The sequence below is a fragment of the Mesorhizobium sp. BR1-1-2 genome, assembly GCF_020165435.1.
In the GTDB taxonomy this organism is placed as follows: Bacteria; Pseudomonadota; Alphaproteobacteria; order Rhizobiales; family Rhizobiaceae; genus Mesorhizobium.
On sequence record NZ_JAIUID010000008.1, the window covers coordinates 114,736 to 230,078 of the forward strand.

At 63.7% G+C, this 115,343-nt stretch carries 104 protein-coding genes, 1 tRNA gene and 1 pseudogene (1 of these 106 running past the window's edge); 47 read left to right on the top strand and 59 right to left on the bottom strand.

The genetic code is table 11. The annotated features are described in order from the left end of the window. Positions 1–70: 70 nt before the first annotated feature. Positions 71–541, bottom strand: a complete 471-nt coding sequence (locus LB551_RS19575; RefSeq protein ID WP_140497095.1) for an Lrp/AsnC family transcriptional regulator — start codon at positions 539–541, stop codon at positions 71–73. Positions 542–657: 116 nt separating this feature from the next. Here LB551_RS19575 and LB551_RS19580 point away from each other — a divergent pair, with 116 nt between their 5' ends. The 3 genes from LB551_RS19580 (at position 658) to LB551_RS19590 (ending at position 3,258) form a co-directional block, all read left to right on the top strand. Then, complete coding sequence (locus tag LB551_RS19580) at positions 658–906, top strand: DUF6356 family protein (protein ID WP_140512988.1); 249 nt, start codon at positions 658–660, stop codon at positions 904–906. Between the two features lie 14 nt (positions 907–920). Beyond that, complete coding sequence (locus LB551_RS19585) at positions 921–1,712, top strand: class II glutamine amidotransferase (RefSeq protein WP_224660179.1); 792 nt, start codon at positions 921–923, stop codon at positions 1,710–1,712. A 172-nt stretch (positions 1,713–1,884) separates the two neighbouring features. Further along, on the top strand, positions 1,885–3,258 hold the full coding sequence (locus LB551_RS19590) for an amidase (protein WP_224660180.1): 1,374 nt from the start codon (positions 1,885–1,887) through the stop codon (positions 3,256–3,258). Here the strand turns inward: LB551_RS19590 and LB551_RS19595 are convergent. Both LB551_RS19595 and LB551_RS19600 read right to left on the bottom strand, forming a co-directional pair. Then, a complete protein-coding gene (locus tag LB551_RS19595; protein WP_224660181.1) occupies positions 3,252–4,325 on the bottom strand; it encodes an NAD(P)/FAD-dependent oxidoreductase in 1,074 nt (357 codons plus the stop codon). The genes LB551_RS19590 and LB551_RS19595 overlap by 7 nt on opposite strands. A 110-nt stretch (positions 4,326–4,435) precedes the next feature. After that, a complete protein-coding gene (locus LB551_RS19600) occupies positions 4,436–6,244 on the bottom strand; it encodes a winged helix-turn-helix domain-containing protein (RefSeq protein WP_224660182.1) in 1,809 nt (602 codons plus the stop codon). A 204-nt stretch (positions 6,245–6,448) separates the two neighbouring features. On the opposite strand from LB551_RS19600, the gene LB551_RS19605 reads away from it, so the two are divergent. The 5 genes from LB551_RS19605 (at position 6,449) to LB551_RS19625 (ending at position 10,204) form a co-directional block, all read left to right on the top strand. Then, entirely contained in the window at positions 6,449–6,730 is a 282-nt protein-coding gene (locus tag LB551_RS19605; protein WP_224624833.1) for a DUF4242 domain-containing protein, read from the top strand. Between the two features lie 16 nt (positions 6,731–6,746). Beyond that, positions 6,747–7,280, top strand: coding sequence for a hypothetical protein (locus LB551_RS19610; protein WP_224660183.1), 534 nt, complete (start codon positions 6,747–6,749; stop codon positions 7,278–7,280). Between the two features lie 154 nt (positions 7,281–7,434). Further along, complete coding sequence (gene mddA / locus LB551_RS19615; RefSeq protein WP_224660184.1) at positions 7,435–8,166, top strand: methanethiol S-methyltransferase; 732 nt, start codon at positions 7,435–7,437, stop codon at positions 8,164–8,166. Positions 8,167–8,302: 136 nt separating this feature from the next. After that, positions 8,303–8,581, top strand: coding sequence for a DUF1127 domain-containing protein (locus LB551_RS19620; protein ID WP_224660185.1), 279 nt, complete (start codon positions 8,303–8,305; stop codon positions 8,579–8,581). Between the two features lie 30 nt (positions 8,582–8,611). Further along, positions 8,612–10,204 carry a peptide chain release factor 3 gene (locus LB551_RS19625; protein WP_224660186.1) on the top strand — a complete coding sequence of 531 codons (1,593 nt, stop codon included), beginning with the start codon at positions 8,612–8,614 and terminating at the stop codon, positions 10,202–10,204. A gap of 51 nt (positions 10,205–10,255) precedes the next feature. Here LB551_RS19625 and LB551_RS19630 read toward each other — a convergent pair whose 3' ends face one another. Continuing rightward, positions 10,256–10,723: a VOC family protein gene (locus LB551_RS19630; RefSeq protein ID WP_224660187.1), complete on the bottom strand. Its 468-nt coding sequence runs from the start codon at positions 10,721–10,723 to the stop codon at positions 10,256–10,258. Between the two features lie 268 nt (positions 10,724–10,991). Here LB551_RS19630 and ilvD point away from each other — a divergent pair, with 268 nt between their 5' ends. From ilvD to LB551_RS19645, 3 genes are all read left to right on the top strand, one after another. After that, positions 10,992–12,836 carry a dihydroxy-acid dehydratase gene (gene ilvD, locus LB551_RS19635; RefSeq protein ID WP_224660188.1) on the top strand — a complete coding sequence of 615 codons (1,845 nt, stop codon included), beginning with the start codon at positions 10,992–10,994 and terminating at the stop codon, positions 12,834–12,836. A 176-nt stretch (positions 12,837–13,012) separates the two neighbouring features. Continuing rightward, on the top strand, positions 13,013–14,293 hold the full coding sequence (locus tag LB551_RS19640) for an amidohydrolase family protein (protein WP_224660189.1): 1,281 nt from the start codon (positions 13,013–13,015) through the stop codon (positions 14,291–14,293). Positions 14,294–14,396: 103 nt separating this feature from the next. Further along, positions 14,397–15,320, top strand: a complete 924-nt coding sequence (locus LB551_RS19645; RefSeq protein ID WP_140550220.1) for a DMT family transporter — start codon at positions 14,397–14,399, stop codon at positions 15,318–15,320. On the opposite strand, the gene LB551_RS19650 is transcribed toward LB551_RS19645, so the two are convergent. After that, complete coding sequence (locus LB551_RS19650) at positions 15,317–16,219, bottom strand: phosphotransferase family protein (protein ID WP_224660190.1); 903 nt, start codon at positions 16,217–16,219, stop codon at positions 15,317–15,319. The two genes, LB551_RS19645 and LB551_RS19650, sit on opposite strands and share 4 nt — an antisense overlap. 105 nt (positions 16,220–16,324) lie before the next feature. Here LB551_RS19650 and LB551_RS19655 point away from each other — a divergent pair, with 105 nt between their 5' ends. Then, positions 16,325–16,957 (top strand): class I SAM-dependent DNA methyltransferase, encoded by a 633-nt coding sequence (locus tag LB551_RS19655; protein ID WP_318012742.1) that lies wholly within the window; start codon positions 16,325–16,327, stop codon positions 16,955–16,957. Here LB551_RS19655 and LB551_RS19660 read toward each other — a convergent pair whose 3' ends face one another. Next, positions 16,958–19,411, bottom strand: a complete 2,454-nt coding sequence (locus LB551_RS19660) for an FAD-dependent oxidoreductase (RefSeq protein ID WP_224660192.1) — start codon at positions 19,409–19,411, stop codon at positions 16,958–16,960. It abuts the gene before it with no gap. Between the two features lie 4 nt (positions 19,412–19,415). Then, positions 19,416–20,294: a phosphotransferase family protein gene (locus LB551_RS19665; protein ID WP_224660193.1), complete on the bottom strand. Its 879-nt coding sequence runs from the start codon at positions 20,292–20,294 to the stop codon at positions 19,416–19,418. A 443-nt stretch (positions 20,295–20,737) separates the two neighbouring features. Between LB551_RS19665 and LB551_RS19670 the strand changes: the two genes are divergently transcribed. After that, positions 20,738–21,508 (top strand): DeoR/GlpR family DNA-binding transcription regulator, encoded by a 771-nt coding sequence (locus tag LB551_RS19670; RefSeq protein WP_140550215.1) that lies wholly within the window; start codon positions 20,738–20,740, stop codon positions 21,506–21,508. Position 21,509: 1 nt separating this feature from the next. Here the strand turns inward: LB551_RS19670 and LB551_RS19675 are convergent, their stop codons facing one another. Beyond that, the gene (locus LB551_RS19675) at positions 21,510–22,409 is read right to left on the bottom strand and encodes an NAD(P)/FAD-dependent oxidoreductase (RefSeq protein WP_224660194.1); all 900 of its coding nucleotides are present in this window, start codon (positions 22,407–22,409) and stop codon (positions 21,510–21,512) included. After that, on the bottom strand, positions 22,399–22,848 hold the full coding sequence (locus LB551_RS19680; protein ID WP_224660249.1) for an RrF2 family transcriptional regulator: 450 nt from the start codon (positions 22,846–22,848) through the stop codon (positions 22,399–22,401). The genes LB551_RS19675 and LB551_RS19680 overlap by 11 nt, the downstream gene beginning before the upstream one ends. 89 nt (positions 22,849–22,937) lie before the next feature. On the opposite strand from LB551_RS19680, the gene LB551_RS19685 reads away from it, so the two are divergent. From LB551_RS19685 to LB551_RS19710, 6 genes are all read left to right on the top strand, one after another. After that, a complete protein-coding gene (locus LB551_RS19685; RefSeq protein ID WP_027023699.1) occupies positions 22,938–23,864 on the top strand; it encodes a LysR substrate-binding domain-containing protein in 927 nt (308 codons plus the stop codon). 125 nt (positions 23,865–23,989) lie between these two features. Beyond that, a complete protein-coding gene (locus tag LB551_RS19690) occupies positions 23,990–25,144 on the top strand; it encodes an ABC transporter substrate-binding protein (protein WP_140550212.1) in 1,155 nt (384 codons plus the stop codon). Positions 25,145–25,334: 190 nt separating this feature from the next. Next, positions 25,335–26,333 carry an ABC transporter ATP-binding protein gene (locus LB551_RS19695; RefSeq protein WP_224660195.1) on the top strand — a complete coding sequence of 333 codons (999 nt, stop codon included), beginning with the start codon at positions 25,335–25,337 and terminating at the stop codon, positions 26,331–26,333. A gap of 241 nt (positions 26,334–26,574) precedes the next feature. Continuing rightward, positions 26,575–27,540 (top strand): ABC transporter permease, encoded by a 966-nt coding sequence (locus LB551_RS19700; RefSeq protein WP_140550209.1) that lies wholly within the window; start codon positions 26,575–26,577, stop codon positions 27,538–27,540. Then, a complete protein-coding gene (locus tag LB551_RS19705; RefSeq protein WP_224660196.1) occupies positions 27,530–28,345 on the top strand; it encodes an ABC transporter permease in 816 nt (271 codons plus the stop codon). Before LB551_RS19700 ends, LB551_RS19705 begins: the two co-directional genes overlap by 11 nt. 95 nt (positions 28,346–28,440) lie before the next feature. Then, positions 28,441–29,868, top strand: a complete 1,428-nt coding sequence (locus LB551_RS19710) for a gamma-aminobutyraldehyde dehydrogenase (RefSeq protein ID WP_224660197.1) — start codon at positions 28,441–28,443, stop codon at positions 29,866–29,868. 111 nt (positions 29,869–29,979) lie between these two features. Here LB551_RS19710 and LB551_RS19715 read toward each other — a convergent pair whose 3' ends face one another. The 12 genes from LB551_RS19715 to LB551_RS19770 form a co-directional block, all read right to left on the bottom strand. Next, positions 29,980–31,389: an FAD-binding oxidoreductase gene (locus LB551_RS19715; protein ID WP_224660198.1), complete on the bottom strand. Its 1,410-nt coding sequence runs from the start codon at positions 31,387–31,389 to the stop codon at positions 29,980–29,982. 286 nt (positions 31,390–31,675) lie between these two features. Beyond that, positions 31,676–31,990: a hypothetical protein gene (locus tag LB551_RS19720; protein WP_140550205.1), complete on the bottom strand. Its 315-nt coding sequence runs from the start codon at positions 31,988–31,990 to the stop codon at positions 31,676–31,678. 39 nt (positions 31,991–32,029) lie between these two features. After that, on the bottom strand, positions 32,030–32,392 hold the full coding sequence (locus LB551_RS19725) for a nuclear transport factor 2 family protein (protein ID WP_140550490.1): 363 nt from the start codon (positions 32,390–32,392) through the stop codon (positions 32,030–32,032). 79 nt (positions 32,393–32,471) lie between these two features. Then, positions 32,472–32,951, bottom strand: a complete 480-nt coding sequence (locus LB551_RS19730; protein WP_224660199.1) for a carboxymuconolactone decarboxylase family protein — start codon at positions 32,949–32,951, stop codon at positions 32,472–32,474. 108 nt (positions 32,952–33,059) lie between these two features. Beyond that, a complete protein-coding gene (locus LB551_RS19735) occupies positions 33,060–34,613 on the bottom strand; it encodes an alpha/beta fold hydrolase (protein WP_224660200.1) in 1,554 nt (517 codons plus the stop codon). A gap of 112 nt (positions 34,614–34,725) precedes the next feature. Beyond that, positions 34,726–35,037 (bottom strand): formate dehydrogenase subunit delta, encoded by a 312-nt coding sequence (locus LB551_RS19740; RefSeq protein ID WP_224660201.1) that lies wholly within the window; start codon positions 35,035–35,037, stop codon positions 34,726–34,728. Beyond that, positions 35,027–35,827 (bottom strand): formate dehydrogenase accessory sulfurtransferase FdhD, encoded by an 801-nt coding sequence (fdhD, locus tag LB551_RS19745; protein WP_263495945.1) that lies wholly within the window; start codon positions 35,825–35,827, stop codon positions 35,027–35,029. The genes LB551_RS19740 and fdhD overlap by 11 nt, the downstream gene beginning before the upstream one ends. A 159-nt stretch (positions 35,828–35,986) precedes the next feature. Further along, a complete protein-coding gene (fdhF, locus tag LB551_RS19750; RefSeq protein ID WP_224660203.1) occupies positions 35,987–38,896 on the bottom strand; it encodes a formate dehydrogenase subunit alpha in 2,910 nt (969 codons plus the stop codon). Between the two features lie 10 nt (positions 38,897–38,906). After that, positions 38,907–40,463, bottom strand: coding sequence for a formate dehydrogenase beta subunit (locus LB551_RS19755; protein ID WP_224660204.1), 1,557 nt, complete (start codon positions 40,461–40,463; stop codon positions 38,907–38,909). Next, positions 40,460–40,939: a formate dehydrogenase subunit gamma gene (locus tag LB551_RS19760; RefSeq protein WP_224624858.1), complete on the bottom strand. Its 480-nt coding sequence runs from the start codon at positions 40,937–40,939 to the stop codon at positions 40,460–40,462. Before LB551_RS19760 ends, LB551_RS19755 begins: the two co-directional genes overlap by 4 nt. Before the next feature lie 132 nt (positions 40,940–41,071). Then, on the bottom strand, positions 41,072–41,971 hold the full coding sequence (locus LB551_RS19765; protein WP_224624859.1) for a LysR family transcriptional regulator: 900 nt from the start codon (positions 41,969–41,971) through the stop codon (positions 41,072–41,074). A gap of 91 nt (positions 41,972–42,062) precedes the next feature. Next, positions 42,063–42,440, bottom strand: a complete 378-nt coding sequence (locus LB551_RS19770; RefSeq protein ID WP_224660205.1) for a VOC family protein — start codon at positions 42,438–42,440, stop codon at positions 42,063–42,065. A 209-nt stretch (positions 42,441–42,649) separates the two neighbouring features. Between LB551_RS19770 and LB551_RS19775 the strand changes: the two genes are divergently transcribed. The 3 genes from LB551_RS19775 (at position 42,650) to LB551_RS19785 (ending at position 45,543) form a co-directional block, all read left to right on the top strand. Next, on the top strand, positions 42,650–43,291 hold the full coding sequence (locus LB551_RS19775; RefSeq protein WP_224660206.1) for a DUF47 domain-containing protein: 642 nt from the start codon (positions 42,650–42,652) through the stop codon (positions 43,289–43,291). Positions 43,292–43,294: 3 nt separating this feature from the next. Beyond that, positions 43,295–44,299: an inorganic phosphate transporter gene (locus LB551_RS19780; protein WP_140550194.1), complete on the top strand. Its 1,005-nt coding sequence runs from the start codon at positions 43,295–43,297 to the stop codon at positions 44,297–44,299. Positions 44,300–44,373: 74 nt separating this feature from the next. Continuing rightward, the gene (locus LB551_RS19785) at positions 44,374–45,543 is read left to right on the top strand and encodes an Mrp/NBP35 family ATP-binding protein (protein ID WP_140728839.1); all 1,170 of its coding nucleotides are present in this window, start codon (positions 44,374–44,376) and stop codon (positions 45,541–45,543) included. A gap of 33 nt (positions 45,544–45,576) precedes the next feature. Here the strand turns inward: LB551_RS19785 and LB551_RS19790 are convergent, their stop codons facing one another. Next, a complete protein-coding gene (locus tag LB551_RS19790; RefSeq protein WP_140550192.1) occupies positions 45,577–46,029 on the bottom strand; it encodes an SRPBCC family protein in 453 nt (150 codons plus the stop codon). Positions 46,030–46,180: 151 nt separating this feature from the next. Between LB551_RS19790 and LB551_RS19795 the strand changes: the two genes are divergently transcribed. The 4 genes from LB551_RS19795 (at position 46,181) to LB551_RS19810 (ending at position 50,899) form a co-directional block, all read left to right on the top strand. Continuing rightward, positions 46,181–47,986, top strand: a complete 1,806-nt coding sequence (locus LB551_RS19795) for an IlvD/Edd family dehydratase (RefSeq protein ID WP_140640086.1) — start codon at positions 46,181–46,183, stop codon at positions 47,984–47,986. Positions 47,987–48,227: 241 nt separating this feature from the next. After that, on the top strand, positions 48,228–49,046 hold the full coding sequence (locus LB551_RS19800) for a chromate resistance protein ChrB domain-containing protein (protein WP_140550190.1): 819 nt from the start codon (positions 48,228–48,230) through the stop codon (positions 49,044–49,046). After that, the gene (chrA, locus tag LB551_RS19805) at positions 49,043–50,434 is read left to right on the top strand and encodes a chromate efflux transporter (protein WP_224660207.1); all 1,392 of its coding nucleotides are present in this window, start codon (positions 49,043–49,045) and stop codon (positions 50,432–50,434) included. Before LB551_RS19800 ends, chrA begins: the two co-directional genes overlap by 4 nt. A 66-nt stretch (positions 50,435–50,500) precedes the next feature. Next, positions 50,501–50,899, top strand: a complete 399-nt coding sequence (locus LB551_RS19810; protein WP_140550188.1) for a hypothetical protein — start codon at positions 50,501–50,503, stop codon at positions 50,897–50,899. Between the two features lie 22 nt (positions 50,900–50,921). Here LB551_RS19810 and LB551_RS19815 read toward each other — a convergent pair whose 3' ends face one another. Together LB551_RS19815 and LB551_RS19820 are read right to left on the bottom strand one after the other, a co-directional pair. Next, positions 50,922–52,508, bottom strand: a complete 1,587-nt coding sequence (locus tag LB551_RS19815) for a trimethylamine methyltransferase family protein (protein WP_140550187.1) — start codon at positions 52,506–52,508, stop codon at positions 50,922–50,924. A 193-nt stretch (positions 52,509–52,701) separates the two neighbouring features. Next, on the bottom strand, positions 52,702–54,195 hold the full coding sequence (locus LB551_RS19820) for a PLP-dependent aminotransferase family protein (protein WP_140497014.1): 1,494 nt from the start codon (positions 54,193–54,195) through the stop codon (positions 52,702–52,704). Between the two features lie 283 nt (positions 54,196–54,478). On the opposite strand from LB551_RS19820, the gene pgi reads away from it, so the two are divergent. From pgi to LB551_RS19835, 3 genes are all read left to right on the top strand, one after another. Further along, positions 54,479–56,122 carry a glucose-6-phosphate isomerase gene (gene pgi, locus LB551_RS19825; protein WP_224624871.1) on the top strand — a complete coding sequence of 548 codons (1,644 nt, stop codon included), beginning with the start codon at positions 54,479–54,481 and terminating at the stop codon, positions 56,120–56,122. A 5-nt stretch (positions 56,123–56,127) separates the two neighbouring features. Beyond that, positions 56,128–56,850 (top strand): HAD family hydrolase, encoded by a 723-nt coding sequence (locus LB551_RS19830; RefSeq protein ID WP_224624872.1) that lies wholly within the window; start codon positions 56,128–56,130, stop codon positions 56,848–56,850. A 242-nt stretch (positions 56,851–57,092) separates the two neighbouring features. Beyond that, the gene (locus tag LB551_RS19835) at positions 57,093–58,802 is read left to right on the top strand and encodes an N-6 DNA methylase (protein ID WP_224624873.1); all 1,710 of its coding nucleotides are present in this window, start codon (positions 57,093–57,095) and stop codon (positions 58,800–58,802) included. Here LB551_RS19835 and LB551_RS19840 read toward each other — a convergent pair. From LB551_RS19840 to LB551_RS19860, 5 genes are all read right to left on the bottom strand, one after another. Then, positions 58,770–59,459: a hypothetical protein gene (locus LB551_RS19840; RefSeq protein WP_224624874.1), complete on the bottom strand. Its 690-nt coding sequence runs from the start codon at positions 59,457–59,459 to the stop codon at positions 58,770–58,772. The genes LB551_RS19835 and LB551_RS19840 overlap by 33 nt on opposite strands. Continuing rightward, positions 59,456–60,565 (bottom strand): hypothetical protein, encoded by a 1,110-nt coding sequence (locus LB551_RS19845; protein WP_224660208.1) that lies wholly within the window; start codon positions 60,563–60,565, stop codon positions 59,456–59,458. Before LB551_RS19845 ends, LB551_RS19840 begins: the two co-directional genes overlap by 4 nt. 1 nt (position 60,566) lies before the next feature. Next, positions 60,567–62,828: an ATP-binding protein gene (locus LB551_RS19850; protein ID WP_224624876.1), complete on the bottom strand. Its 2,262-nt coding sequence runs from the start codon at positions 62,826–62,828 to the stop codon at positions 60,567–60,569. A gap of 172 nt (positions 62,829–63,000) precedes the next feature. Further along, positions 63,001–63,714: a class I SAM-dependent methyltransferase gene (locus LB551_RS19855; protein ID WP_411910477.1), complete on the bottom strand. Its 714-nt coding sequence runs from the start codon at positions 63,712–63,714 to the stop codon at positions 63,001–63,003. 8 nt (positions 63,715–63,722) lie between these two features. Continuing rightward, positions 63,723–65,777 (bottom strand): long-chain fatty acid--CoA ligase, encoded by a 2,055-nt coding sequence (locus LB551_RS19860; RefSeq protein ID WP_224624877.1) that lies wholly within the window; start codon positions 65,775–65,777, stop codon positions 63,723–63,725. Positions 65,778–66,226: 449 nt separating this feature from the next. Between LB551_RS19860 and LB551_RS19865 the strand changes: the two genes are divergently transcribed. The 5 genes from LB551_RS19865 (at position 66,227) to LB551_RS19885 (ending at position 71,487) form a co-directional block, all read left to right on the top strand. Further along, a complete protein-coding gene (locus tag LB551_RS19865) occupies positions 66,227–67,819 on the top strand; it encodes an ABC transporter substrate-binding protein (protein ID WP_140550183.1) in 1,593 nt (530 codons plus the stop codon). 48 nt (positions 67,820–67,867) lie between these two features. After that, positions 67,868–68,875, top strand: coding sequence for an ABC transporter permease subunit (locus LB551_RS19870; RefSeq protein ID WP_140550182.1), 1,008 nt, complete (start codon positions 67,868–67,870; stop codon positions 68,873–68,875). Positions 68,876–68,945: 70 nt separating this feature from the next. Beyond that, positions 68,946–69,800 carry an ABC transporter permease subunit gene (locus LB551_RS19875; protein ID WP_224625050.1) on the top strand — a complete coding sequence of 285 codons (855 nt, stop codon included), beginning with the start codon at positions 68,946–68,948 and terminating at the stop codon, positions 69,798–69,800. Positions 69,801–69,802: 2 nt separating this feature from the next. Continuing rightward, positions 69,803–70,660, top strand: a complete 858-nt coding sequence (locus LB551_RS19880) for an ABC transporter ATP-binding protein (protein ID WP_224624878.1) — start codon at positions 69,803–69,805, stop codon at positions 70,658–70,660. Next, positions 70,657–71,487 carry a dipeptide ABC transporter ATP-binding protein gene (locus tag LB551_RS19885; RefSeq protein ID WP_140550179.1) on the top strand — a complete coding sequence of 277 codons (831 nt, stop codon included), beginning with the start codon at positions 70,657–70,659 and terminating at the stop codon, positions 71,485–71,487. The genes LB551_RS19880 and LB551_RS19885 overlap by 4 nt, the downstream gene beginning before the upstream one ends. Before the next feature lie 407 nt (positions 71,488–71,894). On the opposite strand, the gene LB551_RS19890 is transcribed toward LB551_RS19885, so the two are convergent. Together LB551_RS19890 and LB551_RS19895 are read right to left on the bottom strand one after the other, a co-directional pair. Continuing rightward, the gene (locus LB551_RS19890) at positions 71,895–72,914 is read right to left on the bottom strand and encodes a zinc-binding alcohol dehydrogenase family protein (RefSeq protein ID WP_224660209.1); all 1,020 of its coding nucleotides are present in this window, start codon (positions 72,912–72,914) and stop codon (positions 71,895–71,897) included. Positions 72,915–72,943: 29 nt separating this feature from the next. Next, a complete protein-coding gene (locus LB551_RS19895) occupies positions 72,944–73,363 on the bottom strand; it encodes a GlcG/HbpS family heme-binding protein (protein WP_224660210.1) in 420 nt (139 codons plus the stop codon). Between the two features lie 257 nt (positions 73,364–73,620). On the opposite strand from LB551_RS19895, the gene LB551_RS19900 reads away from it, so the two are divergent. Continuing rightward, positions 73,621–73,986, top strand: a complete 366-nt coding sequence (locus LB551_RS19900) for a winged helix-turn-helix transcriptional regulator (protein ID WP_140550176.1) — start codon at positions 73,621–73,623, stop codon at positions 73,984–73,986. A 206-nt stretch (positions 73,987–74,192) separates the two neighbouring features. On the opposite strand, the gene LB551_RS19905 is transcribed toward LB551_RS19900, so the two are convergent. Beyond that, positions 74,193–75,125: a LysR family transcriptional regulator gene (locus LB551_RS19905; protein WP_224660211.1), complete on the bottom strand. Its 933-nt coding sequence runs from the start codon at positions 75,123–75,125 to the stop codon at positions 74,193–74,195. Positions 75,126–75,216: 91 nt separating this feature from the next. On the opposite strand from LB551_RS19905, the gene LB551_RS19910 reads away from it, so the two are divergent. Beyond that, positions 75,217–76,230 carry an NADP-dependent oxidoreductase gene (locus LB551_RS19910; protein ID WP_224660212.1) on the top strand — a complete coding sequence of 338 codons (1,014 nt, stop codon included), beginning with the start codon at positions 75,217–75,219 and terminating at the stop codon, positions 76,228–76,230. Between the two features lie 66 nt (positions 76,231–76,296). Further along, a complete protein-coding gene (locus tag LB551_RS19915) occupies positions 76,297–76,602 on the top strand; it encodes a putative quinol monooxygenase (protein ID WP_224660213.1) in 306 nt (101 codons plus the stop codon). Positions 76,603–76,755: 153 nt separating this feature from the next. Here LB551_RS19915 and LB551_RS19920 read toward each other — a convergent pair whose 3' ends face one another. The 4 genes from LB551_RS19920 to LB551_RS19935 all read right to left on the bottom strand — a co-directional run bounded on the left by LB551_RS19920 (position 76,756) and on the right by LB551_RS19935 (position 80,926). Then, positions 76,756–78,036, bottom strand: coding sequence for a cysteine desulfurase-like protein (locus tag LB551_RS19920; RefSeq protein WP_224660214.1), 1,281 nt, complete (start codon positions 78,034–78,036; stop codon positions 76,756–76,758). 47 nt (positions 78,037–78,083) lie between these two features. After that, complete coding sequence (locus LB551_RS19925) at positions 78,084–78,758, bottom strand: amino acid ABC transporter permease (protein WP_140496993.1); 675 nt, start codon at positions 78,756–78,758, stop codon at positions 78,084–78,086. 159 nt (positions 78,759–78,917) lie between these two features. Next, positions 78,918–79,715, bottom strand: a complete 798-nt coding sequence (locus LB551_RS19930; protein WP_140640052.1) for an ABC transporter substrate-binding protein — start codon at positions 79,713–79,715, stop codon at positions 78,918–78,920. Between the two features lie 434 nt (positions 79,716–80,149). Further along, the gene (locus tag LB551_RS19935) at positions 80,150–80,926 is read right to left on the bottom strand and encodes an HpcH/HpaI aldolase family protein (RefSeq protein WP_224660215.1); all 777 of its coding nucleotides are present in this window, start codon (positions 80,924–80,926) and stop codon (positions 80,150–80,152) included. 125 nt (positions 80,927–81,051) lie between these two features. Between LB551_RS19935 and LB551_RS19940 the strand changes: the two genes are divergently transcribed. After that, positions 81,052–82,143, top strand: coding sequence for an LLM class flavin-dependent oxidoreductase (locus tag LB551_RS19940; RefSeq protein WP_224660216.1), 1,092 nt, complete (start codon positions 81,052–81,054; stop codon positions 82,141–82,143). A 24-nt stretch (positions 82,144–82,167) separates the two neighbouring features. Here the strand turns inward: LB551_RS19940 and LB551_RS19945 are convergent, their stop codons facing one another. From LB551_RS19945 to LB551_RS20005, 13 genes are all read right to left on the bottom strand, one after another. Next, entirely contained in the window at positions 82,168–82,563 is a 396-nt protein-coding gene (locus LB551_RS19945) for a RidA family protein (RefSeq protein ID WP_224660217.1), read from the bottom strand. 57 nt (positions 82,564–82,620) lie between these two features. Continuing rightward, complete coding sequence (locus LB551_RS19950; RefSeq protein WP_224660218.1) at positions 82,621–83,769, bottom strand: acyl-CoA dehydrogenase family protein; 1,149 nt, start codon at positions 83,767–83,769, stop codon at positions 82,621–82,623. 230 nt (positions 83,770–83,999) lie between these two features. Then, the gene (locus tag LB551_RS19955; RefSeq protein WP_224660219.1) at positions 84,000–84,812 is read right to left on the bottom strand and encodes an enoyl-CoA hydratase family protein; all 813 of its coding nucleotides are present in this window, start codon (positions 84,810–84,812) and stop codon (positions 84,000–84,002) included. Next, a complete protein-coding gene (locus tag LB551_RS19960) occupies positions 84,809–85,279 on the bottom strand; it encodes a MarR family winged helix-turn-helix transcriptional regulator (RefSeq protein WP_140513060.1) in 471 nt (156 codons plus the stop codon). The genes LB551_RS19955 and LB551_RS19960 overlap by 4 nt, the downstream gene beginning before the upstream one ends. Further along, positions 85,273–86,046, bottom strand: coding sequence for an SDR family NAD(P)-dependent oxidoreductase (locus LB551_RS19965; RefSeq protein WP_224660220.1), 774 nt, complete (start codon positions 86,044–86,046; stop codon positions 85,273–85,275). The genes LB551_RS19960 and LB551_RS19965 overlap by 7 nt, the downstream gene beginning before the upstream one ends. Then, the gene (locus LB551_RS19970) at positions 86,043–88,337 is read right to left on the bottom strand and encodes a bifunctional salicylyl-CoA 5-hydroxylase/oxidoreductase (protein WP_224660221.1); all 2,295 of its coding nucleotides are present in this window, start codon (positions 88,335–88,337) and stop codon (positions 86,043–86,045) included. Before LB551_RS19970 ends, LB551_RS19965 begins: the two co-directional genes overlap by 4 nt. Before the next feature lie 143 nt (positions 88,338–88,480). Then, complete coding sequence (locus LB551_RS19975; RefSeq protein ID WP_224660222.1) at positions 88,481–89,080, bottom strand: VOC family protein; 600 nt, start codon at positions 89,078–89,080, stop codon at positions 88,481–88,483. Between the two features lie 80 nt (positions 89,081–89,160). After that, positions 89,161–89,997 carry an ATP-binding cassette domain-containing protein gene (locus LB551_RS19980; protein WP_224660223.1) on the bottom strand — a complete coding sequence of 279 codons (837 nt, stop codon included), beginning with the start codon at positions 89,995–89,997 and terminating at the stop codon, positions 89,161–89,163. Then, entirely contained in the window at positions 89,990–90,868 is an 879-nt protein-coding gene (locus tag LB551_RS19985) for an ABC transporter ATP-binding protein (protein ID WP_224660224.1), read from the bottom strand. Before LB551_RS19985 ends, LB551_RS19980 begins: the two co-directional genes overlap by 8 nt. After that, on the bottom strand, positions 90,865–91,713 hold the full coding sequence (locus LB551_RS19990; RefSeq protein WP_224660225.1) for an ABC transporter permease: 849 nt from the start codon (positions 91,711–91,713) through the stop codon (positions 90,865–90,867). The genes LB551_RS19985 and LB551_RS19990 overlap by 4 nt, the downstream gene beginning before the upstream one ends. Continuing rightward, positions 91,706–92,713, bottom strand: a complete 1,008-nt coding sequence (locus LB551_RS19995; protein WP_224660226.1) for an ABC transporter permease — start codon at positions 92,711–92,713, stop codon at positions 91,706–91,708. The genes LB551_RS19990 and LB551_RS19995 overlap by 8 nt, the downstream gene beginning before the upstream one ends. 218 nt (positions 92,714–92,931) lie before the next feature. Further along, entirely contained in the window at positions 92,932–94,461 is a 1,530-nt protein-coding gene (locus tag LB551_RS20000; protein WP_140550156.1) for an ABC transporter substrate-binding protein, read from the bottom strand. 111 nt (positions 94,462–94,572) lie between these two features. After that, positions 94,573–96,147: a phytoene desaturase family protein gene (locus LB551_RS20005; protein ID WP_224660227.1), complete on the bottom strand. Its 1,575-nt coding sequence runs from the start codon at positions 96,145–96,147 to the stop codon at positions 94,573–94,575. Positions 96,148–96,266: 119 nt separating this feature from the next. On the opposite strand from LB551_RS20005, the gene LB551_RS20010 reads away from it, so the two are divergent. From LB551_RS20010 to LB551_RS20030, 5 genes are all read left to right on the top strand, one after another. Next, the gene (locus tag LB551_RS20010) at positions 96,267–97,058 is read left to right on the top strand and encodes a cyclase family protein (protein WP_140550154.1); all 792 of its coding nucleotides are present in this window, start codon (positions 96,267–96,269) and stop codon (positions 97,056–97,058) included. A 305-nt stretch (positions 97,059–97,363) separates the two neighbouring features. After that, positions 97,364–98,935, top strand: a complete 1,572-nt coding sequence (locus tag LB551_RS20015) for a phytoene desaturase family protein (RefSeq protein ID WP_224660228.1) — start codon at positions 97,364–97,366, stop codon at positions 98,933–98,935. Next, positions 98,935–99,417: a MarR family winged helix-turn-helix transcriptional regulator gene (locus LB551_RS20020; RefSeq protein WP_140550152.1), complete on the top strand. Its 483-nt coding sequence runs from the start codon at positions 98,935–98,937 to the stop codon at positions 99,415–99,417. Before LB551_RS20015 ends, LB551_RS20020 begins: the two co-directional genes overlap by 1 nt. A gap of 45 nt (positions 99,418–99,462) precedes the next feature. Next, a complete protein-coding gene (locus LB551_RS20025) occupies positions 99,463–101,616 on the top strand; it encodes an indolepyruvate ferredoxin oxidoreductase subunit alpha (RefSeq protein ID WP_224660229.1) in 2,154 nt (717 codons plus the stop codon). Continuing rightward, a complete protein-coding gene (locus tag LB551_RS20030) occupies positions 101,609–103,192 on the top strand; it encodes an indolepyruvate oxidoreductase subunit beta family protein (protein ID WP_224624904.1) in 1,584 nt (527 codons plus the stop codon). Before LB551_RS20025 ends, LB551_RS20030 begins: the two co-directional genes overlap by 8 nt. Positions 103,193–103,207: 15 nt before the next feature. Here LB551_RS20030 and LB551_RS20035 read toward each other — a convergent pair whose 3' ends face one another. From LB551_RS20035 to LB551_RS20075, 9 genes and pseudogenes are all read right to left on the bottom strand, one after another. Then, positions 103,208–104,947, bottom strand: coding sequence for a sulfatase-like hydrolase/transferase (locus LB551_RS20035; RefSeq protein ID WP_224660230.1), 1,740 nt, complete (start codon positions 104,945–104,947; stop codon positions 103,208–103,210). 94 nt (positions 104,948–105,041) lie between these two features. After that, on the bottom strand, positions 105,042–106,280 hold the full coding sequence (locus tag LB551_RS20040; RefSeq protein ID WP_224660231.1) for a DUF1501 domain-containing protein: 1,239 nt from the start codon (positions 106,278–106,280) through the stop codon (positions 105,042–105,044). A 28-nt stretch (positions 106,281–106,308) separates the two neighbouring features. Beyond that, positions 106,309–107,720 (bottom strand): annotated as a pseudogene (locus LB551_RS20045) (DUF1800 domain-containing protein). Positions 107,721–107,871: 151 nt separating this feature from the next. Further along, on the bottom strand, positions 107,872–108,165 hold the full coding sequence (locus tag LB551_RS20050; protein WP_224660232.1) for a GCG_CRPN prefix-to-repeats domain-containing protein: 294 nt from the start codon (positions 108,163–108,165) through the stop codon (positions 107,872–107,874). 106 nt (positions 108,166–108,271) lie between these two features. Beyond that, the gene (locus tag LB551_RS20055; RefSeq protein ID WP_224660233.1) at positions 108,272–108,721 is read right to left on the bottom strand and encodes a periplasmic heavy metal sensor; all 450 of its coding nucleotides are present in this window, start codon (positions 108,719–108,721) and stop codon (positions 108,272–108,274) included. Beyond that, positions 108,718–109,170 carry a hypothetical protein gene (locus tag LB551_RS20060; protein ID WP_224660234.1) on the bottom strand — a complete coding sequence of 151 codons (453 nt, stop codon included), beginning with the start codon at positions 109,168–109,170 and terminating at the stop codon, positions 108,718–108,720. Before LB551_RS20060 ends, LB551_RS20055 begins: the two co-directional genes overlap by 4 nt. Positions 109,171–109,301: 131 nt before the next feature. Further along, positions 109,302–109,844 carry an RNA polymerase sigma factor gene (locus LB551_RS20065; RefSeq protein ID WP_224660235.1) on the bottom strand — a complete coding sequence of 181 codons (543 nt, stop codon included), beginning with the start codon at positions 109,842–109,844 and terminating at the stop codon, positions 109,302–109,304. 44 nt (positions 109,845–109,888) lie between these two features. Further along, the gene (locus LB551_RS20070) at positions 109,889–110,332 is read right to left on the bottom strand and encodes an EF-hand domain-containing protein (RefSeq protein WP_224660236.1); all 444 of its coding nucleotides are present in this window, start codon (positions 110,330–110,332) and stop codon (positions 109,889–109,891) included. A 178-nt stretch (positions 110,333–110,510) separates the two neighbouring features. Further along, positions 110,511–110,699, bottom strand: coding sequence for a YodC family protein (locus LB551_RS20075; RefSeq protein WP_140550142.1), 189 nt, complete (start codon positions 110,697–110,699; stop codon positions 110,511–110,513). 533 nt (positions 110,700–111,232) lie between these two features. Between LB551_RS20075 and LB551_RS20080 the strand changes: the two genes are divergently transcribed. The 3 genes from LB551_RS20080 (at position 111,233) to LB551_RS20090 (ending at position 113,744) form a co-directional block, all read left to right on the top strand. Then, positions 111,233–112,054, top strand: a complete 822-nt coding sequence (locus tag LB551_RS20080; protein ID WP_224624913.1) for a membrane-anchored protein — start codon at positions 111,233–111,235, stop codon at positions 112,052–112,054. A 356-nt stretch (positions 112,055–112,410) separates the two neighbouring features. Next, positions 112,411–113,049 (top strand): hypothetical protein, encoded by a 639-nt coding sequence (locus LB551_RS20085; protein ID WP_224624914.1) that lies wholly within the window; start codon positions 112,411–112,413, stop codon positions 113,047–113,049. Further along, positions 113,046–113,744 (top strand): hypothetical protein, encoded by a 699-nt coding sequence (locus LB551_RS20090; protein ID WP_224624915.1) that lies wholly within the window; start codon positions 113,046–113,048, stop codon positions 113,742–113,744. The genes LB551_RS20085 and LB551_RS20090 overlap by 4 nt, the downstream gene beginning before the upstream one ends. Before the next feature lie 20 nt (positions 113,745–113,764). Here the strand turns inward: LB551_RS20090 and LB551_RS20095 are convergent. Next, positions 113,765–113,840: transfer RNA gene (locus LB551_RS20095), tRNA-Thr, on the bottom strand. A 364-nt stretch (positions 113,841–114,204) separates the two neighbouring features. Between LB551_RS20095 and LB551_RS20100 the strand changes: the two genes are divergently transcribed. Then, on the top strand, positions 114,205–115,343 hold the 5' portion of the coding sequence (locus LB551_RS20100; RefSeq protein ID WP_140550139.1) for a hypothetical protein. 13 nt of this gene lie beyond the right edge of the window; only the first 1,139 of its 1,152 coding nucleotides appear in the window; its start codon is at positions 114,205–114,207; its stop codon lies beyond the right edge, outside the window.

Sequence of the window (115,343 nt, forward strand, 5' to 3'; positions counted from 1 at the left end):
GATTCGGTCAATTCGCCCGCGATCCTATCAACGGCTTTCTTTCGGGCATCACTATGGCCGGAGCCAATCCTTAGCGCACTTCCATCGGCACCACCGTGGTCTCCTTGATCTCCTCCATCACGAAGGAGGCCGAAACGTCCGACAGCGCCACCTTGGCGATCAGCCGCTGGTACAGCCGGTCATAGGCCTTCACGTCGGCGACGCGGGCGCGCAGGACATAGTCGAGGTCGCCGGACATGCGGTAGACGCCGGTGATCTCGGAAAACCCGGTCACCGCCGCCCGGAATTTCTGCAACCACTCGGGATCATGGTTGGAGGTGCGGACCAGGATGAAGACGGAGAGGCCGAGCCCGAGCTTCTCCGCATCGACCAGCGCCACCCGGCCCGTGATGACGCCATCCTCCTCCAGCCGCTTGACGCGCCGCCAGCAGGCGTTGCGCGACAAGGCAACCCGCTCCGACAGCTGGTCGACAGACAGCGTGCCGTCGCGTTGCAATTCGGCGAGCAATTTCCGATCGATTTCGTCGATTTCGATGGCCATGTGGGATGTTTGTCCCGCGAACAAGCAAAATACAAGGACATTTTGAGACCGATGAACCGACGAACCGTGCCAGGATACCCGATATCGGGAACTTCAAGCGCTGAAGGGGAAGCAGCATGTCGGTCGCAAGGATTTTCACCTCCCATCCGGCCAAGGTCGGCGAGACCTATTTCGGTCACATGGCCTTTGCCGCCTGGTTTTCCTCGCGCCTGCTGACGGCCGCCGGGGCCGCCCTCGTTCACGCTTTCTTGCCATTTCTGTTCGAGACTACCGCCAGCCGAATCGTCCGCGAGCTTTACGAGCGGACGCACAACAGAGGTTCGCACGCGGTCAAGGAGCCCAAGGCTCTTCCGGATCGCGCTTAGGAACGGAAGAAGCGATGTGCCGGTGGGCGGCCTATCTCGGTGAAGCGGTTTTCCTCGAAGACATCCTCACGGCGCCCTGCCACTCGCTGATCGCCCAGAGCCATTGCGCCGAGGAAGCCAAGTCGCCGACCAATGGCGATGGTTTCGGGCTTGCCTGGTATGGCGACCGGCCCGAGCCCGGCCTCTACCGCGACATTCTGCCGGCATGGTCCGATCCCAATCTGAAGAGCTTGTGCCGGCAGATCAAATCCGGATTGTTCCTCGCCCATGTTCGCGCCTCGACCGGCGGCGCCACCAGCCGCATGAACTGCCATCCCTTCATCTCGGGCCCTTGGTCATTCATGCACAACGGCCAGATCGGCGGCTTCGAAAAGATCCGCCGCGCGCTGGAAAATTCGCTGTCCGACGCCGTCTTCGACCAGCGCGAGGGCACTACCGATTCCGAGCTGTTTTTTCTCCTGGTGATCGACGAAGGGTTGGCCGCCGATCCGCAAGGCGCCGTCGCCCGTGCCACCAGCCGCGTGCTGGAGGCTTCGCGGCGTGTCGGCATCGAGCCGGCGCTGAAGCTGACGGCCGCCCTTTCCGACGGGCAGGCGCTCCACGCGGTCCGCTATGCCACGGATGACCATGCGCCCACCCTCTATACCGCCGCCAAGGGCGGCGGCCGCTGCATCGTCTCCGAACCCTTCGACCGTGAAGGCGGCGACTGGCAGGCGATCCCGCCATCGAGCTTCGTCACCATGACCAGGGACGGCATGAATATTCGGCCGTTTGCGCCGGCCGCGAGGCTGGCGCTGGCTGTGTAGTTGCAGATTGCGCAATGTCGCGGGACAGAGGGAGCGCCGTAGGGTGCCGACCTCACAGACATGAGCAATTCCGGTCAAGCACAATGGCTTTCGGACTGCTCAACTCCGCTTGAAGTCGCACCGCTGTCCGCCATCTTGATCGGACGAGCGCGTGCAAGCCGGAGCATTCACCATGGATCTCGTTTTTTCCTCGACCGTCAAGCTGGCCGCCGCCATCGCCGCGCGAAAAATCTCGGCCGTGGAAGCACTCGACGCCCACCTGGCGCAGATCGATGCGCACAACGAAGCCGTCAACGCCGTCATCTCCCTCGATAGGGAAGGGGCTCGCAGCCAAGCCAAGAAGGCCGACGCAGCACTGGCGCGCGGCGCTGCGCTCGGACCGCTGCACGGCATCCCGTTCGCCCTGAAGGACATGCACCAGACATCAGGCATGACGACCACGGTCGGCTTCCCGCCTTTCGCCGATTATGCGGCGAAAGAAGACAGCCCGGTCGTCGCCAGGCTGAAGGCGGCCGGCGGCGTGCTGATGGCCAAGACCAATGTCGCCAGCTTGCTGTCCGACTGGCAATCGAAAAATCCGCTGTTCGGCCGGACCAGCAACCCCTGGAATCTTGAGCGCACCGCAGGCGGTTCCAGCGGCGGCGCTGCGGCCGCGATTTGCGCCGGGATGACACCGTTCGATGTCGGCACCGACATGCAGGATTCCATCCGTCTCCCCGCCGCGTTTTGCGGTGTTTATGGCCTGAAACCAACGGAGCATCGCGTCTCGCTGGCCGGCGCTTTTCCGGACCCGGGCGACGCCGCGCGCAGCGTCCGGCTGATGTCCTGTCTCGGGCCGCTGGCGCGCAGCGTGGACGATTTGTCCTTGATCTATCAAATCATCGCCGGAGCGGACGGGCGCGACACCGATGTCGCCCCGGTGCCGGTCGAAGACATGCCGAAGCTCGACCTCAAGACACTACGCATAGCCTTCGCGTCGTCGTTTCCCGGCTTCCCGGTGGCTGGCGACATCAGTGCAGCGGTCGACAACCTTGCAGGGCAGTTGCAATCGGCTGGTGCCATTGTCGAGGAAGCGAAACTGCCCAAGCTCGATCTGCGTGATGATCTAAGGCACGGCGGAGCTCTGATTGGCATGATGATGGAGGCGGCGCAACCCGGGCCGCCGGAACAGCCGACCCCCGTCTCGCGCTGGTTCGAAGCGCTCGCCCGTCGCGACAAATCCATTCTCGCGTGGGACGCCTTCTTCGACAGTTGCGACGCGCTGCTCTGCCCGGTGGCCATGACTAGCGCGTTTCCTCATTGCGAGCCCGGCGCACCGGTCAAGGTCGATGGCAAGGACCAAAACTACTGGATGCTCCCGGCCTATGGCGCGGTGTTCAATTACAGTGGCCATCCGGCACTTTCGATACCGTACGGACAGGACCGAGACCGCCTGCCGATCGGTCTGCAACTGGTCGGCAAACGCTGGTCGGAATCACGGCTGCTCGCTATTGCCAGGGCTATGGCGCCGTTGACCGGCGGCTTCAGCCGTCCACCAAACTATTGAGCGAACCGACCCAACCCGTAGGGCGCCAGCAGCGGATCGCGCTCCCCGTCGAGGATTTCGCGCGCGGCGAACAAGCCGACCGCCGGCGCCAGCGTGATGCCGGAATGCGTCACCGCGATATAGAGGCCGTCCATGCCCTCGGCGCGGCCGATGATCGGGAAGCCGTCGATCGGCGTCGGCCGGTAACCGACCGTATGGAAATCGAGCTCCAGGCCGTCACCGCCGCGCAGCATCGCTTGCAGCGCCGCAAACAGCTCGCGCGCCGTCGCCGCCGCATCCATCCCCGGATCGGCACCGCCGAAGTCGGACCCGGCGATGATGCGGCCTTGCGCCGTCTGGCGCATGTGTAGCCGCTCGGCCAGCACCAGCCCGTTGAGCAATTTTTTGTAAGGCCGCGAATAAACGATCAGGCCGGGCGGTATTTCGATCGGTAGCCTTATGCCGGCCGTCGCGGCAATCTCCGGCGAGCCGACGCCGGCCGCGATCACCACCTCGTCGGCGGCGAGCAAACCATGGGCGGTGTCCACGCCCGTCGTCCTGCCCCCGGTCTGAACAAGCCCCATAACCGTGCTGGAGACGATGCGCGCACCGCGCTGTTCGGCGTCGGCCAGCAGCGCTTTCGTTGCGGCGACCGGCTCGGCGACACCCTCCTCGGCGACATGCACGGCAAAGTCGGGAAGCTCGGCGAGATTGGGCTCGATGCCAGCCGCGCCGGCGCGGTCGACGCGCCTGATGCCATAGCCCCAGGACGAATGCTCCGCCGCATAGGTCTCCAATTTGTCCGCCGGCAAGTCCCAGCACAGCCCGCCGCACCAGGCGAGCGGCAGGCCGGGCAGCTCGTTTGCCAGCCGTTTCCACTCTGCCATGGCGCGGGCGCGCAGCCGGAAATAGACTTCCGGATTGCCCCAGCTGGCATTGATCCAGGCGAAGGAATTCGGCGTGGCGACCCCGCCGGCGCCGCTCTCGGAAACGACGGTGACCCGTGCCCCGGCCGTGGTCAGGTGCCGGGCGATGGAAGCGCCGATGATACCGGCGCCAATGACGACGACTTCCTTCGCGCTGCTCATGCTCTGGCCCTTGATGGGAGTTGTTCCGTCATGCCATCGCATCGGTTCGATCTCAAGGGTGAGTTCAGGACTGGCGCCGGTTGCGGATATGGCGATCCGCTTTGCGAGAGCTACGCGCTGTCCAGCGGTTCTTTCTGCACGTCGGCGAGCAGTCGCTTCAGCTCGTCATGACGCCGCATGAGCCGTGAGGAGCCGACTTTCCTTGCAGCGGCCAGCGCGGTGCCGAGTTCCAGCTCGGCGCCGGTGCGATCGCCAAGCTGGATAAGCAGCGCCGCGAGCGACAGGCGGGCATCGGCGGCACCGATCGGCGAACCGATCTCGCTCCAGCGCGAGCAAGCGATCTGCAGTTCGCGGGCTGCATCGGCCAAACGATCTTCGCGTGAAAAGAGTTCGGCCTTGGCTTCCGCCGTCAGCGCCCGGATCGATGCCATGGGCCAGCGCTGTGGCTGACTCTCCAGTTCGGCGATGACTTCCTTCGCGCGCTCCGGCCGGCCTGTCCTTGCCGCCACCTTGGCAAGCGTGGCGAGAACCAGCCCCTTGCGCTGCAGGGTCGGCCAGCTGCTTCCGACAAGGGAACGCTCGAGAGCGGCGAAAGCGGCCTCGGACTGTCCCAGTTCCAGCTGCAACAGGGCAAGGCCTGGCTGCGGATCCCAGCCTGCGGCGTGAGATGCGCGATAGGCCACCTCCGCCTCGGAGAGATCACCGGCAGCCAGATGAATATCGCCGAGAACACGCAATGCATCGCCCGTTGCCCAAGGCGCGTCGAGCGCAAGCTGGTCGATAGCCGCGCGCACCAGCGCCTCGGCCTCCTTCAGCGTTCCGTGCACTCCGAGCACTTCTGCGCGGTGCAGCCGGCACGAGCCCGACAGGTCGTCGAGCCCGTGTCCCTTGCACCAGCTTTCGTAGCCGAGCGTCCATTGATTGGCTCTCGCCCAGTCACCGGAACTCCGGCAGGCCCACAGTATATTGCAATAGAGAATGCCGCCGACGATGGGATCAATGTCGCTCGACAGACCAAGAGCAGCCGCGAAGTCCTGGTCCTCCTCTCCGGCCTTGGTTTCCCCAAGGCAGAGCTTGAAGAAGCCGCGATAGATCAGCCCGAGCGATTCCACGACCGGATCTTCGAGATGCTTGCCGACTTCGAACGCCTGTTCGGCCCACGCCAGCGCCTGTTCAGGCTGGGCTTCCGCGCCCATGATGCGCGCGCCCATCCAGCACCACAAGCCATGCTCCCGGCTGTCGGTGGCCGCATCGATCAACTGTGCGGCGCGCTTGTGCCAGCCCTTCGCCACTGGGAGTTCGCCTCTTTCAAGGTGTATCCGTGCAAGCGTGATCGCCGGGGAAGCCGCCCGCAGTCGGTCTCCGGCGGCGCTATGGGCCGCCACCGCACGCGTCAACTGCGGAATGGCTTCGGATGGCCGCCCCATGCACTCCAGAGCCAGCGCCCATTCCTCAAGATCGGCGGTGAGAACCTGCTGTTGGGCATCCGCTTCGACGAAACAGGCCACGGCCTCTTGCCATTTCCTGGCCGTGGCTGCCGCGCGTGCACGCAAGATCTGCGATCCGGCGATCACGGCACCTGGGTCGACCGGGCTCGAGTTTGGATTGGAAGACGCCGGTCGGTCGAGGCAAATCCGGTAGCCGAACCGTGGCAGGTTGCGCATCGCCGTTTCCATGCCGCCTTGGCGCAGGATGGTGCGAGCGAGGCTGGCAACGCGCTGCAACGAGGCTTCGGTTACCGTGACTCCCGGCCACAGTGTTTCGAGCAATTCTTCCTTGCTCAAGGCACGGTCCCGATACCGCAGCAGAACAGCCAGGAAATCGAACACCAGCGGCTGCACCTCGATCTCTCTGCCTGTGAGACGAAGAGTGCGCGATTCCTCGTTCAGCTCGAAATCGCCGAAACTATAGACCCCCATCGACAGCATTTCCTCCTGCAACAATAGGCAAGGGATCAGAACAATGTAAGGGCGCCGTAAGGACTGTTGGCCGCCCCTCCCGTAATTCTCCGTGTGCCTGGCGAGCCAAGCTGCACTTTAGCGCAGTGATCCCAGGAATGTCACCGGTAGCGGCACGATCGCCCGTTCGGCGGCATTTGAACCCCAGACAAGGAGACTACGGACATGCAAAAGTATATCATCGAACGCGAAATTCCCAAGGTCGGTACTTTCGAGCGCGAGCAGCTTCGCGAGGCATCCAGGGCCTCGAACACCGTTCTCGCAGAACTCGGCCCGGAAATTCAGTGGGTTGAATCCTTCGTCGCCGAGGACAAGACGTTCTGCGTCTACCTCGCCAAGGATGAAGAGATCATCCAGCGCCACGCCAAGATGAGCGGCTTCCCGGCCACGAAGATCACGCAGGTCAAGCGCCTGTTCGATCCGACGACGGCACATGCCGGCGCCTGACGGGGAGGGCTCTGTCGTGAAACTCCTCGCAAATCTGATCCTCGGCACCGCTTTGTCCGCAGGCATCTGGGCGTCCGCGCTCGCCTGCGGCTCCGCGGATGCCCACGATACTCCAGATCCGGCGCTTAACCGGTCGCGGGAAATGGCGTCCAGGTACGTCAACATCGAGGTCGCCAAGGCCGAGGGTTACCAGCAGTTGTTCGAATGCACCACCCATGACGAGCACGGCACGATGGGCGTTCATTTCATCAACCCCGCGCGGGCCGGAGACGGCAAGCTGGTGCTGGGCGAGCCGGACGTGCTGACCTACGAGCCGGAACAGGATGGATCCATGCAGCTTGTCGGCATGGAATACATCGTCTTCGAGAAGGACTGGAAGGGGAAGGGCGTTCCCGAGTTCCTCGGCCGCACCCTCCAGCGCAAGACCACGGTGGGCGTCCATCCTGTGGACCCCTACTACGAGCTACACGTCTGGCACTGGCGGCATAACCCTGTCGGCATGTTCGCCGACTGGAACCCTTATGTGAGCTGCGAACACGACATGTCTTGAGGGGCATCACGCGGCGCCTGGGAGGGGCATTGCGTGGCCCTCCCGGTGTCTCGCGGCAATCTGGATGGTCGCCGGAGGGTTCGTTGCTCCCGTCGAGGGCCTCGTCGTCCGACCGACGTGGCCAACAGCCATCAACTTTGGAAGGAGATCGACCATGGGTCGCATTTTCGCATTCATCTACGGCTTGGCCGCGTATCTCGTGTTCTTCGGTACGATCGTCTACGCCATCGGCTTCGTAAGCGGCCTGGTGGTTCCCAAGGCCATCGACACCGGAGCGGTTGCTCCGCTTGCCGAGGCTCTCATCGTCAACGTCCTGCTGATGAGCCTCTTCGCGGTCCAGCACAGCGTGATGGCCCGCAGGCAGTTCAAGAAGTGGTGGACGCGCCGGATTCCGAAGCCGATCGAGCGCAGCACCTACGTGCTGCTCGCAAGCCTCGCGCTCGATCTGTTGTTCTGGCAGTGGCGCCCGATACCGGCCGTGCTGTGGCAGGTCACCGATCCGACCGTAGCCACGATGATCCTCGGCATGTCATTCGTCGGTTGGGTGCTGGTCTTCACCAGCACCTTCCTGATCAACCATTTCGAGCTGTTCGGCCTGCATCAGGTCGCCAACAACTTCGTCGGTCGCGACATGCCCTCGGTGCGTTTCAGGACGCCGGTGCTCTACAAATTTGTCCGCCATCCGATCTATCTGGGTTTTATCATCGCGTTCTGGATGGCGCCGATCATGACTTTCGGCCACCTCTTCTTTGCCGCCGTGACCACGACCTACATCTTGGTCGGCATCTTTCTCGAAGAGCGCGACCTGATCGAAATGTTTGGCGACGAGTATCGGCGCTACCGCAGCCGTGTGTCGATGCTCATCCCCTGGCGCAAGTCGGCCTGAGCAGCGGCCATTCGCCAGCAAACGGCGGGCGACGACCGCCCGCGGTCCTTGCAACCATCTCGTGCCTAACAGCGACCCGTCGCCGCGCCAACGCGGTGTGCGCTCTCCCATCATTTGAACAAGAGGAAACACAGCCATGACAACAGGACATACAGAACCGGATCTCATCGTCAATCGTTCCGTCAGCTCGCGGCTCGTCGCAGCCGCCACCGAATTGTGTCTTTCCGTCCTGCGCGCCATCACCCGCATCATCCGTATTCGGCGCGACCGCGCACGGCTTTGGGAATTACCGGATTACCTGCTGCGCGATATCGGCATCAACCGCTCCGAAATCCAGTCGATCACCTGGTTCGGCGACCGGGACATCAGTCGCCGCCGGTCCAAAACCGTCGACAGGCCGGGAAAGCGCTGCTAGAAGCCCGCGCCACAGACAGGATTCCATAAATTGGCTGAAGACATCGAACAGGCGGTCTCGCGCCGCCGTACTTTCGCGATCATCGCCCACCCGGACGCTGGCAAGACAACGCTCACCGAAAAGCTGCTGCTGTTCGGCGGCGCCATCCAGCTCGCCGGCGAGGTCAAGGCCAAGAAGGACCGCATCCAGACCCGGTCGGACTGGATGAAGATCGAGCGCGAACGCGGCATTTCGGTCGTCACCTCGGTGATGACGTTCGAGTATGAGGACAATGTCTTCAATCTGCTCGACACGCCCGGCCACGAGGATTTCGCCGACGACACCTACCGCACGCTGTCGGCGGTCGACTCGGCGGTCATGGTCATCGACGCCGCCAAGGGCATCGAGCCGCGCACGCTGAAACTGTTCGAGGTCTGTCGGCTGCGCGACATCCCGATCATCACCTTCGTCAACAAGATGGACCGCGAAAGCCGCGATCCCTTCGAGATACTGGACGAGATCGAGCAGAAGCTGGCGCTCGATACCGCGCCCATTACCTGGCCGATCGGCCGCGGCAGGACGTTTTCGGGCACTTACCACCTGGCGCTGAACGCCGTGCGCAAGGGTGACGACGAGAAGGAGCGCACGCCCGTCAACGGTCCCGATTCCAACCGCGTCGCCGGCCTGCTGCCGGAAAACGAGCGCGAGGCCTTCATCGAGGAGCTGGAGCTCGCGCGCGAAGCCTGCCGTCCGCTCGAGATCGACGCCTTTCGCGAGGGCCATCTGACGCCGGTCTATTTCGGCTCGGCGCTGCGCAATTACGGCGTGCGCGACCTGATCGAGGCGCTCGGCGCTTTCGGGCCACCGCCGCGCGCGCAGGATGCCGACACCCGGATGGTGGAGGCGACCGAGGAGAAGATGACCTCCTTCGTCTTCAAGATCCAGGCCAACATGGATCCTAACCACCGCGACCGCATCGCCTTCGTGCGCGTCTGCTCGGGCAAGCTCGAACGCGGCATGAAGGCAAAGCTGGTGCGCACCGGCAAGCCGATGAGCCTGTCTGCGCCGCAATTCTTCTTCGCCCGCACCCGCGTCACCGCCGACGAGGCCTTTGCCGGCGACGTCGTCGGCATCCCCAACCACGGCACGCTGCGCATCGGCGACACGCTGACCGAAGGCGAGGAAATCCTGTTCCGCGGTGTGCCGAACTTCGCCCCGGAAATCCTGCGCCGCGTGCGCCTGGGCGACGCGATGAAGGCCAAGAAGCTCAAGGAGGCGCTACACCAGATGGCCGAGGAAGGCGTCGTACAGCTGTTTTCGCCGGAAGACGGCTCGCCGGCCATCGTCGGCGTCGTAGGTGCGCTGCAGCTCGACGTGCTGAAGGAGCGGCTGAACTTCGAATACACGCTGCCGGTCGAATTCGAGATGTCGCGCTTTTCGGTCTGCCGCTGGATTTCGGCCGACGACAAGGCCGAGGTCCAGCGCTTCATCGAAGCCCATCGCGGCGACATTGCCCGCGACCTCGACAACGACCCGGTGTTCCTCGCCCAGCATGCTTTCTCGCTGAACTACGAGGCGGAGCGCTGGAAGGCGATCCGCTTCGCCACGATCAAGGATTACCAGGTCCGCGACAAGGCGGCGTAAGGAGCATTCCTGCCTTCTCCCACAAGGGGAGAAGGCAAGATCGCGCACTTCTCACCCCTTCGCCGCCTCTTCGATCTTGGCGATGTCGATCTTGCCCATCTTCATCATCGCGCTCATCACCCGGCCGGCCTTTTCCCGGTCCGGATCCTGGAGCAGGCGCGGCAGCTGTTCCGGCACGACCTGCCAGGAGACGCCGAACTTGTCTTTCAGCCAGCTGCAGACGCCCGGCTCGCCGCCTTCGGTGAGCTTTTCCCAGAAATAGTCGACCTCTTCCTGCGTCTTGCAGTCGATCGACTGCGACATCGCCTCGTTGAACTTGAATTGCGGTCCGCCGTTCAGCGCCTGGAACTGCACGCCGTCGAGTTCGAACGTGGTCACCAGCACTTTGCCTTCATCGGCGTGGCCTTCGGGCCAACGCATGATGCTCAGCACCTTCGAATTCTTGAAGATGGAGACGTAGAAATTCATCGCCTCTTCGGCCTGGCCGTCGAACCACAGGCAGGTGGTGATCTTTTGCATGTCGTGCTCCTCGGTTGCTTCTTGCTGCTACAATGGAACGGCTGTCTGAGAAAATGGTCCCACTCCCTTGCCGTTGATCCAAGGACGGGCGTCCGGCAGGCGATCCGACAGGCGAGGCGATCTTTTTCGCAAACTCTGAATTTTCTGGAGAATCTGGCGCATTGCAAAAATGTGGCCAGACAATAATTGCCGGTCTATAACGCCTGCGATCCATATTCAGGGCCGCCACGCTCCGCATCGAGCGCCGCCGGCCAGCTAAGGAAAATTCATGCCTGCCTATCGCTCCCGCACCACCACCCATGGCCGCAACATGGCCGGCGCCCGCGGCCTCTGGCGCGCTACCGGCATGAAGGACAGCGATTTCGGCAAGCCGATCATTGCAGTCGTGAACTCCTTTACCCAGTTCGTGCCGGGCCATGTTCACCTGAAGGATCTCGGCCAGCTGGTCGCGCGCGAAATCGAGAAGGCCGGCGGCGTCGCCAAGGAATTCAACACCATCGCCGTCGATGACGGCATCGCCATGGGCCATGACGGCATGCTCTATTCGCTGCCGTCGCGCGAGCTGATCGCCGATTCGGTCGAATACATGGTCAACGCCCATTGCGCCGACGCCATGGTCTGCATCTCCAATTGCGACAAGATCACGCCCGGCATGCTGATGGCCTCGCTGCGCCTGAACATCCCGACCGTGTTCGTCTCCGGAGGGCCCATGGAAGCCGGCAAGGTGGTGCTCGCCGGCAAGGCGCAGGCGCTCGACCTGGTCGACGCCATGGTCGCGGCCGCCGACGACAAGATCTCCGACGAGGACGTCAAGGTCATCGAGCGCTCGGCCTGCCCGACCTGCGGTTCCTGCTCCGGCATGTTCACCGCCAATTCGATGAACTGTCTGACCGAGGCGCTCGGCCTGTCGCTGCCCGGCAACGGTTCGACACTAGCGACGCACGCCGACCGCAAGCGGCTGTTCGTCGAGGCCGGACATTTGATCGTCGATCTCGCCCAGCGCTATTACGAGCAGGACGACGAGACGGCGCTGCCGCGCAGCATCGCTTCAAAAGGCGCGTTCGAGAACGCCATGACGCTCGACATCGCCATGGGCGGCTCTACCAACACCGTGCTGCACATCCTGGCCGCGGCGCATGAGGGGGAGGTCGACTTCACCATGGAGGACATCGACCGGCTGTCGCGGCGGGTGCCCGTGCTGTGCAAGGTGGCGCCGGCCAAGTCGGACGTGCACATGGAGGACGTCCACCGCGCCGGCGGCATCATGGCGATCCTCGGCCAGCTCGACCAGGCCGGACTGATCAACCGCGACCTGCCGACCGTGCACACATCAAGTCTCGGCGAGGCGCTCGATCATTGGGATGTTTCCCGCACCTCAAGCCAGAACGTGCGCGATTTCTTCCTCGCCGCGCCCGGCGGCGTGCCGACGCAGGTCGCCTTCAGCCAGGACCGCCGCTGGGATGAGCTCGATCTGGACCGCGAGACGGGTGTCATCCGTTCGGCGAAGACGCCTTTTTCCAAGGACGGCGGCCTTGCCGTGCTGAAAGGCAATCTGGCGCTCGACGGCTGCATCGTGAAGACGGCCGGCGTCGACGAGTCGATCCTGAAATTCACCGGGTCGGCGCGGGTGTTCGAAAGCCAGGATGCCTCGGTCAAGGCGATCCTGTCGAACGAGATCAAGGCCGGCGACGTCGTCGTCATTCGCTATGAAGGACCGCGCGGCGGCCCCGGCATGCAGGAAATGCTCTATCCGACCAGCTATCTGAAATCGAAGGGCCTGGGCAAGGCTTGCGCGCTGGTCACGGACGGACGCTTCTCCGGCGGAACGTCGGGCCTGTCGATCGGCCATGTCTCGCCCGAAGCCGCCGAAGGCGGCACGATCGGCCTGGTGCGGGAAGGCGACACGATCGAGATAGACATCCCCAATCGCTCGATCCGCCTCGCCGTGAGCGATGAGGAGCTCGCCAGCCGTCGGGCGGCGATGGCGGCCAAGGGCGCCCTGGCCTGGAAGCCCGAAGAAAAACGCAAGCGCAAGGTGACGACAGCACTACGCGCCTACGCCGCCTTCGCTACCAGCGCCGACAAGGGTGCGGTGAGGCACGTTCCGGAGTAGCCTTTCCTTCTCCCGTTGTGGGAGAAGGTGGATTGGCGCGTAGCGCCAAGACGGTTGAGGGGTGCTGGTGCCTTCTTGCCGGGCTGGAACTACCCCTCATCCGACTGAACTTCGCTCGGCCACCTCTCTCACAAGGGTAGAAGGTGGAGCTGGTGCCTTCAAGGGGATGACGACAGATGGACTTCGACCTTATCGTTCGCGGCGGCACATTGCCTGACGGAAGGGTTGCCGACATCGGCATCGTCGGCGAGACGATCGCGGCGATCGAGCCGAAGCTCGATGGCAACGCCGGCACGACGATCGACGCGCGCGGCAATCTGGTCTCTGCGCCCTTCGTCGACCCACACTTCCATATGGATGCGACGCTCTCCTACGGCATTCCGCGTATCAACGCCTCGGGCACGCTGCTCGAAGGCATCGCTCTGTGGGGCGAACTGAAGCCGCTTCTGACGCATGAGGCGGTGCGCGATCGCGCGCTCGCCTATTGCGACTGGGCGGTGTCGATGGGATTGCTCGCCATCCGCACCCATGTCGATGTTTGCGACGACAGGCTGCTGGCGGTCGAAGCCCTGCTCGACGTCAAGAAGGCGGTGGCGCCCTATATCGACCTGCAGTTGGTCGCCTTTCCGCAGGATGGGCTTTACCGCTCGCCCGGGGCACGGGAAAACACCATCCGCGCGCTGGATCTGGGCGTCGATGTCGTCGGCGGTATTCCGCATTTCGAGCGCACCATGGCCGACGGCACGCGCTCGGTGACCGAGTTTTGCGAGATCGCGGCAAAACGCGGCTTGATGGTCGACCTGCATTGCGACGAGACCGACGACCCGCTGTCGCGCCACATCGAGCAACTTGCCTATGAGACGCAGCGCCTCGGCCTTCAGGGCAAGGTGGCCGGCTCGCATCTCACCTCGATGCATTCGATGGACAATTACTACGTTTCGAAGCTTCTGCCGCTGATCGCCGAGGCCGGCGTCTCAGCCATCCCCAATCCTTTGATCAACATCATGCTGCAGGGGCGCCACGACACGTTTCCCAAGCGCCGCGGCATGACCCGGGTCAAGGAGATGCTGGCGCTGGGCATCCGCGTCGGCTGGGGCCAGGATTGCGTGCTCGATCCCTGGTATTCGCTGGGCACCGCCGACATGCTCGACGTCGCCTTCATGGGGCTTCACGTCGCCCAGATGTCGAGCCCGGCCGACATGGCGCGGTGTTTCGACATGGTCACCAACGTCAATGCCGCCATCATGGGGCTCGATCATCTAGGCCTCGCCGTCGGCAAGCGCGCAAGCCTGGTCGTCCTCGACGCCGGCAATCCGGTCGAGGCCATTCGCCTGCGCCCCGAACGCATTTGCGTCGTCGCCAGGGGCAAGGTGGTGGCGGAACGAACCAGGCAGGACACCCGGCTTGCCATCCCCGGCAGGCCGGCACTGGTGAACCGGCGGCACGTATCGTCCTAGACCCAGCCGATTCCCGGCGCTGGCCTTGCCGATTCCCGGATTTCTCCTCGTCAAGGCGGCCGCTTCCGTCTACGACGCGGCTTGAACAGGAATCGGGATCGGCATGACGCAACCCGTGGCGCAGAATTCCACCATCAGGAACGTGCTTCTGGCCGGCATTCTTTTGATGCTGGCCGGCGACTTCCTGTTTGCGCTGAACGACGCCATGGGCAAATGGCTTGTCGCCAGCTTTTCCGTCGGCCAGGTGGTGCTGATCAGGTCGATCGGCGCGTTTTTCGTGCTCGGTCCGATGATCGCCCACCAGGGCGCCGCCAAGCTGTTCCGCATGGAACGGCCCGAGTTGCAGGTCCTACGCGTCATCATGACCACGCTCGATACCGCGCTCTTCTATGCCGCCGTCGTCTATCTGCCGCTTGCGGATGTGATGAGCTTCTACATGGCCGGGCCGATCTATGTGGCGGCACTCTCGCATCTCTTGCTTGGCGAGAAGGTCGGCTGGCGCCGCTGGATGGCGATCCTGCTCGGCTTCTGCGGCGTGCTGATCATGCTCAAGCCCTCCTCGGCGGCTTTCTCGCTGTCGTCGGGCTTCGCGCTTGCGGGCAGCATTGCCTTCGCCTTCGCCATTATCCTCAATCGGCGCCTGCGCGGCACCAGCGACACCAATCTGGTGACATGGCAGACCATCGGCACGCTGCTGGTCGGCGGTGCCCTGACCATCGGCGCCTGGCAGACGCCGTCGGCGCTCGATTTCGGCGCCATGCTGCTGCTCGGCATCGTCTCCTGCGGCGCCCATCTGATGATCACGCGGGCGCTCAAGCTGGCACCGGCCTCGACGCTGGCGCCGCTGCACTACACGCTGCTTCTATGGGCGGTGGTCTTCGGGCTGGCGTTCTTCGGCGACGTTCCCGGCCCGCGCATCCTCATCGGCTCGGGCATCGTCGTGCTGGCTGGCCTGTTCATTTTCCACCGCCAGAAAGTGGTCGACACGACGGTGCCGCCTGAAAACGTGCCGAAGGGTGTGAATTAGCCCTCGCGGATCGCCGCCAGGTGCCGTGAAAATTCCGGCGTCTCCATCAGCGCCTTGCAGCGCGCGAAGCGACCGTCGGCATAGGCCCGAAAATCGTCGACGGGATTGTGGTTGGCGAGCTGGATCAGTCCCCACAGCGTCCACAACAGGTCGCACATCGCCTTGTAGATGACGATGCGGCCGCGCTCCGCCGGTTTTGCCTCGCCGCCGAAATAGGCCCGCATCATCTCCTCGTCCTGCGCGGCATCGAACCTGCCTTCGACGGAGAGGTCGCCAAGATCCCAGAGCGGATCATTCATTCCTGAATATTCCCAGTCGACGATCCACATCCTGTCGCCCGTATCGAGAAAATTCTCGCACAGCGGGTCGCAATGGCAGGCGACGACGGGCAGCGTGTGGGCCGACAAGGCCGCGCGCACGCCACCGGCCTCGCGCACCACGTCGTGATAGCCGGCGGGCAGGGCGACCTCCTTGGTCGACAGCACCTTGAGATAGTCGTCGATCATCGCGAACAGTTCGAAACGGAACGGAAACACCGCACCGGACGAATGCAGCTTGCGGAAGGCCTCGCCCGCCCGCGCCGGGCTGCCCGGCCGAACCCTGAATTTTTCCGGCGACATCGTCACCGCTCCGGCGATGAAGCGCGTCACCATCACCCCGGTACCCGGATCGACATGCAGCACCTCGGGGCTGACGCCTGCCTTAGCCGCCTCGCGCGCAGCCACCGCCTCATTCGCGCGGTTGATGTATTCCTCGGTCCCTTTACCTGGAATGCGCAGGCAGAAGTCCCCCGCCTTGAAAACCAGGTTAGTGAGGCCGCCAAGCCGCTCCAGCGGCCCGCTATAGCTGGCCAGCATGGGAATGGCGGCAAGTTTTGTCCGCGCCTCGTCCATTGTCATGCCCGCGTCCCCCGCTGTTATTTGTCGCAGCGACGGTTCCACAAAATTCGTGCTTTGGCTATCATCCGTGCGAGACCAATTTAGGGCATGGCGGACAGGACAAAAGTGACCGACGGCAAGCATAAGGGCGCGCTTGGCGCTGCCTACGCGGCCAAGCGCCCGGAAGAAGTGGCGGCGCTCTATGACCGTTGGTCGCAGACCTACGACAGCGACATGTCGGCGGCCGGCTATCGCCATCCCACTATCTGCCTGGCCTTGCTGGCCCGCCATCTGCCGCGCGGTTCGGCCCCGCTGCTCGATGCGGGGGCCGGCACGGGGCTCATCGGCGAATGGCTTGACATCGCCGGCTATCCCGAGGTCGAGGCGCTCGACATCTCGCAAGGCATGCTGGATCAGGCAGAGCGCAAGGGCGTCTATTCGGCCCTGCATTGCCTGGCGCTTGGCGGGCCGCTGCCCTTTGCCGACAACGCCTATGCCGGGGTGATCTCGGCCGGCGTCTTTACCTCGGGCCATGTCGGTGCCGAAGGGCTGGACGAACTGATCCGCATCTGCCGTCCGGGCGGCGTGATCGTGCTGACGGTCAAGAACACGCTCTGGGATCTGGGCTTTGCCGCGCGAGCCGCGGACCTGGAGGCGCAGGGGCTGGTCACCCGCATCGAGGAAACGCGCCCTTACGTCTCGATGCCGGGCGAGGCCGACACGGTGCCCAGCCGCTGCCTAGCCTTGCGTGTGAACTGATTACGCTTTGATCCTGATCCCCGCCGGATCATACATCGGCTCGAGATGGATCTTTGCCGGCGTGCGCTGCATCGCCACGACCAGCTCGTAGCGGCCCGAGGCGAGAAAATCGTCGCTCACGCCGTCGGCATTGCGCACATAGCCGTAGCCGATGTTCTTCTCCACGGTGTAGCCATAGCCGCCGCTGCTGAGATAGCCGACCGGCTCGCCATTGCGCAGGATCGTCTCGCGTCCGACGAGCACGATTTCAGGATCGTCGACCGTGAAGCCGGCGAAACGCTTCTTCAGTGCACAGCCAGTGATTTTCTCCAAGGCGCGCCGCCCGACGAAATCCGTATTCTTGCGAAGCTTCACCGCCCAGCCGAGGCCGGCCTCCAGCGGCGTGTCGTTGGGGGTGATGTCGGATCCCCAGGCGCGATAGCCCTTTTCCAGCCGCAGCGATTCCAGCGCCCGGTAGCCGACCGGGCGGATGTCATGTTGCTTGCCTGCCGCCATCAACGCGTCGAAGATCTCGCCTGTTGCCGAGATCGGCACATGCAGCTCCCAGCCGAGTTCCCCGACATAGGTGACGCGCAACGCCCGCACGGTGTGGCCGGCAACGACAATCTCGCGGGCATGGCCGAATGGGAAACCGCTGTTGGAAACATCGGCATCGGTCACGCCGGCCAGCACCCCGCGGGCGCGCGGTCCCATCAGCGACAGAGTGCCGAAATCCTCGGTGACGTCGGTGAGCGTGACGTCGAGCTCCTTTTCGACGTGGTCGCCGATCCAGGACAGGTCATGGGTGCGGAAACCCGTGCCTGTGACGATGTAGAACCTGTCCTCGCCGAACCGCGATACGGTGAGATCGGCCTCTATGCCGCCGCGCGTGTTGAGAAGCTGCGTATAGGTCAGCCGGCCGGCCGGCTTGCTGACGTCATTGGCGCAGATCCAGTCCAGCGCCTTCAGCGCGTCGGGCCCGCTCAGTTCGTATTTGGCGAAGGACGACTGGTCGAAGATGCCGACATGCTCGCGCACATGGCGATGTTCGTCGCCGACGGCAGAAAACCAGTTCTGCCGGCCCATGGAATAGACGTCACGCGGCTCGACGCCTTCGGGGGCGAACCAGTTCGGCCGCTCCCAGCCGAGCTTCGAGCCGAACACGGCGCGGTGCTGCTTCAGCCTGTCGTACAGCGGCGAAACGATGCGCGGCCGGCCGGAAAGATACTCCTCATGCGGAAAGCCGATCGTGTAGTGCTTGCCATAGGCTTCCAGCGTACGCTCGCGGACCCAGTGCCGGTCGCGGTGCAGGCTGGAAAAACGCCTGATGTCGACGACCCACAGATCGAACGGCGCCTCGCCATCGACCACCCATTGCGCCAGCACCCAGCCGGCGCCGCCGCCCGAAGCGATGCCGAAGGCGTTGAAGCCGGCGCCGACGAACATGTTGGCGCATTCGGGCGCCACGCCGAGGATGAAATTGCCGTCCGGTGTGAAACTCTCGGCCCCGTTGATCATCTGCTTGACGCCGACGGCTTCCAGCGCCGGCACGCGCGCGATCGCCTGGCTCATATGCTGTTCGAAATGATCATAATCGTCGTCGAACAGCCTGAACTCCCAGTCGTTGGGCACGTCGCCCCCGGGGAGATCAGTCGTCCAGGCCTGCGGGTTCGGCTCATAGCCGCCCATTACCAGCCCGCCGACCTCTTCCTTGAAATAGGTGCGCCGGTCCGGGTCGCGGATGGTGGGGACATCGGTCGCCAGCCCGTCGATCTTCTCGGTGACGATAAACTGGTGCTTCACCGGCTGCAGCGGCACGTTGATGCCGGCCATGGCGCCAACCTGCCGCGCCCATTGTCCGGCGCAGTTCACCACCTTGTCGCAGGCGATGTCACCCTTGCTGGTTTTCACCGCAATGATGCGGCCGTCCTTGATCTCGAAGCCGGTGACGCGCACATCCTCGTAAAGCCTTGCACCATGCATGCGCGCGCCCTTGGCCAGCGACTGGGTGACGTCGGATGGGCTCGCCTGACCGTCGGTCGGCAGCCAGGAGGCGCCGACGAGATCGCCGGTTTCCATCAGCGGCCACATGGTCTTGACCTCCGCCGGTGACAGCAACTGCATGTCCATGCCGAAACTCTTTGCCGTTGTCGCCAGCCTCTCGTACTCGGTCCAGCGGTCGGCATTGGTGGCAAGGCGCAGGCATCCGCTCATCTTCCAGCCGGTGGCAAGGCCGGTCTCGGCCTCCAGACCCTTGTAGAGGTCGACCGAATATTTGAGCACGCGCGTGATCGAGGCCGACGAGCGCAGCTGCCCGACCAGCCCGGCGGCGTGCCAGGTCGAGCCCGAGGTCAGCTTACCCTGTTCGAGCAGCACCACATCTGCCTTGTGGTCGCGGGCCAGATGGTAGGCCGTCGAGCAGCCGATAATGCCGCCGCCGATGACGACGATCGCTGCCTGGGTTGGCAAAGTCATGGGTTCAGGTCCCGTATTTCGTCCGGTAGTTTTCCAGCGCGGCGTCGAGCCGGGTCAGGTTTTCTTCCGTGTAGGCGACGTAGTCGATGCCGGGAACGTCGAGGTAGAGTTCCGAAACCATGCTCCACATCGCCTCGCGCAGCAGGGAGGCGCATTGCATGGCCGCATGCGAGCGGCGGATCGCCTCATCCGGCTCCTTCATGAAATAGGCAGTCAGGAAGGCGAAGGATTCCTCGTCGCTCATGCCGGCGTTCGAGGCGACGCCGGCAAGGTCGAACATCGCGGTGTTGAAGCCGGCATATTCGAAGTCGATCAGCCATAGCCTGCTGCCGTCGTCGAGAATATTCGCCGGCAAAAGATCATTGTGGCCGAACACGATAGGCAGCAGTTTCTGGGCGCGTTCGAGTTCGTCGGCCAGCACCAGCAGGCGCGGCAGGTCGCTCGCCTTGCGGCTGCCGGCGTCCTCCAGGGTGCGCGCATAGTCGCGGATGACGTGGAACACCCAGAACATGAAGCCGGCACCGGAGACGTGGTTGGGCATCTCGCGGTGGAAGCCGCGCATCAGGGCGGCGACACGGCCGAGATTGGCGCGCACGTCCTCAGCCAGACAGGTCTTGGCGCCGAGATACTCCGTCACCAGAATGCCAGGTTCGGCATGGCGGACCGCAGGCGCGAAACCGGCGGCATGCGCGGCGCGTGCGGTCATCACCTCACGCTCGCGAAAGACGTGGTGGAAGGGATAGTCCCTGCCAAAGCGCACGACATGCCTCCCGGCCGCGTCCTTGACCAGGTAGTTGGCATTGCTCAGCCCGCCGGGCAGCGGCTCGATCTCGACGCTGCCTGTCCAGCAAGGCAGGGCGCGGATGCGGTCCTCGGCCGTCATGAATTCGCCCTTCGTCCGGCAAGGCGCCGACGGAGCGGCGCCGCCGCGGCGGCGCGCCGTTTGTCCGGACGCTCGTTCTGGCAAAGACCTCGCCGGCGCGGCATTCGGGATCGGTATCCCGCGCCGCACCGACGAGCCCCACGTGCCGGGCTCTTCGAGGCCGGCATCCGCCCCCGCGGATGAGAAAATTCTTCCAGTCGCCCTCGCGTCAGGCAGTTTCCAGACCTTGGGGCACACAAATTCGGATCAGGCTCCGCTATCGCTCTTCCGTGGCAGTGCGAGCCTGACACGGCATCAGTGTCACGCCGGGTAAGCCATCTTGTCAACGAGATTCTGTGGCTTTTTCTGCTTTCCTGCCCGTATTCTCTAGAGATTCCGTGTAATATGCGGCAGATTTGCTATAGAAACGGTCACTGCATCATGGCGCGACCGGAAATGACCCGATGAGCCATTCCAAGCGACACGGCGAAATCCTGCGGTTTCTGCAGGAGGAAGGCACCGTCACCATCGCCAGCCTGGCCGACCGGCTGGGCGTTTCGCTGGAAACCGTGCGCCGCGACGTCAAGCCCCTCACCAGCGACGGCTCGCTCCTGAAGATGCATGGCGCCGTAGGCCTGCCGTCGACGATCGGCGAAGCGCCGTTCGAACGGCGCATGCGCGAGAACGCCGAGGCCAAGCGCCTGATCGCCCGCATGGTCGCCGCCACCATCCGCGACGGCGAATCGATCATGCTCGACACGGGAACGACCACCTCGTTCCTGGCGCGTGAACTGCTCGGCCATCGGCGGCTGACGGTTGTCACCAACTCATCCGACATCGCCCGCACGCTGGCCACCGTCAACGGCAACAAGGTCTACATGGCCGGCGGCGAGCTGCGCAGCGATTCCGGCGCCGCCTTTGGCGCCTCGGCCATCGACTTCGTCAGCCGCTTCTCGGTCAGCCATGCGGTGATCTCGACGGGCGCTGTCGATGCGGTGACGGGTGTCATGGATTACGATCTCGACGAGGCCGAGTTCGCCCGCATGGTGCTGTCGCGCGGCCAGCGTTCGCTCGTCGTCACCGATCATTCCAAGTTCGGGCGCCAGGGCCTGGTCCAGGTCTGCGGCTTCGACGGCTTTTCCGAACTCGCCACCGACCGGCCGCCGCCACGCGACATCGCTGCTGGCCTGGCGCAGGCCGGCGCGCGGCTCAGCATCGCGGGCGACGCAGCCTGACCTAACCGAATACCAGCGACTGGTGGGCGCATATGCCGGCGAAGGCGCCGCCCGCCACGGCGAAGGCGATGTTGTGCATCGCGCGTGACGCGTCCCCGGCGGCGTAGACGCCGGGGACCGTCGTCTGCTGCCTGTTATCGACTGATATCACCGGGCCGAGGGGACCGTCCGTGAAGCCGCAACCGAGCTGTTCGGCCACCGGGCTCGCCATGCTATTGCGCGGCGCGGTGAATATCGCGCGGGCCTCGGCCTTTCGGCCGTCGTCGAGGATCACCGTCAAGCCGCCCGCGCCATCCTCCCGCAGTTCGGTGACCGCAGCGGGTTCGAACTTCACATTCTTGCCTTCCAGGGCACACATCTGTTCGGCATCGGGCTCGACCAGGCCGTTGCCGAACAGCGTGACGTCGCCCCAGTCGGCGATCAACTGCGCCTGATGCAGGGACATTGGCCCGGTCGCGAGCACGCCAAGCGGTCTGCCGGAAACTTCGTAGCCGTGGCAATAGGGGCAGTGCAGCACGGTCTTGCCCCACTGCTCGGCAAGCCCGGGAACCTCCGGCAGGACGTCGCGCACGCCGGTGGCCAGAACCACCCGCGCGGCGCCAAAGGTCTCGCCGCCCTCTGTGCTGATTTCGAAGTCGCTGCTGCCATTGGCGACTGCCTTGTCCGCACGTCCCTTGACAAGCCGGGCTGTCGGATAGGCCAGCAATTGCCGTCTTGCCTCTTCCAGGATGGCGCCGGGCGTGCGCCCGTCCTGGCCGAGGAAACCGTGCGAATGCGCGGCGAACCGATTTCGGGGCTGGCCGGCGTCGATCACCAGGACGTTGCGCCGGGCCCGGGCCGCCTGGATGGCGGCGGACAGGCCGGCAAAGCTGCCGCCCACGACGGCAAGATCATACTGCATGGCTGGATACTCCGATGAGGTCGTAACGGCGGCGGAAGTCGGCGGTCAGGTCGGCCAGCGTGATGCGGCTGAGCTTCTCCGCGAGCAGCTTCTCCGCCGCGATGCGAAAATCGTCGAGGACGGCGATCACGGCCTGTTCGACAAGGCAGCCGGGGCTCTCCGGCTCAGTGCCGAACGGCAGCAGCGTCTCGCCAAGCGCGGCGCTGATTTCGGCCAGCGAGATCTTGTCGGGCCGGCGCCCGAGCAGCCAACCGCCGCCATGACCGCGTGAAGAGGTGACGATGCCGGCATCCCGCAACCCCGCAATGGTGCGGCGCACCACGACCGGATTGGTGTGGATGAAGGTGGCAAGCTGCTCCGAAGTCAGCGCCCGCTCGGGCTTCTCGGCCATGTGGACCAGAATGTGCAAGGTGGAGGACAGCCGGCTGTTGCGTTTCATGTAACTCATTTAGTTACGATTCTGGAAGTCGTCAAGTTGCCGATCCGTTTCCACTTCCCAGTGTCGTCTCCGCCGTGTTTAGTCCGGCCATGGCTTTCACCATCCGCCAGTTGCAGTTCTTCATCGCCGTTGCCGAGCAGGGCACGGTGTCGGGTGCTGCGCAGAACCTCTCCATTTCGCAATCCTCGGTCACCGAAGCGATCAAGGAACTCGAAGGCGATCTCGGCGTCGAATTGTTCGACCGCCATCCGCGCGGCCTCAACATCACCCACAAGGGCCACCAGTTCCTGCGTCATGCCACCAAGATCCTGGCCGATGTGTCCGATGCGCGCCGCGCCTTCCTCGGCGAGCAGGCGACAGCGGGCGGCAGGCTGCAGCTCGGCGTCACCTCGCTGGTCGCCGGCTATGTGCTGTCGGACCTGCTTGCCCGCTACCGCCGTGCCTATCCCGGCGTGGAGGTCTCCGCCATCGAGGACAATGGCGACTATCTCGAGCATCTGCTGATCGGCGGCAAGCTGGACATCGCCGTGATGGTCACGTCCAATCTGCGCGACCGAACCGCGCTGCAATCCGAAATCCTCGAAGTCTCGGCCTACCGCCTGTGGCTGCCGCTCGGGCATCCGCTCGCCGGCGCCGACATCATCGGCATCGGCGACATCGCTTCGGAGCCGCTGATCATGCTGACCGTCGACGAGATCGAGGAGAATACCGGCAAGCTGCTGACGGCAATCGGCGCCAAGCCGCATGTCGCCTTCCGCACCCGTTCGGTCGAAGCGGTGCGCAGCCTGGTCGCCACCGGCGCGGGCGTGGCCCTGCTGCCCGACCTCGTCTACCGGCCGTGGTCGCTGGAAGGCGACCGTATCGAGTCGCGCGACGTCTCCGGCGCCTTGCCCGTCGTCCAGGTCGGGATGGTCTGGCGCCGCGGCTCCGGCCTGCCGCAGGCTGCGCGCGATTTCATCGGCCTCGCGCAGTCGCAGCGCATGGTTCGCCAGCGCCCCGACAAGAACGGCCGCTGATCTATCGGAAAAACCGATATCCTCCTTCTGATAAATGAATTTGCGAAACCGGGATTTTCACAGCACCTTCGCTACAGGGAACAAAGCCGCCGCCGAAGCGCGGACCTATCAATGGGAGATCGACGATGAATTCATTCCTGAAGTCATGCACTGCATTGACCGTCGCGCTGACCTTCTCCGGCCAAGCCGTCGCCCAGGTCACGGAACTCGGCAAGGGTGAAGGCGAGGTCAATATCGTCGCTTGGCCCGGCTATATCGAGCGTGGCGAGACCGACAAGGGCTATGACTGGGTCACCGCCTTCGAGAAGGAAAGCGGCTGCAAGGTCAACGTCAAGACCGCCAACACGTCGGACGAGATGGTCTCGCTGATGAACGAGGGCGGCTTCGACCTCGTCACCGCTTCGGGCGATGCGTCGCTGCGCCTCGTCGCCGGCAAGCGCGTGCAGCCGATCAACACCGATCTCATCCCGAGTTGGAAGACGGTCGACGACCGCATCAAGGACGCGCCCTGGTTCACGGTCGACAAGGTGCATTATGGCGTCCCCTACCAGTGGGGGCCGAACGTCCTGATGTACAATACCGATGTCTTCAAGGAAGCGCCCAAGAGCTGGAACGTCGTCTTCGAGGAGATGAAGCTGCCGGACGGCAAGTCCAACAAGGGCCGCGTCCAGGCCTATGACGGCCCGATCCACATTGCCGATGCCGCCAACTACCTGATGTTCCACAAGCCGGAGCTCGGCATCAAGGATCCTTACGAATTGAACGAGGACCAGTACAAGGCCGCGCTTGAGTTGCTGCGTGTCCAGCGCACGCTGGTCGGCCGCTACTGGCACGATGCCGCCATCCAGGTCGACGATTTCCAGAACGAAGGCGTGGTTGCTTCCGGCTCGTGGCCATACCAGGTCAACACGCTGGTCGCGGCCAAGAAGCCCGTCGCCTCGACCGTGCCGGAGGAAGGCGTCACCGGCTGGGCCGACACCACCATGATGGAGGCCGACGCGGCACATCCGAACTGCGCCTATATGTGGCTCGAACACTCGCTTTCGCCCAAGGTGCAGGGCGACGTCTCGGCCTGGTTCGGCTCGCTGCCGGTCGTCCCCGCCGCCTGCAAGGGCAACGAACTGCTGACCGACGAAGGCTGCAAGACCAACGGCTACGACAATTTCGACAAGATCAAGTTCTGGAAGACGCCGGTGACCAAATGCGCCACCCAGAACGACCAGTGCGTGCCCTATTACCGCTGGGTGTCGGACTATATCGGCGTCATCGGCGGGCGGTGACCTAGCTTTACTCAGCCGAAGTCGGCGCTGCCCCTCACCCCGGCCCTCTCCCCGTGAACAACGGGGAGAGGGGGCGGCAGCGTTGGAGCGCTTCCCTTCTCCCGTCGCTATACGGGGAGAAAGTGCCGGCAGACGGATGAGGGCGGCGCCGCCGCTGGAAATTGATGAGCCCGGCAGATCAGGACACCCGATGACCTCAGCCGTTTCCTTTCAGAAAGTCTCGCGTCATTTCGGCAGCGTGCGCGCCGTCGACGCGGTCGACCTCGAAATCGCGCCGGGCGAGTTTTTCGCCATGCTCGGGCCGTCCGGTTCCGGCAAAACGACCTGCCTGCGTCTCATTGCCGGCTTCGAGCAGCCGACGGCGGGTTCGGTCTCGATCTTCGGCGAGCGCGCCGAGGGCGTTCCGCCCTATCGCCGCAACGTCAACACTGTCTTCCAGGACTATGCGCTGTTCCCGCATCTCGACGTGCTCGACAACGTCGCCTACGGATTGATGGTCAAGGGCGTCGGCAAGGCCGGGCGGCACAAGGCAGCGGAAGAGGCGCTGTCGCTGGTCCGGCTGCCCGGCTACGGCGCCCGCCGCCCCGGCCAGCTTTCCGGCGGCCAGCGCCAGCGCGTCGCGCTGGCCCGCGCCCTGGTAAACCAGCCCAAGGTGCTGCTGCTCGACGAGCCGCTCGGCGCGCTCGACCTGAAATTGCGCGAGAACATGCAGGAAGAACTGAAGTCGCTGCAAAAGGCGCTCGGCATAACTTTCGTCTTCGTCACCCATGATCAGGGCGAGGCGCTGTCGATGGCCGATCGCGTCGCCGTCTTCAACGACGGCAGGATCATGCAGATCGGTACGCCGGAAGATATCTACCAGCGGCCGAGCACCCGCTTCGTCGCCGATTTCGTCGGCTCCTCCAACGTGCTGCCGCCCGATTTCGTCCAGCGCTATTGCGGCCAGCGCCGCTGGGGCAGTCTGCGACCCGAATCCATCCGCGTCGGCCGCGCCGCGAAAGGCGACGGCGTGGCCGCGCGCCTCGTCGCGACCAACTATCTCGGCGCCACCACCAGGCTGGCGCTCGACGCCGATGGTCTGAAGCTGCACGCCATCGTGCCGGCCGGCACGGCCTTGCCCGGGGAAGGCGAGGCGGTGGTGCTCACCTTCAACCGGGAGAGCCTGCATCTGATGGACGAGCCGGTGTGATGGCTAATAGGCTAACCGAGATGCTCTACGGTGCCCCCCTCTGTCCTGCCGGACATCTCCCCCATGAGGGAGGAGATTGGATTTCACCTCGGCTTTCGCCAATCACCAACGTCGCAGAACAGGCGCCCCGGGCCAAGCTGCCGATCTCCCCCCTTGTGGGGGAGATGGCCGGCAGGCCAGAGGGGGGCGCCGTAGAGCGCGGCCTTGCTGGCCTTGATCCGGTGAAAACGTCAGGCGCGTCATGACCATTGCCGCGCTCAACCCCAATCCAGCCCCTGCCATCCTGCCCGGCAGCGGCGGCCTGCGTGGTGCGCTGTCGGACCTGTTCTGGCGCAGGCCGCAACTGCTCCTTCTGCTCATGCTTTTGCCGCCGGTCCTGTGGCTCGGCATCGTCTATATCGGCTCGTTGTTTGCGCTTCTGGCGCAGAGCTTCTTTTCGATCGACGAGTTCTCCGGCCTCATCAACCGCCAGTTTACGTTGAAGACCTATGGCGACCTGTTGCAGGCCGCCAATCTCGACATCATCCTGCGCACGGTGACGATGGCGGCCCTGGTGACGCTGGCCGCGGCTGTCGTCGCTTTCCCCATTGCCTACTACGCGGCGCGCTATGCGCGCGGCCGCTGGAAGGCGCTGTTCTATCTCGGCGTCATGCTGCCGCTGTGGTCGAGCTACCTGGTCAAGATCTATGCCTGGAAATTGATCCTGGCCAAGGAAGGCATCCTCACCTGGCTGCTCGCCAAGCTGAACCTGTTGTGGCTGCTCGATGCCTGGCTGTCGCTGCCCATCGTCGGCGGCAACTCGCTGTCGGTGTCGTTCACCGGCACCTTCATCGTTTTCGTCTATGTCTGGCTCCCCTTCATGATCCTGCCGGTCCAGGCAGCCCTCGAGCGCGTGCCCGGCAATCTGGTCGAGGCCTCTTCCGATCTTGGCGCCTCGCCCGGCCAGACTTTTCGCAATGTGTTGTTCCCGCTGGCGTTGCCCGGCATCGTTGCCGGTTCGATCTTCACCTTTTCGCTGACATTGGGCGACTACATCATCCCGCAGATCATCGGCACGTCGCGCCTGTTCATCGGCCAGGCCGTCTATTCGCAGCAAGGCACGGCCGGCAACATCCCGCTCGCCGCCGCCTTCACAGTGGTGCCGATCGTCATCATGGGCTTCTACCTCTGGGGCGCCAAGCGCATGGGGGCCTTCGATGCGCTCTGACCGTGCCCAATCGGCTCCACTTGGCCTCAAAGTCGCCGCCGCCTGCGGGCTGTTGTTCCTGCATCTGCCGATCCTGCTGATCTTCGTCTATGCCTTCACGACGGAAGAGAAGAGCTTCGTCTGGCCGCCGCCGGGGCTCACCACGCAATGGTTCGCCGTCACCTGGAACCGGCCGGATGTCTGGCAGGCACTGTTGCTTTCGGTCAGGGTCGCCGCCATCTCGACCGCGATCGCGCTGGTGCTCGGCACGCTTTGCGCCGCCGCGGTGTCACGGACGAAGTTCTTCGGCCGTGAAACCATCTCGCTGCTGGTCATCCTGCCAATCGCGCTGCCCGGCATCATCACCGGCATCGCGCTGCGTTCGGCCTTCGCACTGGCCGACATTCCGTTCTCGTTCTGGACGATCGTGCTCGGCCACGCCACCTTCTGCGTGGTCGTGGTCTACAACAATGCCGTCGCCCGCTTCCGCCGCACCTCGGGCTCGATGATCGAGGCGTCGATGGATCTCGGCGCCGACGGTTTCCAGACCTTCCGGCATGTCGTGTTGCCGAACATCGCCACCGCGCTGCTTGCCGGCGGCATGCTGGCCTTCGCCCTGTCGTTCGACGAGGTCATCGTCACCACCTTCACCGCCGGCCAGCAGCAGACGCTGCCGATCTGGATGCTTGAGGAACTGATCCGCCCGCGCCAGCGCCCGGTCACCAATGTCGTGGCCATGGTGGTGGTGCTGGTGACGCTGCTGCCGATCCTCGCCGCCTACTACCTGACCCGCGACGGCGACCAGATCGCCGGCAGCGGGAAATGAAAACAGCGAATAGAGAATAGGGGAATGCGAGTAGCGAATAGGGAAATCGTTAGCCAAACCCTATTCGCTACTCGCTCCTCTTCAAGGAGAAACCAATGGACACCCAGATGCTGATCGGCTCGAAGTTCGAGAAAGGCACCGAGACCGAAGAGCCGATCCTCAATCCGAAGACCGGGACGATCATTCTCAATCTTCCCGAGGCGAGCCCGGCGCAGATCGAGACGGCCGTGACGGCTGCCGGGGAGGCGTTCGCGGCGTGGTCTCGAACCACGCCTGCGCAGCGCTCGGGCTACCTCCTTAAGATCGCCGACCGCATAGAGGCGGAAGCCAGGGAATTCGCGGCGCTCGAGGCGCTGAACTGCGGCAAGCCGATCAATGCCGTGCTCAATGACGAAATCCCGGCGATCGTCGACTGCTACCGTTTCTTCGCCGGCGCCGTCCGCTCCATGCCCGGCCAGGTCGCCGGCGAATACTTGCCCGGCCACACCTCGATGGTCAGGCGCGATCCGATCGGCATCGTCGCTTCCATCGCGCCGTGGAACTACCCCTTGATGATGATGGCCTGGAAGCTGGCCCCGGCGATCGGCGGCGGCAATACGGTCGTCTTCAAACCGTCGGAACAGACGCCGCTGACGGCGCTGAAATTGGCGAAGATCCTGGCCGAAATCCTGCCCGAGGGCGTCGTCAATGTCGTGCTCGGACGCGGCGACAGCGTCGGCAACACGCTGATCAACCATCCCAAGGTCAACATGATCTCGATCACCGGTGACGTCGCCACCGGCAAGAAGGTGCTGCAGGCGGCCGCCAAGTCGGTCAAGCGCACCCATCTGGAACTCGGCGGCAAGGCCCCGGTCATCGTCTTCGACGATGCCGACCTCGGCGCCGTGGTCAACGGCCTGCGCGCCTTCGGCTACTACAATGCCGGCCAGGACTGCACCGCCGCCTGCCGCATCTATGCCGGCAAGAAGGTATACGACAAGCTTGTCGCGGACCTCTCCTCGGCGGTCTCGACCATCAAGTACAATCTGCCGGACGATGCCGAGAACGAGATCGGCCCGCTGATCTCGCGCCGCCAGCGCGATCGTGTCTCGAGCTTCGTCGAGCGCGCCTCGGAATTGAAGCACATCGAGATCACCACTGGCGGCAAACCGGGCGAGGGCACCGGCTTCTACTATCAGCCCACCGTCGTCGCGGGCGCCTTGCAGGAGGACGAGATCGTGCGCCGCGAAGTCTTCGGTCCGGTCGTCTCGGTCACCCGCTTCTCGGAAGTCGACGAGGCGGTGAACTGGGCCAACGACAGCGATTATGGCCTGGCGTCGTCGGTGTGGACCAGGGACGTCTCGCGCGCCATGGCGACCGCCGCTCGCCTGCAATATGGCTGCACCTGGATCAACACCCACTTCATGCTGACCAACGAGATGCCGCATGGCGGGCTGAAGCAGTCCGGTTACGGCAAGGACATGTCGCTCTACGCGCTGGAGGATTATACCGCCGTGCGCCATGTGATGGTGGCGCACGGGTAATCTGTCTCCTTCCGGCAAAGGCAGATATTATATGGCTGTGGCCGGCGCCGGCGACCCCGCTGCATCTGACAGGCACGGCCGCCGAACGGCATCAGCGGCGAGACCCCCGCACTACGCGGCCGTCCGGCCCTGCATCGCCGATGTCGCAGGCTTGATGTTCTGGTTGACCCGGAAGACATTGGACGGGTCGTAGGTTCGCTTAACCTGGCTCAGCCGCTCGTAATTCCCGCCATAGCTCGCCTGCAAGCGCGCGTCCCCTTCATCGTCCATCATGAAGTTCACGTAGCCCCCCTCGCCATTATGGGGATGGACGCTCGCCCAGTAGTTGCGGGCCCACGCTGTCAGGTCGGCGGCTTTGCCCGGATCGGGATCGATGGCGGCGATGACCATCGACCAGCTTGCGTCACGCGCGTTCCAGGCGGTCTCGTCCTTGCCGACGCGGCGGACGGCGCCGTCGATCGGATATAGATGCATGAGCGACAATTCGCTGGGCGCCTCGGCGGCCTGTGCGATATGGGTCGCGATCGCTTCGTCGGGAAGCGACTTGACGAAATCGCCCTTCCAGTACCATTGCAGGCCTTTCGGAAGGAGCGGATCGAATAGCGACTGCATCGCCGGGAACGGCATTACGCCCATCCAGTTGAACATTGGCGGCGGCAAGGTGTCCAGCAGCGGCGCCATGGCCTTGCGCCCGTCCTCCTCCGTGCCGTTGTAGCACGAGATGATGGCACAGGCGCGCTTGCCCCAATGCTCGCGCGGGAACGGATCGGTCGAGGGGACGGCCTTCAGGCCGACGAAAGCGCCGAGATCCTCCGGCGCCTCCGGCAGGTAGTCGCGATAGGTACGCATGACCGCCGGTGCGTGCCTGGCCTCCCAGAATACCGGACCGCCGAAGATCATGTTCACGGGATGAGCCTGGAACAGGAAGCTGGTTACCACGCCGAAATTGCCGCCGCCGCCCCGGAGCGCCCAGAACAGGTCGGGATTCTCATCTTTGCTGGCCCTCACCATGCTGCCATCGGCCAGCACAAGATCGGCCTCGATCAGATTATCGATGGTGAGACCGTATTTGCGCGTGAGATAGCCCGTTCCTCCACCAAGGGTGAGACCGGCGACGCCCGTGGTCGAAACGATGCCGAACGGAACGGCGAGCGCGAAAGGATGGGTGGCGTGGTCCACGTCGCCCGAAGTGCAGCCGGGCGCGACCCTCACGGTGCGGGTTTTCGGGTCGACATGGACGCCTTTCATCATCGACAGGTCGATGACGAGACCGTTGTCGCAAATCCCCAATCCCGCGCCGTTGTGGCCGCCGCTGCGTACGGCGATGAGGAGGTCGTTTATGCGCGCGAACCTTACGGCGGTGATCACGTCGGCGACATCGACGCAGCGTGCAATCAGTGCCGGGCTCTTGTCGATCATGCCGTTGTAGACCTTGCGGGCCTCCTCATAGCCGGCTTCGCCGCGTAGGATCAGCTCTCCGCGCAAGCCTTCACGCAGTTTTGTATAGGTTTCGTCGGTCATCGGTTTCCTCCCTGATCGCGCCTGCGCCATATGGTTTCGACGCGACGATTTATCTTGTTGCTTTGTTTGTGCCGTCCATCCGTCGGGTGCGCAGATGGTGCAGGGGAGCACATTGCACCGATCCGGCTCCTCGCTGCTTCGCCCGAAAGGGCCAGTGGGGAAATGGCCCAGGAGAGCCATAGCGGGCAGGCGAAAGCCGTGTGGTAGGGAAAGCGCGTCGCGTCGAAAGGGACCGATGCGGCGCGCTTCAGATCGTCTTTCCATGGGCACCTTTGGGCGACATGCACTATTCGACGATGCGGAAAATCTGCCAGAGGCTGGTGCCCGACACGATGTAAGGCTCGATCTCCTTGCCCCATTTGGCGTGCGCGTCGATCTTGCCGATCCTGGCGAAGAAGTCTTCCAACTGGGCCAGGCTTTCGACCTGGTGGTGAGATTCGACCGTCGCCTCCCGCGCGCCGATCGAACCCGTCATGATCTGGAACTTCAGGTCGGCGATACCGACCTGCGAACCGATCTCGCGTTCCCATTTCCGCATGAGTTCGAGCACGGTCTGCTTGTGTCCGAACCTGGCGTCGATCTGCCATCTGGCGCTGAACATTTTTTCCTCCTCCGAAGATGCGGCTTATGCCGCGATTGACTATTCGTCCCAGGCCTGCACGACGGTCTGTCGTGCAATCCGCCCGTCCTTGAGTTCCAGCATCGCCGCACAGAACACCTTGGTCCCGTCCGGGTAGGCGCAAGCCTGGGTGAAGGCGAGATTATCGCCATCGGCGATGGTGGTATCGACCTTATGGGTCATTGCCCGGCTGCAGATATCGTCCCAGAACGTGCTGATCGCCGCTCGGCCGCGGATCTCGCGCGGCCTGCTCGGCGGATTGTTGCGGTCGACGACCCGCAACACCGCATCGTCGGCGTAGAAGCTCGACAGCGTCTGTCCGTCGCGCCCTTCGATGGCTTTCTTGATTGCCGCGCCGTCAACGGCCTGTGTCTTGGTCAGCATTTCATCCTCCATGGGCCCGTCTTCGCGATCGGGCGGTTGATGAGCAAAGTGCTGCCCGGCGTCATCGCCGGGCAGGGCGTCACTGCGACTTGGCCTTCACGGCCGCGAACACATCGTCGGTCTGCTTCTTGAAGGCCGTGAGGTCGACCTGGCTGCCGTTGAGCATCGTCGACCAGTGACGAACGATCGCCGCCATCGCCACCGCTTCCTTGATCTCCTCGTCGCTCGCGCCGTTGAGCTTGGCGGCCTCGGTGTGGAAGTAGACGCAGTACTGGCAAGGAATCTGCGAGGCGACGGCAAGCCCCATGAGTTCCTTGGTCTTGCCGTCGAGCGCGGTCTTGGGATTGAGCTGCATCGACTTGATCTCGGCCCAGGCGCCGGCGACCGCTACGTCAGGCAAAGTCCTGAACATGTCCGGCACGGAGCCGAGCGTGGCCTCTATGTCCTTGTATGCCGCCGTCGCCGAGGCATCCTCGGCTCGCGCCGGAGCCAGGGCCAGCAAGGCGCCGGCGCCGGCCGCGATGACGAGCAATCTGGTCTTGCGACTTGATTTCAGCATTTCATCCTCCCTTCGCAGTGCCGTTGCGGCGATATCGCCTGGCCTGCATGCGGAAGAATTGATAATCCCCGACGCCTTCGGCCGCTTCGCCCGAAAGCGCCATGGCCTTTATGGCCCGTGCGGGCCAGGATTCCGTGCCGAAAACGCGGCCGCCGCCGCCCGCGACGGCAGGTCGAGCTTGAGCAATATGTTGGCCACGTGACGCTTGACGGTATGCTCGCTGAGGTTGAGTTCGGCGGCGATCGCGGCATTGCTTTTGCCGTCGGCGATCAGGCTCACCACCTCGCTTTCGCGCGCCGTCAGCGTCGCTGGCTCGGCAGGTCTGGGCTTGGATCGGCAGGCGGGTTCCAGATGCTGCTCGGACGTCGCAAGGACAAGTGCCAGCGGCTCGTCCAATTCGTCCAGCGCGATGCGTCCGCCATCGATGAAATGGAGGCCTGAGCCGGTCGCCAGGTCGGAAACCAGCCGCGACGCCAGGATGTCGCCGCGGCCGGCATGGGCGGCAAGTTGTATGGCGACGCGTGCGGTCAGGCCGACCGGCGGTCCGCGCATCTCGATCTCGCCGACATGCACGCCCTGCGCGCTGGCCACGCCGATCTCCTGCGCCGCTTCGCGCAATGCGGCCGCGCAGCGTATGGCGCGCGCCGGACCGTCAAAGCGCGAGATCATCAGCTCGCCATGGGTGCCCGCGGGCCGTCCGCCATGGCGCCCAACCAGCAGTCGCCAGATGTCCTGGAAGCGCTGGCTGCGCTCGCTCCACATGCGGTCGCCGAGGCGCGCCGTGTCGTAGATGCGCGTCACCAGCAATGCGGCGAGCACGCGTTCGCTGTCGGCCACGGCCGGCTCGCCGGTCAGGAATTCCTCGATCAGGTCGGCGACCCGGTCGACATCACCGGTCCATACCGGGTGGTCGCGCCCGGGGATTTCGACAAGCCGGGCGTTCGGGATCTTCCGGGCGAGAAAGCGGCTGGCATCGGGATCGACGCGCGCGTCGTTGCGGCGGTGGATCAGCAGCGTTGGCGCGCTGATCGCCGAGAGTATGCCGCGCACGTCTATGCCGGCGTTCATGCGCGCCAGTGCCGCCGCCGCCGTCGGGCTTGCCGACAACCGTTCGAACCGGGACCACCAGGTGGCAAAGTGACTGTCCTCCACGCGCCCGGGCGCAAAATGCGGCAAGGTGGCACCAGTGCCCCAGGCGGTTTCCGTCGTCGCGATGAATGCGTCCAGCCGTTCCGGCGGCATCACCCATCGGTGGAAATGGGCATAGCCGCCATACAGCACCAGGGCGCGCGTCCGCTCCGGATAGGTAGCCGCGAACAGCATGGCCATCGGAGCGCCTTCCGAGGCGCCGAGCAGGGCCGCGCGGCCGCTGCCGGCGGCGTCCATCACCGCACGCACGTCGTCCATGCGCGTTTCGAGGCTGGGGAGATGGTTGGCATCGACGCGGTCGGACAGGCCGGTGCCGCGCTTGTCGAACAGGATCAGCCTTGAAAAGGCGGAAAGCCGTTTCAGCAGCCTGCTATAGCCTTCATCCTCCCAATGCAGGTCGAGATTGGAGATGAAGCCCGGCACGAAGACGAGATCGAACGCGCCTTGGCCGACCACCTGATAGGCGATCCGCACGTCGCCGCTACGGGCGTATCGGGTCTCGATCGGCCTCACGAGTTGTTCCGCCCGGCCTGACGATTTCGGATCGCCGACCATAGCAGAGCTGCGTCGCTTGCGGCAGCTTAAACTTTAGCGGAAGGAAATATAAGCGGACGCGAACCAATGGCTATTTTTGCGAGGCGGCTACGTCGCCCGGGGGGAGCTTGAGCCCGAGCTTCAGATCAGCTTCGGCGGGCGTGATCGGCCGCTTGATCCTGGTCGAGGCAGCCACGACGAGTTCATCGAAGCCATCGCCGCCGCTGTCCAGCATCTCGAAGAACTGACGCCGCATCCTCGGTTCCCAGAATTTGTTGATATGCTCGGCCACGCCGGCCACGCCTTCTTCGCGCGGCCTGGAGTGGAAAAAGGCCGCGATCTGGTTGGCCATCCGCACCAGCTTTTCGCTGGTGCTCATGATGTGGTCTTCGTCATGCGACATGTTTGGCAACTCCGCGGACCACCCGGTCGGGATGGGTGAAAATATCGAAATCGTCGCCGCGAACCAAGGCCACCAGCGTCATGCCGGCTTGTTCGGCGGTGCGGACGGCAAGCGCGGTCGGCGCGGAGACGGCGATGATGAAGGGCGAGCCGATCGCCGCCGTCTTCTGCACCATCTCGACGGAGACGCGCGACGTCACCACCACAGCGCCGGTCGCGCCTTCGATGCCTGCCTTGGCCAATGCGCCGGCCAGCTTGTCCAGCGCGTTGTGACGACCGACATCCTCGCGCGCCATGACGATGCCCTTGCCGGGAATATAGAAGCCGGCGGCGTGCACCGCGCCCGTCTCGCTGTGCAGCGGCTGCATCTTGGCGAGAAGCTTGACGGAACGGACGATGTCGCCGGCATCAAGCGTAAGTTTAGACGCACCAACCGTATCGACCGAGCGCATCGCTTCCTCGATGGATTCGATGCCGCAGAGCCCGCAGCCAACCGGTCCGGCGAGCCTGCGCCGCCGCGCCTCGAAGCGCGTGTTGGCCTGGTCCTTCAGTCGAATCTGGATGTCGATGCCGGCGCCGAGATCCTCGACCTCGATCGCCTCGATTTCGTCGGGTGAAGCGATGATGCCTTCGGTTAGCGAGAAACCGAGCGCGAAATCCTTCAAATCGGCGGGGCTCGCCATCATCACCGCGCGCGTCGTGCCCGCGAAGGAGAACGCCACCGGCGTTTCTTCCGGCACCATGCGGCGGGCCGCTGCCGTGCCGCTGGCGCGGCGAGCGAGACGGGACATTTCGGTGATGGCGGGGCGTTTGCGGGTCACGAGACGCACCCCTCGCGCCTTTCCTCTCCCCCGTCGATCGGGGAAGAGGTGTCGAGCGAAGCTCGACGGAGTGGGGGGCGATCAACCGTCAAGATTGAAGCTCTTATTGTCGAATGTCTCGTCCAAGGTCTACTCCGCCGCTTCCAGCGGGGCGATGCGGCGGCTGTTGCGCGCTTGCTCGTCATAGTCGCGTTGCCATTCCGATGGTCCGTTGGAGGCACCGACCTGCACCGCCGTCACCTTATATTCCGGACAGTTGGTTGCCCAGTCCGAGAAGTCCGTGGTGATGACATTGGCCTGCGTGTCGGGATGATGGAAGGTCGTGTAGACCACGCCCGGTGACACCCTGTCGGTGATCTGCGCGCGTAGCGCCGTCTCGCCGGAGCGGCTGGTCAGCCGCACCCAGTCGCCGTCGCGCAGGCCGCGGTTCTCGGCGTCGTGCGGATGGATCTCCAGCCGGTCCTCGGAGTGCCACATGATATTCTCGGTGCGCCGCGTCTGCGCGCCGACATTGTACTGGGACAAAATCCGGCCGGTAGTCAAAAGCAGCGGGAAGCGCGGACCGGTTCGCTCGTCCGTCGCCACATATTCGGTGCGGATGAACTTGCCCTTGCCGCGCACGAAGCCGTCGACATGCATGATCGGAGTTCCGAGGGGGGCCTTCTCGTTGCAGGGCCATTGCACCGATCCGACGCGGTCGAGCAGCTCGAAGGAAACACCGGCGAAGCTCGGCGTCGTCTTGGCGATCTCGTCCATGATCTGCGACGGATGCGTATAGTTCCAGTCGAGCCCGATGGCGCGGGCAAGCTCCTGCGTCGCTTCCCAGTCGGCGTAGCGCGCCTTCGGTTCCAGCACCTTGCGCACCATGTTGATGCGGCGCTCGGCATTGGTGAAGGTGCCGTCCTTCTCAAGGAAGGTCGAGCCCGGCAGGAACACATGCGCATAGTTCGCTGTCTCGTTGAGGAAGAGGTCGTGCACGACCACGCATTCCATCGCGGCCAGCCCGGCGGCGACATGCTTGGTGTCGGGATCGGACTGAAGAATGTCCTCGCCCTGGATGTAGATGCCCTTGAAGGAGCCGTCGACGGCGGCATCCAGCATGTTCGGGATGCGCAGGCCCGGTTCGTCGTCCAGCTTCACGCCCCAAAGGCTTTCATAGATGTCGCGCACGGCGTCGCCGGAGATGTGGCGGTAGCCCGGCAGTTCGTGCGGGAAGGAGCCCATGTCGCACGAGCCCTGCACGTTGTTCTGGCCGCGCAGCGGGTTCACGCCGACGCCCGGCCGGCCGATATTGCCGGTGGCCATGGCGAGGTTGGCGATCGCCATCACCGTGGTCGAACCCTGGCTGTGCTCGGTGACGCCGAGGCCATAATAGATCGCGCCGTTGCTGCCCTTGGCGTAGAGACGCGCAGCACCGCGGATCAGTTCGGGATCGACGCCGGACAGCTTGCCGACGGTTTCGGGGCTGTTCTCCGGCAGGGCGACGAAGGACGCCCAGTCCTGGAATTCCGTCCAGTCGCAGCGCTCGCGGATGAAGGCCTCGTCGAACAGGCCTTCGGTGACGATGACATGCGCCAGCGCCGTCAGCACGGCGACATTGGTGCCGGGTTTCAGCGGCAGGTGGTAGTCGGCTTCGATATGCGCCGACTTGACCATCTCGGTGCGGCGCGGGTCGAGCACGATCAGTTTGGCGCCCTGGCGCAGCCGCTTCTTTAGCCGCGAGGCGAACACCGGGTGTGCGGAAGCCGGATTGGCGCCGATGATGACGGCGACGTCGGTGAATTCGACGGAATCGAAATCCTGCGTGCCGGCCGAGGTGCCATAGGTCTGGCCGAGCCCGTAGCCGGTCGGCGAATGGCAGACGCGCGCGCAGGTATCGACATTGTTGTTGCGGAAGCCCTGGCGCACCAGCTTCTGGACGAGATAGGTCTCCTCATTGGTGCAGCGTGACGAGGTGATGCCGCCGATCGCCGTGCGTCCGTACTGGTACTGGATGCGGCGGAACTCCTTGGCCGTGTGGGCGATCGCCTCTTCCCAGCTCACCTCGCGCCACGGATCGCTGACCTTTTCGCGGATCATCGGCGACAGGATGCGGTCCTTGTGGGTGGCGTAGCCATAAGCGAAGCGGCCCTTCACGCAGGAATGGCCGTGATTGGCCTTGCCTTCCTTGTAGGGCATCATGCGGATGACCTCGTCGTCCTTCACTTCGGCCTTGAACGAGCAGCCGACGCCGCAATAGGCGCAGGTGGTCACGGCCGAGCGTTCCGGCAGGCCCTTGGCGAGCACTGTCTTCTCGCGCAGCGCGTCGGTCGGGCAGGCCTGCACGCAGGCGCCGCAGGACACGCATTCGGAAGCGATGAAATCCTCGTGCATGCCGGCGACCATGCGCGATTTGAAGCCGCGGCCCTCGATCGTCAGCGCGAAGGTGCCCTGCACCTCTTCGCAAGCCCGCACGCAACGCGAGCAGACGATGCATTGCGCCGGATCATAGGTGAAATAGGGGTTGGATTCGTCACGCGCGATGTAGTCGACGGCCAGCGAGCCGTGGCCGGGCGCGACGCCATCCTCCTTGACGTGGTTGCGGCCTTCGACACCGTAGCGGTTTTCGGTCAGGCCGACCGACTTCGCCACCGCGTCGAACTCGCTGACGCCGGTACCGGCCTTCTCGTTCCAGCCGGTCGGGTGGTCTGAGACATAGAGCTCCATGACGCCGCGGCGAATGGCGTCGAGCCGTTCGGACTGCGTGTGCACCACCATGCCTTCGCCGACCGGCGTCGTGCAGGAAGCCGGCGTGCCGCCGCGGCCATCGATCTCGACCAGGCAGACGCGGCAGGAGCCGAAGGAGTCCAGCATGTCGGTGGCGCACAGCTTCGGGATCTCGACCCCGCTTTCCATCGCGGCGCGCATGATCGACGTGCCTTCCGGCACGGTGATGTTGCGGCCGTCGACGGTCAGCGTGATCTGCTTCTCAGCCTTCGATTGCGGAGTTCCGTAATCGATCTCTTCGATGAGCGTCGGGAAGTCGGCTTTGATGTTCATCTGCCAGCTCCTATTCAGCAGCCACGCGCGCCGGCGCCGGCTTGAAATCCTCGGGGAAATGCGTGATCGAGCTCATCACCGGGTACGGCGTGAAGCCGCCCAGCGCGCAGAGCGATCCGAACTTCATCGTGTTGCAGAGGTCGGTGACCAGGGCGAGGTTCTTCTCCGGCTCGATGCCGGCGGCGAGCCTGTCGATGGTCTCAACCCCGCGCGTCGAACCGATGCGGCAGGGCGTGCACTTGCCGCAGCTTTCGATGGCGCAGAACTCCATGGCGAAGCGCGCCTGTTTCAGCATGTCGGCGGTGTCGTCGAACACGGTGATGCCGGCATGGCCGATCAGTCCATCGCGCTTGGCGAATTCCTCATAATCGAACGGCGTGTCGAACAAAGCGCGCGGAAAATAGGCGCCGAGCGGGCCGCCGACCTGCACCGCCTTCACCGGCCGGCCGGTGGCCGTGCCGCCGCCGATATCGTCGACGATTTCGCCCAGCGTCATGCCGAAAGCCGCCTCGAACAGGCCGCCGCGCTTGACGTTGCCGGCGATCTGGATCGGGATCGTGCCGCGCGAGCGGCCCATGCCGAAATTCTTGTAGAAGGCGGGGCCCTTGTCCATGATGACAGGCACCGAAGCCAGCGAGATGACGTTGTTGATCACCGTCGGCTTGCCGAAAAGGCCCTGGATGGCCGGCAGCGGCGGCTTGGCACGCACCACGCCGCGTTTGCCTTCCAGGCTGTTCAGAAGCGAGGTCTCCTCGCCGCAGACATAAGCGCCCGCGCCGACGCGGATCTCCATGTCGAAGGTGTTGGGCGAACCGAGCACGTTGACGCCGAGCACGCCGGCCTTGCGGGCGACCTCGACGGCCTTGTTCATGACCGCCACCGCATGCGGATATTCCGAGCGGATGTAGACGAACCCCTTGGTCGCGCCGGTGGCGATGCCGGCGATCGCCATGCCTTCGATCAGCACGAAGGGATCACCCTCCATGATCATGCGGTCGGCGAAGGTGGCGCTGTCGCCCTCGTCGGCGTTGCAGACGATGTATTTGCGCTCGGATGTCGTATCGAGCACGGTCTTCCATTTGATGCCGGTTGGGAAGCCGGCGCCGCCGCGGCCGCGCAGGCCGGACTCCGTAACCTGGCTGACGATCTCGGCCGGCGCCATGGCCGCCGCGTTCTGCAGGCCCTTCAGCCCGCCAAGCGACTTATAGGCGTCGAGCGACAGCGGGTCGTTGATGCCGCAGCGCGCGAAGGTCAGACGGGTCTGCTTGGCCAGGAACGGGATCTTGTCCGGCGCGCCCAACCAGCGCTTGTGATGGCCGCCGGTGAGAAAGCCGCTGTCGAACAAGCTCCTGACGTCGGACGGCTTCACCGGCCCGTAGGCGACGCGGCCGTTTGCTGTCGCGACCTCGACCATAGGCTCCAGGAAATAGGCGCCGCGCGATCCATTGCGGACGATCTTGGCCTCGACGCCGCGCTCGGCGAGTTCAGCACGAACAGCCTTGGCGACCCTTTCGGCACCGAGCGCCAGCGCGCCGGAATCGCCGGGAATGTAGATGCGCGGGATCATGAGCGCACCTCCGCGACGATCTCTTCGATCTTCTCGTTGTCGAGCCGCCCGATCACCTCGCCATCGAGCATCGCCGAGGGCGAGCAGGCACACAGCCCCAGGCAGTAGACCGGCTCCAGGGTCACCGAACCGTCTTTCGTCGTCTCGTGGAAATCAATGCCGAGCAATTGCTTGATCCTGGCGGCCACCGCGTCGGAACCCATCGACTGGCAGGCTTCGGCCTGGCAGAGCTTGAGCACATGCCGGCCTGCCGGGCGGGCGCGGAAATCGTGATAGAAGGTGACGACGCCGTGCACCTCCGCTCTGGAAAGGTTCAGTCCGTCGGCGATGACCGGGAGTGCTGCCTGCGGCACATGGCCGAACTCTTCCTGGATACCATGGAGGATCGGCAGTAGCGGACCTTCGAGGTCCTTCAGCTCCTGGATGATCGCGGCCGTGCGCGATGCGATCTCGGTACTTGCAGGCTGCATCGTCACGCAGCGCCCTCCCTGGTCGGTGGCTTTGTCGCTAAGTCTTTACAAAATCAGGAGAAACCCCTGAAATCAATAAAGCTGATCCGTTGCTCGATAGAAATTTTCTATCGAGCTCCAGCACTCGCATTCCCTAACCTAGCGGCGGGCGCGGAAATCGTCTGCAAGCGCCATCGCCTCGTCCAGCAACGCCGAAACCAGCGGTGTGTGCGGTTCGCGCAGCGCGGCCACCAGCCCGACGGTGTGGCTGGCATCCGGCTCGACGATCGGGATGGCTCGGATAGGCTCGGAAAAGCCGAACGTTTCCGTGAGGTTGAGCGGCATGATCGAGGACCATTTGCCGGTGCGGATGTGCGAGAACAGCACGATCATCGAATTGGATTCCAGCGTCGGCCGCACCTCGACGCCGGCTTCGGCCAGGTGCTGGTCGATGATGCGGCGGTTCTGCATGTCCGGGGTCAGCAGGCAGAGCGGCAGGTGGCTGATCTCGGCCCATGTCACTTTGTCGCGGTCGGAATAGGGGTTTCCGATCGCGGTGATCAGCTGATAGCGCTCATCGTAGAGCGGTACGCTGGTCACTCGTCCGAGCGGCTCGTTGTCGAGATAGGTGATGCCGGCGTCGATGTCGAAATTGCCGAGCAGCGACAGCACTTCGATCGAGGTCCGGGACAATACCGAGAAGGTGACGCCGGGGTGTTTTTCGCGGAATGGCGTCGTCAGCCGCGCCACCATGGCGAGCGCGGTGGGAATGGCGGCGATGCGGATACGTCCCGACAAGCCGTGCCGCGCCGCCCGCATCTCCTCGCGCATAGTCCGGGTATCGCCGACGATGCGGCGTGCCCACACCAGCACTTGCTTGCCCTCCGGGGTCAGGCCCTGGAAGCGCGAGCCGCGCAGGACCAGCATCACGCCCAGCTGACCTTCAAGTTGCTTGATGCCGGCCGACAAGGTTGGCTGGGTGACGCCGCACACTTCGGCAGCCCGGCCGAAATGCTCTTCCTTGGCAAGCGCGATGAAAAATTCCAGCTTGTCGATCATATCTGAAGCTAACCGCCCCCGCCGCACCGCGCCAGAGGGCTGCTGCCAACTGCGATGTGGATCGCCCAAGCCGATGCTTGATGGCAGGAACCTATCGGTCGACGAGATTGAGGATGTTGCCATCCGGATCCTTGAACCAGGCGACCTTCATGCCGTGGCCGACATGGATGTCTCCTTCCAAGGTCAGGCCGGGCATGTCGTAGTGCTCGAAGGCAACGCCCTTCGATTTCAGCCCGCTGACGACGGTGTCGATCTCATCGCCAACCGTCCACGTCACCGCCGTCGCCTTGTTGGTTCCGGCGAACTGAGAGCGATAGACGTTGATCGTGGTGTCGCCGCTTTTGTACACGATCAGCTCGCCACCCTCGTCATGCACCTGTTTCAGGCCGAGCGTCCCCTCATAGAAAGCCTTTGCCTTCGCCAGGTCTTTCACCGCGAGGTTGGCCGCTGCGTTGCTGTTTGCAAGCATGATCGTTTCTCCTTCGCTGCTTGTCGTCCCCGGCGTCTCCTTGGAAATAGGTCGATCCGGTCGCTTGACGAGCCCCGCTTTGCCGGCGGCCAGCCAATTGCGAGCGGTGCCTGCAATTGGCTGCATCCACATCTTTCAGCCGGCTTACTGTTCCCCATGGGCGCATGCGGCGCTATGTGGATGGAACTGGTGCGCCGGGAGGGACGAACATGCTGGGCTGGTTCCGCAAGCTGTTGCCGCGCGAAGATCGCTTCTTCGACCTGTTCGAGAGGCATTCCCGCACGGTGGTCGGCGGCGCGGAGGCCCTGCAGCAGCTCCTCCTGGGCAAGGACATCGAGCATTGGTGCCAGAAGATCGTCGATCTCGAGGACGAGGCCGACCATATCACCGCCGAAGTCCTGCTTGCCGTGCGGCGCTCTTTCATCACGCCTTTCGACCGCGGCGATATCAAGGACCTGATCCAGTCGATGGATGACGCCATCGACATGATGCACAAGACCGTCAAGACGGTGCGGCTGTTCGAGAAGAGGGAATTCGATCCGCTGATGCAGGAAATGGGCGCCGTTATTGTCGATGCCGCCAGGCTCGTCGCGGAGGCGATCCCGCTGCTGGCCAAGGTCGGCGCCAACAGCGTGCGCCTGAATGAACTCGCCGAGGAAGTCATGCGTGCCGAGGGCCGGGCCGACGATCTGCATGAGCAGGGCCTGAAGGATCTCTTCAGGCGGCACGGCCGCAGCGATGCGATGGCCTATCTGATCGGCTCGGAGATCTATGGCCAATTGGAGAAGGTGGTCGACCGCTTCGAGGACGTCGCCAACGAGATCAGTGGCATCGTCATCGAGAACGTCTAGGCGATGGAAGTCGCGATCGCCTTTCCCCTGCTGGTCGGCCTCGTCGCCGTCGCGCTGTTCTTCGATTTTCTCAACGGCCTGCACGACGCCGCCAATTCGATCGCCACCATTGTCTCGACCCGGGTGCTGAGGCCGCATTACGCGGTGTTCTGGGCGGCCTTCTTCAATTTCATCGCCTTCATGTTCTTTGGCCTCCATGTCGCCGAAACCGTGGGCAAGGGTATCATCGATGCAAGCATCGTCACCCCGGCGGTGATCTTCGCCGCCCTCGTCGGCGCCATCGTCTGGAACATCGTCACCTGGATCGCCGGCATCCCGTCGAGCAGTTCGCATGCGCTGATCGGCGGATTGGTGGGGGCAGGCGTCGCAAAGGCCGGCACGGGTGCCATCGTCTGGGCGGGGCTCGGCAAGACGGTCGCCGCCATCGTGCTGTCGCCGGCGACGGGCTTTGTCCTGGCGCTTCTCCTGATCCTGGTGGTTTCCTGGCTGTTCGTGCGCCAGACGCCGTTCGCCGTCGACAGCACCTTCCGTGTCATGCAGTTCTTTTCCGCCTCCCTCTATTCGCTCGGTCATGGCGGCAACGATGCGCAAAAGACCATGGGCATCATCGCCGTGCTGCTCTATTCCCAAGGCATGCTCGGAACGGATTTCTACGTGCCGCTCTGGGTGGTCCTGACTTGCCAGTCGGCATTGGCACTGGGCACGCTGCTCGGCGGTTGGCGCATCGTCCACACGATGGGCTCCAAGATCACCAGGCTCAACCCGATGCAGGGATTCTGCGCCGAGACCGGCGGCGCCATCACCCTCTTCGCCGCGACATGGCTCGGCGTTCCGGTTTCGACCACGCACACCATCACGGGCGCCATCATCGGCGTCGGCGCCGCCCGCCGTGTCTCGGCGGTGCGCTGGGGCATAGCCGGCAACATCGTCATCGCATGGGTCGTCACCTTGCCGGCGACGGCGGCGATTTCGGCACTGACCTATCTGGCGGTTCGCCTGGCAGGCTGATGTCGCGGCCTGGCGCTTGGAGCCGCCGGCGATCTGCACTATGTGAACAGCCGAACGCCAGGGAAACAACAGCCATGTCCGTCACCAAGGAAACCGTCATCGAGCGCCTGAAAACGGTCAATGGCCCCGATTTCACCGGCAACATCGTCGACCTCGGCATGGTTTCCGAAATTTTCATTGCCGATTCGAAAGTGTTCTTCTCGATCACCGTTCCGGCCGCCAGGGCGCAGGAGATGGAGCCCTTGCGCGCCGCGGCCGAGCGTGTCGTGAAGGCTATTCCCGGTGTCGCCGGCGCCGTCGTCGCCTTGACGGCGGAGAAGAAGGGCGGCGGCATGGAGGCGCCTGTCGCGGCGCGCCCGGCGCCGCGTCCCGCCCCGCCCGTTGCCGCGCCGCGCCCGGCGCCCCATGCCCCTGCCTCGCACAGCCAGGGCAAGCGCGGCGTGCCCGGCATAGAGGCGATCATCGCGGTTGCGTCCGGCAAGGGCGGCGTCGGCAAATCGACCACGGCCGTCAATCTGGCGCTCGGCCTCGCCGCCAACGGGCTGAAAGTGGGCGTGCTCGATGCCGACATCTATGGCCCATCCATGCCAAGGCTGCTCAACATTCACGGCCGGCCGCAGACTGTCGACGGCAAGATCCTGAAACCGATGCAGAATTACGGTCTCAAGGTGATGTCGATGGGCTTCCTCGTCGACGAGGAAACGCCGATGATCTGGCGCGGGCCGATGGTGATGTCGGCGCTGACGCAGATGCTGCGCGAAGTGGAATGGGGGCCGCTCGACGTGCTCGTCGTCGATATGCCTCCTGGCACCGGTGACGCCCAGCTCACCATGGCCCAGCAGGTGCCGTTGGCCGGCGCGGTCATCGTCTCGACGCCGCAGGATCTGGCCCTGATCGATGCTCGCAAGGGCCTCAACATGTTCAGGAAGGTCGACGTGCCGCTGCTCGGCATCGTCGAGAACATGAGCTATTTCCTCGCCCCCGACACCGGCAAGCGCTACGACATCTTCGGCCATGGCGGCGCACGCCGCGAGGCCGAGCGCCTCGGCGTCACCTTCCTTGGCGAGGTGCCGCTGGAGATGGGCATCCGCGAAAGCTCGGATGAAGGTGCGCCGGTGGTGGCATCGAAGCCTGACAGTGCCGAAGCGAAGATCTATCGCGATATCGCTTCGAAGGTCTGGGACAGGGTCAACGAAGAGCGCGGCGCGGCCGCGGACGCCGTGCCGAGCATCGTCTTCGAGTAATTTTCGTCCGGTGCTAACGCTGGATAGACCAGCCTAAGCAGCACCCACCTTCTCGCCGAAACTCGAAAAGAACTGTCCCGCCAATTTCTTCGAGGTCGATTCGATCAGCCGGCTGCCGAGCTGGGCGATCTTGCCGCCGACTTCGGCCTTGGCGGCGTATTTGAGCACCGTCGCGTCCGCCCCGTCCTCGGTCAGCGTCACGTCGGCGCCGCCCTTGGCGAAGCCGGCGATGCCGCCCTTGCCTTCGCCCTGGATCGTGTAGGCATGCGGGGGATTGAGATTTCTCAACGTGACTTCGCCGTTGAAGGTCGCCTTGATCGGGCCGATCTTCACCACCACCGTCGCCGCCATCTCGGTCGGCGACTTCATTTCCAGGCTCTGGCAGCCGGGGATGCTTTCTCTCAGCACCGCCGGATCGTTCAGCGCTTCCCAAACTTTCTGGAGGGGTGCGGCAATGCGCTCCTCGCCCTCGATCACCAAAGCCATCAGAACCTCCCGGACGACCAATGTCGGATTGTTGGTAGCGTGCGGCCCGATTGATGTCTATCGCACCAAAGTCCGGATTCAGATCACGCGTGCCCCTTGCCTGCACCCGCGCGTTGTCATATCGATTTGTCATACAAATACGGAGACCATGATGGCTGGCGCCCCCGCAGGAAAGAAAAAGTTTCGCTCGCAGGAGTGGTTCGACAACCCCGACAATCCGGGCATGACGGCACTCTATCTGGAGCGTTACCTGAATTACGGGCTGACGCGCGCCGAACTGATGTCGGGCAAGCCGCTGATCGGCATCGCCCAGACCGGTTCCGACCTGTCGCCTTGCAATCGCCACCACATCGAGCTCGCCAAACGCGTGCGCGAAGGCATCGTCTCGATGGGCGGCATTCCTTTCGAGTTCCCGTGCCACCCGATCCAGGAGACCGGCAAGCGCCCGACCGCAGCTCTCGACCGCAACCTTGCCTATCTGAGCCTGGTAGAAGTGCTCTATGGCTACCCGCTTGACGGCGTCGTGCTCACCATCGGCTGCGACAAGACGACGCCGGCGCTGTTGATGGCGGCGGCGACCGTCAACATTCCGGCCATAGCGCTGTCGGTCGGTCCCATGCTCAATGGCTGGCACAAGGGCAAGCGCACGGGTTCGGGCACCATCGTCTGGGAATCGCGCCAGCGCCTGTCGGCCGGCGAGATCAACTATGACGAGTTCATGGATATCGTCGCCTCCTCGGCGCCGTCCACCGGCTATTGCAACACCATGGGCACCGCCACCACCATGAACTCGCTGGCCGAGGCGCTCGGCATGCAGCTGCCGGGCTCGGCCGCGATTCCGGCTCCTTATCGCGAGCGCGGCCAGATCGCCTACGAGACGGGAAAACGCATCGTCGACATGGTGCACGAGGATTTGAAGCCGTCCGACATCATGACGCGCAAGGCCTTCGAGAACGCCATCGTCGTCAATTCGGCGATCGGCGGCTCCACCAACGCGCCGATCCATCTTAACGCCATCGCCCGCCATCTCGGCGTGCCGCTCGACAATGACGACTGGCAGAAGATCGGCCTCGACGTGCCGCTCATCGTCAACCTCCAGCCGACGGGCGAATATCTGGGCGAGGACTACCATCACGCGGGCGGCGTGCCGGCCGTGGTGGCGGAGCTCATGAAAGCCGGGCTGCTGCCGCATCCGGATGCTCTGACCGCCAACGGAAAGACAATGGGCGACAATTGCCGCGATGCCGTCAACGAGAACCGCGAAGTCATCCGCACTGTCGCCGAGCCGCTGAAAGCCAATGCCGGCTTCATCAATCTCAAGGGCAATCTGTTCGATTCGGCGATCATGAAGACCAGCGGCATCTCGCCTGAATTCCGCGAGCGGTACCTCTCCAACCCGAAGGATCCCGAGGCCTTCGAGGGCAACGCGATGGTCTTCGACGGTCCGGAGGATTACCACGCCCGCATCGACGACCCGGCGCAAGGGATCGACGAGCACACCATCCTGTTCATGCGTGGCGCCGGTCCGGTCGGCTATCCGGGCGGCGCAGAGGTCGTCAACATGCAGCCGCCGGCCTATCTCATCAAGAAGGGCATCCACGCACTGGCCTGCATCGGCGACGGCCGCCAATCCGGCACGTCAGGCTCGCCCTCCATCCTCAACGCCTCGCCGGAGGCCGCGATCGGCGGCGGGCTTGCATTGCTCAAGACGGGCGACCGCGTTCGCATCGACCTGAAAAAGGGCACGGCCAACATTCTCGTCACCGATGACGAGATCACCCGCCGCCGCGCCGAGCTGCAAAACAATGGCGGCTACCATTATCCCGAGCACCAGACGCCGTGGCAGGAAATCCAGCGCGGTATGGTCGACCAGTTCTCGGGCGGCATGGTGCTGAAACCGGCGGTGAAATACCAGGACGTGGCTCATACGAAGGGCGTGCCCAGGGACAATCACTGATTATTCCCCGGGACAATCATCGATTGTTCAAGCGACAATTGACGATAGCGATCGACGACCGGCGGCCTGATGGGCCGCCGGTCGTTTTTTCGTTTCGGGGCCCGCCATGGACCGAGGACATTGCGTCCTTGACAAGCCTGCCCAACAAATCCACCATCGCTGCAAGGGGTTCATCGCGACGACCCCGTGAGGCGTCAGCCCAACGTTCGCGTCCAGGCTTCTCTTTCAGGAGGTGGACGCCATGCCGTCAACAACCGCTGTCACCGTGCCGCAACTGATCCGTATGGTCGGTTTGCCGGGCGCGCCTGCAATCCTCGATATCCGTACCGAGGACGACTACAACGCCGATCCACGTTTGCTGCCGGCGTCGTACCGGCGCGATTTCAAAACCGTCCAGACTTGGGCGGCCGACTTCGCCGGTAGCCGCGTGGCGGTCGTCTGCCAGCAGGGAAAAAAGCTTTCGCAAGGCGTCGCCGCATGGTTGCGCCATGAAGGGATCGCCGCCGAATCGCTCGAAGGCGGCTTCGAAGCCTGGCGGGACGCCCACGGCCTTCTGGTCCGTGCCGACAGGATGCCGCCTCGTGACGACAGGGGCCGCACCGTCTGGGTGACGCGGGCCCGGCCCAAAGTCGATCGCATCGCCTGCCCCTGGCTGATCCGCCGTTTCGTCGATCCTCAAGCGGTCTTCCTGTTCGTCGACGCGGCGGAAGTGCCTGATGTCGCCGATCGTTTTCAGGCCGTGCCTTTCGACATCGACAATGCGTTCTGGAGCCATCGCGGCGAGCGCTGCACATTCGACACGATGCTCGAGGAGTTCGGGCTCGAATCCGAAGCGCTCGACCGCCTCGCCGTGATCGTGCGCGCAGCCGACACGGCGAGCCTCGACCTGGTTCCGCAGGCGGCGGGATTTCTCGCCGCCTCGCTTGGTTTGTCGCGCATGTTTCGCGATGACCTGCAACAATTGGATGCCGGCATGCTGCTTTACGACGCGTTCTTCCGCTGGTGCCGCGACGCCACCGGCGAGACGCACAATTGGCCGGCGGGAGCGAAGGCGTCATGAACTCCCTCCTTTCCGAAGAAAGTGCCGACCTCATCGAGGCGCCCTCGGTCCCGAGTTTCCGCGAGGCCACGAAACTCTGGGCGAAGATCGGGTTGCTCAGTTTCGGCGGACCGGCCGGGCAGATCGCGCTCATGCACAGGGAATTGGTCGAGGAAAAGCGCTGGATCGGCGAGCAGCGTTTCCTGCATGCGCTGAACTACTGCATGCTGCTGCCCGGTCCCGAGGCCCAGCAACTCGCCATCTATATCGGCTGGCTGCTGCACAGGACGGTCGGCGGTCTTGTCGCCGGCGTCCTCTTCGTCGTGCCCGGCGCGCTCGTTATGCTCGCCTTGAGCATTCTCTATGCGCTCTATGGTGATGCGCCGCTGGTCGAGTCGCTGTTTTTCGGCGTGAAGGCGGCGGTGCTGGCGATCGTGATCGAGGCCGTGATCCGCATCGGCCGGCGGGCCTTGAAGAACCGGGTGATGGTGGCGATCGCGCTTTGCGCCTTTATCGGCATCTATGTGCTCAACGTCCCGTTCCCGCTCCTCATCCTTTTTGCAGGACTGGTGGGATGGGCCGGAAACAGCATTGCGCCGGCCCTGTTTTCTGGCACCGCGCACAGCAAGGACGACGCTCCCGACGTCAAGGGCGCGGTCGATCTGATGTTCGAGCGCGGCGAACTTGCCCATACCAGGCCGACGCGATGGCACGCACCGCGCACCATCGCGATCTGGCTGCCGATCTGGCTTGGGCCGGTTCTGCTGATCTGGGCGTTCACATCGGCAAACAGCGTCTGGACGCAGATCGGCGGCTTCTTCAGCCTTATGGCGGTCGTCACCTTCGGCGGCGCCTATGCCGTTCTGGCCTATGTCGCGCAAGCGGCCGTAGGCTCTCTCGGCTGGCTTGCGCCAGGAGAAATGGTCGATGGCCTGGGCCTTGCCGAAACCACGCCCGGACCGCTCATCCTGGTCCTGCAGTTCGTCGGCTTCCTTGCCGCGTTCCGCCATTCCGGATCGTCATATCCGTTGTTTGCCGGATCGCTCGGAGCGTTGCTTACGCTGTGGGTTACCTTCACGCCGTGCTTCTTCTGGATCTTCCTCGGTGCGCCCTACATCGAAGCGCTGCGCGGCCACAAGGCATTGTCGGCGGCATTGGGCGCAATCACCGCGGCGGTCGTCGGCGTCATCATGAATCTGGCCCTGTGGTTCGCATTGCACGTCATCTTCCGCGAAGTGCGTGCGACGGAGCTCGGAACGGAGGTGCCGGTGCTGTCCTCGATCGACTGGCGTGCCGCGCTGCTGTCCTGCGCTACCATGATCGCCATCCTCAAACTGAAAATCGGCATGCTGCCGACGCTTGCCGTATCGGCCCTGGCGGGTGTTCTGCTTTTGGCGGCAACCGGCTAAATATCTGCCTCTCTTTGTATTCCGCTGGCGAACCACCTAATTGGTTGAAAACGGGATCGGAATATCATGGCCGCACGGCGCTCTTCCCTCGGCTTCCTCGGACTGTTCGGCCGTTCGGGCGATTTGAGACAGCTCGACAGCGCCTTACGCGGCGCCGACTTGCATCCCGCCCTGGTGCCGGAGGGCGTAAAGCTCACCCTCGTCAATCTGATGAAGGATCACTGGCCCGACGAGCCGCCGCCACAGGCCTATGCGCAAGTGGCGTGTTTGTTCAGCTATTGTATTGCTGGGCCTGAGGCATTCGAGCGCTCTCATGGCGCGCAGCCGCGGCAGGACGTGGAGCGTCGGATAGAGGCCGCGGTCGATGCCGGAGACAGTTTCGACGCCCAGATCGTGCTGATGGCGCTACATGCCAAGCTGGTCAATACCGAGGTCGTCGAACATTATGGGCTGAGCGCGGACTAACCTGTTTTCACGGGGGGCGTTCTCAGCCGCCCATGCCGTTGCGCGGCAGCTTGATCATGTCGCCGAAGCGGGCGCGCAGCCTGTCATCAAGCGGCTTCGGCACATGGCGCGGGAAGCGTTCGGCGAGGATGCGTTTCTTCTCCGCGATCGCCCGCTGCAATATGTCGGGCCGGCCCTTCTCGTTCCATTCCTTCGGCGAAAACCGGTCGCCGACGGCGGGGTAGAAATATTCGGTCTGCATCAGCTTCAGCGTCTGCTCGTTCCCGAGATAGTGGCCCGGACCTTTCAGGCAGACATCGGCGATGGTGTCGATCGACAGCGCGTCGTCCGTCACCTCGATGCCGCGCACGCAGCGCAGGCAATGGCCCAGCATGTCGTTGTCGATGATCAGGCTTTCCAGGCAGAAGCCGAGCAGGGAAGCGTGCATGCCGGCCGATTCGTAGACCAGGTTGAGGCCGGATAGGCCGGCCATCACATTGGTGATGCCTTTTTCATAGCCGGACTGGATGTCAGGCAGTTTCGAATCCGTCATGCCGGCGGCCGAACCGCCCGGCAGGTCGTAGAACTGCGCCATCTGCGCGCAGGCCGCGGTCAGCACCGCCTGTTCGGCCGAGCCGCCGGACATGGCGCCGGTGCGCAGGTCCGACACGAACGGCCAGGTACCGAAGATCGCCGGATGCCCCGGCTTGATGGTGTTGACATAGACAAGGCCGGCCAGCACTTCGGCCACGGCTTGCACCACCGCACCCGCGATCGCCGCCGGAGCGGTGGCGCCGGCCTGTCCGGCCGAAAGCAGCAGGATCGGGATGCCGCCTTCGACGCAGGCCTCGAGCACGCCGCAGGCGTCCTCGGCGAATTTCATCGGCGGCACGACGAAACAGTTGGAGTTCGACACGAACGGCCGGGCCCGGAAATTCTCCTCGCCGCCGGCGATCGCGTAGAGCATTTCGAGCGCCGGTTGCACGTTCTCGCGCACCGTGAAGGACGTGCCGACATGCTTGGACGTGCCCATCACGCAGGCGTAAAGCGTGTTGAAGTCCATTTCGAGCGGATCGGGAATGTCGCGCGGCACCATGGGCCGCTGGAAGAAATGGATGTTATCGAGCCCATCGACGATGCGCGCGGCGTCATAGATGTCCTGCAGCAAGGATTCGCGGTACTCGCGCTTCTCGACGTCGACAAGGTGCACGGCAGCACCCGCCGTGCCGTAATGCACGCGCTTGCCCTGGATCACCATGTCGTGCTTCGGGTCCTGGCCGTGCAGCGTGAAATGCCGCGCCGCTCGCTTGATCGTGTCGAGCACCAGTGCCCGCGGGAAACGGATACGGCCGTCATCGCCATAGCTGGCGCCGGCCTTGGTCAGCGCCTCGATGCAGGAAGGGATTGCGTTGGCGAAGCCGACCGTCTCCAGCAGGGTCAGCACCGCTTCGTGAATGCGCTCGCAATCATTGCCGCTGAGCGGTCCGTAGCTGCCCCCCTCGAGGCCGGCGCGAACCGGCCTGATGTCGTCGGCGAGCGGCGCCGCACGCATGGCGCGACGCGCTTCGCGTCCGCCGGAGCGGCGCGAACGCTGGTCGGCCGCTTCCTGCTTTTCGACAGCCACTGACATGGAAGCACTCCACCTTTTCTCGGAAGCAGGGCGGCGGTTGGTCCACCATCGGCTGCTTCGTCCCCTTTAGGCCTCGACTATGCCGCCGGCATTGGCACAGCCTATGAGCCAGCCGGTCCGGTTGCATATGCCAGCGCTAAAGAAGCAGGAGCCGCTGCTGCGCGGCTCCTGGGAGGTGGTCAGGCCGAGGTGATCAGGCCGCCGCCGGCCTGCGGCCTGCGGCGGTTGCAAGTTCACGGATGCCGGGCTCGATGTGCTGCAGCGCGATCGAGGAGATGCCCAAGCGCATGAAACGCGAAGGCTTTTCGGTGCGGTCGAAGAAGCGGTCGCCCGGTTCGATGATGACGCTGCGCGAGGCGGCGGCCTCGGCCAGTCCGCGCGAATCGGTGCCGCGCGGCCCCTCCAGCCACAGCGACGTGCCGCCGGCCGAGTCGGTCGAACGCCACTCGGGCAGGAAGGCGGAAATCGCATGGACCAGGCGCTTGCGCCGCTCGTCGAAGGCGCTCGACAGCCGCCGCACCAGCGCCTCGTGGTGGCCGAGCGACAGAAACAGCGCGACCGCGCGCTGGTTGTTGGCCGGCGGATGGCGCAGCATGAAGCGGCGCAGCGCCCTGAGTTCGGCGATTAGTCCAGCCGAGGCGACGATGTAGCCAAGCCGCAGGCCTGGAGCCAGCGTCTTCGACATCGAGCCGACATAGATGACGCGGCCCGAGCGGTCGAGGCTCTTCAAGGCCTGCTGCGGCGCCTCGTCGAGAAGCTGGCTGTCATAGCCGTCCTCGATGATGATCTGGTTATAGCGGTTGGCGCGCGCCAGAAGGTCCTGCCGGCGTTCCGCCGACAGCGGCACCATGGTCGGGCAATGATGGCTGGGCGTGACGAAGACAAAGCCGGAATCGTTCGGAATGGAAGAGGTTACGATGCCGGACTGGTCGACCGGCACCGGCTGGATGTCGGCGCCGGCGAGCCGGAAGATCGAGCGCGCGTCGGGGTAGCCCGGATCTTCCATCGCCACCTTCGAGCCCTTGGTCATCAGAAGCGTCGCCAGCATGTAAAGCGCGTTCTGGGCGCCCAGCGTGACGATGATCTCGTCGGGGTTGGCGAAGATGCCGCGCCTGGGCAGAAGCCGCGCCTGGATCTGCTCGATCAGCAGCGGATCGTCGCGATCGACCATGTCGGAGGCCCAGTTGCGGATCTCCAGCACGGCAAGCGCCATGCGGTTGCACTCGCGCCACTCGGCGGTCGGGAACAGCGCCGGATCGAACTGGCCATAGACGAAGGGGTAGGACGACTTGATCCAGTTCTCGTGCTTGGCCGGCGGCGGCATGTCGCTGGCCGCGATCTGCCGGCGTGCCTTCCAGTCGATCTCGTTGGCCTGGTCGGGCGCCTTCTGATGCGGCTTGGCGGGTGTGGCCAAAACGTCGGGATTGACGAAATGGCCGCGCCGCTCGCGCGCCACCAGGAAACCCTGGTCGACCAGTTGCTGGAAGGCCAGCACCACGGTTCCGCGCGCCACGCCGAGTTTTTCGGCCAATATCCGGCATGACGGGAGCGGCATCGATGCGGCGATCTGGCGGTCGAGAATGGCGGCCACGATTGCCTGGCGGATCTGTGCCTGCAAGGTCTGGCCGGATTCGGCCGAAATCCGGAACAGGCCGGACCATATGGCCGTGTCGTTGCGCTGTGGCATGGGAGAGGTTCCTTGATGGCCAGCCTTTTTCGTTTGGCTGGACCAGTGGAATGTAACGGTGGCACAAGGGGTTGCGCCAATCAATTTTTCTGATCTTTGGGATTTATGCCAGTGATCTTTCGTCCTTCGCATCCCCACGTAACGCAGTGCGTCATCGCCGCGTGACGCAGTGCGTCATCGCCGCGTATTGACCGGACGGAATTCGGCTCAATAGTTTGGCGCGACGACACGCGCCGGAAACATCCGGTCTGCTAAGATAATCCAAAAGTCCAGGAGCCCGCCGGTGGATCAGTCAGCCTTCCAAAAACAGCTTGCCGCCTTGCGCGACCATCGCGCCGCGGCAGCCGGCGATATGCGCCAGGCCTTCGCCGCCGATCCGCAGCGGTTCAAGACGTTCTCCGCCAGCGACGGCGACCTGTTGCTCGACTGGTCGAAATGCGCCGTCGATGCGCGCACGATGGACCTGCTGGAGAAGCTGGCTGACGCCGCCGATCTCGAAGGCCGCCGCGCCGCCATGTTCGCCGGCAAGAAGATCAACGTCACCGAGGACCGTGCTGTTTTGCACACCGCGCTGCGCAACCTGACCGGCAAGGGCATCGTGCTCGACGGACAGGATGTGAAGGCGGAGGTCATCGCCGTATTGGACGCGATGGGCGCCTTCGCCGACGCGGTGCGTTCCGGCAAGGCGACAGGCGCCACCGGCAAGAAGATCACCGATATCGTCAATATCGGCATCGGCGGCTCCGATCTCGGCCCGGCCATGGCGACGTTGGCGCTGGCGCCCTATCATGACGGGCCGCGCGCGCACTATGTCTCCAATATCGACGGCGCCCATATCCACGACACGCTGATGGGCCTTTCCGCAGAGACCACGCTTTTTATCGTCGCCTCCAAGACCTTCACCACGGTCGAAACGATGACCAATGCGCAGACGGCGCGCGACTGGGTCCAGAAGGCGCTCGGCAAGGAAGCGGTAGGCAAGCATTTCGCCGCCGTCTCGACGGCACTCGACCTGGTGGCGAAGTTCGGCATCGAGCCGGACCGCGTCTTCGGCTTCTGGGATTGGGTCGGCGGCCGTTATTCGGTGTGGGGCGCGATCGGCCTGCCTGTGATGATCGCCATTGGTCCACGCAATTTCCGCGCCTTTCTCGATGGCGCGCACGAAATGGACGAACACTTCCGCGCCGCGCCGCTCGCCAAAAACCTGCCGGTGCTGCTTGGCCTTGTCGGCTGGTGGCATCGGGTCGTTTGCAAATACCCGGCCCGCGCGGTCATCCCCTACGACCAGCGCCTGTCCAGGCTGCCGGCCTATCTCCAGCAGCTCGACATGGAATCGAACGGCAAGAGCGTCACCCTGGACGGCGGCGCCGTGGCGACGCCGACCGGGCCGCTGGTCTGGGGCGAGCCCGGCACCAACGGCCAGCATGCGTTCTTCCAGCTCCTGCACCAGGGAACCGATTTCATTCCGGTCGAATTCCTCGCCGCGGCGAACGGCCACGAGCCGGAGCTGAAGCACCATCAAGACCTGCTGCTCGCCAACTGCCTGGCGCAGTCGGAAGCCTTCATGAGGGGCCGCACGCTGGAGGAAGCGCGCGCGCAGATGCTGGCCAAGGGCATGAAGCCGGCCGATGTCGATCGCATTGCTCCGCACCGCGTCTTCTCCGGCAACCGGCCCTCGGTCACCATTCTTTATCGCAAGCTTGACCCGCGCACGCTCGGCCGCCTGATCGCTCTCTACGAACACCGCGTCTTCGTCGAGGGAACGCTGTTCGACATCAACTCCTTCGACCAGTGGGGCGTCGAGCTCGGCAAGGAACTGGCCACCGGCCTTCTGCCAGTCGTGGAAGGCAAGGAAAGTGCCGCAAAGCGGGATGCCTCGACCGCCGGCCTGGTGGAACACATCCACCAATTGCGTGGTTCGGAGTGACTGAATTGGCAGACATCAAGGGAATATTGTTCGACAAGGACGGAACGCTTGTCGACTTCAATGCAACCTGGCTAGGGGTTGCCGACTTCATGGCCATGGACGCCTCCGAAGGCGATCGCTGGAAGGCCGACAGGCTGCTTGCGGCCGCAGGCTTCGATTTTGCCAACAGGCGCTTCAAACCCGACTCCATCTTTGCCTCCGGCACCAATCTGGACGTCGTCGAACTGTGGTTTCCGCGCCTGTCCGACGAAGACCAGATGCTGGCCGTCGCCCGCTTCAACCAGATCACCTCGGTGCAGGGTTCGGCAATGGCGGTGGCGCTGCCGGGAATCGTCGAAACGCTCGGCACCTTGCACGCAAGGTCCTATCGGCTCGGCGTCGCCACCAACGATTCAACCAGCGGCGCGGAAAAGACCCTGGTGACGCTCGGCGTCGCGCAGTTGTTCGACGCCGCCTATGGCTATGACGCGGTGGCCAATCCCAAACCGGCGCCGGATACGATCCAGGCCTTCTGCGATCTCACCGGCCTGAAGCCGGCGCAGATCGCGATGGTCGGCGACAACCGCCACGATCTCGAAATGGCGCGTGCCGGCGGCTGCGGCCTGGCGGTCGGCGTTCTCTCAGGGACCGGCACACGTGAATCTCTGGCCGCAATTGCCGACGTCATCCTGGATTCGGTGGCTGATTTGCCGGATTTTTTGGCGGCACGGGTGAAGGAAACGGTGTAGGAGGGGGTGGCGGAAGGGTGGTTTGCCATGGATTGCGGAGTTGAGGCCCACAACTCATCAAGAGGCCTTAAGCCGTGAAGCCGTTGCGATCAGAGGCGCAATTTAATTTCTCATTGGTTTCTAGCCAGTAGGCTGTCTTCCCGAGGTTTGCAGAAGCGAAGTGGCCGACGGCCTGTGCGACTTTGCAAATGTCATCACGTGAATTGGCCTATATCATGTGTTATGAGAGCTGGAGAGTGTAGTTGGCAATCGTTGCGGGCAAACGCGAGCGCGATCTGCAGGAGCGTCGTCAGCTCGGGGCTTATTATACCCCCGAACGTCTGAGCGATATGCTCGCCTTCTGGGCGATCAGATCGCGCGCTGATCTAGTCCTCGAGCCGAGTTTCGGAGGATGCGGCTTCCTTCAGTCGGCGGTAAAAGCGCTAAAGAATTCCGGATCCAAGGATCCGAAGAACTCAATTTATGGATGCGATATCGACACGGTAGCCTTCGACTACCTTTGTGAGGTGTTGGGCGGACCGGCCGACCTCGTCAGGTTTGTCCAAGGTGACTTCTTGACGGTCGAAAGGCCGGAAGGTTGGCCGGAGTCCTTCGATGTGGTCATGGGGAATCCCCCTTACATCCCGTATCAGAAAATCGAAGCCTCGCGGCGCGAAGAGCTCAACCGCCGGATCGGCGCGGCGGGAAAGCTGGGCGGCCGGGCAGGGCTTTGGGCATACTTCGTTGCTCACTCTATCGCCCGCCTCAAGTCTGGCGGCCGTATGGCTTGGGTGCTTCCGGGAGCTTTCGTTCACGCGGAGTACGCGTCAGCGCTCCGCGACTATCTGACCCGTCATTTCACCCGGGCAGCGGCGTTCGTCGTACATGACCGCCTTTTCCTTGCCGAGGGCACCGACGAGGAAACGATCATCCTTCTAGCCGACGGACACTCGCCGGACGCGACCGTTTCCGGCAGCCTGCAGTTCGGTCAGGCGAATGCGCTTGAAGAACTCGCGTCGATGATCACCGACTGGGATGGTAGTAGGTGGAGCGGCAAGACCGGGTCGGTCCGCTCGGCCGAAATCGGCCTAGCGGCCGATGACGCGGAACTTGTATCGCGGCTGATCTCCTCTGACGCCTGTCGCTCCTTCGGCGAGTTCGCACGACTGAGGATCGGCATCGTGACTGGTGCGAACGATTTTTTCCTGCGTTCGAACGACACGTTGCAACTTTCGGGACTCCTGGCAGAGGACTGCGAACCGATCGTGTCGAAGTTCCGCTTCCTCAATGGTCTCGGGTTCAATCAAAAGGACTTTGCCGGTGCGGTCGCTCGAGGTGCAAAAGGCTACCTCGTGAACGGTATCCGGCGCGACACGAACGAGCGTATCGACACCTATCTAAAGACTTTCCCCGAGACTCGGATTGAGGCGACTTCGACATTCAAGAAGCGATCGCGATGGGATCATCCCAGCGATGCCAACCCCCCCGACGCGTTCTTCCCGGTAATGAACCATCTTGGTCCGCGCATCGTCCTGAACGAACTGGGCTGCAACTGCACGAACACGCTTCATCGCGTTTACTTCCACAAGGAACGTGATTTCTCGTGGAAGATTGTCTTGATCAGCATCCTGACGAGTTTCGCCCAGGTATCGGCGGAAATGGTCGGACGCAGGTACGGTTCAGGAGTGCTCAAGCACGAACCTCGCGAAGCCGAAACTATCAAGTTGCTGATGCCTCGGGTGGCCGACGTTGAAGTTCAGTCCGCGTACTCGACGATTGACGCGCTGCTGCGCGCCGGGGAACATGACAAGGTCATCGAAGCCGCAGATGATTTCATCTACTCCCGGCTCGATGATTGTCATCCGGCGGAGGAAGTGGGCGCGCGGATGCGGTCAATCCTATCAGGTGTCCGGCGGATTAGGCATCCAAAGACGAGGGCGCTACCGCCAGTGGAGCGCCCACATACACCCTAGAGCGGTACTGTCGTTTCTTCCAAGGCTGTGCGTCAATTTCTCGATGTACTGAGTGTAGCATAGACGCTCGAACACCTTGATCGACTTGCACCAGGTTTGGTCCTGGATCAACTGCGCCCATTTCTCGGGAAAGAAATTCGCTGCGACCACCTCGCAGAGCAGAGCAACATCCATTGGCGGGTGGCACCACCGAGGCTCCTTCAGCTTCTCGTCGAGTTCCCTGAAACCGTGCTGATGCCCACCGTACTGAAGGTGGAATAGCGGGCCAGACTGTATTTGCCCGTTTTTCTCGTCTTCGTTCGCAAGATCGACATGCCATCGGGCGACTGGTTGTTTTTTGTCGTCTCCGATTTCGATGGCGATGTCGAGCGCGGAGAATGGATGATCGACATCCTTTCTTTGATCGACCTGTATGCCTTCGCAGGTGATCGTGGGGACGATGATGTTCCCTTTCGAGTCCAGCGCCTCTTCAAAAATGATCGGCTCCGACCGGTCCACTTCGACCAGCCATCGAAGAGAGTCTTTTCCGCCTTTCAGTTTCTGGGAGACGCGGCTGATCGAGCTAAATCCTTCGTTCTGGATGATTCCGAACTCGAGCAGCTTATAGCCGATCGTCGCGAGGCTGCTTCCCGCTTGAACAGACGTGACTTCCGTCAAGCTACGACCTCGTCAGTTTTCCGGTCCATCCGAAGCACGTCTTTGACGAGCTCTTTTTCACTATCCGCTATGACAAGCGGGGGCGAAACCTTGAGGTATCTGTCAGTCTGCACGCAGTCCCAGCAGATGCGGGGGACTGTCGAATATCTCGGCACCGTTGAGTCGAACAGCGATACCGAATGTCGTATTTCCGCCGGGAGCCTGCAGCATGCACAGGAAAATGAGATGAGTTCGTCATCCCGGCCGTTCCACGGGGATTTTGCCGCCGAGAACTCATTACCGAGTACTTCAGACAGTTTTTTCGCGCGGGCGTTGGCAGGAATACGGATCGGGCGGCCGCCGAAAATTTTCTCCGCCCACCGATCGAAGCGATAGAGCCACCAGCGAGGCCAGCCTTCGGAAAGAAGACCCTTGTAGCGAGCACCGGAGTCGTCAAGGGCATCCAATGCAAGTTGTACCGAGTCAGTGGAAACACCAAGCCTCGCGGCAACGTCATCCATCGAGAGGAGAGGGCCAACCCGCTTGATCAACTGCCGATAGAACGACTTCACGACCAGATGAGGAGCCTTCGATGTCTCGACCAACTCTCTGAATTCTTGGAAATTGATCTGGTCGGCGTCGTCGACATCGATTCCCGTAAGGTCGACGACCTCGTACTTACCCTCAAGGTTGCGGAGGCGAGCATACGCCGCGCAGAGGTCGATGCTCTCGGCTTGGACCCGTTCGGACTCGGTCAGGATCTCGGCCTTGGTATAGACACGGTCGAAAAGATCGTGGGCGGTCCGGTCCGGTCGGTAAAGCTTCTGCAGCTTTTCTTCGGACGATACCAGGATAAGTGGGAAATCTCGCTCCGGGTGGTCTATGGCAACATCGCGGAGGTGCTGGGCGAGCGCGCTGCCCTTGTATGTCTGGTCAGGTTTGATCTTCGTCAGCTTCTCATCGAGGCGGTAGTCCAGGGCCACGATGTCCGGCTTCTTTTCGAGCAACTCCTTCGCAAGTACGATTAGCTCGGACACTTCGACATGCTCGACCTTCAGTATACCGTCACGGCTCAGCAACTCAGCGTAGACCTTGTCCTGATCGTCGACGAAATATCCGTTGAACATTCTACGAATCCTTGCCCGTGTCGGAGTTCACCCGGAATTCAAGTCGGGCCGAGTACCCGTCACTCGGAGTCGCAACTTCTGTCCAGCCGCCATAGCTTTCCGAGATGTCCGAAACGATCTTCAGCCCGAGACCTGTTCCCGGTCCCATGATGCTGTCATCGTCGCTTCCAACGGTGGTCGTGAAGAACGCATTGAATATCCGAGTTCTGATTTCTTGGGGAATGCCAGCCCCATTGTCCTCGAAGCCTATTACCACGTGCCGACCCTCGGCCCTGGCGTCGATCTTGACCTTGCGGTTGGCCACCCTCGCGCGCTTCATCGATTTCACCGAGTTGGTCAGGAAGTTCAGCAGCACCGCGTCGAGTTCGCTTGTGTGCATGGGCATCGTACGCAGATACGGAGGGTATACGTCCACGGTGAACTCGACCTGTTGCTTCGACATGTACTCGGCGAACTGATCGGTGAAACGCTCAACAGACCCCAGGATCGACTGCGTGTGCAGTTCGCGGCTCTCAGTGCTCGAGGTTAGGCCAGAGATGTAGGCTCCGATGTCGAACAGACGGTTGATCGACTGCTCGAGATCCGCATTCAGCCGCGAGAGGGACGCCCTGAATTCGTCCGGAAGGGACTGGATGCGTTTGCCGAGGACCATGAGGTAGGCCGCCGCCGCTTCCCTGGCTCCCGTGACCTCATGACCGAATACGCTTATCGAGAGGCCAAGGGAAGCCAGCAGGCGCAGCATGTTCTCGTATTCGAGTGAGGCTGCCCGCTCCGCGTCCACAGTCGTCTCGAAGGCGATCATCTGCGCTTCCGCCTGTTCGAGCGCCTTGACCACCTTGGGGACGACATGGGTCTCGTCTTGGCTTGATCCCTTCAGGTCATCCTTGATGTCTCTCACGAGTTCGGACGGCCTGACCAAGGACCGGAAGTCACGCTGATCGGCGCGGGTCTTCCTATGCCGAACCTCCGCTATCCGCTGCGCGGCCCATTCCACTGCCTCACGTGCAAAGTTCGTCAGTTCGAGAAATACCGCGTTTTCAAGAAGACCCTCGCGACTGCTCGTTTCCTCAAACAGCGGGTTGTTGACCGAGTTGATATCGATCTGCCCGAAGAAGTTTCGGTTGTTGGCCGGGAACAGGAAATCCCTGCGGGACACGTCAATATCGAGGCTCAGCCAGTCGTTCGATTCTTCACCGTATGGAAGAACCCTGAACCCGTTCCTATAGATGCGGATGCCGCCGTGTCGGCGACCCATCTCGGCTGCATCCTTCATGTTCATTCCGGACAGCGTGTTCGCCGAATAGATAAAATAATATGACGAGAAACGCACTTTGCCCGTCGTCAGGAATTTCTCCTGGTACTCGTGACGCTCGTCCAAGTTGAGCTTTTTCGAGGTGACTCGCGCCCATGCGCTTCCGTCCTCCTCAATCCCCGCTTCTATGAACGCTAGCGCCTGCGAGATGAACGTAGATTCTACTGATAGATGCTTCGACTTCTCGGCACGCGTCGTGCCGTTCAAGTGTACCTGGAAGCCGGGGTCGGAAACCAAGCCCTGCACGGGTGCGACGCGGTGCGGAGACTGGAGCAGGACGACGGAACGCCAGATCTTGTCCAACGAGGCCGCCGTATAGGCATCCCGAAGGGACCCGATCGTCAGCGTGGTTCCGAAGACCTCAGGCTTTTTGGGGAAGCGGGTGATGGACGAGAATACGTCGCTGAGATCCGTACCCTCACCAAAATCCTCGTCCCAATGGAACTCGACGCGCAACCCCTCGTCTAGACCTTGCGGATTGCTTTCTAGGGTCAGCGTCGCGCCGAGCCGCTGTGCCGAGAAGCGGCCTATACCCTTACGTCCGGCCCGCCTCCGACCATAAAGGGGCGAGGTTGGCTCGACAGACTTTGCGTCGGTCGAAATTCTCATCCATGAAGACCTGATAGTCTCCTCGGTCATTCCCACGCCGTCATCCTTGATGATAAGCGTACCGCCTTCCTTGGTCGAGTTTAGGAAGTCCAGCGAGACCGAGGTCGCGTCTGCGTCGTAAGCGTTCTTGATCAGTTCGGAAACCGCAGTCTCCTGCTTGCCGACGAGCTCCATTCCGAGGCGCTGGATGTGACCGGCGTCGACGGTGAAGCGAACCCTCGACTCGTCCGTGGCGACAATCTGCCTGGTGAGGCGCTCGATGGCCAGCCAATCCGGATCTTCTTTCATGAGTTCCGTCACAATGAGCTTGCGCGGATCAGATTCTTTCGCCGGTGAATCCATTAATCTGGGGTCCTGTCACGTAGCCGGCATGAATCATGAAACCGTCGGCAATGTAAACACTTGCGCTGGGAAGTGTTGTCTGCCGGTTGCTGTTAACGGACGCGTTCATACGCGTACCAAGGCGAGCATCGGTCGAGCCCCGCCGTTCCACCTGATGCCCTTGCCCGTCGCCCTACCGCTCTCCCGCCTCAAACAAAAACACCCCGCTCGCCCTCCTCGCACCCCCTATCCCATCTCCAAAATCCGGCACCTCATACTCAGCAATCAATCGCAGCCGCGAGAGCGGCAAATCGTTGCGGCCGGGGTCGCCGACCAGCACTTCCATGCCCGATGCCAGGCAGCGATCGAGGAACGGGATGACCCGCAGGGCAACCTCGCTGGAGTAAAACACGTCGCCCGCCAGCACGAGGTCGACGGGCGGTGGCGGGCCTTTGGTGATATCCTTTTCGATAATGGCGACCGCGACGCCGTTGGCCGCGGCATTGAGGCCGATGGCGGCGATGCCGTTGCGGTCGACCTCGGCGGCGATCACTTCGGCTGCCCCGGCTTTCGCGGCGGCGATGCCGACAAGGCCCGAGCCGGCGCCGAGGTCGAGCACGCGGCGACCAGCCACGGCCTCAGGCTTGTCGAAGACGTAACGTGCCAGCACAGCGCCGCCGGCCCAGGCATAGGCCCAGTAGGGCGGCTGCGGCTCCGGCGCATCCTCGTCAGCTTCCTCGTGCGGCTCGACAAGCCGCCTCAACCCTGTGCCTGGATGGGGTGCGTAGAGCCGGATCTCGGGAAGCGCGGGAACAGGCACGAGGCGCATGTTGGCCTTGATGAACTCGGCCGGATCGAGGCGTTGGCACCGGTCCGGCGCATGGTCGCCGGCAAGGTCGTGGTCCAAGCCGGCTCCTATTCGCGCAATGCGCGCCGCAGGATCTTTCCGACCGGCGTCTTCGGCAGTTCCGTCCTGAATTCTATGTATCTGGGCCGCTTGTAGCCGGTCAGGTTCTCACGGCAATAGGCGGTGATGGCCTCTGCGGTCAGCGCCTGGTCCTTCCTGACGATGAACAGTTTCGGCACTTCGCCCGAATGCTCGTCCGGCACGCCGATCGCCGCCACTTCGAGCACGCCGGGATGCAGCGCCACGACCTCCTCGAGCTCGGTAGGATAGACGTTGAAGCCGGAAACGAGGATCATGTCCTTCTTGCGGTCGACGATCTTGGTGTAGCCGCGCTCGTCCATGAAGCCCATGTCGCCCGACTTGAAGAAGCCGTCCTTGGTCATCACCTTGGCGGTCTCATCGGGCCGGTTCCAGTAGCCCGCCATCACCTGCGGTCCTTTGATGCAGATTTCGCCGACCTCGCCGAGCGGCAAATTGTTGTCGTCCTCGTCGCGGATGGCGATCTCGGTCGACGGCAGCGGCAGGCCGATCGTGCCGGTGAAGTCGCCGGAGCTGAACTTGTTGGCCGTTGCCACGGGCGATGTCTCAGACAGGCCGTAGCCTTCGCTGACCGGGCAGCCTGTCAGCGCCTTCCAGCGCTCGGCGACGCCCTTCTGCACCGCCATGCCGCCGCCCAGCGTCAGGAGCAGCGGCTTGAAGTCGAGCTTGCGGAAATCCTCATTGTTGAGCAGCGCGTTGAACAGCGTGTTGAGGCCTGGAAAGATATGGAAGGGATACTTGCCCATTTCCTTGACGAAGCCGGGGATGTCGCGGGGATTGGGGATCAGTATGTTTTGACCGCCCATTTGCATGCCCATCAGCGCATTCACGGTCAGCGCGAAGATATGGTAGAGCGGCAGTGCGCAGATGAGGTTGAGATGCGCGGGTTTTGGCTTGACCGTGTAGGCGTCCTGCAGCCACAGCGAATTCTGCGCGACATTGGCCAGCACGTTGCTGTGCAGGAGGGTAGCACCCTTCGAGATTCCCGTGGTGCCGCCGGTATATTGCAGGAACGCGATATCGTCGGCCGCCACCTTGGCCGGCTTGAAATCCATGCCGCTGCCCGCCTTCAGCGCCGCATTGAACTTGACGTGGCCGGGCAATGACCAGGCCGGCACCATCTTCTTGACGCGGCGCACCACCAGATTGACGATGCTTCCCTTGAGCCCGCCGAGCATGTCGCCCATGGCGGCGACGACGACGTGCTTGACCGACGTCCTGGCGATCACCGCTTGCAAGGTGCTGGCGAAGTTTTCCAGGATGACGATCGCTTGCGCCCCAGAATCCTTGAGCTGGTGCTCCAGCTCGCGCGGCGTGTAGAGAGGGTTGACGTTGACCACCGTGTAGCCGGCGCGCGCCACCGCCATCATCGCTACCGGATATTGCAGCACGTTCGGCATCATCAGGGCGACGCGTGCGCCTTTGGGCAAGCCGGTCGATTGCAGATAGGCGCCGAACCACGCCGAAAGCCGTTCGAGTTCCGCATAGGTGATCGACTTGCCCATGCAGGTGAAGGCCGGCTGGCCGGCGAATTGCTTGCAGGCGGCAACGAGGAAATCGCCGATGGAGCTGTAGGGCAGGGCGCCGATCTCGGCCGGCATGTTCTTCGGGTAGCTTTCCAGCCAGGGCTTTTCCGGCAAGCCTGCGGCAAGGGCGGTGAGCGCTTTCGGCAATCGCTTGGCGGCCGCTGGTCTCGAGGCCGCCGGTGCCGGCTTGGCCACGGATGGAGCCTGTGCAGCCCCGGCCTTGCTCGCGCCGGCCTTCGTCGTCCCGGCCTTGGCCGAACTGGTCTTTGTCGCCCCGGTCCTAGCAGTTCCGGCCCTCGCCGACGTCTTTGCGGGGACGGCTTTGGCCGCCGGCTTCCCGGCCGGTTTGACAACAGCGTCCGCTTTGCCCGCGGAAGGTTTCCCTGCGCCCTTTGCGTTCTTGGCGGAGGGCGTTGACTGCTTGTCGCCGCCCGCGGCCGGCTTCAGGGTCGCCTTGGCCGTCTTCGGCGGAGCCGTCCTGTTCGATGCTTTTGCCAACCGTCCCTCCCTGTTTTGTTCGCCCCTGCCGCGATCGCCTCCGAGTAACAGGGGCGTCCCCCGCTGCCGCCGGTGCCTTGTCTATGTATGGCCTCTATCGGCGGGCGTGCAAGCCTTGCCCCAGCGGCAAGCCGTCGAAAGATTGGCCGCCGAAAATCTTTGTCACCACGGGGCGCAGCGGCCCTGCATCGTCCGGCATTCCCGCTCATATGAAAGCGGGCGCGACGTCGATCTCGCCAGATTGGCGATCAATAAAAAAATGCGGTCGTTAATAATGTTGTGAATAGAAAAAAATACTGAATTTTTCCATTTTTCCGAGAGGGAGAGGATTTTTTTCCCGCTTACCATGGGGTAGGCAAACTGGGTGTTCCAAAGCCGGAGAAACGGTGCTTATATGCGCGCTTCGCGAGCCTGATAGAGGGGCTTGGAAAAACATCAGGGAGTGCTCAATGAGGAAGAAACTGACTTTTGCAGCCGCGTTGCTGGCTGCAAGCGTCCTGGGCGGCGTGGCCAACGCAAAAACCTTGGTCTACTGCGCCGAAGCTTCGCCGGAAGGCTTTGACCCGGCGCCCTACACCGCGGGACAGACGTTCGATGCGTCTTCGCGTACGGTCTTCAACCGCCTCGTCGAATTCGATCATGGCAAGACGACGGTCTCGCCGGGCCTGGCCGAAAGCTGGTCCATTTCCGACGATGGCAAGGAATACACGTTCAAGCTTCGCAAGGGCGTGAAGTTCGCCGCCACTGACTATTTCACCCCGACGCGCGACTTCAACGCCGACGACGTGGTGTTCTCGTTCGAGCGTCAGGTCGACAAGAACGGCCCCTGGTTCCAGTACATACCGGGCATTGCCTACCAGTATTACAATGACCAGTTCGGCGACAACATCACCAAGGTCGAGAAGGTCGACGACCTGACGGTGAAGTTCACCCTCAAGGAGCCGGCGATCACGTTGATCCCGACGCTTGGCATGGACTTCGCCTCGATCGTTTCCAAGGAATATGCCGACAAGCTGCAGGCGGACAAGACGCCTGAACTGTTCAACCAGAAGCCGATCGGCACCGGCCCGTTCATCTTCGTCGACTATCAGACCGACGCCGCCATCCGCTACAAGGCCAACCCCGACTATTGGGGCGGCAAGCAGAAGATCGACGACCTTGTCTTCGCCATCACCACCGATCCGGCGGTCCGTGCGCAGAAGCTGAAGGCTGGCGAATGCAACATCATGTCCTACCCGGCGCCGGCCGACATCGCCGGCCTGCAGGCCGATCCGAACCTGAAGGTCGACGAGCAGGAAGGCCTCAATGTCGGTGCGCTGATGTACAATACCCAGCAGAAGCCGTTCGACGACGTGCGCGTGCGCAAGGCGCTCAACATGGCCATCAACAAGAAGGCCATCATCGACGCGGTCTTCCAGGGCGCCGGCCAGGTGGCCGTCAACCCGATCCCGCCGACCATGTGGTCCTACAACAAGGACGTGAAGGACGATCCGTACGATCCGGATGCGGCCAAGAAGATGCTCGAAGAGGCCGGCGTCAAGGACCTCAAGATGAATGTCTGGGCCATGCCTGTGTCGCGCCCCTACATGCCGAACGCACGCCGCACCGCGGAACTGATCCAGGCCGACTTCGCCAAGGTCGGCGTCACCGTCAACATCGTCAGCTACGATTGGGGCGAATACCTCAAGCGCGCTTCGGCGGTCGATCACGACGGTGCCGTCATCGTCGGCTGGACCGGCGACAATGGCGATCCGGACAACTTCCTCGGCGTGCTCCTGAGCTGCGCTTCCGTCGGTTCGAACAACCGCGCGGAATGGTGCAACAAGGACTTCGACGCGCTCATCAACAAGGCCAAGACGGTTTCCGACCAGGCCGAGCGCACCAAGCTCTACGAACAGGCGCAGGTCATCTTCAAGGAGCAGGCACCGTGGGCGACGCTTGCCCACTCCAAGGTGTTCATGCCCATGCAGAAGACCGTCTCCGGCTTTGCGATGGATCCACTCGGCATCCATCGCTTCGACGGCGTCGATATCGCCGAATAAGGTTCGCGAAACGGGGCGGCGCCACAGCGCCGCCCCACCTCGCCCGCCATGCTGCGTTATATCCTCGGCAAGCTCGCCCTCATCGTCCCGACCTTCATTGGGATAACCATCCTCGCTTTCGGCTTCGTGCGCATCCTGCCCGGTGATCCGGTGCTGGTGCTCGCGGGCGAACGCGGCCTGTCGCCCGAACGTCACGCGGCGCTGATGCACCAGTTCGGTTTCGATCTGCCGATCTGGCGACAGTACCTGACCTATCTGGCCAACATCCTCAGCGGTGATTTCGGCACCTCGTTCTCCACCAAGACGCCGGTGCTCAAGGACTTCCTGGTGCGGTTCCCGGCAACCGTCGAACTCGCCATCTTCGCCATGATCTTCGCCATCGTCTTCGGTGTCGCTTTCGGCATCTTCGCCGCGATCCGCCGTGGCTCCTGGTTCGATCAGCTGACCATGGGTACGGCGCTGGCGGGCTATTCCATGCCGATCTTCTGGTGGGGGCTGCTGCTGATCATCGTGTTTTCCGGCATGCTGCACTGGACGCCGGTTTCCGGCCGCATCGACCTTCTCTATTTCTTCAAGCCGGTAACCGGCTTCATGACCATCGATTCCCTGATATCGGGACAGAAGGGCGCATTCCGCTCGGCCCTCTCGCACCTCGTCCTGCCCACCATCGTGCTCGGCACCATTCCGCTTGCCGTCATCGCCAGGCAGACGCGGTCGGCCATGCTCGAGGTGCTCGGCGAGGACTATGTGCGCACTGCGCGCGCCAAGGGCCTGGCGCCGCGCCGCGTCATCGGGCTGCACGCTTTCCGCAATGCGCTGATCCCGGTCGTCACCACCATCGGCCTGCAGGTCGGTACGCTCCTGACCGGCGCCATCCTGACCGAGAGCATTTTTTCGTGGCCGGGCATCGGCAAATGGATGATCGACGCTATTTCCAAGCGCGACTATTTCACCGTGCAAGGCGGGTTGCTTTTGATCGCGCTCATCGTCATGTCGGTGAACCTCATCGTCGACGTGCTCTATGCCGTCATCAACCCGCGTATCCGGGCGAATTGACATGACCAACGAAGGCCCAGCCACAATCGAAGCCGCGACCGTCGTCAGGCCGCAGGACGCCCGGCTGCAGATGTTCGCCGAGTTCTGGCATTATTTCTCGATCAACAAGGGCGCGGTTATCGGTCTCTTCGTCTTCGCGCTGCTGATCCTGATCGCCGTCTTCGCGCCGCTGCTCGCCCCGCATTCGCCCGACGACCAGTTCCGCGACTTCTTCCTGACGCCGCCGGCCTGGCAGGCGGGCGGCAACGCCCAGTTCCTGCTCGGCACCGACGCCGTGGGCCGCGACATCCTCTCGCGCCTGATCTACGGCTCGCGCTTCTCGCTCGCCATCGGCTTCGTCGTCGTCACCACGGCGCTGATCTCCGGCGTCGTCCTCGGCCTGCTTGCCGGTTACTGCCGCGGCTGGGTGGATACGCTCATCATGCGCATCATGGACATCATCCTGGCCTTCCCGTCGCTGCTGCTGGCGCTGGTGCTGGTCGCCGTGCTTGGCCCGGGGCTGGTCAACGCCATGATCGCCATCGCCTTCGTGCTGCAGCCGCACTTCGCCCGCCTCACCCGCGCCGCCGTGATGGCGGAAAAGAACCGCGAATATGTCATCTCGGCCAAGGTTGCCGGCGCCAGCCATCTCAGGCTGATGCTGGTCACCATCCTGCCCAACTGCATCGCGCCGCTGATCGTGCAGGCGACCTTGTCCTTCTCCAACGCCATTCTCGAGGCGGCGGCGCTGGGCTTCCTCGGCATGGGCGCGCAGCCGCCGACGCCGGAATGGGGCACGATGCTGGCCGAAGCGCGCGAGTTCATCCTGCGCGCCTGGTGGGTGGTGACCTTCCCGGGCCTTGCCATCCTGATCACCGTCTTTGCCATCAACCTGATCGGCGACGGCCTGCGCGACGCGCTCGACCCAAAGCTGAAGAGGTCGTGAGCATGTCCCTGCTCGAGATCAAGAACCTCACCGTTTCCTTCGACACCGCCGCCGGTCCGTTCATGGCCGTGCAAGGCATAGACCTGTCGATCGAGCCGCGCGAGGTGCTGGCCATCGTCGGCGAATCCGGTTCCGGCAAGTCGGTGGCGATGCTTGCGGTGATGGGGCTGCTGCCCAACACCGCGACCGTCAAGGCCGACCGCATGGCCTTCGACGGCGTCGATCTTCTGAAGCTCAGCCCGTCCGAGCGGCGCAAGATCGTCGGCAAGGATATCTCCATGATCTTCCAGGAGCCGATCGCCAGCCTCAACCCGTGCTTCACCGTCGGCTTCCAGATCGAGGAAGTGCTGCGCTTCCACATGGGCATGGACCGCGCCCAGCGCCGCGCGCGCGCCATCGAATTGATGAAGCTTGTCGGCATTGCCGATCCCGAAGAACGGCTGAGCTCGTTTCCGCACCAGATGTCGGGCGGCCAGTGCCAGCGCGTCATGATCGCCATCGCCATTGCCTGCAATCCGAAGCTCTTGATCGCGGACGAGCCGACCACCGCGCTCGACGTCACCATCCAGAAGCAGATCCTTGATCTCCTGGTTTCGCTGCAGGCCAAATACGGCATGGGCCTGATCATGATCACCCACAATATGGGCGTGGTGGCAGAGACCGCCGATCGCGTCATCGTCCAGTACAAGGGCCGCAAGATGGAAGAGGCCGACGTGCTGTCGCTGTTCGAGAACCCGAAGAGCAACTACACGCGCGCGCTGCTGTCGGCGCTGCCGGAGAACGCCGTCGGCGACCGGCTGCCGACCGTTTCCGACATGCTGTTCGAGCCGGCGCCTTCGGCCGCGGGAGCCTCCGCATGAGCACCACGGTTCTGGAAGGCAAGAACATCGTTCGCGACTACCATATCGGCGGCGGCCTGTTCAGCGGGCCGCGCACCGTGCACGCGGTCAAGGGTGTCTCGTTCACAGTGGACAAGGGCAAGACGCTCGCCATCGTCGGCGAAAGCGGCTGCGGCAAGTCCACGCTCGCCCGCATCATCACGCTCATCGATCCGGCGACATCGGGCGAACTGTTCATCGACGGCAACAAGGTCGACATCGCCAGGAACGCGCTGTCGAAAGAGATGCGCCGCAAGGTGCAGATCGTCTTCCAGAACCCTTACGGGTCGCTCAACCCGCGCCAGAAGATCGGCGACGTGCTGGGCGAGCCGCTGCTGATCAACACCGACAAGACGGCCGCCGAGCGGCGCGACCTCGCCATGAAGATGCTGAAGAAGGTCGGCCTCGGTCACGAGCACTACAACCGCTATCCGCACATGTTCTCGGGCGGCCAGCGCCAGCGCATCGCCATCGCCCGTGCATTGATGCTGAACCCGAGCCTTCTGGTGCTGGACGAGCCGGTCTCGGCGCTCGATCTTTCGGTGCAGGCGCAGGTGCTCAACCTGCTCGCCGACCTGCAGGACGAATTCCAGCTGACCTATGTCTTCATCAGCCACGATCTCTCCGTGGTGCGCTACATCGCCGACGACGTGATGGTGATGTATTTCGGCGAGGCGGTCGAATACGGCTCGCGCGACGAGGTCTTTTCAGACCCCAAGCACAGCTACACTAGGACGCTGTTCGCAGCGACGCCGCGCGCCGATGTGGCCAGCATCAAAGCGAGGTTGGCGAAGAAGAAGGCGGCCTAGAGTCGGAGGATTTCAGGTCGAATCGACCTGAAATCTGAATCCGCCGCTAAATCAAAACTCTAGGGTCAAAACCCCACTACTCTGAACGACCGAGTTTTACCCAAAGACGGCTTACGTCTGCCAAGACCTGGACGACCGCTTTGCGCCCGGAGCGGTCATCGTGGCCTTGTAGGCGTCAACGGTTCAGACTTCAGTAATGGGTCAACGCGCCTTCGCTTGAAAATACCAGAACCACACTGAACAATTTCGGGTACACGGAATCCATCGAGAAGCGATCGCGACGCTGTCCGCGTCGCGATCGCTTGGGCCCCGGTGGTGTCGGCGGCACTTACACAAGCTGGGAAACCCAAACATCCCTGAACAAAGAAGTTGCGGCCCGGTGAGCAGACCGCCCTCTGGCCCTCCGATCAGGCGAAGCCTTCGAGCACCACCTTTCCGATGGTCGATCCGCTTTCGAGCTGCGCATGCGCCTTTTTGAGATTCTCCGCGTTGATCGCACCGAGGTTCTGTGTGGCGGTCGATCGAATCCGTCCATCGTCTACGGCGGCGGACATCGCGTCGAGAATTTTGCCCTGCTCGTCCATGTCCGGCGTTTCGTAAATGGCTCGTGTGAACATGAGTTCGTGATGGATCGACACCGCCTTGCGCTTGAACTTCATGATGTCGAATCCCGACGGATCGTCAATCAGGCCGAAGCGGCCCTGCGGTGCGATTAGTTCAGCGATATCGTCGATATGCTGGGCGGTTTGCGTCGTCGAAAATACGAACGCCGGAGCGCCGATGCCCAGTGCCGCGATCTCGCCGGCAAGCGGCTTCGAGTGATCGACCACATGGTGGGCTCCCAACGACTTGACGAAGTCCTTGGTCTCGGGACGTGAAGCCGTCGCGATAACGGTCAGGTCGGTAAATTGCCGGGCGATCTGGATTGCGATCGGTCCGACCCCGCCGGCACCGCCAATGATCAGGATGGCGGCAGCAGCACCGGGAACCGGCTTCTTCACGTCCATGCGGTCGAAGAATGCCTCCCAGGCGGTCAGCGATGTAAGCGGGAGCGCCGCGGCATCGGCCCATCCGAGTTTTGACGGCTTCCTGCCGACGATACGCTCGTCGACGAGATGGAATTCGGCGTTTGCGCCCGGACGAGTGATGGAGCCTGCATACCAGACCTCGTCTCCCGCCTTGAAACCGCTGACGTCAGGCCCGACGGCGGCGACGATGCCTGCCGCGTCCCAGCCGACCACCTTCCATTCGACGCCGGCAGCCGGCGGCGTGCTGTGCCGGATTTTATAGTCGACCGGGTTGACTGAAATGGCCTTCACTTCGACAAGGATGTCGCGGCCTTTCGGTTCTGGCCGTGGCAACTCGATGTCGATGAGAGAATCCGCGGCGTCGATGGGCGAAGGGGTCTTGTATCCGATGGCTTTCATAGGTGTCTCCCGTTGGCCGTTTTTCGATGTCACTTGGAAAAATTGCGAAGAGCTTCTTCGCCGGCTTCCTGGTCCTGCGTCCAGCTTCCGCCGGAAATACCGATCCCGCCGATGATCGCGCCATCCTCCATGATCGGAAAGCCGCCGGCGGCGGCCATGACGCGCGGAACATGCCTTAAGTTCGAAGCGCCACGATCTTCCAGCAGGTCGACCCACTGGGCCGTCGACAGACCGAAAGAGGCCGCGGTGTAGGCCTTGTCGATGGCAATGTTGACGGCAAGATAGGAACTGCGATCGCTGCGTTCGAATGCCTTCAGGTTGCCGGCAGCGTCGACGATCGCGATGACCGCTTCGAACCTGATGCGTTTGGAAGCGGCGATGGCCTCGGCGATGAGGCGGGTTGCGGCGTCTCGCGTGATCGAGCGGGCAGTGAAGCTGTTTGCAGACATGGTCGGTCCTATCGGCTGGTTGCGATGGTGACGGGGTTCGATTGCAGCCGCGACTGGTTCGCCCCTCAGTGGCTTCAATGTAGCGATGCGCTCTCAGGCCTGGGATACGCACAACGTTTGCCAATAGTATCCAATTGGATACCGGGCGGGGCCTGCGAGGATCTCGCCCAACGCCTTGCCAGTCCAGGCTGAACCCGATAACGAACAGATTATGTTGTACATGCGGATTTGCATGTAAATATCTGAAGGATACCGCCATGGCCAAGGCCCGCCATTCTCGCTTCGACTGCAATCCCGGCTGTTCCGTGGAAGCGGCCATCAGTCTGATCGACGGTAAGTGGAAGTGCGTGGTGCTGTTCCACCTTTTGCGCGGTACGATGCGCTTCAACGAGATACAGCGTCAGATCGGCGGCGTCACACAGCGCACTTTGACGAACCAGTTGCGCGAGCTTGAAGAAGACGGCCTGATAGAGAGAAAGGTTTATGCGCAGGTGCCGCCGAAGGTGGAATACACCATCTCACCGCTCGGCCGCAGTCTCGAACCCATCCTCGTTGCCCTGAAGGGGTGGGGCGATGACAATATTGGTCGGTTTGGCAAACCTGTGGCGGCAAACGCCGCTTGATCCAAAATGCTGTGCAACGATTTAAACGCTGTAATATCAGTTGGTCGCGGTGCGACCGAGCCATTGGCGTTTGCAGGCGACATGTCAAATTGCGAAGCTTCGAATATTAGAGCGGTCCTTGCCTAGCGATAAATCGGCTTGCCCGTCGACTCTGTCCAATGGCTGTCATGGCCGGAATCGCCTCTAAGCGGCCCTTCCGCGCCAGATCAGTCGATGCTTGAAACTGCCATTCGCTGCATGAAAGCGGCGTCGAGCATGGTCAGAAAGGCGCGCACCGCGGGGTTGGCGCGTCGGCTTGCCGGCCAGAGCACGGTGACGTTATTTCGCTCGACGGCGAACGTGGACAGCACGGGGACCAGATCGCCGCGCTTCACATAGGGAGCCGCCATGAAGGAGGCGCCTACGCCTATCCCGCCACCGGCTGCCAGCATGATGAGCACGGCATCGCTGGCATCGGCGACCACACCAGCATTGGGCACGATCTCGATTTCGCGGCCGCCAATCCGGAAGGGCCAGCGAAAGGTCTGGCCTGTGCTCTGATATCGAAGATTGACGGTGTCGTGCCCTACCAGGTCATCGGGATGGGTCGGGGCGCCGCGTTCCTCGAGATAGGCTGGCGAGGCGAAGCAGCAAAGCCGATGGGGTGCGAGCTTGCGTGATAGTAGCCGGGTGTCAGCCAGATCACCGATGCGTATGGCGACATCGATCCCTTCCTCAATCATGTCCACTATCTGGTCACCCAGCCTGAGATCGACGACCAGGTTCGGGTGGAGCCGACGGAAAGCCGGTAAAGCCGGAGCGATCAGGTGGAGTCCAATCGGCAGCGACGCGGCCACGCGCAACGTGCCCGATGGTTCGGAGCGCGCGGTCATTGCCGCCTGCTCGATTTCCTCCGCCTCGCGTAACAGACGCAGCGCGCGCTCATGCAGGTCGCGCCCTTCGGGCGTGAAGGTGAGCGAGCGCGTCGTACGGGTAAACAGCGACAATCCTAAATGCCGCTCGAGCCGCTGGATGCTCTTGCTGACCGCCGACGGGGAAATCGACAGCGCCCGGGCCGCTGCCGTGTAGCTGCCCAGCGATCCGGCACGCGCGAAGGCGATGATACCAGTGAGCCTATCCAGAGCGATATGTTCCACCATGGCATTACTTAAGCGCCATCTGCGCCGATTATCAACCAGGGGTCATGCCACTAAATCTGCTCCAACGACATGATGAGCGGAGATTTGACCAATGAGCGACAAGATGAAGGCAGTCCGTCTGCATGCATTCGGTGGTCCCGAAGTGCTGGTGTACGAAGACGCGCCGAGGCCGGATGTGAAGCCCCGTGAGGTCCTCGTCCGCGTTCAGGCGGCGGGGCTTAATCCGCCCGACTGGTATCTGCGGGACGGCTATCGCGCCCTGCCGCCAGAATGGCGACCCAACGCATCCTTCCCACTGATTCTCGGCACGGACGTGTCGGGCGTCATTGAAGCGGTTGGCGCCGACGTCGCTGAGTTCAGCATCGGCGACGAGGTCTATGCAATGGTTCGCTTTCCCCATGACCTAATGACGGGTAGCAATGCCTACGCGCATTATGTCAGTGTGCCGGCATCGCAGCTTGCGTTGAAACCAGCCGGCATCGACCATATTCATGCGGCCGGCGCGCCGATGTCGCTTCTGACGGCATGGCAGTTCTTGGTCGAACTTGGCCACGACGAGCCGAATCCATTCCAGCCCTTCCGGCATGAGCCGCGGCCGCTCAACGGCAAGACGGTGCTGATCAACGGCGCCGGAGGCGGTGTCGGGCATCTGGCTGTCCAGTTGGCGAAATGGCGGGGCGCTCGCGTCATCGCGGTGGCATCGGCCAAGAACGAGGGGCTGATGCGAGATCTCGGCGTAGATCAGTTCGTCGACTACAAGACGACCGCGACCGAAGAAGTCGTCCGAGATGTCGACCTTGTCCTCGACTCGGTAGGCGGCGCGGACATGGGGCGCTTCTTCCATGTTCTGAAGCCGGGCGGCGCGCTGTTCCTGATCAACCCGCTGGGCTTCACGGGTCACGAGGAGGCAGAGAAGCTGGGAATCACGGTCTCATCCACACAGGTTCGATCCAATGGCGCACAGTTGGCAAAAGTCGCCCGCCTGCTCGACGACGGCATTGTGCGTGTCGTCATCGACAGCACATTCCCGCTGGCCGAGGCATCGCGCGCGCACCAGCGCGCCGCCGACGGCAGTATTCAAGGCAAGATCGTGCTGGCCGTCTGATTTGTTGCTTTCAGCCGCCCGATCGTCGGAAGTGCAGACGGCGAGCGGGATCCACCAAGGTAAGCCATGATGCTGATTGTTACCGGCTATATGTACGTCGAGCCCTCGTCGGTCGCCGAGTTTGTCCAGGATCTCCAGAACCTCGCGATAGCTACGCGGCAGCGGGACGGAAATCTTTCCTATGACGCGGCTGTGGACGATCCGCTTGCCGGCCGCCTCCTGGTCGCCGAGCGGTGGAGAGACCAGGCCGCACTCACTGCACATCTCCATGCTACCGACACGATGGAGTTCGTTGGTCGATGGGGCGACACCATCAGGGGTGAAATTCTCAAGTACGACGTCCTGCGCGAACGTGGCTTGGTGGACGAGTAGCAAAGTACGCCGGTGAGCGTAGCGTGGCAGTCGGATCGTCTGCATATCTGCGCTCGCAACCGGCGCAGTGGACGGCAGTTGTCGACAGTTTCCGCCGTTCCGAACCGCATATCCGACTGGACGCTTACGGCCCCTTCCTAGACCGACCGCCGCTCACGACAGCTTGGCGATAATCGCGCGCAGCGCCTCGCCGAAGCGGTGCACCTCCTCCACCGTGTTGTAGTGCACCAGCGAGGCGCGGATGGCGCCGCTGTCCATCGACAGGTTGAGGCGCTTCATCAGGCGCGGGGCGTACATGTGGCCGTCGCGGATGCCGATCTGCAATTCAGCCATTTCCTCGACGATCCGCTGCGGCGACAATTTGCCGATGTTGAAACAGAAGGTCGGCACGCGTTCGTTGATCCGGGCCTCCTCGGAAACGCCGTAGATCGTCGCGCCGCAGCTCTTCAGCACAGCCAGCATCTCGCGCGCCAGCACCAGCTCGTAGTCGCGGATGGCGCCCATGCCGGCGACGATGTTTTCGCGCCGCGAGCGGTTGTTGGACGGGGCAAGGTTGCGGCCGATGAGTTCCAGATACTGGACCGCTGCGTCCATGCCCGACACGTTCTCGTAAATGAAGGTGCCGGCCTCGACCTTGTAGGGCGGCTCGTCGGGGATGAAGTCCTCACGGAAAGTCGGCAGCCGCTTCAGCGTTTCGAAGCGGCCCCACAGGAAACCCATATGCGGCGAGAAATTCTTGTAGCCGGAACAGACGAGATAGTCGCAATCCCAGGCCTGTACGTCGATCAGCCCATGCGGCCCGTAATGCACGCAGTCGAGGAACACTTCGGCGCCGGCGGCGTGCGCGATCCCTGCCACCGAAGCCACGTCGACGATCGAGCCGATGGAATGCGCCGTCACCGTGCAGGCGACAAGCCGGGTACGATCGGAAACAAGCGGGCGCAGATCGTCGACATGCAAATTGCCGTCTTCGCGCATGCGCCACCACTTGAACTTGGCGCCAGCGGATTCGAGCGCCAGCCATGTCGCGATGTTGGCGTCATGGTCCATGTCGGTGACGACGATCTCGTCGCGCTCTCCAAGCATCTGGCCGATGCCGAGGCTGACCAGGCGGATGAACGAGGTGGCGTTCATGCCGAAACAGATCTCGGATGGGCTGTAGGCATTGATCAGCAGTGCCACGCTCTCGCGCGCATCGGCGACCGACTGATCGACAGTGACGCTGCGGCCATAGCGGCCGCCGCGCTGCACATTGTGCGAAACCAGATGGTTGGTCACCGCATCGAGCACGCTCTGCGGAATCTGCGCGCCGGCGGCGTTGTCGAGGAAGATGAAGTCGCCTGCCCGCTGCAAGGCCGGAAACATCGCCCGGATTCTTTCAACAGGGAACGCGCCGGAAGTGCCGGTCGCATTGGCGGCTTGATGCTTGTTCATGGTCGTCTCCTGCGAAGTGCTCGGTAGATGGGAAATTGTAGGCGCGGTCAGCGCGTCTTCTCGGTTTTGAAACGGTCTTCAAGCAGGCTGACGAGGCGAACCATCGGCCACAGGAAGATGAGATAGACCAGCGCCGCGCCGATCAGCGGCGAGGGATTGGCGTAGAGCGACTGCGCATTGGTCGCTTCCTTCAGGAGTTCCGGCAGCGCCACGGTGGAGGCGAGCGAGGTGTCCTTGAACATCGAGACGCAGTTGCTGGTCATCGGTGGGATGACCACGCGCACCGCCTGCGGCAGCACCACCTTGCGCAAGGTCAAAAGGAAGGGCAGACCGAGGGCCTGCGACGCCTCGAACTGGCCGCGCGGAATGCTCTCGATGCCGGAGCGGAACACTTCCGCCGAATAGGCCGACATGATGATGGCGAAGGCCGTCACGGCGGAAGCCCAGGACGACAGGCGGATGCCGAGGAAGGGCAGCGCATAATAGATCAGGATCAGCACCACCAGCACCGGCAGCGCACGGAAGATGTCGGTGTAGCCGACCGCCAGCCACCTGAGCGGCTTCGGCGCATAGAGCCGCAACAGGCTGATCACCAGGCCGATGGGGATGCCGATGCCGATGCTGAGTAGGCCGAGCAGCAGCGTGTTGAGAAAGCCGCGCAGCAGCGCCGGCAGGCTGGACGCGATGACGTCGGCGTTGAAGAAGGTATCGAGCAGCGACATGGGAGGCTTTCCCGAACCGTTTGGCGTCCCGTGACGCCGGAGCAGAAGCCGGAACAGCGAAAGCGGTTTTGCCGCGCCGAGCTGGTTCCGGGAGGGGTTATATATCAAACGAAACGTGCCGGCCTTTCGAACCGGCACGTTCTCCTTGGCGGCCGCCGCTCAGGCCTTCGGAACCGGCATTTCCTTGGCGGTCGAGGAATCGGCGGGCGCGTCGCTGCCGAACCACTTCTTGTGGATCGCGGCCAGCGTGCCGTCCTTCTTCATCGCCGTCAGCGCGTCGTTCAGCTTGCCGAGCAGCGGGTGGTCCTTGGTCATCATCAGCCCGTACTGTTCGCCGGTCTTGATGCGTTCCTTGACGGTGAGATCCTTCATCTTGGTGAAGGAGTACTGCATGCCCGGAATGTCGCTGACAGCCGCGTCGATGCGCCCGGCGCTGAGATCGAGCAAAAGGTTCTGCTGCGTGTCATAGCCCTTCACGTCGCTGAAGCCATCGGCCTCCTGGTGCGCCTTGACCCAGGTCTCGCCGGTCGAGCCGGACAGCACGCCGACGATCTTGCCCTTGAGGTCTGCCTCGGCCTTGATCGGGCTGTCCGTCTTGGTTGCGATGCCCATGTCGGAATCATAGTAAGGCTGCGTGAACGACTGCGACTTCAGCCGCTCCGGCGTGATGGTGATCGACGAGATGGCGACATCGATGCGCTTCGAGGTGGTGGCGGCGAACAGCGCCTGGAAGCCGAGATCGGCGATGTCTGTGGTCATGCCGACGCGCTTTGCCGCTTCGTTGACGATGTCGACTTCAAAGCCCTCGAAAGTGCCGCTCTCGTTCTTGTACTCGAACGGCGGATTGGTCGGATAGGCGCCGACATTAAGCACATCGGCGGCATAGGCGGTTGCCGGTCCGGCGGCGATGCCGATGGCGGCCGCGAGAAGGATGAGATTGCGACGGGTCAGGCTCATTGTTGGTCCCTCTGGGTGTTCCCTCTGGTTGTTGATCGGGCGGGCTGATGCCCGCACGGTTTCTTGCCGCCCCACCTCCCAGCGGGGCGTCAATTCATGCTCGCGCCATGCGGTCGGGCGCTGTCCGGTCGCGGCAGACGCACATGGGCCGGAAGGCGAGATTGGCGATGCTCTCGGTATGCGGATCGTGGAACTGGCGCGTGCACGCCATCGCAGGCATAGCGTGCTGGAGGATGACTGGGGGCAGCATGAACGACAAGGACTGAAACCCTTTGATCCCACCCGATGCACCACGATGGATATCCGGCAAGCCCGTCCGGAACGGCAGTCACATCGATCGAGGAATGCTTATCCAAACCGCGGCAGTTTTCAAGGCAAAAGTTTTAAGCTTAAAAAGTTGGCGGCGACGGCGCCTGGCATACCTTTCGATAGCGCTAGCCGCGGCCGCTACCGCCCAGCTCGGCATCCGCGCCGGCTTTTCCGGCGGCAGCGCCAGTTCCCAGAAACATCGTGTCGCTGGCCAGGATGAAGAAACTGGCGCCGAGTGCCGCCCATTGGGCGACATCCTGCGGCTTCGCGCAGAAGATCCCGGATGTCCTACCATGCGCGACTGTCGCACCGATGATCCTGCGGATCGCTTGCGTGAGCCTGTCGGCGCCTTCCGGGCCGATCGCATCGATCGATACGGAGAGATCGCCGGGCCCGACGAAAATCACGTCGACGCCCTCGACGGCGGCGATCGCCTCGATATTGGCCAGCCCTTCCGATGTCTCGACCTGAACCGCCACGACGATGCTGTCATTGGCCTCAGCGAGATATTCGGAGATGCGGTAGCCATAGCCGGCGGCCCGTCCGGGCCCGACGCCGCGCTCGCCGGTCGGCGGATAACGCGAGGCCTTCACCGCCGCCTGCGCCTGGGCTGATGTCGAGACGCGCGGGATGAGCACGCCTTGCGCGCCGCTGTCCAATGCCGCCGCGATCGCTTCCGGTGCATGGCCGGGCACGCGCACAATGGCCGGCACGCGATGGATGTCGGCCGCGCGCACCATTGCCTCGATCATATCGCGCGAAATCTGGGCATGTTCCCAATCGATGCAGAGAAAATCGAAACCGGACTGCGCCATCACCTCGACCGCAACGGGATGCGGAATGGCGGCAAAGGAACCGACGAGGCTTTCCCTGCCGATGCATTTGTGGCGAAACGCGCTCATCGTTCCATCCCTTTGTTGTCGTGCCGGAATTCATATCCGCAAACAGCGGCGAGGCGAAGCTATTTCAGGCTTGAAATATTTTCGCGCGGGCCTAGCGTGTCGATCTCCCGCCGCGAGTTCCGGACATGATCAAAGCCCATCCCCTGCACGGCCCAAACAGACTGAAGCTCGGCGTCTTCTCGACCAATGCCGATGGTGGCCTTGCCATATCGGATGTGCCTGAACGCTGGACGGCAAGCTGGCACGACAATCTGACGGCGGCGCAGATCGCCGACCGCGCCGGGCTGGAATTCCTGCTGCCGATCGCGCGCTGGCGCGGCTTTGGCGGCCGCAACAAGGTGCGCGAATGGTCGTTCGAGACCTTCACCTGGGCGGCGGCGCTCAGTGTGGCCACCCAGCAGATCGGCCTGTTCATGACCGTGCATGTGCCGCTGGTGCATCCGCTCTATGCCGCCAAGGCGCTGGCGACGGTCGACCATATCAGCCAGGGCCGCGCCGGCCTCAACATCGTCTGCGGCTGGAACCCGAAGGAATTCGGCATGTTCGGCACGCCGCTCGTCGAGAAGGGCTACGATCAGGCCGCCGAATGGATCGAGATCCTCGAAAGGCTTTACGCATCTGCCGAGCCTCTCGACTATGAGGGCACTTATTACCATCTCAAGGAAGCCGTGAGCCGGCCGGCCAGCCTGCAAGTTCCGCGCCCGGTGACGATGAACGCGGCTTTCGGCGGACCGGGCCGCGATTTCGCTGCCGCCAGATGCGACTACCTGTTCACGACCTTTTCCGAGATGGCCGATGCCGGCAAACATGTCGCCGATATCAGCGAACGAGCCGACAAGGCTGGCCGGAATGTCGGCGTCTACACCGTGGCGCACGTCGTCTGCCGCCCGACGATGGAGGAGGCGCAGGCCTATTACACGCGCTATGCGGTCGATCTGGCCGACCGTGAGGCGGTCGATGCCCATATGGCCGGCAAGAAGGAATTCTCGCGATCGCACGACCCGCATGCCTATGACCGCTACCGCCAGCGTTTCGCCGGCGGCGCCGGCACCTATCCCTTGGTCGGAACGCCCGAAACGATCGCCGCCGACATGGCCGCCATTGCCGGGCATGGCTACCAGGGCATTGCGCTGTCCTTCGTCAACTATACGCAGGAATTGCCTTATTTCTGCGATCACGTGCTCCCGCTGCTGAGGCAGGCTGGCCTTCGCGGATAAATTATTCCAGGAGCGACGAAGTCTTTATTCCGGGATGACGGCGGTGGCCTGGATCTCCACCTTGGCGCGGTCCTCGACCAGCGCCACCACCTGCATGGCGGCCATCGCCGGGAAATGCCTGCCGATCACCTCGCGATAGGCTTCTCCAATGCCCCTGAGATTGGCCAGATATTCGCGCTTGTCGGTGAAATACCAGGTCATCGATGTGATGTGCCGCGGCTCCGCGCCGGCCTCCGCCAGAACCGCCACGATGTTCTGAAGCGTCTGCCGCACCTGTCCGACGAAATCGTCGGTCTCGAACTGGCACTGGCCATTCCAGCCGACCTGTCCGCCGACGAAGACAAGCCGCCCGTGGGCCGCTACGCCATTGGCGTAACCGACCGGCTTGGCCCAGCCATCCGGCTGCAGAATCTCGTGCATTTCAAACTCTCCGCAATATCCGCGTTCGAAACAGTCCAAACCTTGACGCGACCGGGTTCAGGCAGCGCCCATCACTTGCCGCGCGATCACCACCTTCTGCACGTCGGAAGCACCCTCGTAGATGCGCAGCGCGCGGATCTCGCGATACAGGCTTTCGACGATGTGACCCTTGCGGACGCCGTCGCCGCCATGCAGTTGCACCGCTTTGTCGATCACCTCCTGCGCCTTGTCGGTGGCGAACAGTTTGGCCATCGCCGCCTCGCGTGTTACCCGCGCCGCGCCCATGTCCTTGGTCCAGGCGGCGCGGTAGACCAGGAGCGCCGCGGCATCGACGTCGAGCGCCATGTCGGCGATATGGCCCTGCACCATCTGCAGCTCGGTCATCGGCGCGCCGAACAGTTTGCGTTCGGCCACCCGCTTGATGCTTTCATAGAGTGCGCGGCGCGCAAAGCCGAGTGCCGCCGCGCCGACGGTCGAGCGGAACACGTCGAGCACCGACATGGCGATGCGAAAGCCGTCGCCCGGTTTGCCGATCAGTGCCGAGGCGGGCAGCCGGACCTGATCGAAAGACAGTCGTGCCAGCGGATGCGGCGCGATGACTTCCAGGCGCTCCGCGATGCCGAGGCCCTTGCTGTCCCCCGGCACGATGAAGGCTGATAGTCCCTTGGCGCCGGGCGCCTCGCCTGTGCGGGCAAAGACGACATAGAGATCGGCGATGCCGCCATTGGAGATCCAGGTCTTTTCGCCCGACAGAACATAGCCGTCACCATCGCGGGCCGCGGTCATCTCCATATTGGCGACATCCGATCCCGAGCGCGGTTCCGACAGTGCAAAGGCGGAAATGACCTTGCCGGCGCGCGTCTTCGCCAGCCATTGCTGCTGATCCGGCGTACCGAACAGGCTGAGCGCTCCGGTGCCGAGCCCCTGCATGGCGAAGGCGAAATCGGCGAGCCCGTCATGCCGCGCCAGCGTCTCGCGCGTGATGCACAAGGTGCGCACATCGAGCGGCCCGGGATTGTCGGTGTCGAGCGCCGTCGGTTTCAGCCAGCCGTCGCGGCCGAGTTTTTGCACCAGCTCGCGGCAGGCGGCGTCGACGTCATGATGATCGACAGGCAGGTTCTTCGCGCACCATGCTTCCAGGCTTTCGGCCAGCTGGCGATGGCGGTCCTCGAAGAACGGCCAACCGAGGAAGGAACGGTCAGGCATGTTGGCCTCCGCTGTGCTTCGAGCGTTGCGCCCTACGGCGCCCCCCTCTGTCCTGCCGGACATCTCCCCCACGAGGGGGGAGATCGGCTGTCGCGCACGCTTTCGCCAATCTCCGACGTTGCAGGAAGGGTGCCGATGCGGACGCTGCCAATCTCCCCCCGAGAGCGGGAGATGTCCGGCAGGACAGAGGGGGGCGTTGGCCCGCCAACGTCTCCAGCAAAGCGACCATCTCAATCCCCCTCGAACACCGGCTTTTCCTTGGCGACAAACGCCTTGTACGCCCGCTCGAAATCGCGCGTCTGCATGCAGATCGCCTGCGCCTGCGCTTCCGCCTCGATCGCCTGGTCGAGCCCCATCGACCATTCCTGGTTCAACTGCGTCTTGGTGATGCCGTGGGCGAAGGTCGGGCCGGAGACGATGCGCGCGGCCATGTCGAGCGCTTCTGCTTCCAAGGAAGCCGCCTCTACAAGCCTGTTGTAGAACCCCCAGCGCTCGCCTTCGGCAGCCGTCATGGTGCGGCCGGTGTAGAGCAGTTCGGCGGCGCGGCCCTGGCCGATGATGCGCGGCAGGATCGCGCAGGCGCCCATGTCGCAGCCGGCGAGGCCGACGCGGGTGAACAGGAACGCGGTCTTGGCTTCCGGCGTGGCGATGCGGATGTCGGAGCTCATGGCGATGATGGCGCCGGCGCCGACCGCCACGCCATCCACCGCCGCGATGATCGGCTTGCCGCAGTTCAGCATCGCCTTGACGAAATCGCCGGTCATGCGGGTGAAGGCCAGGAGCTGCTTCATGTCCATCTTGACCAGCGGCCCGATAATGTCGTGGACATCGCCGCCGGAGCAGAAATTGCCGCCATTGGACAGGAACACAACGGCGTCGACATCGTCGGCATAGACGAGGTCGCGAAACGTATCGCGCAGTTCGGCATAGCTGTCGAAGGTCAACGGGTTCTTGCGCTCCGGCCGGTCGAGCCGGACCTTGGCGATCCTGCCTTCGACCTCCCAGAGGAAATGCTTCGGCTTGAAGCCGGCCATCTTGCTCATTCGCGTCCCTCCCAGTTGCTGCGGAACGAGGTCAGCATGCCGGTCAGCCGGCGCGCGTCGTCCTCGCTCACCTTGCCCAGCAATTCGCCGACCCAGCCCTCGTGAGCGGCAGCGATGACGGCGAAGGACTTGGAGCCTTCATCCGTCAGCCGCACCATCGAGGTGCGGCGATCGCCATTGCGGCGGGCGCGGGCGACCAGCCCCTCGGACACGAGCCGGTCGACGATCCCCGTCACATTGCCGTTGGACACCAGCAGGAAGCGCGACAGGTCGCTCATCAGCATGCCTTCGGGCGCGCGGTAGAGCGCGGCCATCACGTCGAAGCGCGGCAGCGTCGTGTTGAATTCCTTCTTCAGGCGCTCGCGCAGTTCGGCCTCGATCGTGCGCGAGGCGCGCAGCAGCCTGATCCACAGCCGCAAGCGATCCTTGCCGGGTCCCGACGGCGCGGGCAGGGGGCCGGCTACCATGTTTCGCCTCCTGAGATCGAAATTGCCTGTCCGGTGATCGACGCCGCCGCATCGCCGCACAGCCACAGCACGGCTGCGGCAATTTCCTGCGGCTGGATGAAGCGGCCTTGCGGATTGGTCGCGGCAAGGCTCGCCCGCGCCTGTTCAGTCGAGCGGCCGGTTTTTTCGACGATACGCTGGATGGACTGCTCCAGCATTTCGGTTTCCACGAAACCCGGGCACACCGCATTGACGGTCACGCCGGACTTCGCCGTCTCTGCGGCAAGCGCCCGCATCAGGCCGACGACGCCATGCTTGGCCGCCACGTAAGGCGCGACGTAGGCGTAGCCCTTCAGTCCCGCCGTTGAGGCAATGAACACGATCCGCCCCGCCTTGCGCGCGGCCATGCCGGCGAGCGCCGGCTTCACCGTCAGGAAGGCGCCGGTCAGGTTGACGTCGAGCGTCCGCTGCCAGTCGGCCAGCGCGGTCTTTTGCGCCGGCGTGCTGCCCGCCATGCCGGCATTGGCGACGACGATGTCGAACGGCCCGCGCGCGGCCTCCGCCGTCTCGTAAAGCGATGCCATCGCCGCCTCATTGGTGACATCGGCAGTGATGGCGAAAATGCCTTTGCTTTCGCCGGCCACCTTGGCCAGCTCCGTCTCGCGCCGGCCGCATATGGTGACGTCGATGCCGGCACCGGCCAGCGCCAGCGCGATGGCGCGGCCGACACCGGACCCGCCGCCGGTGACAAGGGCGTGGCTGCCGGCGATCATCGCGGCGGCCGTCATACTTTCAGCCCCGCCGCGGCGTCGCGTTCGGCCAGCCGGTAGGTCTGGTCGCGCCCCGGCAGATAGGGATCCGGCCATTTGACGCCACGGTCGCCGAGCGTCACCGCCGCATGCAGCGTCCAGTAGGGATCGGCGAGATGCGGCCGTGCCAGCGCCACCAGGTCGGCGCGGCCGGCCATCAGGATCGAATTGACATGGTCCGGCTCATAGATGTTGCCGACCGCCATCGTCGCCATGCCGACCTCGTTGCGGATGCGGTCGGAAAACGGCGTCTGGAACATGCGGCCATAGACCGGCTTGGCCAGCACCGAAGTTTGTCCTGCCGAGACGTCGCAAATGTCGACGCCGGCCTCATGCAACAGCCGCGCGATCTCGACGGCGTCGGCAGGTGTCACGCCTTCGATGCCGACCCAGTCATTGGCCGAAATGCGCATCGAGATCGGCTTCTGCGCCGGCCAGGCGGCGCGCACGGCGCGGAAGATTTCGAGAGGATAGCGCATGCGGTTGTCAAGCGAACCGCCATAGTCGTCGGTGCGCCGGTTGGTGACCGGCGTGATGAAGGACGACAGGAGATAGCCATGCGCGGCGTGGATCTCCAGCATGTCGAAGCCGCAGCGGTCGGCCATCTGCGCCGAAGCCACGAATTCGTCGCGCACTCTGTCCATGTCGGCGCGGTCCATCGCCTTCGGCACCTGATTCTCAGGTGACCACGCGACCGCCGATGCCGCCATGACGGGCCAGTTGCCGGAGGCCAGCGGCACGTCGGTGCCTTCCCAACCAACCCGTGTCGAGCCCTTGGCGCCGGAATGGCCGATCTGTGCGCAGATCTTCGCTTCGGTCTCGGTATGGACGAAATCGACCAGCCGTTTCCACGCCACCTCATGTTCGGGCGCATAGAAGCCCGGGCAGCCGGGCGTGATCCGCCCTTCCGGGCTGACGCAGGTCATCTCGATGTAGATGAGCCCGGCGCCGCCCTTGGCGCGCTCGGCATAGTGGGTGAAATGCCAGTCCGTCGGGCACCCGCCGACAGCCTTGTATTGCGCCATCGGCGAGACGACGACGCGGTTGTTGAGCCGCATGTCGCGCAGCTTGAAGGGCGCGAACATCGGTGCGCGGCGGAGCCTGTTGGCGCCGGCGCCCGCCTGGCGCTGGAACCATTCCTCCGCGCTTTCAAGCCATTCGGCGTCGCGCAGCCGCAAATTCTCGTGGCTGATGCGCTGCGAGCGGGTCAGCAGCGAATAGTTGAACTGCACCGGATCGAGACCGAGATAGCGCTCCACCTCCTCGAACCATTCGAGCGAATTGCGCGCCGCCGACTGCAGCTTCAGCACCTCGGTGCGGCGCGCATCCTCATATTTGCGGAAGGCGGCGTCGAGGTCCGGTTCGGTTTCGACATACTCGGCCAGCGCCACCGCGCTTTCCAGCGCCAGCTTGGTGCCGGAACCGATCGAGAAATGCGCCGATGCCGCAGCATCGCCCATCAGCGCCAGATTCTCGAACGACCAGCGTTCGCACAGCACGCGCGGGAAATTGATCCAGGCCGAACCCCTGATATGGTTGGCATTGGTCATCAGCGCATGGCCGCCAAGATATTTTTCGAAGATGCGTTCGCAGACGGCGATGGATTCCTGCTGCGTCATCGCGCCGAAGCCGAAGGCGGCCCAGGTCTGTTCGCTGCACTCGACGATGAAGGTCGCGGTGTCGCTGTCGAACTGGTAGGCGTGCGCCCACACCCAGCCATGCTCGGTCTTTTCGAAAATGAACGTAAACGCGTCGTCGAATTTCTGGTGGGTGCCGAGCCACACGAACTTGCATTTGCGCGTATCGATGTCGGGCTTGAAGATATCGACGAAACTGTTACGCGCCTTGGAGTTCAGTCCGTCTGCGGCGACGACCAGGTCATGCGTCTCCATATAGGGCTTCGGATCGGCGATGTCGGTCTCGAACATCAGCTTGACGCCGAGCTCGCGTGCGCGCCGCTGCAACAGGATCAAGAGCCGCTTGCGGCCGATGCCGCAGAAGCCGTGGCCTGAGGACACAGTGCGCACGCCGTCATGGACCACGGCGATGTCGTCCCAATACGCGAAATGCTTCTTGATCCAGACGGCGCTGACCGGATCGTTCCTGGCCAGATTCTCGAGCGTTTCGGCTGACAGAACGACGCCCCAGCCGAACGTGTCGTCGGCGCGATTACGCTCGAACACCGTCACATCATGCGCGGCGTCCCTCAGCTTCATCGAAATGGCGAAGTAAAGGCCGGCTGGTCCGCCGCCGAGAACCGCAACCTTCATCTGTGCGATCTCCTCTTCGCTTGCTGGATTTCAGTATCGCGCCCGGGCTGAGATATTTCAAGCTTAAAGTTTTATACCGAAATGATTATGCGAAATAGCGGGCCACGCGCTCGCGCATCACCGCGAGCGCGCGGGCCCGTGGGTCACTTTTCCGGGTTCTTCGGGCTCCACAGCACCGTTTCGGCACCCTTCTCGTAAGCCATGCCGTCGGGATAGCTGATCGCCTCCAGTTGCAATCCCCAGGGCGCCTGGAAGTAGAGGATGGTCTGGCCGGCAGCCGGTCCTTCCTTGACCGGCAGCGGCCCCAACCTGGTCTTGACGCCCTTAGCCTCGAGATAGGCTTTCGCCGCCGCGACGTCGTCGACATAGAAGGCGATGTGAAAACCGCCAATGTCGCTGTTCTTCGGTGTCAGGTCCTTCTGGTCCGGCGCGGTGTATTTGAACAGCTCTATGTTCGAGCCATAGCCGCAGCGAACCATGGTGACCTGCTCGATGACAGCCTTCGGATCGACGCCGAGAAGATCCTGCATGAAGGTGCCTTTGTCGTCGGCGAACGGGCCGAACGACATCGCCTTCTTGCAGCCGACCACGTCGGTGAAGAAGTCGACCGCCTGCTTCATGTCGGGAACCGTGATGCCGGTGTGGTCGTGCCCGCGCATGCCGGGGATCGAGCTGGCTGCCGCCATACCGGTGCTGCCGAGGATGGCGGCAGCGAGCGCGGCATTTCGAATTATTGTCTTCATGTCAGTTTCTCCTCCATTTGGCGGGGATTTGTCATTGGCCGGCCGCACATCCGAGCCCGCTTTTCGGCGTGCGTATGTATTCATGTCGGAACCTTGGCGGCGGCAGGAATGTCCAGCCACCCCTCGTCGATTTCGGGCAGCGGGATGGCCGCGATCAGGTGGCGCGTGTAGTTCTGTCGGGGATTTTCGAACAGGGCGTCCGTTGCGCTCGCTTCGACGATCCTGCCTTCGCGCATGACGATGACCTGCCGGCACAGCCGGCGGATGACCGACAGATCGTGGCTGATGAAGGCGACCGTCAGCCCCATCTCCGCCGCCAGTTTCTCCAGAAGGGTGAGGATCTGCGCCTGCGTCGAGACGTCGAGGCCGGAGACGATCTCGTCGGCCAGCACGAATTTCGGCGACAGCGCCAGGGCGCGCGCTATGCCGACGCGCTGGCGCTGGCCGCCTGACAGTTCGTGGCGGTAGCGGCCGGCGAAGCTCTGCGGCAGGCCGACGCGCTGCAATGCCTCGGCCACGCGGTCCCTGAGATTGTCGGCAAGCCCGTTCTGCTTCAGCGGCGCGGCGATGATGCTGGCAATGGTGCGACGCGGGTTGAGCGACGACATCGGATCCTGGAAGATCATCTGCAGATCGCGGCGCAGCGGCCGCAACTCCGCCTCCGGCAGATGCGTGATGTCGCGGTCCTCGAAACTGATGCTGCCGGCGCTGGGCTCCAGCAGTCGCACCAGGGCACGGCCGAGCGTCGACTTGCCGGATCCGGACTCGCCGACGATGCCGGTCACCGATCCCCTGGGCAGGTCGAAGTCTAGGCCTTTTAGGATTTCCGCCAGCGGCGCGCGGCCGATCAGCGGCTTGCGCGTCATGTCGGGCAGCGCAATCTTCAGGCCGCGCACGGAAAGCAGCGGCTCAACCATGCGGCCGCCTCCAGGATTGATCGACGGCGGCGATCTCGGCAGCAAGCCCGGCCAGCACTGCCTCGTCGACCGGCTTTAGCGAGGCGAAGGGATCGGTGTAGCGCGGCGTGGCGGCCATCAGCGCCCGCGTATAGGGGTGCTGCGGTGCCGCGAAGAGGGTAGCTGTCTCGGCCTCTTCCACCACCTTGCCGGCATAGAGCACAGAGACCTTCTGGCTGATCTTGGCGACGACGCCGAGATCGTGGGTGACGAACAGGATTGCCGTGCCGTGCTCGCGCTGCAATGCAGCGATGAGCCGCAGGATCTGCTTCTGCACGGTGACGTCGAGCGCCGTGGTCGGCTCGTCGGCGACGATCAGCCGGGGCTCGGCGGCGAAGGCTGCGGCGATCAGCACGCGCTGGCGCATGCCGCCGGAAAGCTCGTGCGGATAGCTTTTCAGTACCCGGTCGGGGTCACGGATCTGCACCTCGTCCAGCAATTGCCGGATGCGGGTTTCGGCCCTCCCGCCGCTCCAGCCCAGGATGCGCACCAGCCGGTCGGTCATCTGCGGGCCGATGCGGCGCGACGGGTTGAGCGCGGTCAGCGGATCCTGCGGGATGAGTGCGGTGCGCGCGCCGATCAGCGTGCGCCGTGCCTTCGGGGTGAGCTTGCCGAGGTCTTCGCCCTCGAGCTGCATATCGCCCTCGACGACACGCACGCTCGACGGCAAGACGCCAAGCACCGCCTTGCCGATCATCGTCTTGCCGGCGCCGCTTTCACCGACCAGTGCGCGGACTTCGCCGGGCTGCACGGCAAGCGACACCGAGCGCAGCACGCGCTGGCCGTTCGGCAGCACGGCGCTCAACTCCTTGATGTCGAGACAGGCGCTCATCGCAGCACCGGATCGAAACGCGTCTTCAGCGCTTCGCCGAACTGGCTGAACGACAGCACGGTCAGGATCAGCGTGATCAGCGGGAATACCAGCACCCACCAGGCCTGGTGGATCGACAGCCGGCCCTCGGCGATGATGCCGCCCCAGGTCGGGTCGTCGGTCGAGATCGACAGGTTGACGAAGGACAGGATCGCCTCGACGATGACGGCGATGCCCATTTCCAGCGACAGCAGCGCCACGATCGACGGCACCACATTGGGCAGCACTTCGCGCAGCATGATGCCGATGCGGCCATAGCCGGCGATGCGGGCGTTCTCGACATAGTCCATGCGCGACTGACCCATCGCCTCGGCGCGGATCACCCGGCAGAAACGCGTCCAGTCGATGATGGCGATGGCGAGGATGACGGAGCTGAGGCCCGTCCCCAGCACCGCGACCAGCAGGATGGCGAACAGCACCGGCGGGAAGGCCATCCAGACATCGACGATGCGCGAGATGATGCGGTCGGCCCAGCCGCCGAAATAGCCGGCGATCAGCCCAAGGGTCGAGCCGACCAGGCAGGCGGCGACGGCGGCGGCGAAGGCAACGATGAAGGCGATGCGCCCGCCGAAGATCAGGCGTGACAAGAGATCCCGCCCGAGGCTGTCGGTGCCCAGCCAATAGCCGGGCTCGGCGCCATCGAGCCAGAACGGCGGCAGCCGTTCCAGCATCAGATCCTGCGCCAACGGATCCTGTGGCGCGACCAGCGGCGCCAGGATGGCCGCCACCAGCGCCAGCAGCAGCCAGCCGCCGGCCAGCCAAAGCTTGGCGCTTGAGCCGTGTCTCGAGATGCGGCCGTCATCCATGGCGCAGCCTCGGATTGAGCAGCGCATACATCACGTCCACCGCGAGATTGATCAGCACGAACAGCAGCGCGAAGACCAGCACGATGCCCTGGATCAGCGGCAGGTCGCGGTTGATGACGGCGTCGATCGCCATGTTGCCGAGGCCTTCATAGGAAAACAGCCGCTCGACGATGACCGTGCCGCCGATCAGGAAGGTGAACTGCACGCCGACCAGCGTCAGCGTCGGCAGTGCGGCATTCTTCAGCGCCTCGCGCAGGATGACCTGCGTTTCCGAAAAACCCTTCACCCGCGCAAGCACGACATAGTCGAGGTCGAGCACTTCCTTCAGCGACTGTTTCAACAACTGCGAGATGATCGCCGCCAGCGGCAATGCCAACGCCACTGCCGGCATAAGCATGTGCTTCAGGAGGTCCCATGTGAGATCGAGGCGCAGCCGAAGCAAGCTTTCGAACAGATAGAACTGGCTGACGAAGGGCAGGTCTAGCTGCGGCGAGACCCGCCCGGAAATGTCGAAGATCGGCACCAGCACCCCGAACAGCAGGATCAGCACCAGGCCCCAGAGGAAGTCGGGAATGGAAAGTGCCGCCCCGCTGGCGATGTCGATGCCGGCTTCGACCGCCGTGCCTCGTTCGCGGGCGCCGAGGATGGCCGTCGTCCCCCCGATAGCCACCGCCATGACAAGTGCGACGATGGCAAGCTCCAGCGTCGCCGGCAGCCGGTTGAAGACCAGTCCCAGCACATCCTGGCGCAGCGAGATCGAGGTGCCGAAATCGCCCCTGACGACGCCGGACAGCCAGATGAAGAACTGCTCGATGATCGTCTTGTCGAGGCCGTAGAGCGCCCGCAGCCGAGCGATGTCGGCATCGGTCGCGCCGGGCGGCAGCATCATGGCGATCGGATCGCCGGGCGCGATGCGGATCACGACGAAGACGACGACGGCCACGCCGAACAGCGTGATCAGCATCGTCAAAAGACGGATCAGGAATCGTTGCAGGAGCATTCTAGCGTAGGCCTACGCATTCCATTGACTGTTGGAGTGAAACAGCCCCCTCATCCGGCCCTTCGGGCCACCTTCTCCCCGAGAGGAGAAGAGACTGGCTCAGCCGTGCGCGACCTCTTCTCCCCCTGGGGAGAAGGTGGCCGCGAAGCGGCCGGATAAGGGGGCTGCGACGTTGGAGGAGGCACGCCGTATCGCGACAGCGTGCCTCCCGCCACAAATCAAGCCGGGGTCATCAGGGCCGGCAACAGCGCGCCGGACACGTGCTGGACGACGTTGACGCCCTTGGCATGCACGATCGGCTGCGCGTACTGCATCAGCGGCAGCACATAGGCCTGCTCGGCGATGTATTTGTCGACCGCCTTCCAGCCGGCGATGCGCTTGGCCTCATCCTTCTCGCCCCACAGCGGGTTGATCATGTCGATCAGGTCCTGGCTGTCCCACACCGAGTGCGGGCTCGGCCCATACATGGCGAAACCGGTCGAGGTGGTCGGGTCGCCGATGGCATTGCCCCAGTTGTAGAAGGCCGCCGGCGCCAGCTTGTCGGCGGCGCGCAGTTCGTAGTGCTTGGCGATCTCGTAGACCTCGATCGTCGCCTCGATGCCGACCTTGCGCCACATGCCGACGATCGCCTGGATCATCTCATAGTCCTTGGGCTTGAAGCCCTTGGTCGTCTGGATGGTGAACTTGACCGGCTTCTCCGGCGAGTAGCCGGAAGCGGCCAGCAATTCCTTGGCCTTTTCCGGATTGTGCTCGACCTTGATCGAGGCATCGTAGGCCGCGTATTCCGGCGTTTCCAGCGTGGCGAGCGGCTGGCCGTAGCCGCGCAGCAGCCGCTTGACCAGAAGCTCCTTGTCGACCGCCATGACGGCTGCCTGGCGCACGTTCTTGTCCAGCATCGCCTCGATGTCGTTGAAGAAGATCATGCCGATGTCGGAAACATTCTTGATCGAGCCGGCAAGGCCGTCCTTGGCGATCAGGCGGTCATACTCCTCATAGGGGATCTCGAGCGTCACCTGCGAGGAGCCGGATTCGATCTCGGCGACACGGCTCGCCGCGTCGGTGACGAATTTGATCGTCACATTCTCGAAGGCCGGCTTGCCGCCCCAGTATTTCGGATTGGCCTTGAGCCGCAGGAAGGCGTTGCGTTCGAACTTCTCGACCATGTAGGGGCCGGTGCCGATCGGAGCCTTTTCGAAGCCTTCGGCGCCGACCTTCTCGTAATAGGCCTTCGGCATGATGTAGCCGGTGAGGAACGACATCCACTTGAAATAGACCGGGTCGAACTGCACGACATCGCCCGTGATCTTGTTGCCGTCGATCTTGAAGTTGTTGACGTTCTTCCACACGAACTGGATCGGGTTGCCGGTCTTCTCATCGCCCGCCCGCTGCAGCGACCAGACCACGTCCTCGGGCGTGAACGGCGAGCCGTCATGCCAGGTCACGCCTTCGCGGACCGTCATCATGATCTTGGTGCGGTCGTCGTTCCAGCCCCATTCGGTGAGCAGGCCCGGCGCGAAGGACAGGTCCGGCTTCTGCGGGATGAACTGGTCGAACACCGACTGGTAGAGGCCCTGGATGGTCGGATTGACCGCCGAAGGTCCGGTGGTCGGATCCCAGGACGGCAGGTTGACATTGTAGGCGATGGTCAGTTCGCCGGCGGCCGCCCTGGCGACCTTCGGCAGGCCGATGGCAGTGGCTCCCAGTGCGGCGGCACCGTATCCGAGCAATTCGCGTCTGTTGATTGTCATGGTCGTTCCCCTTGTTGGTTTTCTGTTTTCTGCGCGTGGCTTCATTGTCTGATCAGTGGGTTTGCTGGGCAACCGCGCCTCGCCTTGCTTCACCCCAATCCGTTTCGGCTCCTACCTCCCGCCAAGCTGTTGCGCGAGCATGAAGCCCGAGGCGGCACCCGTTCCGGCGCCCGGCCAGGTCGCGGCACCGGTGAGATGCAGATTGGCCACCGGCGTGTTCCAGCCGGCGTAGCCGCGTGCCGGGCGAAAAAGGAAGTTCTGCGCCAGGTGGTGGCTGCCGCAAAGCTGGTCGCCGCCGACGAGGTTCGGGTTCTCGCGCTCGAGGTCGATGGGCGAGAACACGGCCTGGCCAAGGATCTTGGCTCGCAGGCCGGGCGCGTAGGTCTCGATGATGTCGAGCACGCGCCCGGCATAGCGATCCTTGACCTGATCCCAATGCACGGGCGCGATCTTGCCGGCGGCATCGCCGAGGATTTCTGCCGGCAACATGCGCACTTGCACCCACAGAACATGCTTGCCTTGAGGCGCGCGCGACGGATCGACCGCCGTCGGTTGGCCGACGACCAGCACCGGCTCGTCCGGCAGCATGCCGGCCATCGCCTGCTGATAGGTGCGCGACATGGCGTCCAGCGACGGTGACAGATGCACATAGGCGAACTGCCGTAACTCGGCGCCGGCGCGCCAGTCCGGCAGGTCGTCCAGCGCCAGATGGATCATCATGGTGCCCGGCGCGTGGCGGAATTTCTGCATCGCCGTGTCGAAGCCAGCGTCGCCGGAACCGTTGGGCAAAAGCGTGCCGGCCAATGCCTTGGGTGCAACGCCGGCAATGACCGCCCTTGTGGCCGTGTGCGTCTCACCGGACGCGAGCCGCACACCCGTCGCCTTGCCGGCCGAAACCGTGATTTCGGCTACCTCGGCGTTGGTGAAGATCTTGCCGCCGGCTGCCGTGACCATGCCCGACAAGGCACGGATGATGGTGTCTGCGCCGCCCTTGCCCAGCACCATGCCGAAGCTCTGGTTGGCCATCGATTCCAGATAAGGGAACACGGCGCCGCCGGCGATGTCGGGCGCAAAGTCGAGATGCATGCCCCAGGTGGCGAGCGTCGCCCGCACATGGGGCGACTCGAAAGTCTCCTCCAGCCACGCGCGAGGCGATGACAGCAGCAGGCGCCCAGTGTCGAGCGCCCCGGCAAGGCCCTTCTTGCGCCACAGCTTCCACGCCGTGCCGGCAAGCGCGCGGGCGCCCATCGGCGATCCCAAGAGGCGGAACAGATGCTCGGCCTCCGCCGGGAAGGCGGCGACCAGCTTGCGCCATGTGGCGGCGTCGGCGGCGGAGAAGGCAGCCATACGCGAGGCCGTTTTTTCCAGATCGTTGCTGACGCCGAACCAGCGTCCGTCCGGGAAGGCGCTGGCGAAACAGTCGGCGACCGGCGCGAACTCCAACCCGTGGGCTTTCAATTCATTTGCATATTTCCGGTGGAAGGCCGAGCCGGCGAACAGGCTCAGATTCATCGCGCCGAAATCGTGGCGGAACCCCGGCAGCGTGAATTCGCGGGTCTGGACGGCGCCGCCGATCGTTGCGCTGCACTCGAAAACCGCGGTTTTCCAGCCTTTGAGCGCCAGATGCGCGGCGCAAGCCAGACTGTTGTGGCCCGCCCCGACAAAGATGGCGTCGAACTCGCTCACGCCCCGCACCCATTTCCTTTATGCTTAAAGATAATTGCAGATGCATATGTTTTCGTCTAGTAGGATATTAAGGGCCGAGACGAGCCTTCAGCACCATCAGACAAGAGGGAACAGAGACCATGGACACGCAAAAACTCCTCGGCGAGGTCGCCGGCCAGCTTCTTTCAGGCGCCATCAAGGTGGTCGACCTGTCGGCGCCGCTGGGTCCCGACACGCCGCTGATCAAACTGCCGCCCGAACTCGCCGTCGACACGCCGAAGGTCGAGATCCATAACATCTCCCGTTACGACAAGAATGGTCCCTGGTGGGCCTGGAACTGGCTGAAGCTCGGCGAGCATTCCGGCACGCATTTCGACGCGCCGCAGCACTGGATCAGCGGCAAGGATTATCCCGACGGCGCCACCGACACCATTCCGGCGCAGAACTTCATCGGTCCGGTGAATGTCATCGACTGCTCGAAGGAAGCCGCCGCAGACCATGATTTCCTGCTCACCGTCGACCACATCAAGGCGTGGGAAGCCAAGCATGGCGCCATCAAATCAGGCGAATGGGTGGTGATGCGCACCGACTGGTACAAGCGCAACGGCTCGGAAGCCGAATTCCTCAACGCCAACGAGACCGGCCCGCACACGCCCGGCCCCACGGCGGAAGCAATCCAGTTCCTGATCAGCAAGGACATCAAGGGCTGGGGCTCGGAGACGATCGGCACCGATGCCGGCAAGGCCGGCGGCATGGAGCCGCCATTCCCGGCCCACACGCTGATGCACAAGGCCAACCGCTACGGCCTGGCCAGCCTGTGCAATCTCGACCAATTGCCGCCGAAGGGCGCCATCCTGATCGCCGCGCCGCTCAAGATCGAGCACGGCACCGGCAGCCCGATCCGCGCACTGGCGCTGGTGCCGGGCAAATAGGGCGAAGTGGATCTTCGGGAGAAGATCATGGGCGCGGGCGATGATGCAGTGACGAGGTGGGAGAAGGGCAACGCTGGAGCTCTACGGCGCCCCCCTCTGTCCTGCCGGACATCTCCCCCACGAGGGGGGAGATTGGCTGGCGGCTTAGTCTTCGATACTCGCCGACGTTGCAGAACGAGCGGGGCATCAATGACGGCCGATCTCCCCCCTCGTGGGGGAGATGTCCGGCAGGACAGAGGGGGGCGCGACGGAACTCGACATCGCGTGTTTGAACCCTACCCTCGGCCGGCCGGGGGCAGCCACTCATGAACGCCCCCGACCACATCATCGTCGGCAGTGGCATCAACGCGCTGGTCTGCGCGGCGATGCTGGGCGGCAAGGGCGCCAAGGTGCTCGTGCTCGAGCGCAACGACCGCATCGGCGGCTGCATGCGCACCGAGGAAATCACCGCGCCCGGCTTCATCCATGATGTGATGGCGACGACCTTCGTGCTGTTCATCACCTCGCCGGCCTATGCGGCGCTGGGCAAGGACCTCGCCCGCCATGGCCTGGAATTCTGCCACACGACCACGCCGACCGGCGTGCTGCGCCCGGACGGCAGCCATGCGGTGCTCGGCACCGACCGCGCCGACAACATCGCCGCCTTCAATGCGATCGCGGCAGGCGACGGCGACCGGCATGCCGAGGACGTCGGCGGCATCGAGCGCAATGCCGGGCTGCTGTTCGGCCTGCTCGGCGGCAGCCTGTGGTCCTATCCGACAATGAAGCTGCTGGCCGGTGATGCCTGGCGGCGGAGTCCGCGCGGGCTGGCCGCCTTTCTCGGCGACGCGCTGGTGCCGGCGCGCGGATGGCTGGAAAGCACCTATCGGTCCGAGACCATTCGCGCGCTGTGGGCGCCTTGGGTGCTGCATGCCGGACTTGGGCCGGAAGATGCTTTCTCCGGCCAGATCGCCAAGGTCATCGCCTTCGCGCTGGAGGCTGCGGGCGCACCGGTCGTCAAGGGCGGGGCGAAGAACCTGCTGTCGGCCTTCGAGGCGCTCATCAAGGAGCGCGGCGGGGTCATCTCCACCAACGCCGACGTTGCCTCGATCATCCTGACCGAAGGTCGCGCTACCGGCGTGCGACTGGCCTCGGGCGAGACCGTTAATGCGAAGAAGAGCGTCATCTGCTCGGTCACGCCGACGCAGCTTTACGGCCGGCTGCTCGGCAACGACAGCCCCAGGGGTGACATCGAGGCGACGCAAAAATACCGCTACGGCAAAGGCAATTTCCAGATCCACTATGCCCTCGACAAGCCGCCGTCCTGGCGGGGCCAGGGGTTGGACAAGGTGGCGCTGCTGCATCTGACGCCTGGGTTGGACGGTGTGTCGAAGGCCTGCAACGAGGCGGTGCGGGGCATGCTGCCCCAAGTGCCGACCATCTGTGTCGGCCAGCCGCACGCGCTCGATCCCTCGCGTTGCCCGCAAGGCAAGGCGATCCTGTGGCTGCAACTGCCCGAGGCGCCCCGTCACATCAGGGGTGATGCCGCCGGCAAGCTGCAGGCGCCGGCGGACGGGCAATGGACCGACGGCCTGCGCGAGGCCTATGCCGATCGCGCCGAAGCGATCCTTGCCAGCCATATCGATGGCTTCAAGGACAGCGTCATCGCGCGCCGCGCCTATTCGCCGGCCGATCTCGAAGCGATGAACATCAACCTGGTCGGCGGCGACCCCTATGGCGGTTCCTCGACTATCGACCAGTCCTTCCTGTGGCGGCCGTTCAAGACCAGCCGCAACCACCAGACCGGCATCAAGAACCTCTATCACGTCGGCGCCTCTACCCATCCCGGCGCGGGCCTCGGCGGCGGCTCCGGCTTTCTCCTGGCGGGGAGACTGTGATGGAGCAAAAAATCGCGGAAAAGCGCCAGCGCATTTCGACCTTGGGTCAGATCGGCCTGCAGCAATTCGCGCCCTATCTGATGAACCGCATCATGGGCCGCTACAACGCCACCTTGCGCGACGATTTCCGCAAGCAGGGCCTGACCATTTCGCAGGTGCGGGCGCTTGCCGTGCTGTCGGTCACCGACGGCGTCACCGTCAACGACCTCTCGGTCTACACGGTGATCGAGCAGTCCACCTTGAGCCGCACGCTCGACACGCTTGAGGGGCAGGGGCTTGTGCGGCGCGAGCAGGGGGTTAGCGACAGTCGCATCCGCCATGTGTTCCTGACCGACGAAGGCCGCGCCGAGTTCACCCGCGCCTGGCCGGCCATGCATGACGCTTTCGAGGCCATGTTCGACGATGTCGACGACGCCGAATACGCTGCGCTGATCGCGACATTGCAGAAGATGCTGAAGAACATTCGCAAGCACGACATCTAGAGCTACGCGCCGCCGAAGCCGGGCGGCAACGGAAGGAGGCCAAAAATGGCCGAACGGTCTTTTGCCAAGGAAGTCGAAAAGCTGAGGCTCGGCGCCGGCGAAGAATTTGCCGGCGAAGGCATCCTCGCCATCACCAAGGCGCTGCTGCAATGCGGCGTCGGCTATGTCGGCGGCTACCAGGGTGCGCCGATCAGCCATCTGATGGACGTGCTGGCTGACGCGCAGGACATTCTGGGCGAACTCGGCGTGCATTTCGAGGCGAGCGCCTCGGAAGCCACCGCCACCGCCATGCTGGCTGCCTCGGTGCATTATCCGATCCGCGGCGCGGCGACCTTCAAGTCGACGGTCGGCACCAACGTCGCCTCCGATGCGCTCGCCAATCTGGCCTCCGGGGGCGTCACCGGCGGCGCGCTGATCATCGTCGGCGAGGACTATGGCGAGGGCTCCTCGATCATGCAGGAGCGCAGCCATGCCTTCGCCATGAAGAGCCAGGTCTGGCTGCTCGACCCGCGCCCGAACCTGCCCTCGATCGTCAAGGCGGTGGAGGACGGCTTCGAACTGTCCGAGATTTCCAACACGCCCGTCATGCTGCAGGTGCGCATCCGCTGCTGCCATGTCCACGGCCATTTCATCGCCAAGGACAACAAGCGGCCGCCGATGACGGTGGCCGATGCGCTTGCAGCGCCGCGCCGCGACACCGGCCGCATCGTGCTGCCGCCAGCTTCCTTCCTGCACGAGAAGGAGAAGGTCGCGAAGCGCTGGCCGGCGGCGGTGGATTTCATCAAGAGCCGCAAGATCAACGAGATCTTCGGTTCCGATCACGGCTCCATCGGCATCGTCATGCAGGGCGGCATGTACAATTCCGTCATCCGCGCTTTGCAGCGGCTCGGCCTTGCCGACACCTATGGCGGGACCGACGTGCCGCTCTACGTGCTCAATGCCGTGTATCCGTTGATCGACGACGAATTCCTGTCCTTCTGCGAAGGCAAGCAGGCGGTGCTGGTCGTCGAGGAAGGCCAGCCCAATTACATCGAGCAGGCCTTTGCCGCCATGCTGCACAAGGCCGGGCGTGGCACCCGCCTGGTCGGCAAGGAGCACCTGCCGATGGCCGGCGAATATACCGGGCAGGTCATGCTCGACGGCATCGGCGCCTTCCTGCGCGCCGAGGCGCCGCACCTACTGCCCGGCGAAGTGCGGGCGCCCAACAAGGTCGGCGAGGGCGTTGATACGGCGGACCTGATCAATGTCGTTCCAGGACGACCGCCCGGTTTTTGCATCGGCTGCCCGGAGCGGCCGATCTTTGCCGCGACAAAACTGGTCGAACAGGAACTCGGCAAGCACCACATCGCGTCCGACATCGGCTGCCATCTGTTCTCGATCATGCCGCCCTTCGAACTCGGCGCCACCACAATGGGCTATGGGCTCGGCCCGGCCTCGGCCTCGGCGTTCAATTCGCCCGATGCAAAACGCCGCTCGATCTCCTTCGTCGGCGATGGCGGCTTCTGGCACAACGGCCTGACCTCCTCGATCGGCAATGCGGTGTTCAACAAGAACGACGGCGTCATCGTCATCGTCGATAATTTCTACTCGGCCGCGACGGGAGGGCAGGACATCCTGTCGTCCCGCGCCGGCAACAAGACCAAGTCGACCAAGCATCCCATCACCGAGGCGGTGAAAGGCATGGGCGTCAAGTGGCTGCGCCATGTCGACCGCACCTATGATGTCGGCAAGATGCAGGACACGCTGCGTGAAGCGCTGACGACAGACGAGAAAGGGCCGAAGGTCATCGTCGCCTCGTCTGAATGCATGCTCAACCGCCAGCGCCGCGAAAAGCCTCTGGTCGACAAGGCGATCAAGGGTGGGACCCGCGTCGTCAAACCGAAGTTCGGCGTCGATGAGGATATCTGTACCGGCGACCATGCCTGCATGCGGCTGTCCGGCTGCCCGTCGCTGTCGGTGAAGTCGCTCGACGATCCGCTGCGCGACGATCCCGTCGCGAGCATCGACCAGAACTGCGTCGGCTGCGGCAATTGCGGCGAGGTCGCCGATGCGGCCGTGCTGTGCCCGTCCTTCTATCGCGCCGATGTCGTGCACAATCCGAGCCGCTGGGACCGCTTCCTCGAGAGCGCCCGGCGCGCTGTCATCGGCCTTTTGCAGCGTCGCCGCGAAGGCCGCCGCCTGGTGTTCGCCGATGCTTGATCACAACGCCTCACTGCGCCCGAAGACAGGCGCCGCCGACGATGAACGCGTTATCAAGCTTGCGGTGCTCGCCGTCGGCGGCCAGGGCGGCGGCGTGCTTGCCGACTGGATCACCGATGTCGCCGAGCGCAACGGTTACGTCGCGCAATCGACCTCGGTGGCCGGCGTCGCCCAGCGCACCGGCGCCACGATTTATTACGTCGAGATGGCCCGTGACACCGGCCGCCTGCCGGTCTTCGCGCTGTCGCCCTCGCAAGGCGACGTCGACATATTGATCGCCGCCGAACTGATGGAAGCCGGCCGCGCCATTATCCGCGGCTTCGTCACCCCCGAGCGCACGACGCTGATCACCTCTTCGCACCGCATCGCCGCCGTGTCGGAAAAGATCGAGCCCGGCGACGGCAGGGCGTCATCGTCGAAGGTGCACGCGACGGCGCAAGCCGCATCGAAGCGCTTCATCGCCTTCGACATGGAAAAGATCGCCGCCGACAACGGGTCGATGATCTCGGCCAGCCTGCTTGGCGCGCTGGCGGGCTCCGACGCCCTGCCGTTCACGCGCGAAAGCTACCAGGAGGCGATCGGCGCCGGCGGCCGCGGCGTCAAGGCCAGCCTCGCCGCCTTCGATGCCGCCTATGATCGCGCGCGCGGCACGGCGTCATCCGCTGCACCAAGACCGGTGAAAGCAGCTGTCGTCGGCTCCGCCCTTGCTGCCGGACAGGTGCGTGGCCCGCAAAACCTCCTGCAAGGCTGGCAGGCCCTGGCCGCCCGCATCGACGTGATGCCCGTGGCGGTGCGCGACATGGCGTTGCGCGGTCTGCGAAAGGTCGTGGACTATCAGGACATTGCCTATGGGCGCGAATATCTCGACCGCCTGGACAAAGCCGTCGTGCTGGATGGGCCTGATCGGGCCTATGCCCTCTCGATCGCCGCCGCCAAGCATCTGGCGAACGCCCTATGCTACGACGACATGATCCGGGTCGCCGATCTCAAAACGCGCTCGACCCGCGACAAACGCGTGCGCAAGGAGGTCGGCGTCAAGGATGGCTCGGTCCTGCAGGTGACCGAGTATTTCCATCCGCGCATCGAGGAGTTCTGCGGCACGCTGCCGGCGGCGCTGGGCAGCTACATCGAGAACCGGCCGAAGCTCGCCGCCTTCCTTGACCGTCGCATCAATCGCGGCCGGCGCATCCGTACCGATAGTTTTGCCGGCTTCACCGCGCTGTGGTTCATCGGCGGCCTGCGCCGCTGGCGCCGCCGGCTGCTGCGCCACAAGGTGGAAGCCGCGCATCTGGAGCGCTGGTACGCGCTGGCGCTGGGCCATGCGCGTGACGACTATGCGTTGGCCGTCGAGATCCTCAACTGCCGCCGGCTGATCAAGGGCTACAGCGACACCCATGTCCGTGCCCAGTCGAAATTCGACCGCGTGCTGTCGGCGCTCGACCTGCTCAAGGGGCGCGAAGATGCCGCCGACTGGATCCGCCGGCTGCGCGAGGCGGCGCTGAAGGACGAGAAGGGCGACATGCTCGATGGCGCCCTCAAGACGGTGGCGACGTTGGGGGCCGGGCCGACACGCTGAGGCCGCGTCGCGACGTCACTGTGTTTCGACTTGTGAATGAAGCGGCGCAGCTTGCGGGAAAAGATGCAGCAGTCCTGAATCGGCGCGGCGGCGCAGATGTGCATCCACCTCGGCCCGGTCAGCACAGCCATGGAACCTGCCGCCGCAATGGTCACGCAAACGCACCAGATCAGACATGAGGGGTGACATCGGCAGGCTGGCGGCATCGAGCAGGCTTGCGCTGAGAAAGGCAATATCGAGCGACGCCATATCAGGCATCGGATGACGCAGTGGATGATGGAAGGTCGTGAGGGTGTAGAAGGTGCGATAGGCGAGCGAGTCAAGCTTGGCCAGCGCGTCACTGCCTGCGGTCGCATCGACAAATGGTTTTGTCGCCGAGGACTGGTGGTCGCCAAATTCGAGCACCACGGCGCCGCGCGTGCCGGCCTCCGCTTCCCGCTGCTTGAGAAAATCCTGAAAGTCGCCGCGCGCGATCGCCATGCGGCGCAGATATTCGCCGGCCTGGAAATCGTCCGCGAAGGGCTCGCCTTCCATCTTCAATCCCGGCTCCATCCGCCCCTCATAGGGCGAGTGCGGAAACATGGTCTGGATTTCGAGGAACAGTGGCCGGCCGTCTTCCCGGCGGTGCCTGCCGATGAATGCCTCCGCCGCCTGATAATAGAAACTGTCGCGCAGATGGTAGAAGGGCGCGGCGATATCCCTGATGTCGAGGACGTTCTCGAACCCGATCGACTTCAAAAAAGGTCCCTCGTTGACGAAGGTAAAGTCCATCGGCGTCATGACGGCCGTTCGATAGCCGCAGCGCGCCAGCAACTCCGGCAATGCTCCGGCGACCTTATCCTGTAGCGTGATCGTCAGATAGGGACTTCGCCAGCCGAAGTCGGTGGCCGAAACCCCGGTCATCAACGACAAATTGCTGATCCAGGTGCCGCCGCCGAACGTCTCGACCTGCATCGGGTGAGGCTCGCCGGCGGCAGGTGCAAATCGCTGCAGGAATCCCGCGCCACTGGCGATCTGCGGAAAATAGCTTGGATCGGACTGGCTTTCGCTCAACACGAAGAAAATATCGGGAAGCGCTGCCCGGTCGCCGCAGTCGACCGTGTCGGCGAAGGGTGGCTGTGGCGCGACGGCCTGCAGCCGCTTCTCGAACGCCGGCTCGACGACCAGGTTGCGCAGATCCATCAGTGAGATGAAGAAGGCCGACATGTGCCGGCCCTGCATATAGTAGAAGTACCGGTCCTTCGAAGCCTCGGCTGGAAAGGTCAGCGGCACCAGTGTGACGAGGACGGCCAGAAGCAGGGCGCGCGCCGATGCGGGCCAGCCAAGCTTCCGGTCGGCGCGAAAGATCAGGATCGCTGCGGCGATGCCAAGTACCAATGCCGCGGCGACAGGCAGGATGAGGTGGAGATAGGAGCCGAGCAGGAAGCGATACACTCCCGGATCCGTTGACACGAAGATCGTGTCGTAGAAGTGCAGCGAGAATCCCTTCATCCGGAATTTCACCGCCGAGATCAGCGTCACCAGGGCAACGGCCATCCAGGCAAGATAGACGGAAAAGGCGAGGCGCCCCGATGTCAGGAACACGGCTCCCGCGAGCGCCGCCACCAATGTCAGCGAGAACGGCACCGACAGCCATTCATGCTCGGCCCGGCCGGCACCAAAAACGCCCGCAAGGCTGATCAGCACCAACGCCAGCGGATGGCAGAAGCCCCGCAAAGGCCCTTGAAGCCGAGATATTGCTTTCCCCACGAACATGTCTGTGCGTTCCTTTTGGGGAGCTTTGTGTCATTTGCCGCTTTCGAACAATTTCATAGTAAATTTAACCTTAATCGCCGTATGCAACGGGAATTCAGACGACCAGATCGCGCATCGGCTTCACCGCCGCGGACCCCGGGAACACCTTGTCGCCGAGCACCGCTGCCGAAAGCCCGAACTGGTCGGCGAGCAGGCCTTTCAGCAGCGCCCTGACATCGCTGGTCGGCGCCAGATCGCGCTGTTCGTAGAGCTGGGCTGGCTTCAGGCCCGGCCAGTCGGCTATGACGCGGCCGCCCTTGATCGCGCCGCCGGCGAGCAGCACCACCGTGCCGGTGCCGTGATCGGTGCCGATGGTGCCGTTGATGCGGGCGGTGCGGCCGAACTCGGTGACCGCGACGATCGCCGTGTCCTTCCAGCGCTCGCCGAGGCCTGTCTCGAATTCCTCGAAGGCGCCGTCGAGGCCGCCGAGCAGGGAGGCGAGCCGGCCCGTCGCGCCGCCTTCGTTGACATGCGTGTCCCAGCCGTCGAAGGCAAGTGCTGCGACACGAGGCCCGTCGTCGGCGCTCATCAGCCTGGCCGCGCCCTTTGCCGCCTGCCGAATGCCGGCCGCGCTGTCGAGGCCGGCATGTGGCCTCATCGCCTTGGCGCCCATCTGTCCCTCGAGCGCCATGCGCTCGGCATCGAGCCCCTTTTGCAGAGCCACCGCCAGGACCGGGTCGCGATGCCGATAGAGATCGAGCACCCGTGCGGCGAGGCCGTCGCCGGGCGGAGGCAGGGATTGCGGCGCCCAGCCGAGCACCGGCGCCGCTCCGCGCATCACAAGCGGCGTCGACGGCCCGACGGCCAGCCCGCCGAGCGTTGCCACGCGCTCGCCCGGCGGCAGGCTCGCCAGCGCCCGGTTGAGCCAGCCGGTGGCGACATGGCCGGGGCCGGCATAGCCGCTTTCCAGCACATCCTGGCCGTCGAAATGCGACCGGTCGCGATAGGCGGTCGCGGCCGCGTGCACGACCGCCGCCTGCTTGTTCCCGAACAGCCGCGCGAACACCGGCATGGCCGGGTTGAGCGCAAAGAAGCCGTCGAGCGGCAGCGCCGCGTGCGGACCGGCGAGCGACAGCGCGATGTCGCCGTGCAGCCCGGCATAATCGGGATCACCGACCGGCCCGACCGTCGAAAGCCCGTCCAGCGCGCCGCGCAGGACGATGACGATGAGGCGCGGGTCGCGATTGTCGGCGGCACGGGCAAAGCGGGGCAGATAGGCCCAGGCAAACAGGGCGCCGCTTGCCTTCAGCATGGAGCGACGGGAAGGGTGAGGCACTTCGCACAGCAGGGTCATGGCATTGTCTCCGCCGGGATCATTTTCCCTATCTTCGCTGAAATTCGGGCGCCATCAGCAGCAGCGCCAGCCCTTGCTGCCTGGACTCGGCGCGGGCGACCGCGTGCCGCGTATCCGGCGAGGCGGAGGGGCCGATGATCGCGTCGAGCATGTCGTTGGGGTTGCCGATCTCCTTGATCTGGCGGGCCGCCTGCCAGGCGATGTCGAGCCGGGTCTTCATGCCCGCTGCCGATGCCCAACTGTCCGCCCGGTCGGGAAAGCCGTTCGGCCCCGGCGGCTGCCACAGCGGCTCGCCCAGCGCGGCGAGCCAGCCAAGCGATTGGCCGGGATCGCTCGCCGGGCCTGGGCCGGCCGCCCTTCTGACGGCGACGACGTAATCAAACGGCGAGCGCATCTTGGCCAGTGGCGTCGACCAGGCCTCCGGCATGTCGATGAGGCCGAGGCCAGCGCCCGCAGATCGCCGTCGCGCTTGGCGAAGACCGTGGCGAGGCGGGCGACCGCAGCCTGCGGGGGATCGTCCGATATGAAATGGCGGGCGAGCTTGGCGGCGATATGCTGCGCCGTCGCCGGATGCCGGGCGATATCGTTGAGCGCGGCCTCGGCCTGGCCCATGCCGCCGGCCGGATAGGTCTTGCCGAGCAGCATCGCATCGCCGGGCTCATGCGCATTGGCGTTGAAGACGAAATTGCCGGGTTCGCCCAGCCGTCCTTCCCGCCCGGCCATGGTCCAGCCGGTAAGGATGCGCGCGAAGCTGGTGACGTCCGCCTGGGTGTAGCCGCCGCCGACGCCGAGCGTGTGCAGTTCGAGGATTTCGCGGGCGAGGTTCTCGTTGAGGCCACGCTTGCGGTTCCTGCCGGCGCGCGAATCCGGACCGACCGATTGCTGGTTGTCGAGATAGAACAGCATCGCCGGGTGACGCTCCACCGCGAGAAGCATGTCGGCGAAGCGGCCAAGCACGAAAGGGCGGATGGCTTCGCGCTCGAAGGCGCCGGCGCTGGCCCGCACGATGGCGCCCTTCGCCGCCGAGACGCAGAAATGGTTCGACCAGAAATAGACCAGGCGTTCGATGAAACCGGCCTCGGCCCGCAAGGCCTTGTCGAAGCGTGCCTGTGCTTCGGCCCGGAACAGCGTGCCCTCGCTGCGCGGCATGGCGGGTTTGGCCGGAACCGCGGGCGATGCTGCCGGGGCGCCATCCACCGCCGCCATCCGCTTTCGGTCCAGCTTGCGCTGGAGATTTTCCGCCATGCTCGCCTGGATGGCGAACGTGCTGCCCTTGAGATCCGCATAGACCGGATCGTCGAGCGAAATCAGGGCGATGTCGGGCCGTCTGAGTTCCGCCTTGAGATAGCCGCGCGGATCGCCGAGCAGCATGTCTCGATCGCCCGGCCGCGCCCCAAGCCCGAAGCGGTTGAACGCCACCAGGGCGGCATCTGGCGGCATGGAGCCTTTGGCCGGGATAGCCACGTCAGCTCTCCTTGTTCAGGCCCAGCGCGGCGCATCAACCCGTTTTCGGCGCGATGCGCTCAGGTCGGATCGGCTGCTGCGGTTGAGCGGGCCGGTCGGTGAAGCGCGCCCGGCCCGCCTACACTTATCAGTGATGCCAGCGGTGCCAGACCCGATGTGGGTGCCAGACACGATGCGGGTGCCAGACGTGGAATACTGGCCCGGGCCGGTAATAACGCGGGTACACCACCACCCGGTTAGGCACGCAGCGCCCCCAGCGATTGGGATGCCAGCCGGGGCCGCAACCCCACGCCACATGCTCGATCAGCGCCGGGGCGTTTGGCTGGGCCATCATCGGCGTGGCGGATGCCGCCGCAACCGTTGCGGCCGTTCCTGTCAAGGCAAGCGCGGCGGCGGCCGCGTATTGTGTCAGACGGTTCATGACGATACTCCAATGGTCTCGAAGCTGAAAACCTGTTCGTACCATGCGGTCCGGCAGGTGTGCCCTTCTTGCCTTAAACGGCGGCTTCGGCGCATTCCGTCGGTGCTTATGGCGATTTTTTTGCCGCCGGCGGCAACCCCGCGCGTCTTGTCAGCCCCTCCGCCAGCACGCCGCGATCCTCGGCGGAACTCGCCGCGGCGAACTCGACGATGCGCTGTTCCAGCCGCGCGCGCATGGTGACATCGGCGTTGCGGGCCCGCTCGAGCGCAGCTGTCAGGGCTGCCGTGTCGAGGGTGGGCTGACGCAGCAGGTCGGCGGCCTCGCGCCTGGCCTGCTGGCCGTCGAGAATGACCTGGCGGGATTCGCGCCGGACCTCACGCAGCGCCTTGCGGAATATCCTGCGTTCCTGGTCCGGAAGCCGGCCTCCGGCCGCTTCCAGCGAATAGCCCTGGCCCGCTTTGCCGCTTCTCAGCCAGACGGCCCCGCCGGCAAGGGCTCCGGCCAGGAAGACGTTGAGCGCCACGGACGCGATGAGGAGCTTGCGGCCCGTGCTCATAGGTTTTCCTCGATCGTGTCGCCGTCGGGACCGGCATCGCCGAACGCCGTCGCATTGGCGTCCAGCACATACTGATCGGGCTGAACCTGGGGAGTGGCGACGATCACCAAAGCCGATCCGGCAACCGCGCCGGCCAGGCCGATGCCGGCAAGTCCGAGCCCCAGCCACCACAGACGCTGGCGCCAGCGTTGGGCAAGATGACCGTCGGCAGCCCTCAGTATGCCGCCGTGCAGCGCCCTGCCGGGCGCTTCGACGCGATAGCTGTCAAGAAGGGCGTCGAGCTTGCCGGCGTCCCTCAGAATGGCCGCGCCCGTGACGCTTGCGGCAAGGGTGCTGCCCGCCGCGCGTTCGGCCTGTGGCCATCGCCGCAAATCGCCGCCATAGGCTGCCGCCAGCGCGGCAAAGCGTTCGGCATCCATCGTCGGTGCGTCCCTGGATCGGTCAGACATCGGTCTTTCCCTTGCCTGTTGGCCCTTTGCCCGCTGGCATCGCGTGCCCGCACGGCGGGGCGATTATCGGAGCCGGCCGCCAGGCGGTGTCGGCAAGGCGCGAACGCTGCGCCTTCATGCCGGCGCGGTTCTCATTCATGGACACCGTCCCTGGCCAGGATCGCCTGCAGCGCCCTGCGGCCGCGCGAAAGCAGGCTCTCCAGGGCATCGACGCTGATCTCCAGGGTCGTGGCCGCCTCGATGTTCGACATGCCCTGATAGTAGACCAGGATGATGGCTTCGCGCTGGCGCGGCGCGATGGCTTGCAAGGCATGTTCGACGCGCTGCGTGTCTTCCCGCGGCTGGGCATCCGGAAGCGGCGCCGGGTCTGTCACCTCGGGCAAATCGTCTGTCACCCATTCGCGGCGGCGGCGCAGCCGGTCGTAGCAAAGGTTCAGCGTCACCCGGTGGATCCAGCTGTCGAAACGGGCATTGCCGCGCCGCCAGCTCGAAGCATGGCGCCAGATTCGGACGAAAGTCTCCTGCGCGACATCCTCGGCCTCCGCCGCGTCGCCCAGCATGCGCACGGCAAGCGCCAGGATACGCGGCAGTTTGCGCGCGACGAGCGTTTGCACGGCCGCCGGATCGCCGGCGCCGACACGGCGAACCAGCTCCTCGTCCGGATCCGCGCTCATCGGCTGGCGCACTCCTGATGGTCATCGCGTGCCATTACCCCCGTTCATTGCTCCGCCTTGGGAGCGGTTTTGTGGCCTGGCATTTCGTCGACGCTCAGAACGCCGTCGCCGTTCTTGTCCAGCCTGGCAAAGCGCTTGGCGAAGAGGGCATCGAGTTCGGCGCGGTCGATGAAGCCGTCATGGTTCGAGTCCGCGCGCGCGAAGGACTGTGTCGGGTCGCCCTTGGTGCCGCGCTTTGCCTGGAAGGCCTCCCATTCCAGCAGGCTGATCTTGCCGTCGCCATCCGTGTCGGCGGCCATGATCGCCTTCTCGCGCCGCTTCTGGAACTTGGCCAGCGTGATGTCGGGCCTGGTCTTTGACGTGGCTGGCGCGGCAGCGGGGGGCGGTGCAGAAGGTGGCGTCGCGGCCGGAGGCTTTGTCGCCGTCTGGGCGAACGCCGTGGCGGTCAGCAGGCTCAAGGCAGCGGCAAGGATCGAACGGCGTATCATGCTGGCGTCTCCGGTTGGCGCGCTGCCACGTTGTGCCGTTGGCGACGCTTCTCCCGTTAAACGCAGCGGCGGGAAAAATCCGTCGGTGACTTTTGTGCCGGCGGGCGAATGCCGCAACAATGCGCCCGATCGGGCGCTGCTTGCGCCATATTCGAACCCTTCAGCCGAAGGGCAGGAATTATGTCGATTGGTCCGCCATCACCAACTGGTCCGGCTTGAAGCCGGCATGCTGCGGGGTCCACACATCGCCCTCGCGATTGAACCAATGGCACATATATGTGCCGGAGGCGGCACCGTCGCTTATCGTCATCTTCGGGCCTCCGGACTTCAGCTTGACGACGTCTCCGGTCTTGAAACTGTTGGGCATTTTGGCCTCCCATGCTGACGCCGGGAGTTTCACATCAAACCTCGGTCTCGACAATGGCGGATGCGTTCGGCCAGCATCGCGATCCACAGTACCAGGCGGCGTTTTGGGGCCCGGTCGGGTTGTAGACCCGGCGGCATATGCAGCAATGTGTCTTGCCGTTGGTTGTCGAAATTGGATGTTGAATTTTCCGTTCGGCTGGCCGAGATTGGCATCTGCCGAGTATTGAGCGCGGCAATCGCTTCTGCGATGCTGCGGATCCGGCACTGTGAGTTTCGAACGGGATCTTATTGCGCCGTGATCAGAAGCAACAAACAAAAGCAACCCGTATGCATCCTGATTCCGAATACAGTAGAGTTGCGACATTGACTGAAAGAGACTTGAAGCGCTGGGGGAAAGGCGAGGGGTTCCCATCAGAGCGCCGGAGGAAATGATTCGTCGCGTCATGGTTGCTGCCTGTCCCAACGATCAGGCCGCTGATCAACGAGGGCTGGCAGGCGAGTACATGCCCGGGAAGCATTGAGAGGAGGACAGTTTTGGCGAAGGCCAAGGGGATCGCTCTGGAGATTGCAGAGCATAGCGCAGCGAATCCCGATGCACAGAAGCCGCTGCGCAAGCGCTTGTTCGACCACCCGCTTCTCGTGGTTAAGCGGAAACTGTTATATCGCCTGCTGCACCCCCAGGCGCCACGGCACCCTGTGCCGCTTACAAAGCCGGTCCTCGTCGTGGGCTCCGCGCCGGTCTCAAACCCGCCGGTGGGTTTTCAGCGCGATGCTTTCACACTCTTTACCGTGAATGGCTCGCAGACCGTCACGGCCCGCTGGGGGATGGGGACCCCTGACGCAACATTTCTTTACGTCAACCAGCTTGACGCGACCAAGCCGAACGCTTTGGCCGTGCGCGCCGTCTTGACCGGCCAGGAAACCGATCTGCTCTGGATTGTGCGCGCACACCGCACGATGGAGGAATTGCGCTGCAACATCGCGGCCTTCAACTACCGCTGCCGCGACCTGCGTACGATGACCCGTCACCAGCGCATGGCGCTCTACGAAGCAGTGATGGGTGTGCCCAATTTCGAGATGCATCTGGAGGAGAAGTTTTCGACCGGGATCACAGCGGTCCTTTACGCCTTGCATAACGGCGCGCCGGCCGTGATCATCACGGGTATTGACCCGGGTTCGCACGGCCATGTGTACAACAAGCTGAACATCGACCGGATGCACGTCGGCTCCGACCGTGCCACCCTGCTAGCGCTGTTGGCGCTCGGTTTCCCCCTTTATACGAGCGATCCGCATGTGGCGGACTCACTCGGTCTGCCACTCTGGACGGGCCAGGCCAGGAGATGTGAGGTCCAATGACAACGGTCGATGTGGCTTGCTGGTGAGCTGTCTGAAATGTGAGTGCGACGATCTGATGGACAGCTCCGTCGTGAAGAGGCGCGATGCGGTGGCTGGCTCTTGTCGCGCAAAACACCATCCACACCTTTCGAGATGAAACGGTCCTGGCAACCAGACGCACGGCATTGGCGAATGTGCTTCTGGTCTTCCGCGTGCAGTGCTGCCATGCTAGATTCGTGTAAATTCACATCAGATTGTAGAACTGCCACATGATACCAATCTACATTGGCTATGATCCGCGCGAATCCCGAGTTCTAGACGTGGCGCGATGGAGCGCCTACCGGCGGACAAGCACCCCGTTGCAGATACAGCCGCTCGTGCTCAAGGACCTTGTAGCCCAAGGAATCATGACGCGACCGATGGAAGTCCGTGACGGTAAGCTCTGGTGCCCGATTTCCGAGGCACCGATGGCGACCGAGTTCGCCATATCGCGCTTTGCCGTTCCGTTCATGAGGCAGAGCGGCTGGGCCATGTTCTGCGATTGCGACGTCCTGTTCCTGAAGGATCCGGTCAAGCTGCTCGATCTACTCGATCCTTCCTACGCGATCATGGCGGTCAAGCACCAGCAACGCGAATCCGAAGCGGTCAAGATGGACGGACAAACGCAGACGTTCTATCGCCGCAAAAACTGGTCGTCGGTCGTTTTATGGAATCTGGATCATCCCGCCAACAAGCGGTTGACCAAGGAGATGCTCAATACGTGGCCCGGACGTGACCTCCACGCCTTCAAATGGCTTGAGGATCATGAGATCGGCGAATTGCCCCTGGCGTGGAACTACCTCGTCGGGGCTTCGGCTTCCGAACTCGATCCCGCCGATGTCTCTCTGGCGCACTACACGCTCGGCGGCCCTTGGTTTGCGGGCTGGTCCGGGACCACGCAATGGGACGAATTGTGGAGCCGGGAAGAGAGCATCCTGCGCGCGTTTGAGGAACAGGCGGTCCAGATTCCCGGATGAAAACTCCGCTTTCGGATCTCTTGCCAGCCTTCTCAAAGCCAATTCTTCGCCTGCCCAGGGCCACGGGGCCCGCCTTGGTGATGGGGTCGGCGCCGAATTTTCGCCTCCCGCAGGGATATGATGCCGATTGGGCACTTGTGACCGTCAATGCTTCCCAGCTTTTGGCGGAAACCGTCGGCCTCCCCGTTCCCGATATCGCCGTGATCCGCCGCGGCATTTTCGTCGATGCCAGCGAGCAGGATTTCTACAAGCGTGATTTGTTAAACGGACGGCAGGCAAAGCACCTGATCATCCCGGTTTGGCCTGATGTCGAGGACAAGCTGAAAGCCGGTTGTCGCACCTTCAACTATCGTTATGAAACCTTGCAGGCGCTTACCAAATGGCAGCTTGCCAACGTCGTCTGGCAGCTTAGCGGCAAGTATCATATGTTCCGCGGCTGGCACCGGAAAATCTCCACCGGAGCCTTCGCGATCATACTGGCGCGTTTCGCCGGTTTCGCCCCTGTGGTGGTCAGCGGGTTTTCCCTGTCCCAGGCCGGGCATGGATACGACACCCGAAATGCCTTTCGATATCACGCCAACGAAGATGCGGATCTGCTTCGACGGGTGGTGAGAAGAGGCGAACCGATCTACGCCGAGGACAAAGAATTCGCTACGGAAAGTGGATTGCCCTTGTGGCAGGGACAGATGCCGTAAGGACGGCAGCGGACGGGAAGTGGTGCCGCTTGCGTGACTCGAACACGCGACCCCATCATTACGAATGATGTGCTCTACCAACTGAGCTAAAGCGGCCCGGGAAGCGTTAGGCCTCCAAGATGGGCTGGGTGATAGACTCAACCGACGGCGAATTCAAGATGGGCGATCGCGAATTCAGGATGCGGCCCGGCAATTCGTGTTGCGCGTCGTCCCGCCCCGACACATCGCCGACAAAGCCGGCTGCCACGCCCTTTACCGATCGGCCGGGACATGGCGCCTGGCCCTGTGCCTCCGTGCCGGCAAAGATCAATGAAGCATGTTGATTTCGTTGCCGGAATACCGCCAAGATGGACTTTGGACAGTCCAACGAGGCAGAATGCGGACGCTCGCCCGTTGATTGATTGGTCGGCTGCGGCTAACGATCATGCCGAGGTTTGGGCAACGCACAGAGGGATCTCGCTTGGACGCAATCGAAAAAGCGATCCGGAATGCCCTCGAAAGAGGCAATGCCGAGGACCGCGCGTACCGCGAGAAGGTCTATCGCTCGGCTTTCGCCGCGCTCGACCGTGCGCTCCAGGCCAATCCCGGCGTGACGGTGGAACTCGCCATCAAGCGCCGTAAGGCGATACAGGCCAAGATCACCGAAATCGAATCCGAATTCCTGCCGGCGGTGCCGGATGCCGCTCCCCAGGCTGAGTCGGACGCACCGGCGGTCGAGCTTCCGGCGAGCCCGGTCGCACCCGCCGTAACCGGCGAGGGCGCGGCACCGCCCGCAGTTTCCCTCGACGAGCCTGCACAGCCGGCCGCCGATGCGCCGCGCTCGCGCGTCTTGCCGGTCGTTCCAGACATCATGCCCGATGCGACCCTTCCCGGCGTGCCGTCCATCGATATGTCGGCTCCTGCTTCGTCCGAAGCCACGGCTGAAGTGGCGCCCGATCGCGACGAGAGGCGCATCAGGGGCCGGCGCCTGCCACTGACCGCCATCTTCCTCACCGTGACGCTGCTCGCCGCGGTCGGTATCGGCCTGTTTTTCGCCATGCAGACCGGCGTGTTCAAGACCCAGGCCCAGCTCGACACCGCGCCGCCCGAAGCGCCACCGACCGTCGAGGACGACGATTTCACGCCGGCGGATGGCGAGACCGGGCCGGAAAAGCCTGGCGCTGCCGATCAGGCGCGCAACTGGATCAACGTGTTTTCGCCCACCGACCCGGCGCATGTCAGCGCCCCGTCGGATGCCAAGGCGGAAGCGATGAAGGACGATTCAGGGCCATTCCTGCGCATCCAGTCCGGCGCTTCCGGTTCGGCGATCAGCTTCGATGTGGGGCAAGGCGTGCTGGAGAAGCTCGCCGGCAAGCATGCCGTGTTCGATATCGTCGCCCGCGCCGAGGATGGCAAGGACACACAGATCTCCATCGACTGCAATTTCGGCGAGCTCGGTGATTGCGGCCGCAAACGCTATGCGGTCGGCCAGCAGCGCAACGAATATCTGTTCGACGTGAAATTCCCCGACAAGCGGCCCGGCTCGGCCGGAACGATCGCCATCAACTCCGATTTCGACAAGCAGGGCAAGGCGGTCAACATCTACGAGATCCGCGTCTC

Coding starts and splice junctions, on each gene's coding strand:
- LB551_RS19585 (WP_224660179.1), top strand. CDS start 921: ATGTGCCGGTGGGCGGCCTATCTCGGTGAAGCGGTTTTCCTCGAAGAC.
- LB551_RS20000 (WP_140550156.1), bottom strand. CDS start 94,461: ATGACAATCAACAGACGCGAATTGCTCGGATACGGTGCCGCCGCACTG.
- LB551_RS20015 (WP_224660228.1), top strand. CDS start 97,364: ATGAACGCCCCCGACCACATCATCGTCGGCAGTGGCATCAACGCGCTG.
- chrA (WP_224660207.1), top strand. CDS start 49,043: ATGAACTCCCTCCTTTCCGAAGAAAGTGCCGACCTCATCGAGGCGCCC.
- LB551_RS20035 (WP_224660230.1), bottom strand. CDS start 104,947: ATGTTCGTGGGGAAAGCAATATCTCGGCTTCAAGGGCCTTTGCGGGGC.
- LB551_RS20070 (WP_224660236.1), bottom strand. CDS start 110,332: ATGATACGCCGTTCGATCCTTGCCGCTGCCTTGAGCCTGCTGACCGCC.
- LB551_RS19795 (WP_140640086.1), top strand. CDS start 46,181: ATGGCTGGCGCCCCCGCAGGAAAGAAAAAGTTTCGCTCGCAGGAGTGG.
- LB551_RS19660 (WP_224660192.1), bottom strand. CDS start 19,411: ATGACTTTGCCAACCCAGGCAGCGATCGTCGTCATCGGCGGCGGCATT.
- LB551_RS19930 (WP_140640052.1), bottom strand. CDS start 79,715: ATGAGCCTGACCCGTCGCAATCTCATCCTTCTCGCGGCCGCCATCGGC.
- LB551_RS19880 (WP_224624878.1), top strand. CDS start 69,803: ATGTCCCTGCTCGAGATCAAGAACCTCACCGTTTCCTTCGACACCGCC.
- LB551_RS19845 (WP_224660208.1), bottom strand. CDS start 60,565: ATGTTCAACGGATATTTCGTCGACGATCAGGACAAGGTCTACGCTGAG.
- LB551_RS19870 (WP_140550182.1), top strand. CDS start 67,868: ATGCTGCGTTATATCCTCGGCAAGCTCGCCCTCATCGTCCCGACCTTC.
- LB551_RS19680 (WP_224660249.1), bottom strand. CDS start 22,848: ATGAAACGCAACAGCCGGCTGTCCTCCACCTTGCACATTCTGGTCCAC.
- LB551_RS19685 (WP_027023699.1), top strand. CDS start 22,938: ATGGCTTTCACCATCCGCCAGTTGCAGTTCTTCATCGCCGTTGCCGAG.
- LB551_RS19820 (WP_140497014.1), bottom strand. CDS start 54,195: ATGCCACAGCGCAACGACACGGCCATATGGTCCGGCCTGTTCCGGATT.
- LB551_RS19890 (WP_224660209.1), bottom strand. CDS start 72,914: ATGAAAGCCATCGGATACAAGACCCCTTCGCCCATCGACGCCGCGGAT.
- LB551_RS19900 (WP_140550176.1), top strand. CDS start 73,621: ATGGCCAAGGCCCGCCATTCTCGCTTCGACTGCAATCCCGGCTGTTCC.
- LB551_RS19985 (WP_224660224.1), bottom strand. CDS start 90,868: ATGAGCGCCTGTCTCGACATCAAGGAGTTGAGCGCCGTGCTGCCGAAC.
- LB551_RS19910 (WP_224660212.1), top strand. CDS start 75,217: ATGAGCGACAAGATGAAGGCAGTCCGTCTGCATGCATTCGGTGGTCCC.
- LB551_RS19945 (WP_224660217.1), bottom strand. CDS start 82,563: ATGCACGAGATTCTGCAGCCGGATGGCTGGGCCAAGCCGGTCGGTTAC.
- LB551_RS19800 (WP_140550190.1), top strand. CDS start 48,228: ATGCCGTCAACAACCGCTGTCACCGTGCCGCAACTGATCCGTATGGTC.
- LB551_RS19705 (WP_224660196.1), top strand. CDS start 27,530: ATGCGCTCTGACCGTGCCCAATCGGCTCCACTTGGCCTCAAAGTCGCC.
- LB551_RS19720 (WP_140550205.1), bottom strand. CDS start 31,990: ATGTTCAGCGCCAGATGGCAGATCGACGCCAGGTTCGGACACAAGCAG.
- LB551_RS19990 (WP_224660225.1), bottom strand. CDS start 91,713: ATGGATGACGGCCGCATCTCGAGACACGGCTCAAGCGCCAAGCTTTGG.
- LB551_RS19620 (WP_224660185.1), top strand. CDS start 8,303: ATGACAACAGGACATACAGAACCGGATCTCATCGTCAATCGTTCCGTC.
- LB551_RS19905 (WP_224660211.1), bottom strand. CDS start 75,125: ATGGTGGAACATATCGCTCTGGATAGGCTCACTGGTATCATCGCCTTC.
- LB551_RS19775 (WP_224660206.1), top strand. CDS start 42,650: ATGCTGGGCTGGTTCCGCAAGCTGTTGCCGCGCGAAGATCGCTTCTTC.
- LB551_RS19810 (WP_140550188.1), top strand. CDS start 50,501: ATGGCCGCACGGCGCTCTTCCCTCGGCTTCCTCGGACTGTTCGGCCGT.
- LB551_RS19605 (WP_224624833.1), top strand. CDS start 6,449: ATGCAAAAGTATATCATCGAACGCGAAATTCCCAAGGTCGGTACTTTC.
- LB551_RS20075 (WP_140550142.1), bottom strand. CDS start 110,699: ATGCCCAACAGTTTCAAGACCGGAGACGTCGTCAAGCTGAAGTCCGGA.
- LB551_RS19815 (WP_140550187.1), bottom strand. CDS start 52,508: ATGTCAGTGGCTGTCGAAAAGCAGGAAGCGGCCGACCAGCGTTCGCGC.
- LB551_RS20090 (WP_224624915.1), top strand. CDS start 113,046: ATGAAAACTCCGCTTTCGGATCTCTTGCCAGCCTTCTCAAAGCCAATT.
- LB551_RS19595 (WP_224660181.1), bottom strand. CDS start 4,325: ATGAGCAGCGCGAAGGAAGTCGTCGTCATTGGCGCCGGTATCATCGGC.
- mddA (WP_224660184.1), top strand. CDS start 7,435: ATGGGTCGCATTTTCGCATTCATCTACGGCTTGGCCGCGTATCTCGTG.
- LB551_RS19950 (WP_224660218.1), bottom strand. CDS start 83,769: ATGCCTGACCGTTCCTTCCTCGGTTGGCCGTTCTTCGAGGACCGCCAT.
- LB551_RS19590 (WP_224660180.1), top strand. CDS start 1,885: ATGGATCTCGTTTTTTCCTCGACCGTCAAGCTGGCCGCCGCCATCGCC.
- LB551_RS19885 (WP_140550179.1), top strand. CDS start 70,657: ATGAGCACCACGGTTCTGGAAGGCAAGAACATCGTTCGCGACTACCAT.
- LB551_RS19875 (WP_224625050.1), top strand. CDS start 68,946: ATGTTCGCCGAGTTCTGGCATTATTTCTCGATCAACAAGGGCGCGGTT.
- LB551_RS19935 (WP_224660215.1), bottom strand. CDS start 80,926: ATGAGCGCGTTTCGCCACAAATGCATCGGCAGGGAAAGCCTCGTCGGT.
- LB551_RS19650 (WP_224660190.1), bottom strand. CDS start 16,219: ATGACAATGGACGAGGCGCGGACAAAACTTGCCGCCATTCCCATGCTG.
- LB551_RS19670 (WP_140550215.1), top strand. CDS start 20,738: ATGAGCCATTCCAAGCGACACGGCGAAATCCTGCGGTTTCTGCAGGAG.
- LB551_RS19790 (WP_140550192.1), bottom strand. CDS start 46,029: ATGGCTTTGGTGATCGAGGGCGAGGAGCGCATTGCCGCACCCCTCCAG.
- LB551_RS19895 (WP_224660210.1), bottom strand. CDS start 73,363: ATGTCTGCAAACAGCTTCACTGCCCGCTCGATCACGCGAGACGCCGCA.
- LB551_RS19740 (WP_224660201.1), bottom strand. CDS start 35,037: ATGTCGCATGACGAAGACCACATCATGAGCACCAGCGAAAAGCTGGTG.
- LB551_RS19730 (WP_224660199.1), bottom strand. CDS start 32,951: ATGCTGAAATCAAGTCGCAAGACCAGATTGCTCGTCATCGCGGCCGGC.
- LB551_RS19575 (WP_140497095.1), bottom strand. CDS start 541: ATGGCCATCGAAATCGACGAAATCGATCGGAAATTGCTCGCCGAATTG.
- LB551_RS19675 (WP_224660194.1), bottom strand. CDS start 22,409: ATGCAGTATGATCTTGCCGTCGTGGGCGGCAGCTTTGCCGGCCTGTCC.
- LB551_RS19700 (WP_140550209.1), top strand. CDS start 26,575: ATGACCATTGCCGCGCTCAACCCCAATCCAGCCCCTGCCATCCTGCCC.
- LB551_RS20040 (WP_224660231.1), bottom strand. CDS start 106,280: ATGACCCTGCTGTGCGAAGTGCCTCACCCTTCCCGTCGCTCCATGCTG.
- LB551_RS19995 (WP_224660226.1), bottom strand. CDS start 92,713: ATGCTCCTGCAACGATTCCTGATCCGTCTTTTGACGATGCTGATCACG.
- LB551_RS20020 (WP_140550152.1), top strand. CDS start 98,935: ATGGAGCAAAAAATCGCGGAAAAGCGCCAGCGCATTTCGACCTTGGGT.
- fdhF (WP_224660203.1), bottom strand. CDS start 38,896: ATGAACATCAAAGCCGACTTCCCGACGCTCATCGAAGAGATCGATTAC.
- LB551_RS19600 (WP_224660182.1), bottom strand. CDS start 6,244: ATGGGGGTCTATAGTTTCGGCGATTTCGAGCTGAACGAGGAATCGCGC.
- LB551_RS19955 (WP_224660219.1), bottom strand. CDS start 84,812: ATGAGCAAGATGGCCGGCTTCAAGCCGAAGCATTTCCTCTGGGAGGTC.
- LB551_RS19580 (WP_140512988.1), top strand. CDS start 658: ATGTCGGTCGCAAGGATTTTCACCTCCCATCCGGCCAAGGTCGGCGAG.
- LB551_RS19630 (WP_224660187.1), bottom strand. CDS start 10,723: ATGCAAAAGATCACCACCTGCCTGTGGTTCGACGGCCAGGCCGAAGAG.
- LB551_RS20050 (WP_224660232.1), bottom strand. CDS start 108,165: ATGAACCGTCTGACACAATACGCGGCCGCCGCCGCGCTTGCCTTGACA.
- LB551_RS19725 (WP_140550490.1), bottom strand. CDS start 32,392: ATGCTGACCAAGACACAGGCCGTTGACGGCGCGGCAATCAAGAAAGCC.
- LB551_RS19765 (WP_224624859.1), bottom strand. CDS start 41,971: ATGATCGACAAGCTGGAATTTTTCATCGCGCTTGCCAAGGAAGAGCAT.
- LB551_RS19915 (WP_224660213.1), top strand. CDS start 76,297: ATGATGCTGATTGTTACCGGCTATATGTACGTCGAGCCCTCGTCGGTC.
- LB551_RS19640 (WP_224660189.1), top strand. CDS start 13,013: ATGGACTTCGACCTTATCGTTCGCGGCGGCACATTGCCTGACGGAAGG.
- LB551_RS19645 (WP_140550220.1), top strand. CDS start 14,397: ATGACGCAACCCGTGGCGCAGAATTCCACCATCAGGAACGTGCTTCTG.
- LB551_RS20030 (WP_224624904.1), top strand. CDS start 101,609: ATGCTTGATCACAACGCCTCACTGCGCCCGAAGACAGGCGCCGCCGAC.
- fdhD (WP_263495945.1), bottom strand. CDS start 35,827: ATGTCCCGTCTCGCTCGCCGCGCCAGCGGCACGGCAGCGGCCCGCCGC.
- LB551_RS20025 (WP_224660229.1), top strand. CDS start 99,463: ATGGCCGAACGGTCTTTTGCCAAGGAAGTCGAAAAGCTGAGGCTCGGC.
- LB551_RS19695 (WP_224660195.1), top strand. CDS start 25,335: ATGACCTCAGCCGTTTCCTTTCAGAAAGTCTCGCGTCATTTCGGCAGC.
- LB551_RS19960 (WP_140513060.1), bottom strand. CDS start 85,279: ATGGTAGCCGGCCCCCTGCCCGCGCCGTCGGGACCCGGCAAGGATCGC.
- LB551_RS20060 (WP_224660234.1), bottom strand. CDS start 109,170: ATGTCTGACCGATCCAGGGACGCACCGACGATGGATGCCGAACGCTTT.
- LB551_RS19970 (WP_224660221.1), bottom strand. CDS start 88,337: ATGAAGGTTGCGGTTCTCGGCGGCGGACCAGCCGGCCTTTACTTCGCC.
- LB551_RS19850 (WP_224624876.1), bottom strand. CDS start 62,828: ATGGATTCACCGGCGAAAGAATCTGATCCGCGCAAGCTCATTGTGACG.
- LB551_RS19715 (WP_224660198.1), bottom strand. CDS start 31,389: ATGACCGACGAAACCTATACAAAACTGCGTGAAGGCTTGCGCGGAGAG.
- LB551_RS20055 (WP_224660233.1), bottom strand. CDS start 108,721: ATGAGCACGGGCCGCAAGCTCCTCATCGCGTCCGTGGCGCTCAACGTC.
- LB551_RS19710 (WP_224660197.1), top strand. CDS start 28,441: ATGGACACCCAGATGCTGATCGGCTCGAAGTTCGAGAAAGGCACCGAG.
- LB551_RS19975 (WP_224660222.1), bottom strand. CDS start 89,080: ATGAAGACAATAATTCGAAATGCCGCGCTCGCTGCCGCCATCCTCGGC.
- LB551_RS19690 (WP_140550212.1), top strand. CDS start 23,990: ATGAATTCATTCCTGAAGTCATGCACTGCATTGACCGTCGCGCTGACC.
- LB551_RS19770 (WP_224660205.1), bottom strand. CDS start 42,440: ATGCTTGCAAACAGCAACGCAGCGGCCAACCTCGCGGTGAAAGACCTG.
- LB551_RS19780 (WP_140550194.1), top strand. CDS start 43,295: ATGGAAGTCGCGATCGCCTTTCCCCTGCTGGTCGGCCTCGTCGCCGTC.
- LB551_RS19920 (WP_224660214.1), bottom strand. CDS start 78,036: ATGAACAAGCATCAAGCCGCCAATGCGACCGGCACTTCCGGCGCGTTC.
- LB551_RS19785 (WP_140728839.1), top strand. CDS start 44,374: ATGTCCGTCACCAAGGAAACCGTCATCGAGCGCCTGAAAACGGTCAAT.
- LB551_RS19865 (WP_140550183.1), top strand. CDS start 66,227: ATGAGGAAGAAACTGACTTTTGCAGCCGCGTTGCTGGCTGCAAGCGTC.
- ilvD (WP_224660188.1), top strand. CDS start 10,992: ATGCCTGCCTATCGCTCCCGCACCACCACCCATGGCCGCAACATGGCC.
- LB551_RS19755 (WP_224660204.1), bottom strand. CDS start 40,463: ATGATCCCGCGCATCTACATTCCCGGCGATTCCGGCGCGCTGGCGCTC.
- LB551_RS20010 (WP_140550154.1), top strand. CDS start 96,267: ATGGACACGCAAAAACTCCTCGGCGAGGTCGCCGGCCAGCTTCTTTCA.
- LB551_RS19965 (WP_224660220.1), bottom strand. CDS start 86,046: ATGACGGCCGCCGCGATGATCGCCGGCAGCCACGCCCTTGTCACCGGC.
- LB551_RS20065 (WP_224660235.1), bottom strand. CDS start 109,844: ATGAGCGCGGATCCGGACGAGGAGCTGGTTCGCCGTGTCGGCGCCGGC.
- LB551_RS19980 (WP_224660223.1), bottom strand. CDS start 89,997: ATGGTTGAGCCGCTGCTTTCCGTGCGCGGCCTGAAGATTGCGCTGCCC.
- LB551_RS19925 (WP_140496993.1), bottom strand. CDS start 78,758: ATGTCGCTGCTCGATACCTTCTTCAACGCCGACGTCATCGCGTCCAGC.
- LB551_RS19940 (WP_224660216.1), top strand. CDS start 81,052: ATGATCAAAGCCCATCCCCTGCACGGCCCAAACAGACTGAAGCTCGGC.
- LB551_RS19665 (WP_224660193.1), bottom strand. CDS start 20,294: ATGACGGCCGAGGACCGCATCCGCGCCCTGCCTTGCTGGACAGGCAGC.